This is a genomic window from Streptomyces sp. sk2.1, from assembly GCF_008120935.1.
Lineage (GTDB): Bacteria > Actinomycetota > Actinomycetes > Streptomycetales > Streptomycetaceae > Streptomyces.
In genome coordinates, this window is record NZ_RDBO01000020.1 from 1,159,473 (window position 1) to 1,274,815 (window position 115,343).

Here is a 115,343-nt window from a genome sequence, read left to right on the forward strand (position 1 = left end):
CGAAGGCGCCCTTCGCCGACCCGAAGCAGTACGCCGAGGCCGGCGCCATGCGGATCCCCGACAGCCACCCGCTGGTCACCGCGCTCGTCGACGGCCTCGACCTGAAACGCCGCCGCTTCCACCTGGCGGACGTCGACGCCGAGGGACGGCCCGTCAACCACGCCTGGATCCACGTCAACGGCATCCGGATGCGCAAGGCCGACTACGCGAGGAAGCCGCAGGCGATCAACCGCTCGTTCGGCGTCCCCGCCGAGTTCGAGGACAAGCCCGCCGCGACGATCGTGCGCGAGGCGTTCGCCCCGGTCCGCGAGGAGTTCGCGGGCAAGGAGGGCCGGGAGCTGGTCGAGGGCTGGGCACGGGTGATCCAGCGGTACGGGCACTGGTCGATGTTCCGGTTCCTCACCGAGGTCGCCGAGCTCGACGAGCGCACCGTCGACCTCGTCGGCACGGTGGAGAACCTCACCTCCCGGCTCCACCTCGCCTTCGTGCACAGCTTCATCGGGGCCTCCCTGATCAGTCCGGACACCGCGTTCTTCGAGCTGCCGGGCGGCACGGGCGTCCTCGCCGACGCGATGTACGAGCAGGTCGAGGACCTGGTGCGGCTGGACCGCCGGGCCACCCGGATCAGCCACGGCGAGGACGGCGTCCGGATCGAGACGGTCTCCGAGGGCCGCGACGGCAAACCGCTGGTGCGCCAGACGTTCACCGGTGACCGGGCGATCATCACCGTGCCGTTCTCCGGGCTGCGCCACATCCCGGTCGCGCCCCTGCTCTCGTACGGAAAGCGGCGCGCGCTCACCGAGATCCACTACGACGCGGCGACCAAGGTGCTGCTCGAATTCAGCCGCCGCTGGTGGGAGTTCGAGGAGAAGGACTGGAAGACCGAGCTGGAGCGGATCGAGCCCGGCCTGTACGACGCCTACCGGCTGGGCAAGGCACCGGCCGACGGTTCGCTGCTGGGCGCCCACCCCTCGGTGCCGCCCGGCCACATCCCGCCCGACCAGCGCGTGCACTACGCGGCGCACCGGGCCACCGTCCGCAGCCAGCCCGAGGCGGCGCACGTCACCGGCGGCGGCTCGGTCACCGACAACCCCAACCGCTTCATGTACCAGCCCTCCCACCCGGTCGAGGGCAGCGCGGGCGGGGTCCTCCTCGCCTCGTACAGCTGGTCCGACGACGCGCTGAAGTGGGACTCGCTGGACGACGACGAGCGCTATCCGCTCTCCCTGTCCGGGGTGCAGGACGTGTACGGGCAGCGCGTCGAGGTGTTCTACACCGGCGTCGGCGCCACCCAGTCGTGGATGCGCGACCCGTACGCGTACGGCGAGGCATCGGTGCTGCTGCCCGGCCAGCACACCGAACTGTTCGCCGATGTGCGGTCGGTCGAGGGGCCGTTGCACTTCGCGGGCTGCCACACCTCGATCAAACCGGCCTGGATCGAGGGGGCCCTGGAGTCGGCAGTCAGGTCGGCGCTGGAGGTGCACACCGCCTAGAAGGCGCCGGGGCGGAGGCGGGGCGGTTCAGTCCCGGTCGGGGGCGTACGGGTTCGGCGCCCCGTTCCCGCCCCGCGTCCGGTCCCCGGCCCCGTCGGCCGTGTCGTCCCCGGCCTCGCCGTCGGGGGCCCCGTCGCCGGCCGGCACCAGGTCCCGTGCCAGCAGGGTGGCCCCGGCGACGGCGCCCGGCATCAGGAACACGGCGACGAACGGGATCAGGAAGACCAGCGCCAGCGGCACGCCGAAGCCGAGGACCAGTGCCCGCCGGCTGCGGAGCAGCACGAGCCGTTTCCTCAGCTCCATGCCGCGGCGCTGGAGCGCGACGGCGGTCAGCTCCTCGGCGAGGAAGTAGCCGGTGACGCAGAAGCCGATCGCGGGGATGACGGTCTGGCCGACGACCGGGATGAATCCGAGGGCGAAGAGCAGCGCCGAGTAGAGCCCCACCCGCACCAGGACCCGGACGCTGTCCCGGGCGGAGATCCACAGCTCCCGCCAGAGCGGCAGCCCGGACTCGGGGACCTCGCCGCCCTCGGTGCGGTCCACCTGCTCGGACAGCGACTCGTAGAAGGGCTGGCCGACCAGCAGGGTCACGGCGGTGAACGTGATCACGGCGAGGAACAGGCCGAGGCCGAAGACCAGCATGGTCAGGGTGGTGCGGAGCAGCCCCTGCCAGGGCGAGGACCAGTCGTCGGCGAACGGGGTCGCCCAGCCCACCAGGTCGTCGGCGCCGTACCCGAGGCCGATGAACGCCGCCGCGTACAGCACGAGCGTGACGAGTCCGGGCAGCAGCCCGAAGCCGAACCAGCGCCCGTGCCGTCCGACCCAGCGCTGTCCCTTTATCAAGTAGCCGAAGCCCACCCCAAGATCACGCATGGCGTCAGCGTACTGGGGCCGGCGGGGGCCTTCGAACAGGAAGCCGGGGCCGGGCGGTCCGGGCTCCCGGAACACGGCCGGGGGCCGCACCCCCTGCGGGATGCGGCCCCCGGCGCGAACGGGTGGGCGAGCAGGTCAGGCGACCGACAGCTCGACCTTGATGTTGCCGCGCGTGGCGTTCGAGTACGGGCACACCTGGTGGGCCTTCTCGACGAGTGCCCGCGCGGTGTCGGCGTCGACGTTCGGGATGGTCGCGGTGATCGCGACCTCCAGGCCGAAGCCGCCCTCGGCGGTCTTGCCGATGCCGACCGCGGCGGTCACCGTGGAGCCGGAGATGTCCGCCTTCTCCTGGCGGGCCACGACGCCCAGCGCTCCCTGGAAGCAGGCGCTGTAGCCCGCCGCGAAGAGCTGCTCCGGGTTGGTGCCCGCGCCGCTGCCGCCCATGGCCTCGGGCGGGTTGACGACGACGTCGAGGTTGCCGTCGTCGGACGAGACGCGGCCGTCACGGCCGTTCTCGGCGGTGGCGACGGCGGTGTAGAGGACGTTGATGTCCTGAATGGTCATGCTGAGGATTCCTCCTGCTGTGCGCCGCGACTCGCGCCCACGATCGCGACGGCCTGCCGATGAGAGTAACGGGTGTGCCGGAGCGGCTGTCAGGCGAGGGAGACGATCATCTTTCCGGTGTTCTCGCCGCGGAGCAGACCGAGGAAGGCGTCGAAGCCGTTCTCGATGCCCTCGACGGTGGTCTCGCGGTACTTCAGTTCGCCCGAGGCCAGCCAGCCGGCGACCTCCTGGACGAACTGCGGCTGGAGGTCGGAGTGGTCGCCGACGAGCATGCCCTGGATGCGCAGCCGCTTGCCGATGACGAGGGCGAGGTTGCGCGGGCCGGGCGTCGGCTCGGTGGCGTTGTACTGGGCGATCATGCCGCAGACGGTGACGCGGCCGTGCGGGTTGAGGGCGGAGATCGCCGCTTCGAGGTGCTCGCCGCCGACGTTGTCGAAGTAGACGTCGATGCCGTCGGGGGCGGCCTCGCGCAGCTGATCGGCCACGGGGCCGTTCTTGTAGTTGAAGGCGGCGTCGAAGCCGTACTCCTCCACGAGGAGCTCGACCTTCTCGTCGGAGCCGGCCGAGCCGATGACCCGGGAGGCGCCCCTGAGCTTCGCCATCTGGCCGACCTGGCTGCCGACCGCGCCGGCCGCGCCGGAGACGAACACGGCGTCGCCCTCCTTGAAGGAGGCGACGTCGAAGAGGCCCGCGTAGGCGGTGAGCCCGGTCATGCCGAGCACGCCGAGGTAGGCGGAGAGCGGGGCGATGGACGGGTCGACCTTCACGGCGTGCTCGGCCGGGACGTCGGCGTACTCGCGCCAGCCGAGGCCGTGCAGGACGTGGTCGCCGACCTCGATGCCCTCCGCGTTCGAGGCGATGACCTCGCCGACCGCGCCGCCGTCCATGGGCCGGTCGAGCTTGAAGGGCGGGATGTACGACTTCACGTCGTTCATCCGGCCGCGCATGTACGGGTCGACCGAGAAGTACCGGTTGCGGACCAGGACGCGGCCCTCGCCGGGGGCGGCGACCGGGGCCTCACGCAGCGCGAAGTCCTCGGCCTTCGGCCAGCCGTGGGGGCGGGCGACGAGGTGCCATTCGCGGCCGGATGCGGGAAGTGCTGCGGACATGGCTCGGTTCTCCTCAATGACTCACGGGGCGGGAGAAGCTCCGCCCGTGGGGCCGGGCCCGCGGGACCGGGTCCGCGCGGGCCCGGCCCGCCTCGGCCTGTCACCGGCCCGGCGGACGAAATACTTCATGATGTGAAACAACCATGCTCCTGAATATTTCACTTTGTCAAGCAACCGGCTATCCTGGGTGTCATGCCCACCCCCCGCACAGACCCGCTGACCCTTGAGGTCGTCGAGCTCATCGGTACCGTCGTGGCGCGCTACTACGAGGAGTACGACGAGGCCGCCGCGGCCCACTCGCTCACCGGCGCGCAGGCACGCGTGCTCGGGCTGCTCGTGCTGGAGCCGATGCCCATGCGCCGGATCGCCCAGAAGCTGAAGTGCGAGCCGTCGAACGTCACGGGCATCGTCGACCGGCTGGAGACCCGCGGCCTGGTGGAGCGCAGGCCCGACCCCACCGACCGGCGGGTGAAGCTGGCCGCCCCGACGGAGCGGGGTGCGCGGATCGCGCGGGAGCTGCGCGAGTCGCTCACCTTCGCGCGGGAGCCGCTGGCCCGGCTGTCGGACGGGGACCGCGCGCTGCTGCGGGACCTGCTGCGGCGGATGCTGGGCGGCCCGGACCTCCTGCCGGAGCGGCCGGGCCCCACCTCCGGTTGACGGCCTCCCCGCCGGAGGGCCGGTCCCCCCCAGGGCCGGTCCCCCCGGCGGCCGACGGACGGACGCGGGGCGGACGGACGCGAGGTCGGCGGACGCGGGGTCGGCGGACGCGGGGTCGGCGGACGCGGGGTCGGCCGGTGGTGCGGGCCGTCGTGTGGAAGCGTGGCCCCATGACCGCGTCCGCGCCCTTCGGCCCCCGTGAGTTCCAGCTCGTCCTGCTGCGCCGGATGGCCGACCACCGGCCCGACCTGGTCGAGGACGCCCGGCGCGAACTGGGCGCCTCGTCCGCCGAGATGCGCGAGGCCAACCGCCGCTGGCAGGCCATGACGCGGGCACCGCGCGGCCGGGGCGCCGCGCACCGCCACCGTTCGGTGCTCGGCGAACCCGAGTCGTCCGGGCGCCGCACGGTCGGTGGCCTGGAGTGCGAGGTACTGCGGTGGCCGGTGCCGCTCTGGCCGGACCTGCGGTTCGAGGTGACGGCCGCGCCGGGCGGCGCCGTGTGGAACGAGTGGCTGGTGCGGGCGCCGGGAGCGCCGGGACCGGAGCTGCGCGCGATCGCGGATCTGCGGCCCTGGTCGGCCACGGTGGACGAGGTCGCGCGGGCCTTCCCGCCGGTCCGGCCGATGGAGGGCGGCGCGCCGACCCGGTGGGCGCTGGCGATCACCGAACCGGGGACGGGGCTGCCGTACGTCGCCGAGTTCACCTGGGGGCTGTTCCAGCGACTGCTGCCGGGGTGAGCCGGGGCGGTCCGTCGCCCTTCCTGTCGGGGCGTCAGCTCCGTACCCTCCTCCGGCGCCTCCCAGCGCGCGCCGCGGCGGCACAGGGCGCACCATGCGAGAGAGAACCGGCCGCAGCCCGGCCGGTGCCCACCCGTCCGCGCTCCCGGGAGAACCTGCCGTGACCGTCAGTCTTGAGCAGTTGCGCCGTTGCCATGTCGCCGTCGACCTCGGGGCCGCCCGGACCCGCGTGTACGTCAAGGGGCTCGGGCTCGTCGTGGACGAGCCGAGCGTCGCCGCGGTGAACACGCGTACCGGGTCGCTCATCGCGGTCGGCGCGCTCGCCGAACAGATGACGGGCCGCACCCCCGACTACATCCGGGTGGCCCGCCCGGTCTCCGGCGGAACCGTCGTCGACATCGAGATGGCCCAGCGCATGCTCCGCCATCTGCTCGGCGAGAAGCTCCGCCGCCAGTTGCGCCGCAAGCCCCGGCTGCGGGCCGCCGCCTGCACCCCGCACGACAGCGATCCGCTCGCCCAGCGGGCCGCCGTGGAGACCCTGGTCGGGCTCGGCGCCCGGCGGGTCGAGCTGGTCGACACCCTGATCGCGGCGGCCGTCGGCTGCGGGCTGCCGGTGGAGCAGCCGACCGCGACCATGATCATGGTGTGCGGGGCGGCGACCACCCAGATCGCGGTGCTCTCGCTCGGTTCGATCGTGAGCGCCGTACGCATCCCGGTCGGCGGCGACGCCATCGACCACGCCGTCATCCAGCACCTGCGCCAGCACCACGCGCTGATGCTGCCGAGCCAGTCCGTGCGCCCGCTGCAACTGGCACTCAGCGGCAGCGGCCTGACCTCGCGGGGACCCGCCACGACCGAGATCCACGGCCGGGACGTGGCGACGGGCCTGGCCCGCTCGGTACGGGTCGAGACGGCGGCCGTGCGCCAGGCCATCCACGCCCCGCTCACCGGTGTCCTGGACGGGCTCGGCAAGATCCTGCGCGACTGCCCGCCCGACCTGGTGGCCGACCTCGTGGACTGCGGGATCATGATGGTCGGCGGCAGTGCCCTGCTGCCCGGTCTCGACCAGATGCTGCGGGACGCGACGGGCATGTCGGTGCACATCGCGGAACGGCCGGACGTCTGCGCGGTGCTGGGGCTCGGCGCCATGCTGGACGGCCGGATCGAGCCGATGGTCCTCGACCCGCTCGCCTGCTGAGCCCGAAGGGGGCGTGACGCGTGCCCGACGAGACGGAAGCCCCGCCCGCGGCGTCCGGGCTGCCGATGTTCCTGGAGGCGGTGCTCAGCATCGGTACCGACCTCGGGCTGCGGGCCACCCTCCAGCAGATCGTCGACACCACGACCGCCCTGACCGGAGCCCGGCAGGGTGCGCTCGGCGTGCTCGACCAGGAGCGCGGCACCATCGGCGAGTTGTTCACCTCGGGCCTCGACGAGGACGAGCGCCGGCGCATCGGCGACTTCCCGGACGGGCACTCGGGGATGCTCGGCATCCTCGTCGGCGCGTCGGAGCCGGTGCGCTCCGACGACCTGGGCACCGACCCGCGCTCCTGCGGGGTGCCGCCCGGCCATCCGCCGGCGCGGTCCTTCCTCGGGACGCCGATCCGGGTGCACGGCCAGGTCTTCGGCAACCTCTACCTCACCAACAAGCGCGTCGGCGTCTTCACCGAAGCGGACGCGGCGGTGCTGAAGGCGCTGGCCTCGCAGGCCGGGATCGCGATCGCCAACGCCCGGCTGTACGAGGCGGCCCGGCAGCGGGAGCGCTGGATCGAGGGGGCCGCCGCCGTCACCAACGCGCTGCTGAGCGGCGGGAACCCGGCCGACGCGCTGACGACCGTCGCCGAGGGCGCCCGGGTGCTGGCCGACGCGTCCGCCGGGGTCATCCTCCAGCCGAACGCGGAGGGCGGCATGGAGATCGTCACCGCGTCCACGCGCGACGACCCGGCCGGCCTCGTCGGTACGACCATCGCCCCCGGCTCCGACGTGCTGGTCCAGCTCCTGGGCGGGGAGCCGGTGTTCATCGAGGACTCGGCGACCGATCCCCGGATGACGACGCATGTGCGGACGCGGTTCGGTCCCAGCATGATGCTGCCGCTGCGCAGCGGCGGCCGGCTGATCGGTACCCTCGCCCTGCCCCGGCGGCGCGGCGCCCGCCCGTACACGGCCGTGGACCGGCTGCTGGCCTCGCAGTTCGCCTCGCAGGCCGCGCTCGCGCTGGTGCTGGCGGCCGCCCAGCACGACCGGGAGCAGCTGGCGGTGTACGAGGACCGCGACCGGATCGCCCGCGACCTGCACGACCTCGTGGTGCAGCGGCTGTTCGCGACCGAGATGATGCTGGAGTCGACCCGCCGCAGGACCGTCGCCCCGGAGACGGACGAGCTGCTCGGCAGGGCGGTCGACGAGCTGGATTCCACCATCCAGGAGGTGCGGACGACGATCTTCGCCCTCCAGCAGCCGCCCGCCGAGGCGCCCGCGACCTTTCGCGGCCGGGTGCTGCGGGAGACCGGGGGCGCCTCCGCCGTGCTCGGCTTCCAGCCGTCGGTGCACTTCACCGGGGCGGTCGACGCCCTGGTCCGGGACCCCGTGGCCGGCCGGCTGCTCACCGCGCTGCGGGGCGCCCTCGCCACCGCGCACCGGCGGGCCGGGGTGTCGGCGATCGAGGTGGAAGTGGACGCGACGGCCGTCCTCCCGGACGGGCGGACCTCGGTCCGGCTGACGGTCGCCGACGACGGCCGCGAGGAGGACGGTTCGCGCCCGGCGACCTTCACCTGGCAGGAACCGCTCTGAGACCCGGTGGACGCCGCCCCGGCCCCGCATGGCGCGTCCCCTCACCTCGCGGGCGCCGCCCTGAGCGCGACCCGGGTGTTGGAGTGCGCGACGCCGGCCTCCCGCTTGAGCCTGCGCAGCAGCCCGTCCAGGGCCGCGGTGTCGGCGACGGTGGCCCGTACGAGGTAGTCGTGGCCGCCGGTCACATGGACCACCTCGGTGATGCCGGGCAGGGCGAGCACCGCCCGTTCGAACACCTCGTTCGTCGTGTCGATCCGCAGCGTCACGTCGATGAAGACGACGAGGCCGGTACGGGTGTCGGCGGCCGGGTCGATGATCACGGTGAACCCCCGGATGACGCCGTCCCGGCGCAACCGCCGCACCCGGTCGGCCGCGGCGTTGGCGCTGAGGCCGACCCGCACGCCCAGGTCGCGGTACGAGATCCGGGCGTCCTCCTGGAGGATGCCGAGGATTTCTCTGTCCAGCCGGTCCATACCGCGATTGTCTCAGCTTTGTCCGGTTCGCGACGGTGCGAGTCGCGGCGGGGCCGCCCGCGGACCGGTGTCCCCGCCCCGGCGGCGTTGCCCCGCATGGCCCATTCCGGCGGGCCCACGACCGCCGCACGCCCTTGACTGAGGGGGTGGATACCGCCGTCAAGCAGGCTTCCGCCCCGGTCGACGCACCGTCCGCGGCCGCCTACCGCAACCTCGTGATGGCCACGATCGGATTCGGGCTGACCTTCTGGGCCTGGAATCTGATCGCGCCCCTGGCCGGGGACTTCAAGGAGCGGCTCGGCCTGTCCTCGTTCGAGCAGTCGCTGCTGGTCGCGGTGCCGGTGCTGGTCGGTTCGGTGGGCCGGGTGCCGGTCGGCGCGCTCACCGACAAGTACGGCGCCCGGCTGATGTTCCCGCTGGTCTCGGCGCTCACCGTCGTGCCCGTGCTGCTGCTGATCCCGGCGGGGGACTCGTACGGCGCGATGCTCGCCGTGGGTTTCCTGCTGGGCCTGGGCGGCACCACGTTCGCGATCGGCATCCCGCTGGTCAACTCCTGGTTCCCCCCGGCCAAGCGGGGCCTCGCGCTCGGGGTGTTCGGGATGGGCATGGGCGGCGTGGCCCTGTCCGGGTACTTCACCCCGCGGATCGCCGAGCACGGCGACAACCTGCCGTTCCTGGTGGTCGCGGCGGCGCTCGTGGTCTACGCGGCGCTGGCCGCGGTGCTGGTCGCCGACCGGCCCGACCGGGTGGTGCCGAAGGAGTCCCTCGGCCGCCGGCTGGCCGGCGCGGGGCGGCTGCGGGTCACCTGGGAACTGTCCGCGCTGTACGCGATCGGCTTCGGCGGGATCGTCGCGTTCGGCGTCTACCTCCCCACGTACCTGAAGACCTGGTACGACCTGTCGCCCACCGACGCCGGCACGAAGGCCGCCGGGTTCGCCCTGGTCACGGTCGTTTTCCGGCCGATCGGCGGCTGGCTGTCGGACCGCGTCCACCCGGCCCTGGTCACGGCGGCGGCGCTCGGCCTGGCCGCCCTGATGGCGATCGTCCAGGCGTTCGACCCGCCGCTGGCCCCGGGCGGCACGGTCGCGCTGCTCTGCATGGCGGCGGGCCTGGGCACGTCGAGCGGCAGCGTCTTCGCCCTGGTCTCCCAGGTGACGCCGCAGGCGCAGGTGGGCAGCGTGACCGGAATCGTCGGGGCGATGGGCGGCCTGGGCGGTTTCGTGCCGCCGCTGGTGATGGGGGCGATCTACAGCGCGAAGGACTCGTACTCGATCGGCTTCATGCTGCTGTCGGACCTGGCGCTCGCGGGCTGCGTGTACGCGTACGGCCGGATGCGGAACGTCCGCCGGGAGTGAGGCCGCCCGAGGCGGCGGGGCACGCGCCGGCGCCGCTCCTTCGGGAACGTCGAGCGGGTCCGGCCGCCCCGTGCGCCCGCGCACGCGCTCCGGCCGGGACGTGTGCGCGGCGTCACGGAACGTACGGCGGGTCGTGGGGGCCGCCGCCTCGCTAGGGTGCGGTGGGTGACTCCTCTTCTGTCTGTGCCGTCCGACGGTTCGACCCGGGAAGCCGTCCGATTCGGCGAACACGCCATGACCTACGACCAGTTGGCCGCCGCTTCCACCGCGCTCGCCGGGCGTCTCGCGGGTGTTGGACGGGTCGCCGTATGGGCCACGCCCACCCCCGCGACGGTGGTCGCCGTCGTGGCCGCGCTGCGGGCCGGGGTGCCGGCGGTGCCGCTGAACCCGAGGACGGGCACCCGCGAACTCGCCCACATCGTGGCCGACAGCGCCCCGGCCGTGGTGCTGGCCGGGGCGGGCGACGCGCTCCCGCCGGTGCTCGACGCGCTGGACCGCATCGACGTCGACACGGCCGGTGGGGGCCCGCACGCCGATTTCCCCGAGCCCTCCCCCGAGTCCCCCGCGCTGATCGTCTACACCTCCGGCACCACGGGCCCGCCCAAGGGCGCGGTGCTGCCGCGCCGCGCGATCGCCGCGTCGCTCGACGCGCTGGAGGACGCCTGGCGGTGGACCGGGGACGACGTGCTGGTCCACGCCCTGCCGCTGTTCCATGTGCACGGCCTGATCCTGGGTGTGCTCGGGCCGCTGCGCCGGGGCGGCTCGGTGCGGCACCTGGGCCGGTTCAGCACCGAGGGGGTGGCCCGGGAGCTGTCGTCCGGCGGCACCATGCTCTTCGGCGTGCCGACGATGTACCACCGGCTCGCCGAGGCCCTCGACGGCGCGGCGCCGGGCGCGGACGGGCTGGCGAAGGCGCTGGCCGGGGCCCGGCTGCTGGTGTCCGGCTCGGCCGCGCTGCCGGTCCACGACCACGAGCGGATCGCGGCGGCGACGGGCCGCCGGGTCATCGAGCGGTACGGCATGACGGAGACCCTGATGAACACCGGCGTACGGGCCGACGGCGAGCCGCGCCCCGGCACGGTCGGCGCGCCCCTGCGCGGCGTCGAACTCCGGCTGGTCGAGGAGGACGGCACCGTCCTCGCCGACCCCGGCGCCATCGGCGAGATCCAGGTGCGCGGCCCGAACCTCTTCATCGGCTATCTGAACCGCCCCGACGCCACGGCCGCCGCGCTCACCGCGGACGGCTGGTTCCGCACCGGCGACATGGCCACCCGCGACCCCGACGGCTATGTGCGGATCGTCGGCCGCAGGGCCACCGACCTGATCAAGAGCGGCGGTTACAAGATCGGCGCCGGTGAGATCGAGAACGCGCTGCTGGACCACCCCCAGGTCCGCGAGGCCGCGGTCACCGGCGAGCCGGACCCTGACCTGGGCGAGCGGATCGTCGCCTGGGTGGTGCCGGTCGACCCGGCCGCTCCTCCGTCCGGCGACGAGCTGGCCGACCACGTGGCCGCCCAGCTGTCCCCGCACAAGCGCCCCCGCACCGTCCGCTACCTGGACGCGCTGCCCCGCAACGACCTCGGCAAGATCATGAAGAGGTCGCTCCATGCCTGAGCGGCTGACGGCGAGGGCGGCGATCGCGGCGCTCACCACGGAGTTCGAGGAGCTCACCGGCGCCGGCACCGTCGACGGCGCCGGGGACGGGCCGCTGTCCTGGGGCGGGTACGCGGAGTCCCGGGCCCGCGCCGCCGCCCGTACCGGCGAGGCGGAGTCCGTCGTGCACGGCCTCGCCGACGTCGGCGGGCAGCGCTGCGTCCTGGTCTCGTTCGAGTTCGGCTTCCTGGGCGGCTCGCTGGGACAGCGCACCGGGGACCGGCTGGTGGCCGCGTACGAGGCCGCCCGGACCCGGTCGCTGCCGCTGGTCTCGCTCATCGCGACGGGCGGCAGCCGGATGCAGGAGGGCATGGTCGCCCTGACCCAGCTCCAGCGGGTGGCCGGGGCCTCGGCGCGGCTGCGGGCGGCGGGCCCCGCGCAGCTCGCGGTGTTGCGCGACCCGACGACCGGCGGCGGCTGGGCCACGCTGGGCGCGGGCGCCGATGTGATCCTGGCGCTGCCGGGCGCCCAGGTCGGGTTCGCCGGTTCCCGGGTGCGGCCCGCCGACGCGGACCCCCGCGCGTACACCGCGGAGGGGCAGCTGGCCTCGGGCCAGATCGACGCGGTCGTCCCGCCCGGGGAGCTGCCGGGGACGGTGGCCGGCTGGCTGCGGGCGCTCGCCCCGCAGCCGGCGCCCCGGCCCGCCCCGGTGCCGGACGCCCTGTCCGCCACCGGTCTCCCGGCGACCGGCTGGGACGCGGTCCGGCAGGCTCGTGCCGCGTCCCGGCCGCGCGCCGAGGCGTATCTGGACGCGTACTTCGAGCACCGGCTCCCGCTGCGCGGCGACCGCTGCGGGGGCACGGACCCGGGGCTGCTGTGCGGTTTCGGGCGGCGCGACGGCCGCTCGATCGCGTACGTCGCCCAGTGCGGCACCGCGACCCGCCCGGCCGGTTACCGCACGGCGGCCCGGGTGGTCCGGCTGGCGGACCGGCTCGGCGTGCCCGTGCTCACCCTGATCGACACCCCGGGCGCGGCGAACGACGCGGCGGCGGAGCGGGCCGGGGCGGGCGCCGCCATCGCCGACGCGTTCGCGGCCGTGGCCGCGGCCCGGGTACCCCTCACCACCCTGGTGATCGGCGAGGGCGGTTCGGGCGGCGCGCTGGCTCTGGCGGCCCCGGGGAACACCCATGTCACCCGGGACAGCTACTTCTCGGTCATCGCCCCGGAACTGGCGGCGGCGATCCTGAAGCGCCCACCGGAGGAGGTGCGGGCCACGGCGGACCAGCTGCGGCTGCGCCCCCAGGACCTGGTGGAACTGGGCTTCGCCCGCTCGGTGGTGGGACCGGCGCCGGGCGGAGACGGGGAAGGGGACAGGAACGGGGACGGGAGCGGGGACGCGTCGCGGGAGCGGTGAGACGCGGGCGGGGCACCCCGGCGTCCGGGCGCGTCCGGCGGCGTCACGGCTGCGGGTTCTGCGCGTCGTACCGTGCGAACCCGCGCCACCGCAGCCCCAGCAGGGTCACGGCGACGACACAGGCGATCCCGCCCCCGGTCACCGCCAGGCCGGGCGAGGCCAGGTCGGCGACCGATCCGGCCAGGAAGTCGCCGAGCCTGGGCCCGCCCGCCACGACGACGATGAACACGCCCTGGAGCCGTCCCCGCATCTCGTCCGGCACCGCCGCCTGGAGCATGGTGTTGCGGAAGACCATCGACGTGTTGTCAGCGCACCCGGCGAGCGCCAGGAAGATCAGCCCGAGCCAGAGCTGACGGGTCAGTCCGAAGACCGCGACGGCCGCGCCCCAGCCGGCCACGGCCAGCAGCACCGCGAGGCCGTGGCGCCGGACGCGGCCCAGCCATCCGGAGAACACCCCACCGAGCAGCGCGCCCAGCGCGGGGGCGGCGACCAGCAGTCCGGTGGTCTTCGCGTCGCCCCCGTACCAGAGGACGGCGACGACGGGGAACAGCGCCCGGGGATGGGCCAGCACCATGGCGCACAGGTCGGTGAAGAAGGTCATCCGCAGATTGGGCCTGGTCCCCAGGAAGCGCAGCCCGTCCGCGACGGACGCCCGCTTGTCCCCCGAGCCCTCCTCGCGCTGCGGCAGCATCGCGGGCAGCCGCCACATCGCGTACAGCGAGGCGGTGAAGGTGATCACGTCGACGGTGTACGCGGCCCGGTAGCCCCACCAGCCGACGACGAGTCCGCCGAGCATCGGCCCGGCCAGCATGCCGGTGGTGCTGGTCATGGAGTTGAGGGCGTTCGCCGCGGGCAGCTGCTCGGCCGGCAGCAGCCGGGCGATCATCGAGCTGCGGGCCGGCGCGTTGACCGCGAAGCAGGCCGCCTGGAGGGCCACGATCACGTACAGCAGCCCCACCTGCTCCACCCCGGCGACGGCGGCGGCGAGCAGGACGAGGGAGAGCGCGAACGAGCCCGACGCGCTGACCAGCCCCAGCTTGCGCCGGTCGAGGGTGTCCGCGACGGCGCCGCCGTACAGTCCGAAGACGACGAGCGGCAGGAACGAGCAGAAGCCGATGAGCCCGACCGAGAAGGCCGATCCGGTGATGTCGTAGACCTGGAGCGAGACGGCGAGCGACGTCATCCCCTGCCCGATCCAGGAGACCGTGTTCCCGAACCAGAGCCGCCGGTAGTCGGGAGAGGTCCTCAGCGGTGTCAGGTCGGCGAATATGCGGGTGCGGCGGGCGGGTCCTTCGGTCGTTTCGGTCACAGCGGATGGTAACGAGCGGGGTCCCGGCCGCCGCCGGGCACGGCCCGTTTCCGGCCGCGCGCACCCGCCGCCGGCTTCCGGCCGTCGCACGTGCCGCGGGGAGCGCGGGGCCCACCCGGTCCGTCACCGTCCCGCGACGGGCGGCCCGTTCGGGGGTGCGGTCCTCAGCTCCAGTGGACTCCTGACGGTTCGGCGGACCGGTGCCCGGTCCCGTCGTGCTGCTGGGTGCGGCGTTCGAAGAGCGTGGCGTACAGGCCGCTGTTGCCGAGGAGCTGGGTGTGCGTGCCGGACTCCACCAGCCGCCCCTCGTCCAGGACCAGGACGCGGTCGGCGTCCGCGGCGAGGGCCAGGTCGTGGGTGATCACGATGGTGGTGCGGCCCCGGGCCAGTCGCCGCAGCGGGGTGAGGATGCGCTGTGCGGCCAGCCGGTCCAGCCCGGTGGTGGGTTCGTCGAGCAGGAGCACGGGGGCGTCGCGCAGCATGGCGCGGGCGATGGCGATGCGCTGCAACTGGCCGCCGGACAGTCGGGGGGTACCGGTGGATATGACGGTGTCATATCCGTCCGGCAGGGCGCGGATGAACGCGTCGGCGTCGGCCGCCCGCGCGGCCTCCACGACGTCGTGGTGGCTCGCGTCCGGGCGCCCGCAGCCGATGTTCTCCTCGATGGTGTCGTGCAGCACGAGCGTGTCCTGGGGCAGCAGCGTGATGTTCCGGCGGAGGTGGGTCAGCGGCAGCCGGTCCACGGAGACGCCGTCCAGCCGGATGCTGCCGGAGTCGGGGTCGTAGAACCTCAGCAGCAGCGCCGCCAGGGTCGACTTGCCCGCACCGCTGGGTCCGGTGATGACCAGGAGTTCCCCGGGGCTCGCGGTGAACGAGAGGTCCCGGAGCACCGGTTCGGCGCCGTTGGGGTAGCGGAAGAAGACATGGCACGCCTCCACCTCGCCGAGCGCCCGACTCCGGGGCGGCTCGGGAACGGAGGAGGCCGGGTCGGTGACGGAGGGCCGGGAGTCGAGGATCTCCAGCAGTCGTTCGGCTCCCGCGGTCGCCGCGGTGGCGGTCAGACCGAGCTGTCCCAGCGAGCGGATCGGCGGGTAGAGGTAGCCGATGAAGGCGGCGAAGGCGAGGAGTTCCCCGAGGCTCATCCGCCCCGCGGAGATCTCCCACGCCCCCAGACCGATGATGGTCAGGACGCAGATCGTTTCGAGGACCTCGACGAACTGCTCGTAGAACTCGGTGAGGCGGACGGCCTTCACGGCGGTCCGCAGCCGTGTCCGCGCCTTGTCCGCGAGCCGCTTCTCCTCGTCCTGCTGCCTGTTGTACGCCTGGGTCATGACGACGTTGACCAGCGTCTCCTCGACCACCGCCGTGATGGCACCGTCCGCCGCCCGGCCGCGCCGGGACACCGCGCGCAGGGGTCCGGCGAACCGGCCGGTGACGATCAGGAGCAGCGGGACCATGACGAAGGTGGCGAGCGCCAGGTCCCAGCGCAGCATCAGGGCTGCGCCGGCGTAGAAGATGGTGCCGAACAGTGCCGAGGCCGTGCCGACGATGCCGGAGACCACCAGCGCCTCGATGGCCTCCACGTCACCGGTCAGCCGTTCCACCAGGTCGCCGCGGCGGTTGCGCTGGAAGAAGTGCGGCGGCAGCGTCTGGATGTGGCCGAAGACGCGGGCCCGCAGCCGCAGGACGAAGCGTTCGGCGGTCCAGACCGCGAGCGAGCTGCCCAGATACCCCACCACGGCACCGGCGACCGCGACGGCGAGCCACTGGCCGGCGGGTTTCCAGAAGGCACTGACATCGCCCTGTTGCAGGGCGGTGTCGGTGAGTTCGGCGAAGAGCAGGACCGTGACGGTCTCGGCGAGGGCGGCCAGGATGGCGCACAGGAGGACCACGATCAGCCAGCGCCGGTCCCCTCTGGTCAAGGGCCAGAAGCGCCGGAACGACATCATGATGCTGACGGGGTCGGTACGGATCGGAATGTCCGTCACCGAGTCCTGGGGCGGCTCTTCGGTACGGGCTGAACGCTGGAGCGAGCTGCGAAGGCGCATGGGCGTCACGTCACAGAGGTCTGGGGTTCATGGACCGTCGCCGTGGACGTCGGGGCCGCGGCTCTCCCCCGCGGGCACGGGCCCCAAAACCACGAGGCGGACCCGCGCGATGCGCGCGAGCCTGCCTCGTACCGGGTTTGGCGTCAGGGATGGGGGGTCAGCAACCCCACCCGCGTCCACGGCGGCCGTAGCCGTAGCCGTAGTCGTCATAGCCGTAGTCACGGAATCCGCGTCCACGTCCACGTCCGTATCCACGTCCGTGCCCGTATCCACGTCCGCCTCGACCGCGGCCCCTGTCCCTGTAGTCGAAGATGCTGCGTACGTTCATCTTCGTCTCCTTCGGAAGTTGCTGTGCCACTCCTTGCTTCTGCAGCGGCACTTCCGACACTACGTCCACCCCCTACGACCAACAAGTCGTACAAGCCACAATCAGCATTAAAAGTCGTGAATCGTCACATTCCGTCGGAGAGTTACCCATCGATGACTCTCCGGGCACCGCCCCGGACGGCTCGCCCCACGCACTCCGCACGGCTCACCGGCTCCACCCGACTCCACCCGGCCGCGCCCGGAGCACGCGCCGTCGCGACGCCGACGGCGGCCCGGACGAATCCGGCCGCCGGGTGCTCGCGGCGCGGCCGGCGAAGTCCGGCGCGACCACCGGAAGTTGGCCCACCGTCGCAAGTGCCGCCGGGCGGTTCCCGCCGAAGTGCCCGCGCCCGCCCGGCCGCTCCCCCGCGACCCGCGGCACCCCGACCGCCGACCACCCCGGACCCGCGGGCCCGCCGGACACCGGGCGGCGCCCCGGCCCGAGCAGCGCAAAGGGCCCCCAGCGGACTGGGGGCCCTTATGTTTCACCAGGTCAGAACGATTCTGCCTGGGGAACTTCAGTGGGGCGGGTGGGACTCGAACCCACGGCCGACGGATTATGAGTCCGCTGCTCTAACCGGCTGAGCTACCGCCCCTTTTCGGCGTGGCGCGTACAAGTGTGCGCGCCGTCTGCCGCAGCATAGCCGGTCATACGATCTCTCGCTCCGGATGGTCGGCTTCGCCTGACCATGAAGACCGCACCGACGGCTGCCCGGTTCCGGAAGGGGCGAAACAGACCCCGAAAGAGTCACATGCACCCCCCACGCATCACGGCGCCGAACGGCGACGGGCATGCGGAAGAGGACCCCTCGGGGTCCTCTTCCGTTCCGCTCCCCCGACTGGACTCGAACCAGTAACCCTCCGGTTAACAGCCGAATGCTCTGCCAATTGAGCTACAGGGGATCGCGCTCCCCCGACTGGACTCGAACCAGTAACCTGCCGGTTAACAGCCGGCTGCTCTGCCAATTGAGCTACAGGGGATTGCTGCGTGTGCACCGAACCCTACCTGCCTGGCGGATGCCGGGCGGCGCGCGTTCGCTGCGACACATACATTAGCGCAAGCAGGGGGGTGCTTTGCCAATCGGTATCCCCGGGGTGATCTCCGGCGCCCTCCGGCAGTCGGACAGCACACGTCCAGCACACGTCGCACGAGCGTCGCACTGAGCTAAGGAAGGGTGGCAGCCATGCGGTACCGGCTCACGTTCATCGCCGGACTGGCCCTCGGATACGTGATCGGGACACGGGCCGGGCGCGAGCGCTACGAACAGATGAAGGAGTCCGCGCGCCGGTTCGCCCGGAACCCGGCCGTGCGCAACACCGCCGAGTCCGCGGCGCAGAACGGCCGGCAGATGGCCGGAAAGGCGTACCACGCGATGAGCGACAAGGTCGGCGCCAAGGTGCCCGCCCCGGTCGCCGAGCGGATGCGCTCGCTGCGGGACCGCACGCGCAACGGCGCGGAGGACGACTGGGGCACCTCCAACACCTGAGGCCCCGGGGCCGCCCGCGACGATGCCGCGTCATCCGGTACGGAAACGCTCCGGTGGTGCGGCAGAATCTTGTGCATGGGGATAGTCGCGGGCTTGGACAGCTCTTCCGCCTTCACGCACATCGTCGTCTGCGATGCGGACACCGGCGCCGTACTGCGCCGGGGGTACGCCGCGCACCCCGTCGATCCGAAGGCCACCGAGGTCGACCCGCAGGCCTGGCTGCTCTCGCTCGGCGAGGCCGCCGGCGGCGGGCTGCTGGAGGGCGTGCAGGCCATCGGCGTCTCCGCGCAGCAACACGGCCTGGTGCCGCTGGACCAGCAGGGCAACCCCGTACGGCCGGCGCTGGTCGGCAACGACAAGCGGGCGCAGGCCGCCGCCGCGGACCTGATCGACCTGTTCGGCGGGCGGCAGTCCTGGGTCGAGGCGGTCGGCTCGGTGCCGCAGGCGGCGCAGCCGGTGGCGAAGCTGCGATGGCTGGCGCGGACCGAGCCGGAGGCGGCGCAGCGGGTGGCCGCGGTGCTGCAGCCGCACGAATGGCTGGTGTGGCAGCTGCTGGGGCGCCCCGCCCGGCGGACCACCGACCGGGGCGCCGCCTCCGGCACCGGCTACTGGTCTGCGGGCAGCGGCTCCTACCGGCCCGATCTGGTGGAGCTCGCGCTCGGGCACCGGGCCGCGCTGCCCGAGGTGCTCGGCCCCTCCGGGACCGCCGGGACGACGCCCGAGGGGCTGCTGATCTCCGCGGGGACCGGCGAGACGATGGCCGCGGCGTTCGGGCTCGGGGTCGGGGTGGGCGACGCGGTGGTGTCGCTGGGCGCCTCGGGCTCGGTCATGGCGGTGCACCACGAGGCGCTGTCCGACCCGGCCGGGATGATCACGTCGTTCGCGGACGCCACCGGGATGCACCTGCCGGTGGTGCACACGTCGAACGCGGTGCGGGCGCTGCGCGGGACCGCCGAGATGCTCGGCCTGGAGAACATCGAGGAACTGTCCGCACTGGCGCTGAAGTCGACGCCGGGCGCCTCCGGGCTGGTGCTCCTGCCGTACCTGGAGGGCGAGCGCACCCCGCACCTGCCGCACACCGCGGGGACGCTGTGCGGGCTGCGGCGCGAGTCCATGAAGCCGGAGCACCTGGCGCGGGCCGCGTTCGAGGGAATGCTGTGCTCGCTGGCCGACGCGCTCGACGTGCTGCGCGGCCGGGGCGTCGAGGTGCGGCGGGTGTTCCTGCTGGGGGCGGCGGCCGAGCTGCCCGCCGTGCAGGGGCTGGCGCCCGCGTTCTTCGGTACGCAGGTGATCGTGCCGCAGCCCGCCGAGTACGCGGCGCTGGGCGCGGCCCGGCAGGCGGCCTGGGCGCTGGGCGCCTCGCAGGGCACGGTCGACCCGCTCGTCCCCCCGGCCTGGCAGGGTGCCGCGGCGCAGGTGCTGGAGCCGGGCGAGGAGCTGGCGGTCGGGCAGGCGGTGCGCCAGCAGTACGTGACGACCCGGGACCGGATCCATCCGGGGGCGTTCGACGCCGCGCGCTGAGCACGCGCCGAGCGCGCGCGGGCGCGGTGGAACCGGGGGTGCGGCACCCGGTCGGACCGGGCGTGCGGCGGGACTCCCACCGACTGTGTACTCGGTCTTTTTTTTGACCTGGTCTTGAGTAAAATTACTCGCAGTCGCGGCCGACGGTGCCGGAAAATGGGTCGACTCCCGCACTCTGCCGACATCCGAGAGACACGCGTGCTCATAAAACTCCTGCGGGCCCATCTCGGTCCGTACAAGAAACCCATCGCGCTGCTGGTCCTCCTCCAGCTGCTGCAGACCTGTGCCAGCCTCTACCTCCCCACCCTGAACGCCGACATCATCGACAACGGTGTCGTCGAGGGGGACACCGGCTACATCCTCGAATTCGGCGCCATCATGATCGCCGTCAGCATCGGCCAGGTGGTCTGCAACATGGGGGCCATCCACTACGGCGCCCGTACCGCGTCCGCGCTCGGCCGCGACGTGCGGGCCGCGGTCTTCGACCGGGTCCAGTCGTTCTCGGCACGCGAGCTCGGGCGGTTCGGGGCACCGTCGCTGATCACCCGTACGACCAATGACGTCCAGCAGGTCCAGATGCTGGTGCTGACGACGTTCACCCTCATGGTGTCGGCCCCCATCATGTGCGTCGGCGGCATCGTCATGGCGCTCGGCCAGGACGTCCCGCTGTCGGCGGTGCTGCTCGCGGTGGTGCCGGTGCTGGGCATCTCGGTGAGCCTGATCGTGAAGCGGATGCGCCCGCTGTTCCGCACGATGCAGGAGCGGCTCGACACGGTGAACCGGGTGCTGCGCGAGCAGATCACCGGCAACCGGGTCATCCGCGCCTTCGTCCGCGACGAGTACGAGGAGAAGCGCTTCCGCGGCTCCAACACCGAGCTGACGGACGTGGCGCTGGCCACGGGCCGGCTGATGGCGCTGATGTTCCCGACCGTGATGACGGTCGTGAACGTCTCGTCGATCGCGGTGCTCTGGTTCGGCGCCCACCGCATCGACAGCGGCGGCATGGAGATCGGTGCGCTGACCGCCTTCCTCGCCTATCTGATGCAGATCGTCATGTCGGTGATGATGGCCACCTTCATGTTCATGATGGTGCCGCGCGCCGAGGTGTGCGCCGAGCGCATCCAGGAGGTCCTGGAGACGGAGTCGAGCGTGGTCCCGCCGGTCGCGCCGGTCCGCGAGCTGCGCGCCCACGGCCATCTGGAGGTGCGCGGCGCGGACTTCCGCTACCCGGGCGCCGAGGAGCCGGTGCTGCGGTCGGTGGACCTGGTGGCCCGCCCCGGCGAGACCACCGCGATCATCGGGTCGACGGGCAGCGGCAAGTCGACGCTGCTGGGGCTCGTGCCGCGGCTGTTCGACGTGACGGACGGCCAGGTGCTGGTGGACGGCACGGACGTGCGGACGCTGGACCCGGCCCTGCTGGCCAGGACCGTGGGCCTCGTCCCGCAGAAGCCGTACCTGTTCTCCGGGACGGTCGCGACGAACCTGCGGTACGGGAACCCGGACGCGACCGACGAGGAGCTGTGGCACGCGCTGGAGGTCGCCCAGGCCAAGGAGTTCGTCGAGGGCCTGGAGCACGGCCTGGACGCGCCGATCGCGCAGGGCGGCACCAATGTCTCCGGCGGGCAGCGGCAGCGGCTCTCCATAGCCAGGACGCTGGTGCAGCGGCCGGAGATCTATCTCTTCGACGACTCGTTCTCGGCCCTGGACTACGCGACCGACGCCGCGCTGCGCGGCGCGCTGGCGCGGGAGACCGCCGACGCGACCGTGGTGATCGTGGCGCAGCGCGTGTCCACCATCCGCGAGGCCGACCGGATCCTGGTGCTGGACGAGGGCCGGGTCGTCGGCTCCGGCACCCATCACGAACTGATGGCCGGCAATGAGACGTACCGGGAGATCGTGCTCTCCCAGCTGACGGAAGCGGAGGCCGCGTGATGGCCGGTCCTGGCGGACGCATGATGGCGGGCGGGGCGCCGACCGACCGTTCCATGGACTTCAAGGGGTCCTCGAAGCGGCTGCTGAGGCGCTTCGAGACGGAGAAGCTCTCGCTCTACGCGATGCTGGCGGCCTGCGCGGTGAGCGTCACCCTGTCGGTGATCGGGCCGAAGATCCTCGGCCGGGCGACCGACCTGGTCTTCGCCGGGTTCATCGGCCGGCAGATGCCGGAGGGGGCGACCAAGGAAGAGACCATCGCGCGCATGCGCGAGGGCGACAGCGGCCTCGCCGACATGCTGTCCGGGGTGGACTTCGTGCCGGGGCACGGCATCGACTTCGGCGCGGTGGGCGACGTGCTGCTGGTGGCGCTGGCGATCTACGTCGGGGCCGGGCTGCTGATGCTGGTGGCCACCCGGCTGTCGATCCGGATCATCAACCGGGTCGTGTTCCAGCTGCGCGAGGACATCCAGACGAAGCTGTCGCGGCTGCCGCTGTCGTACTTCGACCGGGCCCAGCGCGGCGAGGTGCTCAGCCGGGCGACGAACGACATCGACAACATCTCGCAGACGTTGCAGCAGACGATGGGCCAGCTCATCAACTCCCTGCTCACCATCGTCGGTGTCCTGATCATGATGTTCTGGGTCTCGCCGCTGCTGGCCCTGGTGGCCCTGGCGACGGTGCCGCTCTCGGTGGTCGTGGCGACGAAGGTCGGCAAGCGCTCGCAGCCCCAGTTCGTGGAGCAGTGGCGGGTCACGGGCAAGCTCAACGCCCACATCGAGGAGATGTACACCGGGCACACCCTGGTGAAGGTCTTCGGGCGGCAGGAGGAGTCCGCGAAGGGCTTCGCCGAGCAGAACGAGGCGCTGTACGAGGCGAGTTCCAAGGCCCAGTTCAACAGCGGGATCATGCAGCCGCTGATGATGTTCATGTCGAACCTGAACTATGTGCTGGTCGCCGTCGTCGGCGGGCTGCGGGTCGCCTCGGGCGCGCTGTCCATCGGTGACGTGCAGGCGTTCATCCAGTACTCGCGCCAGTTCTCGATGCCGCTGACCCAGGTCGCCTCGATGGCGAACCTGGTGCAGTCGGGCGTCGCGTCGGCCGAGCGGATCTTCGAGCTGCTGGACGCCGAGGAGCAGGGCGCCGACCCCGCGCCCGGCGAGGGCGAGCGGCCCGGGAAGCTGCGGGGCGGGGTCTCGCTGGAGAAGGTGTCGTTCCGCTACGACCCGGACAAGCCGCTGATCGAGAACCTGTCGCTGGACGTCGAGCCCGGCCACACGGTCGCGATCGTCGGCCCGACCGGCGCCGGGAAGACCACCCTGGTCAATCTGCTGCTGCGGTTCTACGAGGTGACCGGCGGGCGCATCGCGCTCGACGGGGTGGACGTGTCGAGGATGTCGCGCGACGACCTGCGCCGGTCGATCGGCATGGTCCTCCAGGACACCTGGCTGTTCGGCGGCTCGATCGCGGACAACATCGCGTACGGCGCCTCGCGCGAGGTCACCCGCGAGGAGATCGAGGAGGCGGCGCGGGCGGCCCACGCCGACCGCTTCATCCGCACCCTCCCGGACGGCTACGACACGGTGATCGACGACGAGGGCACCGGGGTCAGCGCGGGTGAGAAGCAGCTGATCACGATCGCCCGCGCGTTCCTGTCCGATCCGGTGATCCTGGTGCTCGACGAGGCGACCAGCTCCGTCGACACCCGGACCGAGGTGCTGATCCAGAAGGCGATGGCGCGCCTCGCGCACGGCCGCACGAGCTTCGTGATCGCGCACCGGCTCTCCACGATCCGGGACGCCGACGTCATCCTGGTGATGGAGAACGGCTCGATCGTCGAACAGGGCACGCACGAGGAGCTGTTGGCCTCCCAGGGCGCCTACGCCCGGCTGTACTCGGCGCAGTTCGCCCAGGCGGTCGCCGAAGTCGACTAGGGACACCGCCCGTCCGGCCCCCGAGGGCCCGTGCCGCCGACCGGTGGCGCGGGCCCTCGCGCCGTCTCAGTCGAGGTAGCCGCGGAGCTGGTCGGCGAAGGCGTGGTCCCGCAGTTTGCCGAGCGTCTTGGACTCGATCTGGCGGATGCGTTCGCGGGTCACGCCGAAGATCCGGCCGATCTCCTCCAGGGTGCGGGGCCGTCCGTCGTCCAGCCCGTAGCGCAGCTGGACCACCTTCCGCTCGCGTTCGCCGAGGGTGGAGAGCACCGCTTCGAGGTGCTCGCGCAGCAGCAGGAAGGCGGCGGACTCGACGGGGGACGCGGCGTCGCCGTCCTCGATCAGGTCGCCGAGGGCGACGTCCTCCTCGCCGACCGGGGCGTGCAGCGAGACGGGTTCCTGGGCGAGCCGCAGGACCTCGCCGACCCGCTCCGGGGTGAGGTCGAGCTGGGCCGCGACCTCCTCGGCCGTGGGTTCGCAGCCGCGTTCCTGGAGCAGCCGGCGCTGGACGCGCACGACGCGGTTGATCAGTTCGACGACGTGCACCGGGACCCGTATGGTCCGCGCCTGGTCGGCGAGGGCGCGGGACATGGACTGCCGGATCCACCAGGTCGCGTACGTGGAGAACTTGTAGCCCCGGGTGTAGTCGAACTTCTCGACCGCCCTGATCAGCCCGAGGTTTCCCTCCTGGACCAGGTCGAGCATGGTCAGCCCGCGTCCGATGTAGCGCTTGGCGACGGAGACGACGAGGCGGAGGTTGGCCTCGATGAGGCGGCGTTTGGCCATCCGTCCCATGACCACCAGCCGGTCGAGGTCGACGGCCAGCCGGGTGTCGGGGTCCGGGGTGCGCGCGAGCCGTTCCTCGGCGAAGAGCCCGGCCTCGACGCAGCGGGCGAGCTCCACCTCCTCGGCGGCGCTGAGCAGGGGTATCCGGCCTATCTCCCGCAGGTACTGGCGGAAGAGGTCGGAGGAGGTGGTGCCGGTCTCCGGACGGTTCCGCGCCCCCTGCCCCGGCCCCGGCTCCGGGGTGTCGGACTCCTCCGTGAGCGCTTCCGGCGGCTCCTCGGCGAGCGCCTCGGGCGGGTCCGGCGGATCGACCGGTGCGGGCGGGGGTTCCACCGCGGCCTCCGGGTGCCGTAAGGCCCGTTTCTGCGCGGGGATGGCCGAGATGTGCTCGGTTTTGGTCCGGGTCTGCACGGGGGCGACCTCCAGGTGATCGCTGCCGGACCGCGGGTGCGGGCCACCGTTCGGTGGACCGGCCGCGTTCCGATGACTCAGGCACCGCCCTCAGTGTGGGGCACGACACATCCCCGTCACGAGGGGCGTGCGGGGACTTTCTGAGTCCGGTCCGTGACCGGGCGGTTACCGCGGGAGCACCCGAGGGGCGTCAGAGCGCGGCGGCCCCGTTGCCGCGCAGGTTCTGGGCGTACTGCTGGAGGACCCAGACCTCGTTCTGCGCGGCGGCCAGGTGGTCCGGGGCGACGTTGCTGCCGAGCCGGGCCAGGCTGCTCTGGACGTCGTCGATCCGGCGGTCGACGGCGCGCAGCCGGACGTGGACGAGCTGCATGCCCGCGTAGGTCTCGTCGATGCTCTTGCCGTGGAAGACCTCCACGGCCAGTTCGGTGACGAGGTTGCGCACCGTCTCGTCGGGGGCCGCGTCGAGCACCCGGACCAGGTACTCGCGGCTGTCGGCGAGGCCCTGTTCGGCGCCGCCCGCCTCCTCGATGCACTGGCGCACGGCGGCATAGGGCGGGGCGGTGAACTCGTCGGCCCCGTAGGCGTCGAACGCGGGCGAGACCAGCTCGGGCTTCTGGAGGGCGAGCTTGAGCAGTTCGCGCTCGGTGCGGTGGGCGGGGCTGCGGAGGTTGAGCGCGGGGCCCGACGGGGTCACGGGGGCCCGCATCTCCTGGTGCTGTGCGCCGCCCCGCGCGGCGGGCCGTGCGGGGCCGCGCCGGTCGCCGCCCCGGCCGCGGGCCCACTGGGCGAGCTGGTTGACCCGGTGCACCACGTACTCCTGGTCCAGGATGCCGACGAAGCCGGCCAGCTGGACGGCGACCTCGCGCTGCACGCTGCCCGTCTTGATCTTGGCGACGACGGGCGCCGCCTCGTCGAGCGCGGCGGCGCGGCCCGCCGGGGTCTCCAGGTCGTACCTGGAGACGATCTGGCGGAGCGCGAACTCGAAGAGCGGGGTGCGCGGCTCGACCAGGTCGCGCACGGCGTCGTCGCCCTTGACCAGTCGCAGGTCGCAGGGGTCCATGTTGTCCGGGGCGATGGCGATGTACGTCTCGGCGGCGAACTTCTGGTCGTCCTCGAAGGCCCGCAGGGCGGCCTTCTGCCCGGCCGCGTCGCCGTCGAACGTGAAGATCACCCGGGCACTGCCGTTGTCCATCAGGAGCCGGCGCAGGATCTTGATGTGGTCGCCGCCGAAGGCCGTGCCGCAGGTGGCGATGGCGGTGGTGACCCCGGCGAGGTGGCAGGCCATGACGTCGGTGTAGCCCTCGACGACCACGGCCCGGCTGGCCTTCGCGATGTCCTTCTTCGCCAGGTCGATGCCGTACAGCACCTGGGACTTCTTGTAGATCGCGGTCTCGGGGGTGTTGAGGTACTTCGGTCCGTTGTCGTCCTCGCGCAGCCTGCGGGCGCCGAAGCCGACGACGTCTCCGGAGGTGTCGCTGATCGGCCACATCAGCCGGCCGCGGAAGCGGTCGATGGGGCCGCGCCTGCCGTCCTGGGAGAGGCCGGAGGCGATCAGCTCCTTGTCGCTGAAGCCCTGGCCGCGCAGGTAGCGGGTGAGGTGGTCCCAGCCGGCCGGGCTGTAGCCGATGCCGAAGTGGGCGGCGGCGGCCTGGTCGAAGCCCCGTTCGGCGAGGAACTTCCGGCCGATCTCGGCCTCGGGGCTCTCCAGCTGCTCGACGTAGAACCGGGCGGCGGTCTTGTGCGCCTCGACCAGCCGGATGCGCTCGCCGCGCTGGTGGGAGGGGTTGTACCCGCCCTCCTCGTAGCGCAGGGTGATGCCCGCCTTGGCGGCGAGCCGCTCGACCGTCTCGGAGAACGAGAGGTGGTCGATCTTCATCACGAAGGCGATCGTGTCGCCGCCCTCCTGGCAGCCGAAGCAGTGGAAGAGACCCTTGCTCGGACTGACCTGGAAGGAGGGGGACTTCTCGTCGTGGAACGGGCAGAGCCCCTTGAGGTTGCCACCGCCCGCGTTGCGCAACTGGAGGTACTCGGACACGACGGCGTCGATCGGGACCGCGTCCCGTACCGCCTTCACATCGTCGTCATTGATCCTGCCTGCCACGGGTGAATTCTACGGGTGGGGGCGGACAGCCGGACCGCGCGGCACTGTGATCCGCGGAACCCGCCGGTCCGGTACGCCGGGCGCGGCCCGGGGGGACCGGGCGGGGTCCGGCGTACCGGGCGCGACTCAGGCCAGCGAGTCCAGCGGCACCGACGGGTCCGCCAGCGCGTCCGGGTCGACCTGCCGGCCCGACCTGATCAGCCCCTGCACGGTCTCGGTGACGTCCCACACGTTGACGTTCATGCCGGCCAGCACCCGGCGGTCCTTCAGCCAGAAGGCGATGAACTCGCGCTTCCCCGCGTCACCGCGGATGACCACCTGGTCGTAGCTGCCCGGCGGCGCCCAGCCGGAGTACTCGAGGCCGAGGTCGTACTGGTCGGAGAAGAAGTACGGCACCCGGTCGTAGCTCACCTCCTGGCCGAGCATGGCGCGGGCCGCGGCCGGGCCGCTGTTCAGCGCGTTCGCCCAGTGCTCCACGCGCAGCCGGGCCCCGAGCAGCGGATGGGCCACGTTGGCGACGTCACCGGCGGCGAAGATGTGCGGGTCGCTGGTGCGCAGGGAGGCGTCCACGGCGATGCCGCCGCCGTCCGCGCGGGGGGCCATGGCGAGCCCGGCGGTCTCGGCGAGGGCGGTGCGGGGGGCGGCGCCGATCGCGGCGAGGACGTCGTGGGCGGGGTGCTCCTCGCCGTCGTCGGTGCGGACGGCGAGCACCAGGCCGTCCTGGCCGATGATCTCGGTGAGGCGGACGCCGAAGTGGAAGCGGACCCCGTGGTCGCTGTGCAGGTCGGTGAAGATCTGGCCGAGTTCGGGGCCGACGACCTGGTGCAGCGGGGTCGGTTCCGGTTCGACGACGGTGACCTCGGCGCCGTATCCGCGGGCCGCCGCCGCGACCTCCAGCCCGATCCAGCCGGCCCCGGCGATCACCAGGTGGCCGTTGTCGCGGCCGAGCGCGGTCAGGACGTTGCGCAGCCGGTCGGCGTGGGCGAGGCGGCGCAGGTGGTGGACACCGGCCAGGTCCGTGCCCGGCACGGGGAGGCGGCGCGGTTCGGCCCCGGTGGCGAGCAGCAGCTTGTCGTAGTGGACGACGGTGCCGTCGCCGAGCCGTACGGAGCGGGCCACCCGGTCGAGCGAGGTGACGGGCTGGCCCAGGTGCAGTTCGATCTCGGCGCCCGCGTACCAGGCGGTGTCGTGGACGAATACGCTGTTGCGGTCCTCCTTGCCGGACAGATAGCCCTTGGAGAGCGGCGGCCGTTCGTACGGATGGTCTCGTTCGTCGCCGAGGAGGATCACCCGGCCGCTGAAACCCTCCGTCCGGAGGGTCTCCGCTGCCTTCGCCCCGGCCAGCCCTCCTCCGACGATGACGAACGTCCGATGTGCGTCGACCACTTGATGCCTCCTCGGTGCTTGCTTCGCGGCGCCGCCAACTGCGAGCGTCCCGCACGCAGCGTGATGGCGAAAGAGGGTGTACCCCGATCAGGTCACCCCCAGTGGTCGGTCCCAGTCTGCTCCCGCGGCCCGCGGCCCGCGGCGCGGCTCGCAGACGGGCCCGATCCCGTTTGCCCGGCCGGGGCGACTGACTACTGTGGAAATCCGGCGCCGGCGGGGGCGGCCCGACGGGGTCCCGGGGCGGCGCGGAGGACGGAACACGCGGGGGGCGCATGTTACGCATCCACTTCACCAGTGAGGACCTGAACCGGCTGCGGATCGCGCCGGGCCCGGATCCGATGTGGGAACTCGTACTCGCTCTGCACCTGTTGCAGAACCGGCAGGCGGCGGTGGCCTTCGACCCGTGGCGGCGCGAGGTCCGGGCGGCGATCGCGCGGGCGGGCCTGGGGGAAACGGTGACCGCCCTGACCCGGCTGTGCCCGCACGCCGCGTTCTTCCCGGACTTCCTGACCCCGGGGCGGGGCGACACCGATCTGGAGACCGCCGTCGACCGGGTGCTGTCGACCCCGATGGCCGAACTGGACCGGGAGATCTCCATGCTCCACCCGCCCGGCCGGATGCCGGGCGGGGCGCGGCTGCTCGCGAGCGGTGACCGGCGGGCGCTGGGGCGGCTGGGCGAGGCACTGCGCCGCACGTACGCGGTGGTGGTCCAGCCGTACGCGGACGACATCCGGGCCGCGGTGGCGGCCGACCGGCCGGTGCGCGCGCGGGCGGCGCTGGGCTCGGGCAGCGACGGCCTGCTGGCCAGCTACGGCCCCGACCTGGGCTGGCGGAACGAGAACCGGCTGCTGGAGGCCCCGTATCCGGTGTCCCGGGACAAGCCGCTGAACGGCCGGCCGCTCACGATCGTCCCGGCGTTCTTCTGCGTGCGCTACCCGGTCATGCTGGCCGACCCCGAACTGCCGCAGGTGCTGGTCCATCCGCTGTCCCCGGTGCCGGGCTGGCTGGAGCGGTCCAGGGCCGCGCGGCGCGACGCCGGTTCGAGGACACCGGGGGTGGCCCGGCTCATCGGCCGTTCCCGGGCCGCCGCGCTGGACGTGCTGGAGCGGCCGATGACGACGACGCAGCTGGCCGAGGTGCTGCGGCTGACCCTGTCGACGGCGAGCCGGCACGCGACGGTGCTGCGGGAGGCGGGGCTGATCGCCTCGGAGCGGCAGGGCTCCGCGGTGATCCACCGCCGGACGCCGCTGGGCGACGCGCTGATGAACGAGCGTTCCTGAGAGGCGTCCTTGGGAGCGGGGCCGCCGGGGGACGGGGAACGGCGGGCCCGGCGCGGTGCGGCCGGTCGGCGGTGCGGCCGGTCGGCGGTGCGGCCGGTCGGCGGTGCGGCTGGTCGGCGGCGGGGGCTGCGGCGGCCGGTCAGCGGCGCAGGGCGAGCGAGGCGTGCAGGGAGCGGGCCGACGCGTCGGTGAGGGCGGCGATCTGGTCGACCAGGACCCGCTTGCGGGCCCGGTCGTCGGGCGCGGCGTCGAACAGGGCCCGGAACTGCGGCTCCAGCCCCTCCGGGGCGCGCGCGGTCAGTGCGGCGGCCAGCTCGGCGATGACGATCCGCTGGTCGGCGCGGATCGCCTCCTGCTCGGCGCGCTGCATGACGTACAGGTCGGCGACCGCCTTGAGGACCGCGCATTCGTTGCGGGTCTCGCGGGGGACGACGAGTTCGGCGGCGTACCGGCCGAGGCGGCCCGTGCCGTACGCCTGCCGGGTGCCGCTCTCGGCGGCGAGGCAGAACCGGCCGATGAGCTGGCTCGTGGCGTCCTTCAGCCGGGCCTGCGCGACGGCGGAGCCGTCGTAGCCGTGCGGCCACCAGTCCTGGTCGACGAGCCGGTCGAGGGCCTCGGCCAGCTCCTCGGGGTCGGTGTCCGCCGGGACGTAGCGGCCGATGGCGACCGCCCAGATCTCGTCGCGCTCGGGCTCGGCGCAGAGGCGGCCGGGGTCGATGTGTCCGGCGTGCAGCCCGTCCTCGAAGTCGTGCACGGAGTACGCGACGTCGTCGGACCAGTCCATGACCTGGGCCTCGAAGCACTTGCGGTTCTCCGGCGCGCCCCTGCGGGCCCATTCGAAGACCGGCAGGTCGTCCTCGTACACCCCGAACTTCGGTGAGCCGGGGTCGGTGGGGTGCGCGCCGCGCGGCCAGGGGTACTTGGTGGCGGCGTCCAGGGCGGCCCGGGTCAGGTTGAGGCCGACGCTGACCAGTTCGCCGGTCCGGGTGTCGGGCACGAAGCGCTTGGGTTCGAGCCGGGTCAGCAGCCGCAGCGACTGGGCGTTGCCCTCGAAGCCGCCGCAGTCCGACGCGAAGTCGTTGAGCGCCTGCTCGCCGTTGTGCCCGAACGGCGGGTGGCCCAGGTCGTGGGCGAGGCAGGCCGTCTCGACGAGGTCGGGGTCGCAGCCGAGCGCGGCCCCGAGCTCGCGGCCGACCTGGGCGCATTCGAGGGAGTGGGTGAGCCGGGTCCGCGGGCTGGCGTCCCAGGCGTGGCCGCGGGTGCCGGGGGTGACCACCTGGGTCTTCCCGGCGAGCCGGCGCAGTGCGGCGGAGTGCAGCACCCGGGCGCGGTCGCGCTGGAAGGCGGTGCGGCCCGGCCGTTTGTCCGGCTCGGTGTCCCAGCGCTCGGCGTCCGCCGGGCCGTAGGGGGTCGTGCGATGGCCCTGCGTGCCGTCCGTGCCGTGGCCCTGCGTACCGTCCATGGTTCCGACAGTAGACGGCCGGTCCGGTGAGCGGGCCCAGGCGGCCGCGCGGGCCGCCCGTCCGAACCCGTCCGCCCGATTCGCAACCCTTTGGGTCCGCCGGTCGTCCGATCAGGTGGGGGCGGCGGCCCCCGGTACGGAGGAAGAAGGGGCTCCCATGCGGATGAGACGGCCGGGACTGCGGTTGCTCGGGCGGTTGCGGCCGAGATGGCCCCGGACGCGGCGCGGGCAGCGGCGGGCCGTGCAGGGGGTGATGCTCGCGTGCGTGGCCGGGCTGGCGCCCGCGACCTGGATGTACACCGTCGCCGACGCCCGCGTCAGGACGGTCGCGGACGCGCCCGCGCAGCAGGTGGCCGTGGTGTTCGGGGCGGGGTTGTGGCAGGGCAGGCCGTCGCCGTACCTGGCGAACCGGCTGCGGACCGCCGCCGAGCTGTACCGGGCGGGAAAGGTGAAGGTCGTGCTCGTGACCGGCGACAACAGCCGGAAGGAGTACGACGAGCCGGAGGCCATGCGCACCTTCCTCAGGGAGCGGGGCGTCCCGGACCGGCGGATCGTGAGCGACTTCGCGGGGTTCGACACCTGGGACTCGTGCGTACGGGCCAAGAAGATCTTCGGGGTCGACCGGGCGGTGCTGGTGAGCCAGGGGTTCCACATCCGCCGGGCGATCGCGCTGTGCCGGACCGCCGGTATCGACGCGTACGGCGTCGGCGTCGACGCCGTGCACGACGCGACCTGGTACTACGGCGGGACGCGGGAGGTGTTCGCGGCGGGGAAGGCGGCGCTGGACGCCGTGTTCGAGCCCGATCCGCACTTCCTGGGGCCGCGGGAGCCCGGGATCGGGAAGGCGCTGGCGGCGGACGGGGAGTAGCCCGGCCCGCCGCGCCGTCCGTGCCGCCGTCCGCCCGTCCGTGCCGCCGTCCGCCCGTGCCGCCGCGCCGCCGGCCCCGGCGTCACAGGGAGGTGAGCGGGGCGGTCCCGGCCGAGACCCAGGCGAGGTAGCGGGCGCTCCCCCGGAGGATCGGGATCGCGATGATCTCCGGGGTCTCGTAGTCGTGCGCGGCCTGGAGGTGGGCCTCCAGTTCGTCGTACCGCTCGGCCGTCGTCTTGAACAGCAGCTGCCACTCCTTCGCCGTCTCGATGGCGCTCCGCCAGTGGTAGACCGAGGTGACGGGCGCGGAGATCTGCGCGCACGCGGCGAGCCTCGCCTCCACCACGCCCCGGGCCAGGGCCTGGGCCTTCTCCTCGCTGTCCGTCGTGGTCAGTACGGTCAGCCATGCCGACGTCGTCGTCACTCTCGGCTCCTCGTGGGTCGGTCGCGGCCGGGCCGCCGCGGGACGCCCGCCCCTGACCCGATTGTCGTGCGCGAGACGGCCCGGCGCCGCACGACCGGGACGACGGCCCGGCCCGGCGCCGCCCGCGGTCAGTGACCGTACGGGCGCACGGCCTTGGCGTCGCGCAGCGCGTGCCCCCACCAGACCAGCTGGTCGAGCAGCACCTTGGCCGCCGCGTCGCAGCCCGCCGGGTCCAGGTGCCTGCCCTCGTCGTCGAACAGGGCGCCCGCGTTGTGGAAGGACACGGTCTCGCGGATGCCGACCGTGTGCAGCTCCGCGAAGACCTGCCGCAGGTGCTCGACGGCCCGCAGCCCGCCGGACACCCCGCCGTACGAGACGAACGCGACGGGCTTGGCCTGCCACTCCTCGCGGTGCCAGTCGATGAGGTTCTTCAGCGGGGCCGGGAAGGAGTGGTTGTACTCGGGGGTGACGACGACGAAGGCGTCGGCCGCCGCCAGCCTCGACGAGACGGCCGCGAGCCGGCCCTGCGCGTCGGCGTCGAGCCGGTGGGAGAGGGCGACCGGGAGGTCGAGCTCCGCGATGTCGACCACGTCGGTCTCGATGTCGGGGCGGTCCGCGGTGCGGGAGAGGAACCAGTCGGAGATGACGGGGGCGAACCGCCCCTCGCGGTTGCTGGCGACGATGACCGCGACCTTCAGGGGCGCGGTGGAGCCGGTCGTGGAAACGGTGGACGCGGGTGCTTCGGTGAGTTCCATGCGAAGAGGCTCTTATGTCAACCACGGTTGAGGTCAAGCCCGTTCGGATCGGGCCCCCGGCCGGGCGCCGGCCCTACGGTGGGAGCATGACGACTTCCCCGCCCCCGTCCTTTCCGTACGCCGAGTTCGACGGGCGTCCGGCCACCGAGGAGGACCTTCGGATTCCGGCCTTCCTCGGCTACGGCCATTTCACCGCCATGCAGGTCAGGGACGGGAAGGCGCGCGGTCTCGCGCTGCATCTGGCCCGACTGGACGCCGCGAACCGGGAGTTGTTCGAGCGTCCGCTGGAGGGGGAGCGGGTCCGCGGGCTGGTCCGGCACGCGCTGGAGGGTGCCGGGGTGCGGGACGCCTCGGTCCGGGTGCACGGCTTCCTGCCCCCGGGCGATACGGAGACCACCGTCATGGTGACGGTGCGCGGGCCGGCCCGGAAGTCCGCCGAACCGCACTCCTTGATGTCCGTCCCGTACGTCCGCACCGTGCCGCACATCAAGCGTCCCGGGGAGTTCGGCCAGACGTACTACGCGCGGCTGGCCGCGCGTGCCGGTTTCGACGAGGCCCTGCTGACCGCGCCGGACGGCACGGTGACGGAGGGGGCGATCACCAACATCGGTTTCTGGGACGGCACTTCGGTGGTCTGGCCCGACGCCCCGTGCCTGATCGGCATCACCATGGCGCTGCTGGAACGGGACCTGCCCGGTGCGGGGCTGGGGTCCGCACGGCGTCCGGTGACGCTGGACGGGCTGGGCGCGTTCCGGTCGGCGTTCCTCACCAACTCGCAGGGCATCGCGCCGGTCCGGCGGATCGACGGCGCGGAGTTCGCGGTGGACGAGGAGCTGATGGCACGGATCGGGCGGGTGTACGACGCGGTGCCCCGGGACACGATCTGACGTTCCGGGGGCGGCCCGGGGCGGCTCCGGGCGGTCCAGAACGGCTCCGGGCGGTCCGGAGAGGTCCGGAAAGGTCCGGCGCCGTCCGGTGCCGTCGGTCCCGGGGCGGTCGGGTGGGACCGCCCCGGGACCGGGTATGTGCGGGCTACTTCTCCCAGCCGATCGTCTCCGGCAGCGGGCTGTGGAAGATCGTGGCGCCGACGTTGGCGAGGCCCTTCTTCACGCTGTAGGTCGACGGACCGCTGAACAGCGGCAGGAAGGCGTACTGCTGGAGCGCCTTCCGCTCGACCTCGTTGGCCGCCGCGATCTGCTCGTCGAGGTCCGCGATGTCGGCGGTGGCGCGGATCTCCTCGTCCAGGGCCGGGGTGCCGGAGCCGGTGATGTTGGAGTCGCGGTCCGAGCAGTAGAAGTCGCACAGGTAGCGGGCGCCGAACGGGTCCATGGAGCGGTTCCCCGACAGGAAGAGGTCGAACCTGCGCTCGCTGAGGACCTCGGAGAAGTCCGCGGGGTCGGCCTTCTTGATGACGAGTTCGACGCCGACCGGCTTCAGCATCGCGGTGAAGGCACCGGCGACGGCCTTGTCCAGCGGATCGTCGCCGAGGATCGTGTACCCGACCTGGAGCCGCTTGCCGTCCTTGGCCCGGATGCCGTCGCCGCCGGGCTTCCAGCCGGCCGCGTCGAGGGTCTTCTTCGCCTCGTCCGGCGAGTGCTTCAGCACGGCCGCGACGTTGTCCCGGTAGCCCTTCTGGAAGCTGTACAGGATCGCCGAACCGGGCAGCGGCTCCTTGTGGTCCAGCCCCTGGAACTGGATCTTCGCGATCTGGGAGCGGTCGATGCTCTGCTGGATGGCCTTGCGGACGGCCTTGTCCGAGAGGTTCGCCGACTTGGTGTTGAAGTGGAGCGAGTACTCGAAGGGGCTGCCGCCGCTGCGGATCTCGGTCCCCTTGAGCCCCTTGACCTGCTTGAGGCTCTCCGCGTCGACGGCCGAGGTGTAGTCGAGCTGGCCGTTCTTGAAGGCGTTGACCGCGGCGGTCGACTCCAGGTTGACGTAGACGCGCTTGTCGAGCTTGCCCTTCTTGCCCCACCACTTCGGGTTGCGGACGAAGGTGATGCCGCCCGAGTGGGTGTCCCACTTGCCGACGGTGTACGGGCCCGCGCCCCATTCCGGGTGGGCCTTCTTGACGTACGCCTTGTTGAAGTTGGCGACGGTGGCCGCCTTCGGGTGCAGGAAGGTGGTGAACAGGGTCGTCCAGGCGGCGTTGACGCCCTTGAACTCGATGACGGCCTGCTTGGCGTCCGCGCCCTCGTGGACCGAGGTGATCTGGTCGTAGCCGTCGGTGGACGAGGCGTCGTACCCCTTGTCCGAGCCGTTGTTGGCCTTCCAGGTGGCCTCGATGGCGGTCCAGTCGATCGGGGTGCCGTCGTTGAAGGCGGCCTTCTCGTTGATGGTCAGCGTGACCGTCTGCCGGCCGCCCTCGACGGAGACCTTCACGTCGCTGTAGTAGTCCGGGTTGTACTGCACCTCTCCGGTGGGCGAGTACGTGATCGCGTCGGCGTTGTACCAGGCCCAGATCCGGGCGGCGGTCAGGGTGGCGTTGACGTTGAACGGGTTGCCCTGGTCGTCGAAGGTCCCGGCGGTGGTGTAGGTGCCGCCGTCCTTGATCCGTTCGTACGGCACCGGGTTGTAGTCGGCCGCGGCCGACGCGGTCTTCGGGGTGCCCTTCGCCGGGTCCGTCGCGTCCTTCCCGGAGGAGCCGCACGCGGTGGCGGCGACCGAGACGGCGGCGACGAGGGCGATGGGCAGGGCGAGTCTTGCGCGCATGGCGGAGGGGTTCTTTCTGGTTCGGTGATACGGGGGACGAGCCGTGTTCGCGGGCGGGGCCGGGGCGGCGCCCGGCGTGCCGCGGGCCGGGTCAGACGGCGTGACAGGCGTACCGGTGGCCGGGCCGGCCGGCCACCGCCGTCGGCGCGGGGCGTTCCGTGCGACAGCGTTCGCGCACGTCCTCGGCGGCGAGGCGGTACAGCGGACAGCGGTCGACGAAGACGCAGCCCGCGGGCGGGCGGGCGGCGCTCGGCTGTTCGCCCCGCAGCACGACGCGTTCGCGGGTGCGTTCCCGCCGCGGGTCGGGCACCGGGATCGCCGACAGCAGTGCCCGGGTGTAGGGGTGCTTCGGGTCGGAGAAGAGCGCTTCCGTCTCCCCGGTCTCGACGATCTGCCCCAGGTACATCACCGCGATGCGGTCGGAGACGTACCGGACCACGGCCAGGTCGTGGGCGACCACGAGGTAGGCGAGCCCGAGTTCGCGCTTGAGCCGGGCCAGCAGGTTGATCACCCCGGCCTGCACCGACACGTCCAGGGCCGAGAGCGGTTCGTCCAGGGCGAGCAGTTTCGGCTCGGTGGCCAGGGCCCTGGCGATGCCGATCCGCTGGCGCTGGCCGCCGGAGAGCGCGGCCGGGAAGCGGTCGGCCACCGAGGCGTCCAGGCCGACCAGGGCGAGCAGTTCGTGGACGCGGGAGCGGATCGACTCGCGGTCCCGCCCGATGGCCCGCAGGGGTTCGGCGAGCAGTTGGAAGACGGGCAGCCTCGGGTTCAGGGCCCCCATCGGGTCCTGCATGACGATCTGCGCGTCCCGCCGCAGCTCCCGGGCCCGCGCGGTGGCGCCGACCGTCGCGACGTCGGTGCCGTCGACCTCGATCCGGCCGCCCTCGGGCCGCTTCAGCCGGAGAACCTCCAGCAGGGTGGTGGTCTTGCCACTGCCCGACTCCCCCACCAGCCCCAGGGTCTCCCCGGCGCGCAGCTCGAAGCTCACCCGGTCGACGGCGTGCAGCGTGCCGACCCGGCGCTTGAGGACGGCGCCCTTGGTGACCGGGAAGGTCTTGACCAGGTCCTCGACCTTGAGCACCACGTCGCCGGTGGCCCGCTCCCCCGGTCCGTCCGGCGAGTCGGTGGGCGGGTCGGCCGGTCCGGTGTCCCCGGTGGGGTCCAGGGTTCCGTCGGCGATCTCGTCCGCGCGCAGGCAGGCCACGTGGCCGTGCCCGGTGATCTCGCGCAGTTCGGGCTCGTCGGCCCGGCAGTCGTCGCGGGCGACGGCGCAGCGGCTCGCGAAGGGGCAGCCGGCCGGGAGGTCCACCGGGGCGGGCGGTTCCCCGCCGATCGGGACGAGGGGCCGGTGGACGCCACTGTCGACGGTGGGCACGGCGGCGAGCAGCCGCGCGGTGTACGGCATCGTGGGCCGGCGGAACAGCTCGTCGACGCCCGCCCGTTCCACGATCCGGCCCGCGTACATGACGGCGACGTCGTCCGCGTGCCCGGCGACGACCCCGAGGTCGTGCGTGATGAGGACGAGTCCGGCCCCGGTCTCCTTCTGCGCCAGCCGCAGGACGTCCAGGATCTGGGCCTGCACGGTGACGTCGAGGGCGGTGGTGGGCTCGTCCGCGACGAGGACGGACGGCCGGTTGGCGATGGCCAGCGCGATGACGACGCGCTGGCGCATGCCGCCGGAGAACTCGTGCGGGAACGACTTGGCCCGGCTCCTCGGGTCGGGGATGCCGACCAGGTCGAGGAGTTCGACGGCCTGTTCCCGGGCGGCCCGTTTCGTCAGGTCGCGGTGGACCCGCAGGGCGTCGGAGAGCAGCCTGCCCACGGAGAAGATCGGGGTGAGCGCGGACAGCGGGTCCTGGAAGACCATGCCGATGGAGTCGCCCCGTATCCCGGAGAGTTCCCTGTCGTCGAGGCCGATCAGGTCGCGGCCGTCGAGCAGCACCCGGCCCTGCACCTCGGCGGAGGGCGGCAGCAGGCCCATGACGGCCATCGCGGTGGCCGATTTGCCCGAGCCGGACTCGCCGACGATGCCGAGGGTCCGGCCCGGCAGGAGGTCGAAGCCGATGCCGCGCACCGCCTCGACGGGTCCGGCCTCCGAGGGGAAGGAGACCCGCAGGTCCCGGACCGAGAGCACGGGGGCGGGGCCGGTGGGAGCCGGGGCGCCGGGGCGGGGTGTCGTCGTGGTGGTGGTCATCATCGGCCTCCTGCCGCTCCGGTCACGGACGTGGGGTCGAGGGCGTCGCGCAGGCCGTCGCCGACGAAGGTCATCGAGACGGTGAGCAGGACGACCAGTCCCGCGGGGAAGGCGAAGAGCCACGGGGCGCTGGTGACGGTGCCCGCCCCGTCCGCGAGCATCGTGCCGAGGGAGACGTCCGGGGTCTGGACGCCGAACCCCAGGAAGGACAGGGCGGTTTCGCCGAGCACGGTCGCGACGACGCCGAGCGTCAGGTTGACGATCAGCAGCGAGCCGAGGTTGGGGATGATGTGGCGCAGGATGATGCGCGGCGCGCCGATGCCCATGAACTCGGCGGCCTTCACGTAGTCCCGTTCCCGCAGCGAGGTCGCGAGGGACCAGACGACCCGCGCGGTGGACATCCAGCCGAACGCCGTGAGCACGACGACGAGGACCCGCCAGTCGCCGGCGAGGCGGTGGGAGACCAGGGCGAGGATGAGGAACGAGGGGACGACCAGCAGGAAGTGGATGACGGCGAGGACCGTCTTCTCCACCCGGCCGCCGAAGTACGCGGCGCTGGAGCCGATGACCGCGGCGACGACGACGGTCAGGACGGAGACGCTCACGGCGATCGCCAGGGAGCGCCGCAGTCCGTGCACGGCGGAGGCGTAGACGTCGTTGCCGCCCTGGTTGGTGCCGAACCAGTGGGTGCCGCTCGGTGGCCGGGTGAGCGCGGCGAAGTCGGCGTCGGAGTGGGTGTAGGGGGTGAGCAGGCCGCCGAACACGCTGAACAGCACCAGCAGCACGAAGATCACCACCCCCGCCGCGGCGAGGCGGTTGCGCAGGAAGCGTCGCAGGTAGAGCCGGCCGAGGCCGAGTCGGGGCGCGTCCTTCGCCGCGGCCGACGGCGCGTTCGCGGCCGGTGACGCTTCGGTTCCGATGTCCGTGGCCACGTCAGTTCACCCTCACTCGGGGGTCGAGGAAGACCGTGGCGACGTCCGCGAGGATCGCGCCGATCGCGGTCAGCGCGGCGGCGAAGGCCGCCGTCGCGACCGTGCCGTGCACGTCGTTCTTGCCGATGGTCTGGATGAAGTAGCGGCCCATGCCGTTCCAGCCGAAGATCGTCTCGGTGATGACGGCGCCGGTGAACATGGCCGGGATGCCGAACGCCACGGAGGTCGCCGTCGGGATGAGCGCGGCGCGCAGGGCGTGCCTGCGGACCGCCGCGGACCGGGTGAGTCCGGTGGCCCGGGCGGTGCGCACGAAGTCCGCGTCGATCGTGTCCAGCAGCAGTGAACGCTGCGTCAGGTGGTAGCCGACGTAGCCCATCAGCGTCAGGCTCAGGGTCGGCAGGATCAGGTGCAGCAGGCGGTCGCCGATCGTCGGGAGCAGCCCCTCGACGTCGGGCGAGTTCTCCCCCGCGACGTAGAGGAAGTCCATCCCGGCGTGCTGGTTCAGCCAGATGGCGACGAAGACCACGGCGAGCGCGGCGACGGACGTCGGGATGTTGAACACCGCGATGGACACGGCCTGCGAGATCCGGTCGGCCCAGCCGTACTGCCGCGACGCGGTGTACACGGCCAGCGCGACGCCGATGACCACGGACAGGACGGTCGCGACGATGACCAGCTCCCCGCTGATGAGCGCCCGGTAGCCGATCTCCCCGTTGACGGAGACGCCGGTGGGCGACTTCCCCCAGTCGAAGTGGAGGACCACCGAGGTGAGCCAGTCCCACCACCGGTGCACCAGCGGCTCCTGCGGGCTCAGGTTGTACGGTTCGAGGGCCCGGGCGATCTGGCCCTCGGTGCGGACCGGCCGCAGCTCCTTGAAGTTCGACCGCGGGTCCAGGAACCAACTGGCCAGGAAGTAGGTCGCGTTGGTCGCGACCACGATCATCAGGAGCCAGCCCGCCGCCTTGCGGGTCACGTGGCGCACCATGAGCGGCACCTCCTCACCGCACGGAGGAGACGCACCCCGGGGGTGCCTGGTCTGGTGGACGTGTACATGTGCGGCGGGGACTTTCTTCGTACGGAGCATGAGCACGAATGTGCGAACACCAGCCTGACCTGCGACTTTGAGCGGACACCAGGTTTTGGGCGCTCCCGCCACGAGGTCGCCATGCGGACGAAACGTCGCCGCAGCAAAAGCCCGCCGCAGTGACGGAGCGTGTGCGATGCGGTGCGATGCGGCCCGGACCGCCGCGGAACGGCTCCGGCCCGGGAACGGCTCCGCCCCCACCGGGTCCTGGGGGGACGGTCCCGATGGGGGCGGCGGCCTGGGGCGGCCTGTTGCACCGTCCCGTGGGGGGTGTCAGACGTGTGCCCGGCCTCCGCACCATCATGCGTGTGACGTACGCCACATTTTCTCGAGAGGGCCGTCACCCGATCGGCACCGGGCGGCGCAAACCTCCTCCCACCACCTTCGATTACTGCCGTGACCTGCACGATCACGTTCTGGCAAGGCTGCCGCGCCGGTCCGATCGGGTGAAAGCTGACTCGGTGTCAGCAGGCATGGATGGCGACACGCCCGTTAGCTCGGAGCCAGGACACACCGACTCGCCCCCATCGCCGGAGGAACCCCCCATGCGTCCTGTCCGCCTAGTGACCGGTACCGCCGCCTCGGCGGTCACCATAGCCACGCTCGGCCTCTTCACCGCCGGTCCGACCGCGTACGCAGGTGACACCGAGGCACTGCGGACCGGCTCGGCGAGCGCCCTGTCCCGGACCGTCGAGGAGCCGGTGGCGCAGCCCGCCGACGAGGAGGGTGCGGGCGAGACGGTCGCCGGGCCGGGCGCGGACGCCCAGTTCGGGCTCGACTCGCTCTCCGGCCTCGACGCCCCCTCGCTGCTCGACTCCGCGGGCGGCCTCGACGCCTTCTCCGGGCTCGGCCTGCCGGGCGTGCACGACAACGCCTCCGGGGACGAGGAGAAAGAGGGCGGCAGCGGCGAGAAGACGGACAAGGCAGACAAGGAGGGCGAGGAGTCCGGCGGGCGCGACAACCCGTCCGGGCCCGACAGCTCCTCGTCGTCCGGCCACGACAGTTCGTCGTCCGGTCGTGACGACTGGAGTTCTTCCGGCGGGGAGGACCCGGCGAAGCACGACGGTTCCTCGTCCGGGCGCGACGACTCGTCCTCGGAGCACGACGGCTCGTCGTCCGGCCACCGGCCCCCGACCGGCCCGACCGGGCACGTCGAAACAGGAGTCGGCGGCAGCGTCCGGTCCGACACCACCCAGATCGCGGCGGGCGCCGGCGTTCTCGCCGTGACCGCCGTCGGCGGAGCCTGGCTCCTGCGTCGCCGGGCGAGCGGCACGCAGGGAGCCGGCTGACGGAGGCGGATTCACGTCTCCGTACCGCCCGGTGTTCCGTCCCGGTGGCCGCGCGCCACCGGGACGGGACCGTTCCCGTTTCCGTCACCCGGAGGACGACCGTGTCCCAGAAGGCCAAGGGCTGGCTGCTGGTCATCGCCGCGCTGGTCGGCGTCTGGCTGATCCGGAACGGCTCCGACACCCAGTTGGTGCCGCCCGGGCCGACCGCCGCCCAGGGCTTCGCGGGCGGGCCGGAGCTCCAGCCGGGTTCGCCGCTCGCCCAGCCGCTGCAGCCCTCGGAGCCCGTGCGCCTGCGCATCCCGAGCATCCGGGTCGACGCCCCGGTGATGCGCCTCGGACTGGGTTCCGACGGCAGCCTCGACGTGCCGCCGGCCGGGAACCGCAACGTCGTCGGCTGGTACCGCGACGGCACTCCCCCGGGCTCCCTGGGCAGCGCGATCGTCGCCGGGCACGTCGACAACGCGCAGGGCAGGTCGGTCTTCTACGACCTGGGCGCCCTGCAGAAGGGCAGCACGGTCGAGGTGGTCCGCAAGGACGGGCGCACCGCCGTCTTCTCGCTCGACGCGATCGAGGTCTACGAGAACGACGACTTCCCCGACAAACGGGTGTACGGCGCCGCGCCCTACGCCTCGCTGCGGATGATCACCTGCGGCGGCGGCTTCTCGGAGAAGACGGGGTACGAGGGCAACGTGGTCGCGTACGCGCATCTGACCGCCGTGCGCTGAGCCCCGCGGCCCGCCCGGAGCCTGTCCGGCGGTATCCGGACAGGTGGTCGCCCGGTGGTATCCGGCCGGGTGGCCGCCCGGTGGGCCCTCAGCCCGCCCACTGGTCGAACGCCAGCTTCGCGACCAGCGAGAACACCACGACCAGCAGCACCCCGCGGACGAATCCGCTGCCCCTGCTGAGCGCCATCCGCGCCCCGACGAGCCCGCCCGCCAGGTTGAACACCGCCATCAGCGCGGCCAGCTGCCACAGCACGCTGCCCTGGTACGCGAACATCGCCAGCGCGCCCGCGTTGGTGCAGACGTTGACGATCTTGGCGGTGGCGGACGCGTTCACCAGGTCGAGGTGGAGCACCGCGGTCAGGGCCAGCACCAGGAAGGTGCCCGTGCCCGGCCCGAACAGCCCGTCGTAGAAGCCGATCCCGCCGCCGACCAGCACGATGGCGGCGACGGTACGGGCCCGGCCCGCCTCGCGCCGCGCGTCGTCGTCCGCGGTCCTGCCGAACGAGGGCCGCAGCATCACGAACGCCGCGACGGCCAGCAGCACCACCATGATCACAGGTCGGAGCACATCGCTGCTGATCCCGGCGGCGAAGAACGCCCCGGCCATCGACCCGGCCAGGGCCGCGAGCCCGATCCGCAGGGCCGTCGCGACCTTGACCGGCGCCTTGCGCACGTACGTCACGGCGGCGCCCGACGTGCCGACGATGGCGACCGCCTTGTTCGTGCCCAGCACCTGCGCGGCGGGTACCTGAGGCAGGCCCAGGAGCAGCGCGGGCAGCAGGAGCAGCCCGCCGCCGCCCACCACCGCGTCGATCCAGCCGGCCGCGGCGGCGGCGAGGCAGAGGACGATCAGAGCGGTGAGCGTTATGTCGGGCATGGTCGCGACCTTATGGACGCGATGCGTGCCCCGTCCAACCACTTCGGCCGGACGCCGGGAAAGTTGAGCCGGTTCTGAGGTTCCCGGACTTCCGCGCCGCCACCCGCCCGGCGCACCGCCCGCGCCGCGCGCCCGTCCGTCCTGTTCCGCGCGGCCCCCGCCGGTCACGAGCCCCGGACCGCACCGGTCCGGCCGGGGCCCCGTCACCGTACGCTTGGGCCATGAGCAAGGGCTGGAACGCGAGCGACATCCCGGACCAGAGCGGCCGCACGGCCGTGGTCACCGGAGCCAACAGCGGGCTCGGGCTGTGCACCGCGCGGGAGCTGGCCCGGTGCGGTGCGCGGGTCCTGCTCGCCTGCCGCGACGAGGCGCGCGGCAGGGCGGCCGAGTCCCGCATCCGGACGGCCGTGACCGGCGCGGACGTGGAGTTCGTACCGCTCGACCTGGCCGATCTGGCGTCCGTGCGCGAGTTCGCCGAGAAGCGCGTGCCCGAGCGGATCGACCTGCTGATCAACAACGCGGGCGTGATGGCCCTCCCGTACGGGAAGACGGCCGACGGCTTCGAGCGGCAGTTCGGCGTCAACCACCTCGGGCACTTCGCCCTGACCGGGCTGCTGCTGCCGAGGCTTCTCGACACGCCTGGGGCGCGGGTGGTGAGCGTCTCCAGCGGGCTGCACGCCCTGTCGAACATCGACATGGGGGATCTCAACAGCGAGCGGAACTACCGCCGTTGGATCGCCTACGCCCGCTCGAAGACGGCCAATCTGCTCTTCGTGCACGAGCTGGCCCGGCGGCTCGCGAGGGCCGGATCGGGTCTGGTGGCCGCCGCCGCGCACCCGGGATACGCGTCGACCAACCTGCAGACCGCCGCCGCCCGGATGGAGAACCGCAGGGCGGTGGAGCGGGTGTTCGGGTTCGGCAACCGGATCATCGCCCAGCCCGCGTCCATGGGGGCGCTGCCCACGCTGTACGCGGCCACCGCGCCCGGCGCGTCCCCCGATTCGTTCACCGGGCCGGGCCTGCTGGGCTGGCGCGGTGCGCCGGCCCCGTCCCGGCGGGCGGGCTGGACGCTGGACGACGTGGCGAGCGAGCGGCTCTGGGTGGCGTCCGAGCAGCTCACGGGGGTGACGTACCCGGGCCTCTCCTCCTGAGGTCCGGTCCCCCGCCGGCCGACGGCCGGCGTCCTCAGCCCTGGGCCTCGACGGCGGCCGGGTCCATCCACACGACCTCCCAGATGTGGTGGTTCGGGTCCTGGAAGGAACGGCCGTACATGTGGCCGTGGTCCATCGTCTCGTTGGCGGGCGAGCCGCCGGAGGCGAGGGCGGTGTCGACCAGCCGGTCCACCTCCTCCCGGCTGTCGGCGCTCAGGGCGAGGATCACCTCGGTGGACTTCGAGGAATCGGCGATCTCCTTCTTGGTGAACTCCTTGAAGCGGGGCTCGGAGAGGAGCATCGCGAAGATGGTGTCGCTGATGACGAGGCACGCGGTCTTCTCGTCGCTGAACTGCGGGTTGCACGAGAAACCCAGTTTGCCGAAGAAGGACTTGGTCGCTTCGAGGTCCTTGACCGGCAGGTTGACGAAGATCATCCGAGGCATGGCCGCTTCGCTCTCTGTTGGTGCCCGAACGCTGTTGTTCGAGCGTGTACGACAGGTAGACGGCCGCGCTCCCCGGAACTCATCGCCGTCGGCGAAGGAAATCCGCAGAAGTTTTTTCACCACCGGCCGACGCCCCGCAGCCGCGGGTCCGGCCGCGCGGTCGGCAGGTCCGGCTGCGGGATCGCGGACCAGGCCGTGCGACCGCGGATCCCGTTTCCCCTGCGGACCCGACCGCGGAGTCGGCGGGTCCGGCCGCGCGGCTCAGGACATGGCGAGCGGGGCGCCGCCCCGGAGCAGTGATCCGCCCAACGGGGTCAGCGTGTGCAGGACCGAACCGCCGTGCCGCATGGTGTGGATCAGGCCCGCCTCGCGCAGCACGCAGGCGTGCTGGCTCGCCGAGGCGAGGGAGACCCCGGCTCGCAGGGCCAGCTCGCTGGTCGTGCAGCCGTTGCCGATGGCGTTCAGGACGGTGGAGCGGGTGTTGCCGAGGAGCCTGCCGAGCCAGGGACCGGGTTCGGGTTCGGCGAAGACGGGGGCCCTGGAGTGGGTGACGGGGTAGACGAGGACCGGTGGGAGCCGCGGGTCGCGGTAGACGACCGGGGTGACGCGGCAGAAGTAGGACGGCTGGAGCAGCAGCCCCCGCCCGTCCAGCCGGATCTCCCGGTCCACCGGGTAGTCGGCCTCCAGCACGGGCGCCCGCCAGCGGATCATGGGCGGCAGGGAGGCGAGCAGTTCGTGCGCGCCGCCGTCCAGGAGCGCGCGGCCGCGTATGGCACGGTCGGCCTCGACGCTGGCCCGGATGTGCGGCCAGTACGGCTCGATCGCGGCGCGGTGGTAGCCGCGCAGGGCGCAGACGAGCCGGGCGATCTCCTCGTCGTCGCCGCCCGGACAGCGGGCCGCGTCGCGGCGTTCGGCGGCCAGCAGGGCGAGCTCGGCGCGGACGCGGGCGGGCGACGTGCCGCGCAGGGCCTCCATTCCGGCATCGATGCCGTAGGGCTCACTGCCTTCCTGAGAAGGCGTCAGAAAATCCGGGAAATAGCCGCGCGGTGGAATCACGGCGGCCAGCAGGCGTACTTCGGCACTCAGCCGGGGCCGGGTTTCCGTACGCCATTTCCCGAACACCGCGGAACCGCGACGGTCCCGCAACCGGTGAAAACTCAGAATGGTTTCCCACAGCGCGTCCGGCCGGGTGGCCATCCGCACCTTGGAAAGGTCCACTCCGGACATATGGATACGCAGCACCGGGCCCCCACCTGTTGCACCTGCAATTACCCCCACCCAAGGGTATGCGACCCGTAACAGCACGTCACCACGGGGTTTCGGCCACAGGTGAAACGCCTCGCCCCCGAGGCATGTCACCCGAAAAGCTGTACGACGTCGGGTGCGTATCCGGAGCCACCGGAAGAGCGAGTGAAGGCCGTGGGGGGTTTTGCTCGTTCGGCGGCGGTGCGCGACGGTGCGGCTCCGTACCCGATGGGGGTAACCCCGGGGCGGTCCATGGGTGGGGATCCATGGACCGCGTCCCGGCCCCTTCCCGCCCATGTCTTTGCGTATTGAACGAACCGGTGATTGAACGAACCGGTGATTGAACGGCCCCGTGAATGGGTGAAGAAAAGACCGACCGTCGAACAGGCATTGCCCCGGAACAAAGCGAGGCGGCGACACCCCCGCACAGGGTGTCGCCGCCTCCGGGGTTCCGGAACCGCCGCCGGGCCGGTGAGGGTGGTGTTCCGGCGGCGGCTCCGGGTCAGGGACCGCAGTGTCGGGTCAGCGGCTGTCGCTGCCCTGCGATTCCGCCGCCGCCCGGCCCGCTTCGAGACGGGCGACGGGGATGCGGAACGGGGAGCAGGACACGTAGTCCAGACCCACCTCGTGGAAGAAGTGCACCGACTCCGGGTCGCCGCCGTGCTCGCCGCAGACCCCGAGCTTCAGGTCCGGGCGGGTGGCCCGGCCGGCCGCGACGGCGCTGCGGACCAGCGATCCGACGCCGTCCTTGTCGATCGTCTCGAACGGCGACACCCCGAAGATGCCCTTCTCCAGGTACGCGGTGAAGAACGAGGCCTCCACGTCGTCGCGGGAGAAGCCCCACACCGTCTGGGTCAGGTCGTTCGTGCCGAAGGAGAAGAACTGCGCGGCCTCGGCGATCTGACCGGCGGTCAGCGCGGCGCGCGGCAGCTCGATCATCGTGCCGATGGTGAGCTTCAGCCGGGTGCCGGTGGCGGCCTCGACCTCGGCGATGACCTGGTCGGCCTCCTCGCGGACGATCTCCAGCTCCTGGACCGTGCCGACGAGCGGGATCATGATCTCGGCGCGCGGGTCGCCCTTGGCGTTCTTCCGCTCGGCCGCGGCCTCGGCGATCGCCCGCACCTGCATGGCGAACAGGCCCGGGATGACGAGGCCGAGGCGCACGCCGCGCAGGCCCAGCATCGGGTTCTGCTCGTGCAGCTTGTGCACGGCCTGGAGCAGGCGCAGGTCGTTCTCGTTGGCGTCCTTGCGGGACTCGGCGAGCGCGACGCGCACCGACAGCTCCGTGATGTCCGGCAGGAACTCGTGCAGCGGCGGGTCGAGCAGCCGCACGGTGACGGGCAGTCCGTCCATCGCCTCGAACAGCTCGATGAAGTCGGCCTTCTGGAGCGGGAGCAGCTCGTCCAGCGCCGTCTCGCGCTCGGCGTCGGTGTCCGCGAGGATCAGCTTCTCGACCAGCTCGCGGCGCTCGCCGAGGAACATGTGCTCGGTGCGGCACAGGCCGATGCCCTGGGCGCCGAAGCGACGGGCCCGCAGCGCGTCCTCGGCGTTGTCGGCGTTGGCCCGCACCCGCAGCCGGCGCACCCGGTCCGCGTACGCCATGATCCGGTGCACGGCGGCGACCAGTTCGTCGGCGTCGTCGGCGCCCGCGTGCATCCGGCCCTCGAAGTACTCGACGACCGGGGACGGCACGACGGGGACCTCACCGAGGTACACCTTGCCGGTGGAGCCGTCGATGGAGACGACGTCACCCTCCTCGATGACCCGGCCGCCCACCGTCATCCGGCGGCGCTTGGTGTCGACCTCCAGGTCCTCGGCGCCGCAGACACAGGTCTTGCCCATGCCGCGCGCCACGACGGCGGCGTGCGAGGTCTTGCCGCCGCGCGAGGTCAGGATGCCCTCGGCCGCGATCATGCCGTCGAGGTCGTCGGGGTTGGTCTCGCGGCGGATCAGGATGACCTTCTCGCCGGAGCGGGACCACTTGACCGCGGTGTAGGAGTCGAAGACGGCCTTGCCGACGGCGGCGCCCGGCGAGGCGGCGATGCCCCGGCCCAGCAGCTCGGTCTTCGCGTCCTCGTCGAAGCGCGGGAACATCAGCTGCGCCAGCTGCGCCCCGTTCACCCGCTGGAGCGCCTCGGCCTCGTCGATCAGACCCTGGTCGACGAGCTGGGTGGCGATCCGGAAGGCGGCACCGGCGGTGCGCTTGCCGACCCGGGTCTGGAGCATCCACAGCCGGCCGCGCTCGATGGTGAACTCGATGTCGCACAGGTCCTTGTAGTGCGTCTCGAGGGTTTCCATGATCTGCATCAGCTGGTCGTACGACTTCTTGTCGATCGACTCCAGCTCGGCGAGCGGCATGGTGTTGCGGATGCCGGCGACGACGTCCTCGCCCTGCGCGTTCTGCAGGTAGTCGCCGTAGACGCCCTGGTGGCCGCTGGCCGGGTCACGGGTGAAGGCGACGCCGGTGCCGGAGTCGGGGCCGAGGTTGCCGAAGACCATCGAGCAGACGTTGACGGCGGTGCCGAGGTCGCCGGGGATGCGCTCCTGACGGCGGTAGAGCTTGGCCCGGTCGGTGTTCCACGAGTCGAAGACCGCCTTTATGGCCAGGTCCATCTGCTCGCGCGGGTCCTGCGGGAAGTCGCGCCCGGCATCCCGCACGACGATCTTCTTGAACTGCCCGACCAGCTTCTTGAGGTCGGCCGCGTCCAGGTCGACGTCGACCGTGACGCCCTTGGCCTCCTTCGCCGCCTCCAGCGCCTCCTCGAAGAGTTCGCCGTCGACACCGAGGACGGTCTTGCCGAACATCTGGATGAGCCGACGGTAGGAGTCCCAGGCGAACCGCTCGTCACCGGCCTGCGTGGCGAGACCGGCCACGGACTCGTCCGAGAGGCCGATGTTGAGGACCGTGTCCATCATGCCGGGCATCGAGAACTTCGCACCGGAGCGGACCGAGACCAGCAGCGGGTCGTCGGCCTGGCCGAGCTTCTTGCCCATCCGCGTCTCGAGGGCGTCGAGGTGCGCGCTGACCTCGTCGCGCAGCTCCGCCGGCTCCGCGCCGCTCTCCAGGTAGACCTTGCAGGCCTCGGTGGTGATGGTGAAGCCCGGAGGGACGGGGAGACCGAGGTTGGTCATCTCGGCGAGGTTCGCGCCCTTGCCGCCGAGGAGATCCTTCAGATCCTTGTTGCCCTCGGTGAAGTCGTAGACGAACTTCTGGCCCTGGGTCTCCGGGGTGGTTACCTGGGGATCTTTGTTTTCCGACACGGGTCTCGACTCCTCGAGGACGCGGTGGCTGCCCTGACGGCGAGGAACATACCCAGATCGAAGGTGCCTGGGTACGTCCACTTGCGCGTCACGAGGTCTCAACCACCCGTCCGCCAGCAGATCGAAAGTAACGCGATCTTCCCCTTGATCGGCTCCATTTGTTCAATTCTTGAACGCATAAATACACTGAGCTATCATTTTTCCTCACTTCGGTGACGCTGAGCAATGGAAGCATCGATCGATCAAAGTGCGACCTCCTGGCACCCAGTGCCATCATTTGAGAAATGCAGTTCTCAAAATTGCGCTCATCTGAGCGATGAAGTCCTCAGGGTGGCGAGAATCACTCCATGGGCGACGCTCAGATGTCACCATCCGGACGCCCGATCGGCAGACGGAGATCACTTAGTGATCATCACGAGTGAGCCGAGCGTGAGAGAGCCCGGGGTGCGACGCCCGTTCCCGATGGGTTCGAGACACGTTTCGACCGAACCATTGCCGAATCCGGCCGGATGAAGCGCTCAGATGAGCGGGTCAAAAGAAGAGGCACGCGGTGCCCATGGCGCCGCGTGCCCGGAGGGACGGGAGAAGGCCCGGAGAAGGCCTGGAAGGGGGAGACTCCGAGAAGGGTCGGAACGGGGGCCCGGGAGCCTCCCTGGACGCCGCCCCCGGACCGTCCTCGACCGCTCCCGGACGACCGTCCTCAGCCACCCCGGCCACCCCCGGCCACCCCGGCCGTTCCGGCCATCCAAGCCGCCCTCGGCAAAGCCCGACCGRCCTCAGCCGCCCGAGGTGTCCAGCTCCGCGTCCGGGCTGACGCCCGCGCAGTCGTACGGGTCCTTCAGCCAGCCGTCCGGCAGCACCACGCGGTTGTTGCCCGAGGTGCGTCCGCGCGGCCCGTCCGCGCCGTCCGGCCACGGCTGGTCCAGGTCCAGCTCCGCGAGCTGCCCGGCCAGCTCCTCCAGCGAGGAGGTGACCGCGAGCTTCTTGCGCATCTCGGAGCCGACCGAGAAGCCCTTGAGGTACCAGGCGACGTGCTTGCGGAAGTCGATCACGCCCCGCGCCTCGTCGCCGATCCACTCGCCGAGCAGCGTCGCGTGCCGCACCATGACGTCGGCGACCTCGCGCAGCCCCGGCGCCGCGCCGGTACGGGGCGCGTCCGGGCCGGACACCGCCCCCGCGTCCTCGAAGGCGTTCACCAGGTCGCCGAAGAGCCAGGGCCGGCCCAGGCAGCCGCGCCCCACGACCACGCCGTCGCAGCCGGTCTCGCGCATCATCCGCAGCGCGTCGTCCGCGCACCAGATGTCGCCGTTGCCCAGGACGGGGATCTCCGGGACGTGCTCCTTGAGCCGGGCGATGGCGTCCCAGTCGGCGGTCCCGCCGTAGTGCTGGGCGGCCGTCCTGCCGTGCAGGGCGACGGCCGTGACGCCCTCCTCGACCGCGATCCGGCCCGCGTCCAGGTAGGTGGTGTGGTCGTCGTCGATGCCCTTGCGCATCTTGATGGTGACCGGCAGGTCGCCCGCGTTGGAGACTGCCTGGTTGAGGATCGCCCGCAGCAGCGGCCGCTTGTACGGGAGGGCCGAGCCGCCGCCCTTGCGGGTCACCTTGGGGACCGGGCAGCCGAAGTTCAGGTCGATGTGGTCGGCGAGGTCCTCGTCGACGATCATCCGGACGGCCTTGCCGACGGTGACCGGGTCCACTCCGTACAGCTGGATCGAGCGCGGGGTCTCGCTCGCGTCGAAGTGGATGAGCTGCATGGTCTTCTCGTTGCGCTCGACCAGCGCCCGCGTGGTGATCATCTCGCTGACGAACAGCCCCTTGCCGCCGGAGAACTCCCGGCACAGGGTGCGGAAGGGGGCGTTGGTGATACCGGCCATGGGGGCCAGCACCACGGGCGGCTGCACCGTGTGCGGGCCGATCCGGAGCTGCGGGGGCGAGGGGGCGAGCGTGGTCATTGCTCCATTGTCGCGTACCGGGCGACGCGGCCCACCGGCGGAGTTCGTTAGTTAAACGTACTATCCATGTATGCCTGAGCTGAGCCCCCGCCGACGGCAGTTGGTACTGGCGATCTGCTGCATGAGCCTGCTGATCGTCAGTCTCGACAACACCGTGCTCAATGTCGCCCTGCCCGCCATGCAGAAGGAACTGCACGCCACCGTCGCGGGCATGCAGTGGACGATCGACGCCTACACCCTCGTCCTGGCCTCGCTGCTGATGCTCGCGGGCTCCACCGCCGACCGGATCGGGCGCCGGAAGGTCTTCAAGGCCGGGCTCGTCCTGTTCACCCTCGGTTCGCTGCTCTGCTCGCTGGCGCCGAACCTGGAGTCGCTGGTGGCGTTCCGGATGGTGCAGGCGGTGGGCGGCTCGATGCTCAACCCCGTCGCGATGTCGATCATCACCAACACCTTCACCGACCCGCGCGAGCGGGCCCGCGCCATCGGGGTGTGGGGCGGTGTCGTCGGCATCTCCATGGCCGCGGGGCCGCTGGTCGGCGGTCTGCTGGTGGACTCGGTCGGCTGGCGGTCGATCTTCTGGGTCAACCTGCCGGTCGGGATCGTCGCGTTCCTGCTCACCTGGCGCTACGTCCCCGAGTCCCGCGCCCCGCGGCCGCGCCGCCCCGACCCGGTGGGGCAGCTGCTGGTGATCGGGCTCCTCGGCTCGCTGACGTACGCGATCATCGAGGCGCCCTCGGCGGGCTGGACCTCGGCCCGCATCCTGGTCTTCGCCGTGCTCGCCGCGGGCTCGCTCGTCGGACTGCTGCTGTACGAGTCCCGGCGCGCCGAACCCCTCATCGACCTGCGGTTCTTCCACAGCGCCCCGTTCAGCGGCGCCACCGCCATCGCGGTCTGCTCGTTCGCCGCGCTGAGCGGGTTCCTCTTCCTCAACACCCTGTACCTGCAGAACGTGCGCGGGCTGAGCGCCCTGCACGCCGGTCTGTACATGCTGCCGATGGCGGCCCTCACCTTCGTCTGCGCGCCGCTCTCGGGGCGGCTCGTCGGCAGCCGCGGGCCCCGGCTGCCGCTGCTCGTGGCCGGCGTGGCCATGACGGCGTGCGGGGTGCTGTTCGCCGCGCTCGACGCGGAGACGGACGACACCCTGCTGTTCACCGGCTTCGTGCTGTTCGGACTCGGCTTCGGCATGGTGAACGCGCCGATCACCAACACCGCCGTCTCCGGGATGCCGCGCGCACAGGCCGGGGTGGCGGCCGCGGTCGCCTCCACCAGCCGGCAGATCGGCGGGACGCTCGGGGTCGCCGTGATCGGCGCCGTGCTGGCGGCTGGGGTGGCGGGCACCGGGTCGCCGCGCGGCGCCGCGTACGCCACCGCCTTCACGGACGCGAGCAGGCCCGCCTGGTGGATCATCGGCGGGTGCGGGCTGTGCGTGCTGCTGGTGGGGGCGCTGACCAGCGGGCGCTGGGCGCGGGAGACGGCGCGCCGGACCGCGGAGCGGCTGGAGCCGAAGTCCTCCCCGGCCGGGGACCGGACCTCGGCGGACTCCAGGTCCTGAGGGCCCGCCGGACGGCCTGCGCCGGGTGACCGCCGGACGGCCTGCGCCGGGTGACCGCCGGACGGCCTGCGCCGGGTGACCGCCGGACGGCCTGCGCCGGGTGACCGCCCGGTCGTGGGCCGGTCGCGGCCGGAGGCCGACGGCCTCTCCGGTTCAGAGGCCGTCCGACAGGCTCCAGAGGCGCCGCAGCCGCTGCGCGGTCTCCTCGTCGGCGGGGGCGTACGTCACCATGCGCGGCCCGGACGAGGGGCCGAGCCACAGGTCGGTGTGTTCCAGACGGAGCAGTCCGACGTGGGCGTTGCGGAAGACCTTGGCCCGGGCGCCGGCGCCCACCACCTCGTGCCGCGCCCAGATCTCCCGGAACTCCGGCGAGAGCTCCAGCCGCTGGAGGAGCGCCTTCCACGCGGGCTCGGCCAGGTGCTCGGCCATCGCCCCGCGGAACTTGGCGGCCATCAGCCGGGTCGCCTCGTGGAGGTCCACGACGGAGGAGCGCCATTGCGGGTTGGTGTACGCGAGGATCATGCAGTTGCGGTCCTCGGGGGCGACCGCGTCCAGGTCGCAGAACAGCCGGCCGTAGGTCCTGTTGTACGCGAGGATGTCGTAGCGGCTGTTCTGGACGCAGGCCGGGATGGGGTCCAGCTGCTCCAGCATCCGGCGCAGCGCCGGGGTCACGCTCGGGCACTCCGTGTCCGGCGACGGGTCGACGGCGGCGGCCAGCGAGAAGAGGTGGCCGCGCTCGCCGGGGTCGAGCAGCAGGGCGCGGGCGAGGGCGTCGAGGACCTGGGGCGAGACCTGGATGTCGCGGGCCTGCTCCAGCCAGGTGTACCAGGTGACGCCCACGGCGGAGAGCTGGGGGACCTCCTCGCGGCGCAGTCCGGGGGTGCGCCTGCGCGGTCCCCGGGGCAGCCCGACCTGTTCGGGGGTGATCCGCTCGCGGCGGCTGCGCAGGAAGCCCGCGAGCTCGTGGCGGCGGACCTCGGGCGCGGACGGCTCCGCGGGGCGCGGGGGTTCGTGCCGGGCCGGGGCCGGTCGCGTCGCCGGTGCCCCGGGCGGGTTCTGCGCCATCGTCGTCATGCCTCCAGCCTGCCGAACGGGCCGACCCCGTGCCGGGTGCTCCTGGTACCAGGATAAGGACACTCTGGTACCAGGCTGGGCGAGCGGCGACGCTCGATGGCGTGAGTCAATCAACCGTACGGACGCAAGGCATCGCCCCCTCCCCCGCCGTGGTGCGGCACGACCACCCCACGCCGGTCCTCGGTGCGCTCGGGCTGTTCACCGTGCTGCTCGGCGCGGCGCTGCCGCTCATCGACTTCTTCATCGTGAACGTCGCCCTGCCGACGATCGACCGCGACCTGGCCGCCGGTCCCGCCGTGCTCGAACTGGTCGTCGCGGGGTACGCCCTCGCCTACGCCGTGCTGCTCGTGGTCGGCGGCCGGCTCGGCGACATGGCGGGGCGGCGCCGGCTCTTCCTGCTGGGCATGGCCGCCTTCGGTCTCACCTCGCTCGCCTGCGGGCTCGCCCCGGGCGCCTGGACGCTCGTCGGGGCGCGGGTCGCGCAGGGTGCCGCGGCCGCGCTGATGCTGCCGCAGGTGCTCGCCACCATCCAGGCGGCCACCTCGGGGCACCGCAGGGCACGGGCGATGAGCCTGTACGGGGCGACCGCCGGGCTCTCCATGGTCGCGGGCCAGATGCTCGGCGGGGTCCTCGTCGCCGCCGCGCCGCTGTCCTCGGTGTTCGGCCAGAGCGCGGGGTGGCGTTCGGTGTTCCTGGTGAACGTGCCGGTGGCGGCGGTGGGGCTGGTGCTGGCCGCCCGTGCCGTGCCGGAGACCCGCTCGGACCGGCCCGCGCCGGTCGACGTGCCGGGCACGCTGCTGCTGACCGCGTCGCTGGTGACGCTGCTCGCCCCGCTGACGGAGGGGCGCGCGGCCGGGTGGCCGGTGTGGACCTGGGTGTGCCTGGCCCTGTTCCCGTTCTCCGCGTACGCCTTCTACCGGGTCGAGCTGCGGGCCGACCGGCTCGGGCGGGAGCCGCTGGTGCCGCCGAGCCTGCTGCGGCTGGAGTCGCTGCGGCGCGGGCTGGCGCTGGTGGTGCCGTTCTCGATCGGCTTCGGCGGCTTCATGTTCGTCATCGCGGTCGCCCTCCAGCAGGGGCTGCGGCTGGGTCCGGCGGCGGCGGGGCTGGCGCTGGCCCCGATGGCGGCGGCCTTCTTCGCGGCGTCGCTCGCCGGTCCGCGGCTGGTGCGGCGGTACGGCAGCCGGGTCGTGACGGCGGGCGGGCTGATCCAGGCGACGGGCGTGCTGGTGCTCGCGCTCACGGTGTGGGGGCGGTGGCCGGGGCTCGGGCCGCTGGGACTGCTGCCGGGCGTGGCGGTCGCCGGGCTGGGGCAGGGGCTCCAGCTGCCCGTCCTCTTCCGCATCGTGCTCTCCGGCGTACCGGCCGCGCGGGCCGGGGTGGGCGGCGGGGTGATGACGACGACCCAGCAGGCGTCGCTGGCACTGGGCGTGGCCACGCTCGGCGCCCTGTTCCTCTCCCTGGTCCCGGGCTCGGGCATGCGGGACGCGCTGGTCGTGACGCTGCTGGTGCAGCTGGCCGCGGTCGTGCTGACGACGCTGCTCAGTCTGCGGCTGCCGCGCCGGGTGGTGTGAACGCGGGGCGTCGGGCAAAGGGCGTGGGCCCGGATCACCAGGTGATCCGGGCCCACGGTCGTGCGGGTGGTGCGGAGGCGTCAGCCCCGGTCCGACGCTTCCTGACCGGCGGTCTCCGGCTGCGCGGAGGTGTCCGCGGCATCCGGCTGCGCCTCGGGGGCCGTGCCCGGCTGCGCGCGCTCGCGCATCCTGCGCAGCAGCTCCTGCTTCTGGTCGGCCGCCGCCTTGCGGTCGGTGACGCGGGCGGAGCCCACGCCCTGCTGGTCGGCGCGGGACAGCTTCTTGCGCTGTCCGCCCACGCCGAGGAGGTTGTTGCGGCTCTTGGCCACGGTGTTCTCCCGTTCATGGTGCGAAGTGAGGTCTGGGGCGACCTGGGTTCAGTCCGGTGGGCGGCGGGTGGTCGGACCCGCCGCGCTCTCACTCGTAGATCTGGAAGAACGAAGACATGGCGGCACCGTACCCCGGCCCCCTCCGCCGTCGCACCCGCTTTTCGCCCGGTCGGGCGCGGAGGCGGAAGCGGGCGCGGACACGGAGGCGGGCCCGGAAGCGGGAGCGGACACAGGTGCGGGCGCGGGACCGGACGCGCCGAAGCCCCGGCTCCGTGCGGGAACCGGGGCTTCGTACGTGGTGCGGTGGATCAGCAGCCGATGAGGCGGGCGGCGAGGTACGCCTGGATCTGGTCCAGGGAGACGCGCTCCTGCTTCATCGTGTCGCGCTCGCGCACGGTCACCGCGTTGTCGTCGAGGGTGTCGAAGTCGACGGTGACGCAGAACGGGGTGCCGATCTCGTCCTGACGGCGGTAGCGGCGGCCGATGGCACCCGCGTCGTCGAACTCGATGTTCCAGTTCTTCCGCAGGTCGGCCGCGAGGCCCTTGGCCTTCGGCGACAGCTGCTGGTTGCGCGACAGCGGCAGGACGGCGACCTTGACCGGCGCCAGGCGCGGGTCGAGACGCATCACGGTGCGCTTCTCCATGACGCCCTTGGCGTTGGGCGCCTCGTCCTCGATGTAGGCGTCGAGGAGGAAGGCGAGCATCGCGCGCCCGACACCGGCCGCCGGCTCGATGACGTACGGGGTCCAGCGCTCGCCGGCCTCCTGGTCGAAGTAGAGCAGGTCGGTGCCCGAGGCCTCGGAGTGCGCCTTGAGGTCGTAGTCCGTGCGGTTGGCGACGCCCTCCAGCTCACCCCACTCGCTGCCGCCGAAGCGGAAGCGGTACTCGATGTCGGCGGTGCGCTTGGAGTAGTGGGAGAGCTTCTCCTTCGGGTGCTCGTACCAGCGCATGTTCTCCTCGCGCATGCCGAGGTCCGTGTACCAGTTCCAGCGCTGGTCCATCCAGTACTGCTGCCACTCCTCGTCCTCGCCCGGCTTGACGAAGAACTCCATCTCCATCTGCTCGAACTCGCGGGTGCGGAAGATGAAGTTGCCCGGCGTGATCTCGTTGCGGAAGGACTTGCCCATCTGGGCGATGCCGAACGGCGGCTTCTTGCGCGAGGTCTGCAGGACCTGGCCGAAGTTGGTGAAGATGCCCTGGGCGGTCTCGGGGCGCAGGTAGGCGACCGAGCCGGAGTCCTGGGTCGGGCCGAGGTGGGTGGAGAGCAGACCCGAGAACTGCTTGGGCTCGGTGAAGGTGCCCTTGTTGCCGCAGTTGGGGCAGTTGAGCTCGGTCAGGCCGTTCGCGGGCGCGTGGCCGTGCTTCTCCTCGTACGCCTCCTCCAGGTGGTCGGCGCGGAAGCGCTTGTGACAGGAGGTGCACTCGGTCAGCGGGTCGGTGAACGTGGCGACGTGGCCGGAGGCGGACCAGACCTCGGGGGCGAGGATGACCGACGAGTCGATGCCGACCACGTCCTCGCGCGCGGTGACCATGTAGCGCCACCACTGGCGCTTGAGGTTCTCCTTCATCTCGACACCCAGCGGCCCGTAGTCCCAGGCGGCCCGCTGGCCTCCGTAGATCTCGCTGCAGGGATAGACGAAGCCACGGCGCTTGCTCAGGCTGACGATGGAGTCGATCTTGTCGGCGGCCACGGTGCTCTCTTCATTACGACGACGAAAACGGACAGGGGTGACGCGAAGCGCCTCGGTGGGGGGTGGTGTTCGGGAGGCGGGTGGGCGAATACCTCAGATTACCGGCGGGCACGCCCCTCCGATCAAATCGGTATCGGCACGGCCGGTCACCGCGACCGGTCACATGGTCATCTCATCGGGCTTGTTGACAATCGTTTCCAGTTTTGTTGAAAATGACTGTCATGAACGTAAGCCGCCTCATACCCACCGCCGCCGTCGCCGGAGCGGTCGCCCTCGGCCTCACGGCCCTCACCGCCTGCTCCTCCTCGGACGCCGCGGACCACAAGAACGGCGACAAGCTGGACGTGGTGGCCTCGTTCTATCCGATGCAGTTCCTGGCCGAGCGCATAGGCGGCGACCACGTCTCCGTCACCACGCTGACCAAGCCGGGCGTCGAACCGCACGACCTGGAGCTCAGCCCGCGGCAGATCGGCGGGCTCACCGACGCCGACTACATCCTGTACCTCAAGGGCATCCAGCCCGCCGTGGACGACGCCATCGAGCAGTCCGGGGCGAAGGACGCCGTCGACGCCGCGAAGCTCACCACGCTGGAGAAGCACGGCACCGAGGCCGGCGGCGACGATCACGAGCACGGGGCCGAGGGCGACGAGCACGGTCACGAACACGGCGACGAGGCCGGCGGCGACCCCCACGTCTGGCTGGACCCGGTGAAGTACGCCGAGGTCGCCGAGGGCGTCGGCAAGTCCCTGGAGAAGGCCGACCCGGACCACGCCGCGGACTACCGCAAGAACACCCGGGCCCTGGTCACCGAGCTCGACGGCCTGGACAAGGCGTTCGAGGACGGGCTGCGGAACACCGCCACCAGGACCTTCATCACCACCCACTCCGCCTTCGGCTACCTCGCCGAGCGCTACGGCCTCGTCCAGGAGGGCATCGCCGGCGTCGACCCCGAGGCCGAGCCCAGCCCCGCCCGGATCGACGAGATCCACACCATCGCGAAGAAGGACAAGGCCACCACCGTGTTCTTCGAGACGCTCGCCAGCGACCGGACCGCGAAGACCCTCGCCCGGGACACCGGCCTGAGGACCGGCGTCCTGGACCCGCTCGAAGGAATCACGGACAAGTCCGAGGGCGCCGACTACACCGAGGTCATGCGGTCCAACCTCGCGGCCCTCCAGAAGGCGCTCGGCGCGAAGTGACCCACGCAACACCCGCCACAGCAGCATCGGAGGCGTCCATGTCCGAGTCCGGAAGCACCACGCCCGACCCCGTGATAGCCCTGCGGGGCGCCACGGCCACGCTCGGCGCGCGCCCGGTGCTGCGCGGCATCGATCTGACCGTCCACCGCGGCGAGGTCGTCGCCCTGCTCGGCGCCAACGGCTCGGGCAAGTCGACCGCCGTGCGCTCCGTCATCGGCCAGGTCCCGCTCACCGGCGGCTCCGTCGAGCTGTTCGGCACCCCGCTGCGCCGCTTCCGCTCCTGGGCGCGCGTGGGCTACGTGCCCCAGCGCACCACGGCGGCCGGCGGCGTCCCCGCCACGGTCCACGAGGTCGTCTCCTCCGGGCGGCTGTCCCGGGCGCGGCTGGGCCCGCTCCGCAGGGCCGACCGGGCCGCCGTCGACCGGGCCATCGAGCTGGTCGGCCTCGCCGACCGGGCCAAGGACTCGGTGGGCGCGCTCTCCGGCGGACAGCACCAGCGGGTGCTGATCGCCCGGGCGCTGGCCGCCGAACCGGAGCTGCTGATCATGGACGAGCCGATGGCCGGCGTCGACCTGGCCAGCCAGGAGATCCTAGCCTCGACCCTGCGCGAACAGGTCGCGGCCGGCACCACGGTCCTGCTCGTCCTGCACGAGCTGGGCCCGCTGGAGCCGCTGATCGACCGCGCGATCGTGCTGCGCGACGGCTGTGTGATGCACGACGGGCCGCCCCCGAAGGCGCTGGGCCAGCACGCCCTGCCCGGCCACGACCACGTACACCCCCACGCGGCCTCCGAGCCCGTCCGGACGGGACTGCTGAGCTGATCATGGAATTCCTCGAACCCCCCTTCATGCAGCGGGCCCTGCTCGCCGCCGTGCTGGTCGGCGTCATCGCCCCCTCCGTCGGCGTCTACCTCGTCCAGCGCCGCCAGGCCCTGATGGGCGACGGCATCGGGCACATCGCGATGACCGGTGTCGGCCTCGGCTTCCTGCTCTCCACCAGCCCGGTGTGGATGGCCACGGCCGTCGCCGTCGCGGGCGCCGTCGTGATGGAGCTGATCCGCTGGTACGGGCGCACCCGCGGCGACATCGCGCTGGCCATGCTGTTCTACGGCGGCATGGCGGGCGGCGTGCTGCTGATCAACCTCTCCGACACCGGCTCCAACGCCAACCTCACCTCGTACCTCTTCGGCTCCCTGGCCACGGTCTCCCCCGAGGACATCACCGCGATCTGCCTGCTGGCCGGCTTCGTGCTGCTGGTGACGCTGGGGCTGCGGCGGCAGCTGTTCGCGGTCAGCCAGGACGAGGAGTTCGCCCGGGTCACCGGGCTGCCGGTGCGCGCGCTGAACCTGCTGGTCGCCGTCACCGCGGCGGTGACCGTCACCGTGGCGATGCGGGTCGTCGGACTGCTGCTGGTCAGCGCGCTGATGGTGGTGCCGGTCGCGGCCGCCCAGCAGATCTCCCGGTCCTTCAAGGTGACGTTCGTGCTGTCGGTCGTCATCGGTACGGCGGTGACCCTGGCCGGCACCGTGACCTCGTACTACCAGGACGTCCCGCCCGGCGCGACGATCGTGCTGCTGGCCATCGCGGTCTTCGTCGCCCTGACGGCGCTCGCGACCCCGCTGGCCAGGAGGCGCGCCCGCCACGACGACGCGGCGGCCCGGGAGTGCACCCTGGAGGTGTCGGCGGCGGAGGTATCGGACGCCCGGCCCGCCGCGGACGATCTCCGGGTCTGAGGCCCCGGCGGGCTGGCACAATGGCCCGACACAGGTACGGGCGACACGAGGAGGCTGCTGTGGCGACGGCGCCGATCAGTGGAACGAACGCGGCCCCGGTACGTGGCCGGTCCACCCGGCAGCGGGCGGCGGTGGCTGCGGCGCTCGACGAGGTGGACGAGTTCCGCAGCGCCCAGGAGCTGCACGACGTGCTCAAGCACCGCGGCGACTCCGTCGGGCTGACCACCGTCTACCGCACGCTCCAGTCCCTCGCCGACGCGGGCGAGGTGGACGTGCTGCGCACCACGGACGGCGAGTCCGTGTACCGCCGCTGCTCGACCGGGGACCACCACCACCATCTGGTGTGCCGGATGTGCGGCAAGGCCGTGGAGGTCGAGGGTCCCGCCGTGGAGCAGTGGGCGGAGACGATCGCCTCCCAGCACGGGTACGTGAACGTCGCGCACACCGTGGAGATCTTCGGTACGTGCGCGGAGTGCGCGGCCACGAAGGAGTGACGGCACGGACACGGCCGAGGAGCCCGGGGCGGCGTGCCCCGGGCTCCTCCGCGTTCACCCCGCGGGCTGCTGCGGCGCCTCCACCGCGCCGCCGAAGCGGCGGTCGCGCTGGGCGTACTCCAGGCAGGCCCGCCACAGGTCGCGGCGGTCGAAGTCCGGCCAGAGCACGTCCTGGAAGACCATCTCGGCGTAGGCGCTCTGCCAGATCAGGTAGTTGGAGGTGCGCTGCTCGCCGCTGGGGCGGACGAAGAGGTCGACATCCGGCATGTCCGGGTAGTAGATGTACTTCGCGAAGGTCTTCTCGTTGACCTTGGACGGGTCCAGCTTCCCGGCCGCGACGTCCCGCGCGATGCGCTGCGCGGCGTCGGCGATCTCGGCCCGGCCGCCGTAGTTGACGCAGAAGTACAGCGTCATCCTGTCGTTGTCCTTGGTCTGCTCCTGGGCGACCTGGAGCTCCTGGACAACGGACTTCCACAGCTTGGGCATGCGGCCCACCCAGCGGATGCGGATGCCCAGCTCGTCCATCTCGTCGCGGCGGCGGCGGATGACGTCCCGGTTGAAGTTCATCAGGAACTTCACCTCTTCCGGGGACCGCTTCCAGTTCTCGGTGGAGAACGCGTACAGCGAGAGGTTCTTGACCCCCATCTCGATGCAGCCCTTGAGGACGTCCATGACGACGCCCTCGCCGACCTTGTGGCCCTCGGTGCGCGGGAGGCCGCGCTCCTTGGCCCAGCGGCCGTTGCCGTCCATCACGACGGCGACGTGCTTGGGCACCAGCTCGCCGGGGATCTTCGGGGGCGTGGCACCGGACGGGTGCGGCTCCGGGGTCTTGTAGTCGCGCCGGTTACGGCCGCCGAGCATCCCGCGTACTGCCATGAAACTGTCTCGCTCCCTGTGCCTGATCTGCCTGTGTCACTTCTCTACGTACCGCAGCGAGCGCAGCCCGCGCTCCAGATGCCAGTGCAGATAGGCGGACACCAGTCCGCTCCCCTCCCTGACATGACGCGGCTCGCACGCGTCCGCCGTGTCCCAGTCGCCGCTGAGCAGGGCGCTCAGCAGGGTGACGGCCTCAGCCGAGGGTACGACGCTGCCGGGCACCCGGCAGTCGGCGCATATGACGCCGCCCGCCGCGACGGAGAAGAACCGGTTGGGTCCGGGCATTCCGCACCGCGCGCAGTCCCCGAAGCTGGGGGCGTAGCCGTTGACGGCGAGGGAGCGCAGCAGGAACGCGTCGAGGACCAGGTGCGGCTCGTGCTCGCCGCGGGCCAGGGTGCGCAGTCCGCCGACGAGCAGCAGGTACTGCTGGACCGCGGGTTCGCCCTCGTGGTCGGTGAACCGCTCGGCGGTCTCCAGCATCGCGGTGCCCGCGGTGTAGCGGGCGTAGTCGGTGACGATGCCGCCGCCGTACGGGGCGATCGTCTCGCTCTGGGTGCACAGCGGCAGGCCGCGGCCGATCAGTTCGCTGCCGCGGGCGAAGAACTGCACGTCGACGTGGGAGAAGGGTTCCAGCCGCGCCCCGAACTTGGACTTCGTGCGCCGCACCCCGCGGGCCACGGCCCGCACCCGGCCGTGGCCGCGGGTCAGGATCGTGATGATCCGGTCGGCCTCGCCCAGCTTCTGCGTGCGCAGCACCACGCCGTCGTCCCGGAACAAGCTCATGGGTCCATTGTCCGGTACGGAAACGGTTCCCCGGCCCGTTCCCCGGCCCGTTCTCCGCCCGGCCGGGAGCGGCCGGGGCGTCAGGAGGGGGTGCGTGCCGCCTCGGCGAGGAGCCGGGCGGTGTCCTCGGCGCCGATCCGCAGCGCGCCGCCGATCGTGGTCAGCACCTCGCGCTCGGCCGGTCCGTAGGGGCCGTCGGCGAGCGCGACCCGGGCGGCCTGCAGCAGGATCGATTCTCGTCCGGTGGCGGCCAGATGCGGGGCGAGGGGGCCCAGCGCCTCGTGCAGTTCGATGACGAGGGCCGCTCCGCACGCCTCGGCCGTGGGGTCGAGGGCCGGGTCGTGGCCGATGTCGGCGGCGAGGACCTCGACGACGGTGCGCAGCTGCTCCTCGGTGCAGTCGTCGAATCCGGCGCCGCGCACGATGGCCGCCGCGGTCTCCAGGACCGTGCGGGAAGTGGCGCCACCGGCGGTGAGGACGCCGAGCACGGCGGTGTGGACGGCTTCCCTGAGCATGGTGGAGAGCCGGGTGGTGGTGGGGTGGTCGAGGGTGTCGGTGCCGAAGCGGTCCCGGCAGGCGGCGCATTCGACGACGGGGCCCACGGTGCCGCGCCGCAGCACCGGCACGCCGAGGACCGCGAAGCGGCGCCGGCCGACGACCCGGCGGTAGTTGCGGTCGCCGCCGCAGCCGGGGCAGAAGAACTCGCCGTCGCCCACGGGGTCCCAGGCCGTGCGGATGCCGCAGATGCGCAGCTTCATGGCACGTCGTCCCAGGGCTGACCGCACGTCGAACACCTCCGTAACTCCCCCGTGGCCCGAAGGGCACGGGAGGTGCCCCCTCCGGCAACATTGCCGCGTGAACGTGATGTTAACCACAGTCATGATGTGACGTCAGTACCCCGATCGCGACAACCGCCCGGAGATGGCCGAACCCCGCCCACCGGACAGGGGTGGACGGGGTTCGGACCGGGCGGCTCACCGCCCCCGGAGGGACCGGGTCAGCGGGCGGCGCGGTTGACCGCGGAGACGACCGCCTCCAGCGAGGAGCGCGTGGTGTTGGCGTCGATGCCGATGCCCCACAGGACCTTTCCGTCGATCGCGCACTCGATGTACGAGGCGGCCTGGGAGCTGGCGCCCTCGCTCATGGTGTGCTCGCTGTAGTCCAGCAGGCGGACGTCGATGCCGATGGCCTGCAGCGCTTCGAAGAAGGCGGAGATCGGGCCGTTGCCGGTGCCGGTCAGTACGGTGTCCGCGCCGTCCACCGTCGCCTCGACGGTGATCGTGTCCCGGCCGTCGGCGCCGGTCGCGACCTGTCCGGTGCGGATGCGCACCCGGCCCCAGGTGTTCTCCGGGTTCGGCAGGTACTCGTCCTGGAAGGTGGCCCAGATCTGCGTCGGGGTGACCTCGCCGCCCTCGGCGTCCGTCTTGGCCTGAATGATCCGGGAGAACTCGATCTGCATCCGGCGCGGCAGGTCCAGCTTGTGGTCGTTCTTCAGGACGTAGGCGATTCCGCCCTTGCCGGACTGCGAGTTGACCCGGATGACGGCCTCGTAGCTGCGGCCGACGTCCTTCGGGTCGATCGGCAGGTAGGGCACCGCCCACTCGATGTCGTCGACCGTTTCGCCCCGGGCGGCCGCGTCGGCCTCCATGGCGTCGAAGCCCTTCTTGATGGCGTCCTGGTGGGAGCCGGAGAAGGCGGTGTAGACCAGGTCGCCCGCGTAGGGGTGGCGCGGGTGGACCTCCATCTGGTTGCAGTACTCGCTGGTGCGGCGGATCTCGTCGATCTGCGAGAAGTCGATCTGCGGGTCGACGCCCTGCGAGAACAGGTTCATGCCCAGGGTGACCAGGTCGACGTTGCCGGTGCGCTCGCCCTGACCGAACAGGCAGCCCTCGACGCGGTCCGCGCCGGCCATCAGGGCCAGCTCGGCGGCGGCGACGGCGGTGCCCCGGTCGTTGTGCGGGTGGACGGACAGGCAGACGAACTCGCGGCGCGACAGGTTGCGCGACATCCACTCGAACCGGTCCGCGTGCGTGGAGGGCGTCGAACGCTCCACGGTGGCGGGCAGGTTGAGGATGATCTCGCGGCCCTCCTCCGGCTGCCAGACGTCGCAGACGGCCTCGCAGACCTCCAGGGCGAAGTCCAGCTCGGTGTCGGTGAAGATCTCGGGGCTGTACTGGTAGCCGAAGGTCGTCTCCGGGCCCAGCAGCTTCTCCGCGTACTCCATGACCAGCCGGGTGCCGTCCACGGCGATCTGCTTGATGTCGTCCTTCGAGCCGCGGAAGACGACCCGGCGGAAGGTGGGCGCCGTGGCGTTGTACAGGTGCACGGTGGCGCGGTGGGCGCCGACCAGGGACTCCACGGTCCGCTCGATCAGGTCCTCGCGGGCCTGGGTCAGGACGGAGATGGTCACGTCCTCGGGGATCGCGCCCTCTTCGATGATGGAGCGGACGAACGCGAAGTCGGTCTCGCCGGAGGACGGGAAGCCGACCTCGATCTCCTTGTAGCCCATGCGTACGAGCAGGTCGAACATCTCGCGCTTGCGGGCCGGCGACATGGGGTCGATCAGGGCCTGGTTGCCGTCGCGCAGGTCGGTGGACAGCCAGCGGGGGGCGACGGTGATCCGGTTGTCCGGCCAGGTGCGGTCGGGGATGTCGACGGCCTCGTACACGCCGTACTTGTGGATCGGCATCCCGGAGGGCTTCTGCAGCCGTGTCGCGTTGGTGATCGGCGTGGGGCGGCCGACGGAGGCTGCGGTGGTCTGAGCGGGATCTGCGGCGGTCATGACGTGGGGCTCCTCGGGGTCCAACCGATGGGACGGCCGACTGTGTCGCTGCAACACAAGACTCCGCGGGGAGGGGGTCGGCCTACGACTACAGGCCCTCGCCGCGGCAGCTAAGAAGAAGCAGCCCGAAACGCATGATGCGACGAGGTTAACCGAGAGGCTCCTGATGCGTCGGTCCCGTATCAGTATGCGGGACCGGCGACAGGAAACGCCCAACAGTGACGGATCACTCCATTTCGTCAATCCTGGGCCGTTTCAGTGACATGCCCGTCACCCGGTGTCACAGTCGACCGTATGCCGACTCAGTCTCAGCACGGGTTCCGCCCCGTCTTCTGCACCATCGTTCCGCCCCACCTCCTCGACAAGCTGTCCCAGTCCGACAACCCCGATCTCGCCGGTCCCGCCCGGCGCACCCTGGAGGCCGACGCGGCCCGCCGCACCCGGCGCCAGATGGCCACGGTCGTCACCGTGCCCGCCTCCCCCGAGGCCGATGGCGAGGTGTCCGACAAGCCCGACCGCACGCTCTACGACTGCCGCAACGGCACCCAGCTGCCCGGCACCAAGGTGCGCGGCGAGGGCGAGGACCCGACGCAGGACGCCAGCGTCAACCGCGCGTACGCGGGCCTCGGCTCCACCTTCGAACTGCTGCTCAAGGCGTACGGCCGCCGTTCGATCGACGGCAACGGGCTGCCGCTGATCGGTTCCGTGCACTACGACGAGAAGTACAACAACGCCTTCTTCGACGGCGAGCAGATGGTCTTCGGCGACGGGGACGGCGAGATCTTCGTGGACTTCACCGTCGCCATCGACGTGATCGCCCACGAACTGACCCACGGCCTGACCCAGTACACCGCCAACCTGAGCTACTACGGCCAGTCCGGCGCGCTCAACGAGTCGATGTCCGACGTCTTCGGTTCCCTGGTCAAGCAGTACACGCTGGGCCAGAGCGCCGACCAGGCCGACTGGCTGATCGGCGCCGGGCTGCTGGCACCGGACGTCCAGGGCGTCGCCCTGCGCTCGATGAAGGCGCCGGGCACCGCGTACGACGACGACGTGCTCGGCAAGGACCCGCAGCCGGCGTCGATGGAGGACTACATCCACACCGGCGACGACAACGGCGGGGTGCACCTCAACTCCGGGATCCCGAACCGCGCGTTCTACCTGCTGGCGACGGCGCTCGGCGGCAACGCGTGGGAACGCGCCGGGCAGCTCTGGTTCGATGTGCTCACAGGTGGTCAACTGGCCGTGGACGCCGACTTCGCGGACTTCGCCCGGCTGACGGTCGCCGCGGCCCGCAGCCGCTTCGGGGAGGGCGACGAGACCGAGGCCGTCCTGAAGGCATGGTCGGAGGTGGGCGTCCCGACCGCGTAGGGCGATCCGGCCCGCGCGGCCCCGCCCGGCGACAAAGGACACGGCACATGCGGATTCAGGTGAGCAGGACCGGTGGTTTCACCGGTGTCGCGCGGCGACGCGAGGTCGACACCACCGGACTGTCCGACGCTCCGGAGTGGGAGGAGCTGGCCGAGTCGGCCCTCGCCTCGGGCCACGACGCCCCGCCCGAGGGCGTGCCGGACGGCTTCCGGTACCGGATCACGGTCGGCGACCGTACGGTCCACTGCGCGGACCCGAAGCTGACCGACGCGCAGCGGGCGCTGGTCTCACGCGTGCTGAAGGAGGGCGCGTGAGACCGGTTCCTTCCGGCCGCGCGGGACCGGTTCCTCCCGGCCGCGCGTGAGGCCGGTTCCTTCCGGCTGACGTCGTCGGGCCGGGCGGGGAGCTCCCCGCCCGGCCCGACGACTCCGCGGATCCGTGGTCCTGCGGCTCAGAAGCCGAGCTTGCGCAGCTGCTTGGGGTCGCGCTGCCAGTCCTTGGCCACCTTCACGTGGAGGTCCAGGAAGACCGGCGTGCCGAGGAGCGCCTCGATGTGCTTGCGCGACTTGGTGCCGACGTCCTTCAGCCGCTTGCCCTTCGGGCCGATGATGATGCCCTTCTGGCTGGGGCGCTCGATGTAGACATTGGCGTGGATGTCGAGCAGCGGCTTGTCCGCCGGGCGGTTCTCGCGGGGCAGCATCTCCTCGACGACGACCGCGATGGAGTGCGGCAGCTCGTCCCGTACGCCTTCGAGCGCGGCCTCGCGGATGAGCTCCGCGACCATGACCATCTCGGGCTCGTCGGTGAGGTCGCCCTCCGGGTAGAGCGGCGGGCTCTCGGGGAGCAGCGGGGCGATCAGGTCGGCCAGCAGGGCGACCTGCCCGGCTCCCCTGCCCCCGTCCCTGGCGGTGCCGGCGCCGCCCTCCCGCTCCGCCTTCACCGCGGAGACCGGGATGATCTCGGCCCACTCGAAGCCGAGCTCCTCGCCGAGGCGGGAGACGGCGAGCAGCTGCTCGGCGAGCTGCTTGGAGTCGACCAGGTCGGTCTTGGTGATGATGGCGATCTTCGGCGTCTTCTTGATGGCCGCCAGTTCCTTGGCGATGTACTTGTCGCCGGGGCCGAGCTTCTGGTCGGCCGGCAGGCAGAAGCCGATGACGTCGACCTCGGCCCAGGTGGTGCGCACGACGTCGTTGAGCCGCTCGCCCAGCAGCGTGCGCGGCTTGTGGAGGCCGGGGGTGTCGACCAGGATCAGCTGGGCGTCCTCGCGGTGCACGATGCCGCGCACCGTGTGCCGGGTGGTCTGGGGGCGGTTGGAGGTGATCGCCACCTTCTTGCCGACCAGAGCGTTCGTGAGGGTGGACTTGCCCGCGTTGGGGCGGCCCACGAAGCAGGCGAAACCGGCCCGGTGGGGGGCGCGGTCCGCGCCCTTCTGCGCAGCGGCTTCTGTGTCAGGTCGAACGCTCATGGCGCCCATTGTCCCCGATCCCGGCGGCCCCGCCGCACCAAGGGAGGTCACGGGGCCTGTCGGGCCTCCTCCCGGGCCGTGCGGGCGCGGCGCCGACGGGCCCGCAGCCACAGCGCCGCTCCCGCGCCGACGACCACCAGCAGGGCACCGGCCACCGCCCAGGGCACGGCCAGGTACCCGGCGGCGGCCGATCCGCGGGTGTCACGGGCGCTCGCGGTCAGCCGGACCTCGCCCCACTCCAGCTGCGGCGCGCCGTCCCACCGCTCGGTCAGCCGGACCTCCTGGCGGGGCAGCAGCTCGGAGGGCACCCTCTTGAGGTCGCGGGCGAGCAGGGTGCGGCCGAAGAGGCCCTCGGCCCGGAGCGCGACCTTCGGGGCGAGGGTGACGTTGCCCCGGTTGCGGAGCGTGTACGAGATGACGGCCCGGCTCCGGCCGGTGCCCGGCACCAGCGGCTGGGTGTGCTCGATCCGGACGTCCTCCACGGAGAGCGCGGGCATGGTCGGCCCGTTCACCCGCAGGTGGATCCGGGCGCCGACGGCCTGCCGGATGCCCACGGCGACGGCTCCGCCGCCCGCGGGGTCGACGTGTTCGTCCAGGGCGACGAGCGCTCCGGGGTGGTCGCCCGGTTCGGCGTCCTCGGGGACGGTGATGGTGACCGGGACGGTGACCGAGTCGTGCGCCCGCACGGTGATCCGGTCGCGGCCGGTCCGTGCCCAGGCCCCGATCGAACGCTGTCTCTCGTCGCGGTCCCGGACGGCGAAGCCGCCGTCGCGCGCGGTGTTGTAGGCGTCGGCGGCGTACAGCCGGAAGGTCCGCGGCCGGTCCGTCCGGTTGGTGACGGTCACCTTGTCCGTGAGCGTGGCGCCGGGGTCGGCGGAGAGGAAGAAGTACGGGCGCTGGCCCGCCCGGGTGGTGGCGGGGTAGACCGACCAGTTGCCGTTGTCCGCGGCGTGGGCGGCGGGGGCGCCGGTCAGCAGGAGGGCGCCGGCCAGGAGGAGTACGGACAGCTTGCGCACGGTGCGAAACCCCCGGGTGGTCTCGGGACGGGGCGGTCCGGGCGGGTGCGCGCCCGGTCCGCCGGTTGATCGGGAGCGCTCGGTCACGTGAGGGTGAGGGTGAGCACGCCGGAGTACGCGCCGGGGGCGGCGTACGCCGGTACGTCCAGCGCGAGCCGGGCGTCGACGGTGAACACGCCGCCGGTGAGGGGCCCGTCGGGGGTGGACGCCAGCGTGGCGCCCCCGGAGCCGACCGTCCCCGCGGAACCGGCCGCGCAGGTGCTGGGGCTGCCGGTCCTCGTCGCGCAGACCGGGGTCCAGCCGAGTGCGGACGCGTCGATCGTGGCGCCGCCCGGGCCCGTGAAGTCGGTGACCCTTCCGGTCAGGGACCAGCCCGCGGGGCCGCCGCGGAAGTCCTCGACCGTCACCGTCCGCAGGCTGCCGCGCGAGGCGCCGCCCCGGCCGAAGTCGACCGCCGACATCTCGACGGCGTCCCCGTCCTGGACCATGGAGAGCGTGCCCGCCTCGACGGACGTGCCGAGCCGCTGGCTGCCCCGCTGGCCCTCGCCGCCGCCACCGGTGACGGTGTAGGGCTGCGGGCCCGCGCCCCGGTCGGGGTCCCAGGTGTCCCCCTCGTAGGCGACGATGCCGGTGGTGGCGGGGTCGGTGACGGTGAGCCGGCCGCTGAAGCCGCCGGAACCGTCCGCCTCGACGGTGGCGGTGTCGGCGGTGCGGGTGTCACCGGCCGTGCCCGCGAGGGTGACGGCCGCGCCCGGGGTGAACTTCGACCCGGTGACGGTGACCGCCTCGCCCGCGCCGCCGGACGCGGCGCCGAGCCGGATGGCGCGCTCGTTGACCTGTCCGCCGCCGTCCGTCGCGATGATCGTCTGGGAGACGGGGGCGGGCGGATCCGTCACCGTGCAGGGGGTGTCCAGCTCCATGATGTAGCTGGTGTGGATGTTGTAGTCGCCGGGCGAGAGCGTGATCCGTCCGGGCGCGGTGACCTCGAAGGTGCCGGTCATCGAGAACGACGGGAAGGCTCCCTTGCCGGGCACCGGGGCGTTCTTCTTCGGGCCCGCGACGGTGACGCTCGCGGTCTGGGCCCCGCCGACGGCGACCTTGCCGGTCGGCGTCATGATGTCGGCGGGCAGCGCCAGGTCGACCGGGTTGCTCGCGGCCGGTTCGACGACGGTGTACGTGACCGTGACCGTGTCGCCCACCTCGGGGGCGGAGTTGTCGACGGTGATCTCGGCCTTCGTCGTCCCGTCGATCGGCGGGATGCCCGCGATGTCCGGCGGGATGCAGTGGGTGGGGAAGTCCACCGGCACCGAGGCGGTCGGCATGGCCTGTGCCGGGGCCGCCAGTACCCCTCCCCCGGTGACGAGGAGCGCCCCGGCGCCCAGCACCGCGGCCCAGCGGCGGCCGGTCCGGAGGCGTCCCCGGGCCGCGGTTCCCCGGGGGCCGGCTCTGCGGGCGGCGGTTCTTCGGACGGCGTTTCTTCGGACGGCGTTTCTTCGGACGGTCGGACGCATGGAGCCCCCTCCTGCCGGATGCGGCGCAGCGGCTCGTGTGCGCCGGCGGTGGCTCATTGACGGTTCCGGCCCGAAAGAAGTCAAGGCAAGCGGGGAACGTCGACTGATGGGCCATCAGATGCTGTCAAGATCCGGCGTTCCGCCCCGTCGCCCCGGACGCGCGGACGCCCCGCGCCGGGTGGGCGCGGGGCGTCCGGGTCCGTCGTGCGGTACGGGTCCGACGTACCGTACGGGCCGGTGTCAGCCCGCCGTCACGGTGACCCGCAGCGTGCCGTCGGGTCCGGCGAGCAGGACGGGGGTGTCCGGGCCGCCCAGGTCCCGGACCGCGGCGCGGTCCTCGTCGGACGGGGTCTGCGCCTCGGAGACGACCGCGGCCGCCTCCAGGGAGGTGGCGCCACTGGCCACGGCCATCGCCACGGCGGTCTGGAGCGCGCTGAGCTTCAGCGACTCCAGCCGTACGGTGCCCGCGACGTACGTGCGGCCGGTCTCGTCCCGTACGGCCGCGCCCTCCGGCACACCGTTGCGGGCGCGGGCACTGCGTGCCAGCGTGACGATCTTGCGGTCCTCGGGGCCGAGGTCGGTGCTCTCAGTCATGTGCCGAGCATACGAACCGGGCGGCCCGTCCCCCGCCCCGCCCTTCCCGCGGCCGTGGCCCCGTGCCGGGCCGCCGTCAGCGGTCCAGCCGCAGCCGGTCGGCCCTCGGCAGTCCCGCCACCACCAGGTCGTAGGAGTCCTCGACCATTTCGCGGAGCGCCTTCTCCGGCACCCCGGACACCGTCACCGTGTTCCAGTGCCGTTTGTTCATGTGCCAGCCCGGCACCACCGCGTCGTACCGCTCCCGCAGCCGCACCGCCTCGTCCGGGTCGCACTTCAGGTTCACCGTCAGCGGGCGACCGTCCAGCGCGCTGAGCGCGAACATCTTGCCCAGGACCTTGAAGACGGACGTCTCGGGCCCGAACGGGAACTCCTCGACGCTCGCGTTGAACTCCAGGCAGAACGCCCTCAGCTGCTGCGGGGTCATTCCCCGTCCTCCTCCGGCGGCTCCACGGGCTCCACCAGCACCGTGACGATCTTGTTCCGGCGGCCGGCCGGGGACTCCGCGGTCAGCCGGAGGCGGCGGCCGTCCGGCAGGTCGACGATCGCCGAGGCACCGGCGATCGGGACCCGGCCCAGCGCCTTCGCCAGCAGCCCGCCGACGGTCTCCACGTCCTCGTCGTCGTACTCGTCGAAGCCGAACAGCTCGCCGAGGTCGCCGATGTCGAGACGGGCCGTCACCCGGAAGCAGTCGTTCTCCAGCTCCTGGACGGGCGGCAGTTCGCGGTCGTACTCGTCGGTGATCTCACCGACGATCTCCTCCAGGATGTCCTCGATGGTGACGATGCCGGCCGTGCCGCCGTACTCGTCGATCACGACGGCGACGTGGCTGCGCTCCTGCTGCATCTCGCGCAGCAGGTCCCCGGCGTTCTTGGTGTCGGGCACGAAGGCCGCGGGCCGCATCGCCGTGGAGACCGGGTCGGCCTCCGACTCGCGGTTGATGTGCGTCTTGCGGACCAGGTCCTTGAGGTACACGATGCCGACGATGTCGTCCTCGTTCTCCCCGGTGACCGGGATGCGCGAGAAGCCGGAGCGCAGGGCCAGGGTCAGCGCCTGCCGGATCGTCTTGTAGCGCTCGATGCAGACGAGGTCCGTCCGCGGCACCATGACCTCGCGCACCAGCGTGTCGCCGAGCTCGAAGACGGAGTGCACCATGCGGCGCTCCTCGTCCTCGATCAGCGACTCGGCCTCGGCGAGGTCGACCATCGCCCGCAGCTCGGCCTCGCTGGCGAACGGCCCCTTGCGGAAGCCCTTGCCGGGGGTGAGCGCGTTGCCGATGAGGATCAGCAGCTGCGGGATCGGGCCCATGACCCTGGCCAGCGGCAGCAGGACGTACGCCGCCGCCGTGGCCGTGTTCAGCGGGTGCTGGCGGCCGATGGTGCGCGGCGAGACGCCGATGGCGACGTAGGAGACGAGGACCATCACCCCCATGGCGACGGCCAGCGCCTCCCAGGTCTCCGGGAACTCCTTCAGGCAGGCGTACGTGACGAGCACGCCCGCCGACATCTCGCAGGCGACCCGCACCAGCAGGGCGACGTTGAGGTAGCGGGTCGGGTCCGCCGCGACCTGCTCCAGCTTCTTGCTGCCGCGCCGCCCCGAGCGGACCGCCTCGGCGGCCCGGAAGCTCGACGTACGGGCGATGCCCGCCTCCGCGCAGGCCGCCAGCCAGCCGACGACGACGAGCAGCACGGCCCCCGTCAGCAGAGGAGCGCTCACGAGACGGTGGGGGCGGGCGACGGACCGGTCAGACCGTGCTCGGCGCGCCAGCCGTCGACGATCGCGGCCTGGAGGCCGAACATCTCGGCCTTCTCGTCCGGCTCCTCGTGGTCGTACCCGAGGAGGTGGAGCACCCCGTGGACGGTGAGCAGCTGGAGCTCCTCGTCCATGGAGTGCTGCGTCGGTGCCTCCCGGCCCTGCCTCTCGGCGACCTCAGGGCAGAGCACGATGTCGCCGAGGAGCCCCTGCGGGGGCTCCTCGTCGTCCTTGGCCGGGGGACGCAGCTCGTCCATCGGGAAGGACATGACGTCCGTCGGGCCCGGGAGGTCCATCCACTGGATGTGGAGCTGCTCCATGGCGTCGGTGTCCACCACGATCACCGAGAGTTCGGAGAGCGGGTGGATCCGCATCCGCGCGAGCGCGTGGCGGGCGATGTCGAGGATCGCCTGCTCGTCGACCTCGGTTCCGGACTCGTTGTTGACGTCGATCGACATGGTGCGCTGCGACTACTTCCCGTTGTGGCTGTCCCGGCCGCGATGGCCGTCCCGGCTGTCGTACTTCTCGTACGCGTCGACGATACGGCCGACCAGCTTGTGCCGGACGACATCCTGGGAGGTGAGCTTGGAGAAATGGACGTCCTCGACGCCGTCCAGGATCTCCTGGACCTGGCGCAGGCCGCTCTTGGTGCCGTTCGGCAGGTCGACCTGGGTGACGTCACCGGTGATGACGATCTTCGAGTCGAAGCCGAGCCGGGTCAGGAACATCTTCATCTGCTCGGCGCTGGTGTTCTGCGCCTCGTCGAGGATGATGAACGCGTCGTTGAGCGTGCGGCCGCGCATGTAGGCCAGCGGCGCGACCTCGATCGTGCCCGCCGCCATCAGCCGCGGGATCGAGTCGGGGTCGAGCATGTCGTGCAGGGCGTCGTAGAGCGGACGCAGGTACGGGTCGATCTTCTCGTAGAGCGTGCCGGGCAGGAAGCCGAGCCGCTCGCCCGCCTCGACGGCGGGCCGGGTCAGGATGATCCGGTTGACCTGCTTGGACTGCAGGGCCTGGACCGCCTTCGCCATGGCGAGGTAGGTCTTGCCGGTACCGGCGGGGCCGATGCCGAACACGATCGTGTGCTTGTCGATCGCGTCGACGTAGCGCTTCTGGTTGAGGGTCTTGGGGCGGATCGTGCGCCCGCGGCTGGAAAGGATGTTCTGGGTGAGCACCTCGGCCGGGGTCTCCTGACCGTCCCCCTCGCCGCTCTCACTCGCCCTGAGCATGGCGATCGAGCGTTCCACTGCGTCCTCCGTCATCGGCTGACCGGTGCGGAGCACCAGCATCATCTCGTCGAACAGGCGCTGGATCAGGGCGACTTCCGTCGCGTCCCCGACCGCGCTGACCTCGTTCCCCCGGACATGGATGTCGGCCGCCGGGAAGGCCGTCTCGATCACGCGCAGCAGGGCGTCACCCGAGCCCAGTACGGTCACCATCGGATGCTTGGCGGGGACGGTGAAGTGGGCTCGCGCCTGCCCGGGCGCAGGGGTCTGGGCTGTGGGTGTCTGAGTCATGGGCCGGCTCTGTGGCCTGCACATACCTCCCGTTGCGAGGCTCTCGCCGATCGACAACCTCTGGATTACCCAGCCTACGACTCCCCACCGACAACACCGAGGGCTTTTTCTTGCCCATCGCGAACACCTGTGCCCCGGCCCGACCGCGCCGGGCCGGACGGCTCCGGGCGGAACGGCATCGGGCCGGACGGCATCGGGCGTGGTCGTGCCGGGCCGGACGGCGTCGGGCGGGACGGCGTCAGGCCGGGTGGCGGAAACCGATCGTCGGGACGGCCCGGCGCAGCGGCCACGGCCGGGTGGCGGCGGGGAGCAGTTCCTCCAGGAAGGCGTAGCGCCGCAGCGCCGCCGGGTCCTGGTCGGCGAAGGTGCGGATCCGCTGCCACCAGGCGGCGATCTCCGCCCAGCCCGGCGCCGAGAGCGAACCGCCGAACTCCTGGACCGAGAGCGCCGCGGTCAGTCCGGCGAAGGCCAGCCGGTCGGCCAGCGGCCAGTCGGCCAGGGTGCCGGTGACGAAGCCGGCGACGAAGACGTCCCCCGCCCCGGTCGGGTCGAGCGCCTCGACCTCGATCGCGGGCACCTCGGCGCTCTCCCCGGTCGCGGAGTCCACCGCGTACGCGCCCTCCGCGCCCAGGGTGACCACGGCGAGCGGCACCCGTTCGGCCAGGGCGTGGGCGGCGGCGCGCGGGCAATCGGTGCGGGTGTAGCGCATCGCCTCCTCCGCGTTGGGGAGGAACGCCTGGCAGTGCTCCAGGTCGGCGAGGGCGTCCAGGTCCCAGCGGCCGGTCTCGTCCCAGCCGACGTCGGCGAAGATCCGGGCGCCGTTGCGGGCCGCGGTGGCGACCCAGGGTTCGCTGCGGCCGGGGGCGAGCGAGGCGACGGCGGCGCGGGCCCGGGGCGGGCAGCACGGGAACGCCGGTCCGCCGTCGGGGACCACGGGGCCGGGGGCCTCGTGGCCGTGCGAGACCATCGTCCGCTCGCCCTCGTACGCCATCGAGACGGTCACCGGCGAGTGCCAGCCGGGGACGGTGTGCGACATGGACAGGTCGATGCCCTCGCCCTGCTCCAGGGCGTCCCAGCAGTACTCCCCGTAGTGGTCGTCGCCGAACGCCGCGGCCAGCGAGGTGTGCAGCCCCAGCCGGGCCAGCGCGGTGGCCATGTTGGCGACCCCGCCGGGGCTGGAGCCCATGCCGCGCGCCCAGGACTCGGTGCCGCGCACGGGGGCGCTGTCCAGGCCGGTGAAGATGATGTCGAGGAAGACCGTGCCGGTGAGGAAGACGTCGCAGTCCGGGTCCTGCGGGGCGCGCAGCCCGTCCAGTGGGTCGATGCCTGGAATGTCCGTGCTCACCTTGCACTCCCCGGTCGTGGCGGATCTGGCCAGTGTGCCCGATGCGCCCCCACCGCAGGAGGGCCCGCGCCGCAGGTTCCCGGGAGTCGCCCCGGCCCGCGCACACAGACACTGACCTGCGTAAACACCCGCTGCTACCCGGAGGTTCGGAGAGTAAACACAAATGTGATCCAGATCACATCACGGCGCCTTTCGGCGGGCTGGACGCAGTTGATACAAATTGGGCCGCGAGCCCCGTTGGCGACAGTTGCCGACGAGTGCCCCATCTCCCCGCATTCATTGCATTCCTCAGCTTTTCCCGCATTGCCCTCCCCTGCCTTCTCCGCCTCCTCTGGCATGTCTTCAGGAACGCCCATGTCCTCGCGCCCTCGCGCCGCGTGGCCCCTGGTCGCCGTGTTCACCGCCGGTTACCTCGCCGCCTACCTGCTCCCCACCATCGTCGGGCGGCTCTCCGTCCATCTCGGCCTCGGCACGGCCCGGGCCGGGCTGGTCGGCAGCGCCCTGCTGCTGGGTTCGGCGACCGCGGGGTTCGTCCTGGCGGGCCGGGTCGAGCGGCTCGGGCCGCGACGGCCGGCCCGGGTCGGACTGGTCCTGGCCGCGGTGGGGTACGGCTGCGCCGCCCTGGCCGGTTCCGTGCCGCTGGTGGTCGCGGGGGCGGTGCTCGGCGGCTTCGGCTCCGGCACCGCGACCGCGGTGGCCGCCTCGGGCATCGCCGCCCAGCGCGACCCGCACCGGACCTCGTCGCTCGGGCTGCTCAGCGTCTCCGCGACGGCCGGCGCCCTCTACCTGACGATCCCGCACCTCGGCGGCGGCCACCGGCTTCCGTTCGCCTCGATCGCGCTGGTCGCCCTGCTCGTCTGGCCCGCCACCGCACGGCTCGGCGGCGCCGCGCCCGCGGGCCCCGCCACCCCGGCCACCGGCCGGCTGCCGCACCGCCGGTCCGGTCTGGTGCTGGCGGGCGGCATGCTCGTCTGGTCCATGGCGCAGAACGCGCTGTGGGGCGTCAGCGGCCGGATCGGCGTGGGTCAGGCGGGGCTCTCCGAGGTCACCGTCGGCGCGGTGTTCGCCGCCGCCCTCGGCGCGGGGCTGCTCGGGGTGATGGGCGCCGGGATGCTGGGCGCCAGGCTCGGCCGGGCCGTGCCGATCGGCCTGGGCACCGTGATCATCGCGGGCTCCATCGTGCTCAGCTCGTCGGCCGGGAGCCTCGGCTCGTTCGCGACCGGCGAGATCCTCTGGAACACGGTCTACCCCGTGGTCCTGTCGTACCTGATCGGCCTGGCCGCCTCACTGGACGTACGGGGGCGCTGGGCGGTCCTCGCGGGTTCCGCGTCGTCCGTCGGCGTGGCCTGCGGGCCGGTCCTCGGCAGCGTGCTGTCCGAGCAGGCCGGGTACCCGGTCATGGGCCTGATCCTGGGCGTCGTCACACTCCTGGTCGCGGCCCCGGTCACGGCGGTGGCGCTGCACACCGGCGGCCGTCCGCTGGTGCCGGGATCGGTGCGGCGCCGGGGCGGCGCCCCGGCCGCACTGCTCGCCGTCACCACCGGGGCCGTGCCCGGCGCCGTGCCCAAGCTGGGCGCGCCCGAGCAGGCCGTCACGGAGATCAGCCTGCCGGTGCGCCGCAGGCGCCCGGTCCGGGCCGCTTTCCGGACGGCCGGGCCCGGGGCCGGTCAGTCGAACGCGTACGCCTCGACCTCGGACAGATAGCGCGCCCGGCGCTCCTCGTCGTGGTCGAGGAAGGCCGCCTCGAAGGAGTTGCGGGCCAGGGTGCGCAGCTGCTCGCGGTCCAGGCCGAGCGCCTCGTGGACGGCGTGGAAGGTGTCCCCGACGTACCCGCCGAAGTAGGCGGGGTCGTCGGAGTTCACCGTGCAGAGCAGCCCGGCGGCCATCATGTCCCGCAGCGGGTGCTCCTCCAGCGTGTCGATGGCGCGCAGCCGCACGTTGGACAGCGGGCAGAGGGTGAGCGGCACCCGGTCGGCGACCAGCCGCTCCACCAGCTCCGGGTCCTCCATGCAGCGCAGCCCGTGGTCGATCCGCTCGACGCCGAGGACGTCCAGCGCCTCGCGGATGTACGCGGGCGGGCCCTCCTCGCCGGCGTGCGCGACCCGGCGCAGCCCGAGCGCGGCGGCCGCCTCGTACACCTCGCGGAACTTGGCGGGCGGGTGTCCGACCTCCGCCGAGTCGAGGCCGACCGCACTGATCCGGTGCAGGTACGGCTTCGCCGCCTCCAGGGTCTCCAGCGCCGATTCGGCCGACTCGTCGCGCAGGAAGCACATGATCAGCTGGGTGGAGATCCCGTGCTTCTCCTCACTGCGGTCCAGCGCCCGGCCGAGCCCCTCGACGACGGTGCCGACCGGGACGCCGCGGGCGGTGTGCGCCTGCGGGTCGAAGAAGATCTCCGCGTGCCGGACGCCCTGCGCGGCGGCGCGGGCGAGGTAGGCGTCGGCGAGCTGCTCGAAGTCCTCCTCGGTGCGCAGCACCGCCATCAGCGCGTAGTACAGGTCGAGGAAGCTCTGCAGGTCCTCGAAGCGGTAGGCGGTGCGCAGTTCCTCGGTGCCGGCGTACGGCAGGCGCACGCCGTTGCGCTCGGCGAGGGCGAAGGCCAGCTCGGGTTCGAGGGTGCCCTCGATGTGCAGGTGGAGTTCGGCTTTGGGCAGGTGCACGGGTCTCACGCTCGCAGACGGTGGTGCCGGTGTGTTCCGGGGGACACCCGACAGGTTCTCAGACGTGCCGGGAGGGCACGGGCACCCGGTCGAGGTCCCGGGCGACGGTCAGCTCGCCCTCGAACCCCGCGGCGCGGGCCTGCTGCTCGAAGACGGCCGGGTCGCCGTACCGCTGCGAGAAGTGCGTCAGCACGAGGTGCCGCACGCCCGCGTCCCGGGCCACCCGGGCCGCCTGCCCGGCGGTCAGATGGCCGTGGTCGGCGGCGAGCCGCTCGTCCTCGTCGAGGAAGGTCGACTCGATGACCAGCAGGTCGCAGCCCTCGGCGAGGACGTGCACGCCGTCGCAGAGCCTCGTGTCCATGATGAACGCGAAACGCTGGCCGCGCCTGTGCTCGGAGACGTCGTCGAGCGTGACGTCCCCGATGGCGCCCTCGCGCTGGATCCGGCCGATGTCGGGCCCCTCGATGCCGTGCTCGGCGAGCCTCTCCGGCAGCATGCGCCGCCGGTCGGGCTCGACGAGCCGGTAGCCGTACGACTCGACGGGGTGCGAGAGCCGGTGGCCGCTGAGCGTGTACGCGCCCGTGGTGGCGAGCACCCCGTCGGCGGCGACCGGGGCCTCGGTCAGGTCGACGGACTCGCGGTAGGCGGTGGCGTACCGCAGCCGCTCGAAGAAGCGCTGTCCGCTCGCCGGGTAGTGCGCGGTGACCGGGTGCGGGACCTGGTCGAGGTTGATCCGCTGGATCACCCCGGCCAGGCCGAGCGAGTGGTCGCCGTGGAAGTGCGTGACGCAGATCCGGTCGATGTCGTGCGCGGCGACCCCGGCCCGCAGCATCTGGCGCTGGGTGCCCTCGCCGGGGTCGAAGAGGATGCCGTCGCCGTCCCAGCGCAGCAGGTAGCCGTTGTGGTTGCGGTGCCTGGTCGGTACCTGGCTCGCGGTGCCCAGGACCACGAGTTCGCGTGAGGACACGGTGGCGTCGGTCCGTTCCGGTCGATCGGTTCTTCTGGTCGCTTCGGTTCCGGTCGGCGGACTAGCCGGGGGGCCACTGCATCCCGCGGCCGCCCAGGACGTGGGCGTGCGCGTGGAACACGGTCTGGCCCGCGCCGGAGCCGGTGTTGAGGACGATCCGGTAGCCGCTGTCCACGATCTTCTCGTCGGCGGCGACCTGCCCGGCCTCGCGCAGCACGTCGGCGGCGACGCCCGGCTCGGCGGCGGCGAGGGAGGCGGCGTCCGGGTGGTGGACGCGCGGGATGACGAGCACGTGCGTGGGGGCCTGCGGATTGATGTCCCGGAAGGCGACGGTGGTCTCGGTCTCCCGGACGATCGTCGCCGGGATCTCACCCGAGACGATCTTGCAGAACAGGCAGTCGGGCTGCGGTTCTCCCGCCATGGGTCGGCTCCTCGGGTAGATGGTGATCGTTGTACGGCATGGTATCGGGGCGCCCGCGGCGAACCCGCCGCGGGCGCCCCGCGCCCGTGCCCCTACGGCCGCTGCGGAGCCCGCTTCGCCGGGGTCTCCTCCAGCGACTCCAGGGCGATCCGGATCGCCTCGTCCAACTGCGGGTCCCGGCCCGCCGCGTGGTCCTGGGGCGCCATCACGACCTCGACGTCGGGGTCGACGCCGTGGTTCTCCACGCCCCAGCCGTAACTCTCGAACCAGAAGGCGTACTTGGGCTGGGTGACCGCCGTTCCGTCCACCAGCTCGTACCGGCTGTCGATGCCGATCACCCCGCCCCAGGTCCGCGTGCCGACCACGGGGCCGATGCCCAGCGCCTTGATCGCGGCGTTCACGATGTCGCCGTCCGAGCCGGAGAACTCGTTGGCCACGGCCACCACCGGGCCGCGCGGCGCGTCCAGCGGGTAGCTCTCCGGCCCCATGCCGCGCGGCACGTTCCAGCCGACGATGCGGCGGGCGAGCTTCTCCACGATGAGCTGCGAGGTGTGGCCGCCGCTGTTCTCCCGGACGTCCACCACCAGTCCCTCGCGGGCCACTTCGACCCGCAGGTCCCGGTGGAGCTGCGCCCAGCCCGAGCCGACCATGTCGGGGATGTGGAGGTAGCCCAGCCGTCCGCCGGAGCGCTCGTGCACATGGGCCCGCCGGTCGGCGACCCACGCGTGGTAGCGCAGCGCCTGCTCGTCGTCGGTCGGTACGACGACGACATGGCGCGTCTCCCCGCCGTCGGCCGGCGAGACGGTCAGCTCGACCGGTTTGCCCGCCGAGCCGATGAGCAGCGGTCCGGGTCCGGTCACCGGGTCGACCGGCCGGCCGTCCACGGCGCGGACGGTGTCCCCGACGCGCACGGCGACCCCGGGCGCGGCGAGCGGCGAGCGGGCCGCCGGGTCGGAGGTCTCGGACGGCAGGATCCGGTCGATCCGCCAGACGCCCTCCTCGGTACGGGAGATGTCCGCGCCGAGCAGGCCCTGGCGGACCGACTCGTCGCGCCATCCGCCGGGCGGTCGCACATAGGCGTGCGAGGTGCCGAGCTCCCCCTGCACCTCCCACAGCAGGTCCATCAGGTCGTCGTGGGTGGCGACCCGCTCCAGCACCGGGCGGTAGCGGTCCAGGACCCCGTCCCAGTCGATGCCGTTCATGTCGGGATGCCAGAAGTTGTCCCGCATGATGCGCCCGGCCTCGTCGTACATCTGGCGCCATTCGGCGGCCGGTTCGAGGATCCGCCGGATGCGGGAGAGGTCGACGGTGACGCCGTCGCCGTCGTGGTCGTCGGCCGGGACCCGGCTGTCGGACGGCACGACGCGCAGCTTGCCCCGGGTCTGCAGGGTGATCCGCCTGCCGTCGCCGCTGACCGCGAAGTCGCCGACGTCCGAGGCGAGTTCCTCGCAGCGCAGCTTCTCCAGGTCGTACCGCTCCAGGGTCGTCTCGGGCCGCCGGGCGTCGGGGGTGGGGCCGCTCGTGCCGAGCACCCCGATCACCGGGTGGTTCAGCCACAGCAGCCCGTCCTTCGCGGCGCGCAGCGTGGAGTAGCTGGCGGCCTCGACGGGCAGCGGGACGATCCGGTCGGCGAGCCCTTCGAGGTCGATCCGGGTGACGGGCAGCGCGGTCGGGTTGTCCTGTTCGCCCTCGCCGCCCTTCTCCCGCTCGGTCGGCAGGCCGTGCCGCTGCGGGCCGAACGGGGAGGGTGTGGTGGCGGCGAGCGTCAGCAGGTGCGGGCGGCAGCTGCCCATGAACGCCAGGTCGAAGACATGGGCGTCGTAGATCGGGTCGAAGGACCGCTCGGAGAGGAACGCGAGGTGCTTGCCGTCGGCGGTGAACGCGGGCGAGAAGTCCCGGAAGCGCAGCGGGGTGGCCTCGGCGACCGACAGGTCCGAGAGGTGGGCGAGCCTGAGCTGCCGGAGCGGTTCGGGGCCGGGGTGCGACCAGGCGAGCCAGGCGGAGTCGGGCGAGAAGACCAGTCCGGAGGCGTCGCCGTGCTCGCTGCGGTCCACCTCGTGGACCTCGCCGCTCTCCCGCTCGACGATCAGTACCCGCCCGTCGTGCGCGGCGACGGCGAAGCGGCTGCCGTCCGGGGACGGGGCGAGGTCGAGGACCCGGCCCAGACGCCCCGCGGCGAGGCGGCGCGGCGCGGTTCCCGGCGCGGTGCCGGTGGCCGGTGCGCACTCCAGGGCGTCGTCGCCCTCGGCGTCCGTGACCCAGACGACGTGCTGGTCGCCGTCGGCCTGGAAGGTGCGGGGCAGCCTGGCCCGTACGCCCTGTTCGGCGGCGAGCGCGCGGGCCGGGCCCCCGCGGTGGGTGACCCAGTGGACGGCGCCGCGGGTGGCGACGGCGCTGCCCCGGCCCGTGCGGTCGGGGGAGGCGGAGTCGAGGTGCCCGGCGGCGTGCACGGTGTGCGGCTGGAGGTCGGCGCGCTGGCCGCCGAGCCGGATGTCGAGGCGGCGGGGCCCGTCGCCGTCGAGGTCGTCCAGGAGCCACAGCTCACCGGCCGACGCGTAGCAGACGCGGGTGCCGTCGGTGGTCGCGTGGCGGGCGTAGAAGCCCTCGACGCCGGTGTGGCGGCGCAGGTCGGAGCCGTCGGGGAGCGAGGAGTAGAGGGCGCCGACGCCCTCGTGGTCGGAGAGGAAGGCGACGCGCGCGCCGGTCCCCGTACCGATCCACATCGGGTCCTCGATGTTCCCGTCGAGGTCGGCGTGGAGCCGGACGAACTCCGCTGCGCCGTCGGCCGGTTCCTCCGCCTCGATCCACAACTTGCCCGCCGTGCCTCCCCGGTAGCGCTTCCAGGCGGCGGCCTCGCGGCCCATGGTGGCCGACAGGAGCAGGGCCCGCCCGCCCGGTCCGTAAGCGACCGAGCCGACCGGGCCGTACGGCAGGGTCCGCGCGGGTCCGCCGTCGGCCGGGACCGCCCGGGCCCAGCTGCGCCGGTGCGACGCCTGCCCGTGGGTGGTGATGACCAGTACGTCGCCCTCGGGCGTCCAGCCGCGCACGGAGGTCCGGACGTCCCCCCAGTGGGTGAGCCGGACGGAGGGGCCGCCGTCGACCGGCGCGATGTGCGCCTCGGGCACCCCGTCCCGGGTGGAGGTCCACGCGACCCGTGTCCCGTCGGGCGATATCCGAGGGTGGGTGACAGGCCGGTTGTCGGCGCTGACGCGCCAGGCCCGGCCGCCGTCCAGCGGCGCCAGCCAGACGTCGTCCTCGGCGGTGAAGGCGATCAAATCACCCTGGACATGGGGGTATCGGAGGTAGGCAGGCTGTGTCACACGATCACCCTAGGCCGCGGGCGTGCTCCGCGTAACCGGGTTGGCCGGAGTCCGACGGGCCGGCGGGCCGGGCGCGTCCGGGCACCCGGACGTGTCCACGCCCGGACCCGCCCGCCGCGGAACGCCTACTTGCCCCGGAACCCCTCGGTCACCGTGACGGTCACGGTGACCGTGGGCCGGACACCGCTGCCGCCGGCCGGTGGTGGCGGATCGACCACGCCGGTCGTCGGGGCGGCGTCGCAGTTGCCGAGCACGTCCGCCCGGAAGACGGACCGGCCGCCCTCCTTCGCGCTCAGGTCCCCCCGCACGCACCGCCCGCCGAGCTCCTGGGTCACCCTGCCGGTGAGCGAGATGTCCTTGCCGCCGCCGGTCTTGCCGGTGCAGTCGACCTCCGCGATCCGGCGCGCGGAGGCGGAGGGCGTCGGGGCGCCTGCGCGGCCCCGGTCGACCCCGGCCGTGCAGCTCAGCCACTGCACGTCGACACCGTTGCGCTCCAGCGCGCTGGTGCCGACCCGGTCGGTGGTCACGGCGATGGACGCGGAGTTCAGCCCGTCGACGGGTTGGCAGGCGACGAGTCCCGCGACCGTCGCGCCCGCGAGCACGGACACGGCCAGAAAACGTCGGGGCCTTCGCCGACCCCATGCCCTTGTTGTCCCCATACGGGCAGCTTCCCACCGTTCACCCCCGGAACGGTAGACGGCTTGTGGCCACAATCGGGGGCGCCTCCGGCGCATGCGCCGGGGCACGGACCGACCGTCACATGCGGTGTGGCGTCGCGGAATCGGGCCGTGCGCCCGCCGCGGCGCCGCCGGTCGCCCCGGCTCCCCCGTGTCCCGATCCCCGCCCCGGGCCTCCCGGGGCGGGCCGGGTTCACGACCAGCGGCCGGTACGCCCCAGCAGCAGCGCCGTCGCCGCCGTGCCCGCGGTCGAGGTGCGCAGGACGCTCGCCCCGAGCCGGCAGGTCCGGGCGCCCGCCCCGGTGAAGACCGCCAGTTCGTCCGGCGACACCCCGCCCTCGGGGCCGACGACCAGCACGATCTCGCCGTGCTCGGGAAGCGGGACGGTGGCCAGCGGCTCGCTGTCGTGGTCCCGGTCCTCGTGCAGGACGGCGGCGAAGTCCGCCGCGGCCAGCAGCGCGGCGACCTGCTTGGTCGTCATCGCGTCCGCCACGTCGGGGAAGCACACCCGGCGGGACTGCTTGCCCGCCTCCCGGGCGGTGTTGCGCCATTTCGCCAGGGACTTGAGGCCGCGTTCGCCCTTCCACTGGGTGATGCAGCGCGACGCCTGCCAGGGCACGATCCCGTCGACGCCGGTCTCCGTCATCGTCTCCACGGCGACCTCGCCCCGGTCGCCCTTGGGCAGCGCCTGGACGACGGTGATGCGGGGCGCGGGCCCGGCCTCCTCGCGGACCCCGGTGAGGCCGGTGACCACGAGCCGGTCCTTGCCCTCGGCGGCCCCGACGACGCCCTCGGCCCAGTGCCCGCGCCCGTCCGTCAGGACGACCTCCTCGCCGGCGCGCAGCCGCTTCACCGACACGGCGTGCCTGCCCTCGGGCCCTTCCAGGACGAACTCGGGCCCGTCGGGGACCTGTTCGACGACGAAGACCGGTGCGGTCACTGCGTACTCCCTGTGCTCACTGCCGCCCGTGCGGCGTCCAGTTCTTCGGCGAGCAGCCTGACCAGCCGGCCGGCCGGCAGCTCGCGTGCCATCCGGTGGCCCTGCCCCGCCCACAGCGCCATGCCCTGGGCGTCCCCCGCCTTGGCCGCCGCCTTGCGCAGCCCGGCGGTCAGGTAGTGGACCTGCGGGTAGGCGGCGGGGGCGTACGGTCCGTGCTCGCGCATGAACCGGTTGACCAGGCCGCGGGCCGGGCGGCCCGAGAACGCCCGGGTCAGGGCGGTCCGTACGAACAGCGGGTTGGTCAGCGCCCGTTTGTGCAGCGGACTCGCCCCGGATTCGGGGCAGATGAGGAACGCCGTGCCGAACTGCGCCGCCTCGGCGCCCGCCGCGAGCACGGCGGCGATCTGGGAGCCGCGCATCAGCCCGCCGGCGGCGACGATCGGTATCTGCACGGTCTCGCGGACCTGGGCCACCAGCGAGAGCAGCCCGATCCCGGTGCCGTCGGTCTGCGGGTCGTCGTGGTGGGTGGACTGGTGGCCGCCCGCCTCGACCCCCTGGACGCAGACCGCGTCCGCGCCCGCCCACTGGGCGGCCTGGGCCTCCTCGGGCGTGGTGACCGTCACGACGGTGTACGTGCCGACCCCGGCGAACGCGTCGAGGGTGTCGCGCGTGGGGCAGCCGAAGGTGAACGAGACGGCCGGGACCGGGTCGTCCAGGAGGATGGCGAGCTTGGCCTCGTAGCCGTCGTCGCCGTCGGAGTCCGGGTCGCCGAGCGGGGTCTCGTACCAGGCGGCCTCGCCCGCGAGCTGCTGCCGGTACACCTCGACGGCGCTCGGGTCGGCGAGTCCGGGCTGCGGCATGAAGAGGTTGACGCCGAATGCCTTGCCGGTCAGCCCGCGCAGCTGTTTGATCTCGTTGTACATGCCGTCCGCCGTCTTGTACCCGGCGGCGAGGAAGCCGAGCCCGCCCGCCTCGGCGACGGCCGCGACGAGCTGCGGACAGGACGTACCGCCCGCCATCGGGGCCTGCACGATCGGATACCGGCAGAGATCGGTCAACGCGGATGACATGACCGCATCGTGCCATGTCCGGCACGTCCCGTACTGCGCGACCCGCTGCGGCTACTGCGACTTCAACACCTACACCGCGACCGAGCTGCGCGGCTCCGGCGGTGCGCTGGCCTCCCGGGACAACTACGCCGAGCACCTGATCTCCCCCGTCCGTGTCCGCGTCCGTGGCCCCGGACACCCGCGGCCACGGACGCGGACACGGACGGGGGACGGGCCCGGACGCTCTCCGGACACACCCCGACCCGCCCCCGGGCGCTGCCCGGTCACGGACGCGGGACGGACCCGTCGAGCGGGCCCGTCCCGGTCCGGACGGAAGGCCGGGAGCCGTCAGCGCCCGTTGAAGGCGTCCTTCAGCCGGGAGAACAGCCCCTGCTGGCCCGGCTGGAACTGGCCGGTGGGCCGCTCCTCGCCCCGCATCTTCGCCAGGTCCCGCAGCAGTCGCTCCTGCTCCGGGTCCAGCTTCGTCGGTGTCATCACCTCGACGTGCACGATCAGGTCGCCGCGCCCGCCGCCGCGCAGGTGCGTGACACCCCGGCCGTGCAGCGGAACCGACTGGCCGGACTGGGTGCCGGGCCGGATGTCGACCTCCTCCAGCCCGTCGAGCGTCTCCAGTGGCACCTTCGTGCCGAGCGCGCCCGCCGTCATGGGGATGGTGACCGTGCAGTGCAGGTCGTCGCCGCGGCGCTGGAACACCGCGTGCGACAACTCGTGGATCTCCACGTACAGATCGCCGGCCGGGCCGCCGCCGGGGCCGACCTCGCCCTCGCCCGCGAGCTGGATGCGGGTGCCGTTGTCGACACCGGCGGGGATCTTCACGGTGAGCGTGCGCCTGGACCGGATGCGGCCGTCACCGGCGCACTCCGGGCACGGGGTCGGCACGACCGTGCCGAAGCCCTGGCACTGCGGGCAGGGCCGCGAGGTCATGACCTGGCCGAGGAAGGACCGGGTGACCTGGGAGACCTCACCGCGGCCGCGGCACATGTCACAGGTCTGCGCGGAGGTGCCGGGTGCGGCGCCCTCGCCGCTGCACGTGGTGCAGACGACGGCCGTGTCGACCTGGATGTCCTTGGTGGTGCCGAACGCCGCCTCGGCGAGATCGATCTCCAGCCGGATCATCGCGTCCTGGCCGCGCCGGGTGCGCGAACGGGGCCCGCGCTGCGACGACGTGCCGAAGAACGCGTCCATGATGTCGGAGAAGTTGCCGAAGCCCCCCTGCCCGAATCCGCCCGCGCCCGCGCCGCCGGAGGCGGACAGCGGGTCGCCGCCGAGGTCGTAGACCTGCTTCTTCTGCGGGTCCGACAGCACCTCGTAGGCGGCGTTGATCTCCTTGAACCGCTCCTGGGTCTTCGGATCGGGGTTGACATCCGGATGCAGCTCGCGGGCGAGCCTGCGGAATGCCTTCTTGATCTCGTCCTGAGATGCGTCGCGGCGCACGCCGAGTACGGCGTAGTAGTCCGTGGCCACTTACGACTCCGCCAGGATCTGTCCGACGTAACGTGCCACTGCGCGTACCGCTCCCATCGTTCCGGGGTAGTCCATGCGGGTCGGTCCGACCACGCCGAGTTTGGCGACTGCCTCGTCGCCCGAACCGTAGCCGACCGCGACGACGGACGTGGAGTTCAGCCCTTCATGGGCGTTCTCGTGCCCGATGCGTACGGTCATGCCCGAGTCCTTGGCCTCGCCGAGCAGCTTCAGCAGCACGACCTGTTCCTCCAGTGCCTCCAGCACCGGCCGGATCATCACGGGGAAGTCGTGCCCGAAGCGGGTGAGGTTGGAGGTGCCGCCGATCATCAGCCGCTCCTCCGTCTCCTCGACGAGGGTTTCGAGCAGGGTGGAGAGCACGGTGGACACGGTTCCCCGGTCCTCGCTCTCGAAGGATTCCGGCAGGTCCTGCACCAGCTGCGGGACGTCCGTGAAACGGCGTCCCACGACACGGCTGTTGAGCCGGGCCCGCAGATCGGCGAGGGAGGTCTCGCCGAACGGAGCGGGGCAGTCGATCATCCGCTGCTCCACCCGGCCGGTGTCCGTGATGAGCACGAGCATCAGCCGGGCGGACGCCAGCGAGAGCAGTTCCACGTGCCGCACCGTCGACCGGGTCAGCGAGGGGTACTGCACGATGGCGACCTGCCGGGTCAGCTGCGCGAGCAGCCGTACGGTGCGGCCCACGACGTCGTCGAGGTCGACCGCGCCGTCGAGGAAGTTCTGGATGGCACGGCGCTCCGGCGACGAGAGGGGCTTGACCCCCGCGAGCTTGTCGACGAAGAGCCGGTAGCCCTTGTCCGTCGGGATGCGCCCCGCGCTGGTGTGGGGCTGGGCGATGAAGCCCTCGTCCTCCAGCACCGCCATGTCGTTGCGGACGGTCGCCGGGGAGACGCCCAGCTTGTGCCGCTCGGTGAGCGCCTTGGAGCCGACGGGCTCCTCGGTGCCGACGTAGTCCTGGACGATGGCACGAAGCACTTCGAGTCTGCGTTCGCTGAGCATCGCGCACACCTCCAGCTGTGTTTCCTCGGTCGGTCCCCGGGCGTTCCCGGTTCTTTCCGGGAATCCCCCTGGCACTCTGTCATCGCGAGTGCCAGCAATCCCCCGGCCAGTGTACGGCGGCCGAGTGGGGGCCTAGCAAGGGCAACCGGCCACACCACCGCGAGACTTTCGCAGGTGGCTGCCGATAGCGTCGCGGTATGGATGCCTCTTGGGAAGAGTTCGGCTGGGAGCGACTCGGTCACGGAGTGGGAAGGCGGCGCCTTCCCGGCTGGGACGCGACGGTCGCGCTGGTGGCCGGAACGGACGGAGTGCTGCTGTACGACACCGGTTCGTCACTCCGCGAGGGCACGGAACTCCGGGCCCAGGCGCAGGCCCTGCTGGGCCGGAGGGTGACGCATATCGCACTCAGCCACCCCCACTTCGATCATGTGCTGGGCACCGCCGCGTTCTCCGGGGCCGAGGTGTACGGAGCGGCCGGCACGACGGAGACGATGCGGCGCGAGGCGGAGGACCTGCGCGTCTCCGCGGTGCGTCAGGGGGTCTCCGAGCACGAGGCTACGGAGGCCGTCGACGCGCTGGTGGTGCCGCGGCACCAGGTGCGCGGGGAGCGGACGCTCGACCTGGGCGGCGGGCGCGAGGTGCTGCTGGTCGACATCGGCCGCGCGCACAGCGGCCACGACCTGGTGGCGGTCGTACCCGGCTCCCCGGCGATCGTGCTCTGCGGGGACCTGGTCGAGGAGTCCGGCGAGCCGCAGGCGGGCCCGGACGCGTTCCCGGCCCGCTGGCCGGCCGCCCTGGACCGGCTGCTGGAGCTGGGCGGCGAGGACGCCGTGTACGTACCGGGGCACGGGGCGGTGGTGGACGCGGCGTTCGTACGGGAGCAGCGCGGACAACTGGCCGATCGCTTCGGCGTGTCGTGACCCGCAATCGTCCTATCGTCGTCCGATGCGCAGCTACCAGCCGGACCTGACCCCGCCGTGGAAGAGGTCCGCTCCCGTTCCCGAGGTCCCCGCCGAGCCCGATCTGGTCGTGGAGGAGGTCTCGACCGGATTCTGCGGTGCGGTGATCCGCTGCGAGAAGACGGCCCAGGGGCCGACGGTGACCCTGGAGGACCGGTTCGGCAAGCACCGGGTGTTCCCGATGGAGCCGCGCGGCTTCCTGCTGGAGGGCGAGGTGGTCACGCTCGTGCGCCCCTCGGCCGCCGCCCCGGCGCGCCCCGCGCGCACCGCCTCGGGCTCGATCGCGGTCCCGGGGGCCCGCGCCCGGGTCGCGCGGGCCGGCCGGATCTACGTGGAGGGCCGGCACGACGCGGAGCTGGTCGAGCGGGTCTGGGGCGACGACCTGCGGATCGAGGGCGTGGTCGTCGAGTACCTGGAGGGCGTCGACGACCTCCCGGCCATCGTGCGCGAGTTCTCCCCCGGCCCGGACGCCAGGCTGGGCGTCCTGGTCGACCACCTGGTGCCCGGCTCCAAGGAGTCCCGGATCGCCGAGCGGGTGTCGGACGCGGACGTCCTGGTGGTGGGGCACCCCTACATCGACGTGTGGGAGGCGGTGAAGCCGTCCTCCGTGGGCATCCCGGCCTGGCCGGTGGTACCGCGCGGCCAGGACTGGAAGACCGGTGTGTGCCGCGCGCTCGGCTGGCCGGAGAACACCGGCGCGGCCTGGCAGCGCATCCTGTCCGCGGTCCGCTCGTACCGGGACCTGGAGCCGTCCCTGCTGGGCTCGGTGGAGCACCTGATCGACTTCGTGACGGCGCCCGGCCCTTCCGGCGACTGAGGAGCGCCTTCCGGCCCCTCCGGCGATCGAGGAGCGGGGTCGGAACTCAGCCCCTCCGGCGATCGAGGAGCGGGGGTCCGGGGGCGGAGCCCCGGTCACGGGAAGGGGCGGGCAGGGGAACGGGCCCGCCGCAGGCGCACCCCACGCGGCCCCGCCCCGTCAGTCCACCAGATCCCGCACCACCGCGTCCGCCAGCAACCGCCCCCGCAACGTGAGCACCGCGCTCCCCCGCTCGTACGGGGCGGGCTCCAGGAGGCCGTCCGCCAGGGCGCGCCGGGAGGCTGCCAGTCCCGCCGGGGCCAGCAGGGACAGCGGGCAGCCGTCCGCGAGCCGCAGCTCCAGCAGGATCCGCTCGACCCGGCGGTCCTCCGCGGAGAGGATCTCCCGCCCGGCCCCGGGCGAGCGCCCCTCGGCCAGGGCCTGCGCGTACGCCCCGGGGTGCTTCACGTTCCACCAGCGCACCCCGCCGACGTGGCTGTGCGCCCCGGGCCCGGCGCCCCACCAGTCGGCCCCGCGCCAGTACAGCTCGTTGTGCAGGCACCGGCCCTCGGGTGTGCGGGCCCAGTTCGACACCTCGTACCAGGAGAAACCGGCCGCGGCCATCGCCTCGTCCGCGATCAGGTACCGGTCGGCGTGGACGTCGTCGTCGGTCATGGGGACCTCGCCGCGCCGGATGCGGCGGGCGAGCTGCGTGCCCTCCTCGACGATCAGCGCGTACGCCGACACGTGGTCCGGCCCCGCCCCGATCGCCGCGTCCAGCGAGGCCCGCCAGTCGTCGTCGGACTCCCCCGGCGTGCCGTAGATCAGGTCGAGGTTGACGTGCTCGAAGCCGGCCTCCCGGGCCTCGGCCACGCACGCCTCGGGCCGTCCCGGCGTGTGCGTGCGGTCCAGGATCTTCAGCACGTGCTGCCGCGCGCTCTGCATCCCGAACGAGATCCGGTTGAAGCCGCCCTCGCGGAGTTCGGCGAGATAGGCCGGACCTACGGACTCCGGATTGGCCTCGGTGGTGATCTCGGCGTCGTCCGCGAACCCGAACTCCTCCCGGATCGCCCCCAGCATCCGGACCAGGTCGGCGGCGGCCAGCAGGGTCGGCGTGCCGCCGCCCACGAAGACCGTGCGGACCGGGCGCGGGTCGTCGCCGAGGACCTTGCGGGCCCGGCGGACCTCGCCGATCAGGTGCTCGGCGTAGTTGTCCCGGGAGGCCAGCGCACCGCCGGAGCCGCGCAGCTCGGTCGCGGTGTAGGTGTTGAAGTCGCAGTAGCCGCAGCGGGTCGCGCAGTACGGGACGTGCAGGTAGAAGCCGAGCGGCCGGTCGGCGGCGCCTTCCAGGGCATGGCGGGGCAGCGCCCCGTCGTCGGGTACGGGTTCACCATCGGGGAGTACGGAAGGCATACCGCCCATTGTCGCTCGCCGCCCGGGGCCTCCGGGCCACGGCCGTGATCACGGGCCCGGTACCGTCCGCCGTCCGCGCCGGGGACGTACCGGAACCGGCCCGGCCCCGTACGGAGCCCGACCCGGCTCACCCCGCCTGGAGCACCAGCAGGGCCAGGTCGTCGTCGGGCGGCCGCTCGGCGAACTCGTGCACGGCCCGCTTGATCCGGTCCGCTATGCCGTCCGCCGACAGGCCGGAGCAGCCGGACAGGGCCTGGGCCAGCCCGTCCCCGTCGTCGAACATCAGCGGCCCGCAGCGCCGCTCCGTGACCCCGTCCGTGACGCACAGCAGGCTGTCGCCCGGTGCCAGCTCGAAGCTCTGGCTCTCGTACGCGACGTCGTCGAAGAGTCCGAGCAGCATCTGCGGCTCGGCGGCCGGGCGCACCTCGCCGTCGGGCCGCAGCAACAGCGGCAGCGGGTGGCCGGCGCTGGCGACGGTGCAGCGCACCCCGCCGTCGGGCAGCGGCACCAGCTCCCCGTACAGCAGGGACAGGAAGCGGGACTGCCCGGTGTCCGGCGTCTGCTGGCCGCCCGCCGCGGCCACCATGAGCGCGGCGGCCTCGGCCGCCTCCATCGCGTCGTCGAGGAGCAGCCGGTTGAGCCGGTCCAGGACCTCGCCCACGCCGAAGCCCTCGCGGGCCAGCAGTCGCAGCCAGGGCCGGGCGAGGCCGGTGACGACGGCGGCCTCGGGCCCGCTGCCCTGCACGTCGCCGAGGACGAAGCACCAGCGGTCGCCGGGGCACGGGAAGATGTCGTAGAAGTCGCCGCCGACGACGCCGTCGTCGCTGGGTTCGTACACCAGTGAGCTGGTGACGCCGGGTATGTCGGCGACCTTTCCGGGCAGCAGCGCGCGCTGGAGGATGCGGCTGATGGTGGCCTGCCGGGTGTACTCGCGGGCGGCGCCGACGGCGAGGCCGACCCGGCGCACGAAGTCCTCGATGAGCGCGGCCACCTCGTCGGGGACGCGGACGAGCCCCTCCCGCCCCAGGAGCACGGCGCCGAGCGTCCGGCCGCCGGAGGTGATCCGGTAGGCGAGGGCGGTCGCCTCGGGCTCCTCGGGCTTCTCGGCGTCCTCCTCCCCGCCGGGCCAGGGCATGGAGACGGGCCCGGTGCCGACTCGTTCGGGGAGTCGGATCGGGTCCTGTTCCAGCAGGGTGCGCAGGTGCGCGGTCTCGGCCTCGTCCCGGTGCCAGACGCTGGCGAGCCGGGGCACGGCCGAGGGGCCGCCGTTCTCGGGTTCCAGCCAGATCGCGCACCAGTCGGCGAGTCTGGGCACCAGTAACTGTCCGGAGAGCGCCGCGACGATGTCCTCGTCGAGCTGGCCGGCGAGCAGGTCCGACGCCTCGGCGAGGAAGGAGAGCGCGCCGCGGCCGGCCCAGTCCGCGTCGTCGCGCAGGGCGCGGCGGGCCGTGGGGGCGAGCAGTTCGGCGTCGCGCAGCCCCTGCTGGAATCCCGGGCCGGGGTCGGTGGGCGGCTCCGGGAACGGGCTCCAGTCGTCCACGGGGAGCCGGGCCCAGACGGTCTTGAGGCCGGTGCGGTAGGTGATGCCCCAGCGTTCCGCGAGGGTGCCGACGAGCTGGAGCCCGCGGCCGTGGTCGGCGGGTTCGTCGAAGCCGAGGACCGTGGCGCTCTGCGCCGCTTCCGCCACGCTGCCGGACTCCGGCCGGTCGCTGCGCACGGCGCGGGCCGGGTGATGGTCCGACACCTCCAGCACCAGGGCCGCGGATTCGCCCTCGACGGCCTCCTCCAGCCGGGCGAGCAGCTCCACGTTGGTCCCCGCGTGCACGACGGCGTTGGTGACCAGTTCGCTGACGACGACCTCGGCGTCGTCGGCCAGGCGCTCGCTGAAACCCACGGCCGCCGGCAGTCCGAGCCCGGCCCACTCGTCGAGCGCGGCCCGGACGAACCGGCGGGCGGCGGAGGGCGCGAGGAGGTTTCCGGGCAGGGACGTATGGGCGACCGGCTGCGCATCCGCATGGCCGACGGGAGTTCCGGGACGCTGGACGATGTCCCGCTGCAAGGGAATTGACCCCACGGTGCAGCTCCTGACCTGTTCTCGCTCTGTCTGTTCTCGTTCTGGCTGTCTGTTCTCGTCGGGTTGGTTGTCTGTTCTCGCCGGGCGGCGCTGACGCCACCGACAGAGTGACAGATGGACCATGCCCATAAGCAACGAGTTGCCGAAGTGAGCAGAGAAAGTGAGCGTGTCGGAACGGAAAGCGGCCGCACCGCGCGGCCGGCCCGCGAGTGCCGTCCTGCCCCTCGCGGCCCCCGTGCACGCGGGGCCCGTTTCCCACGGGCCCCGCGTGCGCGGTCCTACGCCTCGCGGGCCCCCGCGTACATGTCGTCGATGAGGTCCTTGTACGCGCGCTCGACGACCGGCCGCTTCAGCTTCAGACTGGGCGTCAGCTCGCCGTGCTCGATGTCGAGGTCGCGCGGCAGCAGCCGGAACTTCTTGATGGTCTGCCAGCGCTGCAGCCCCTCGTTGAGCCGCTTCACGTAGCCCTCGATGAGCGCGACGGCCTGCGGGGAGGCCACGACGTCGGCGTAGCTCTTCCCGCCCAGGCCGTTCTCGGCGGCCCAGCCGAGGATGGTGGGCTCGTCGAGCGCGATCAGGGCGGTGCAGAAGTTGCGGTCCGCGCCGTGCACCAGGATGTTGGAGACGAACGGGCAGACCGCCTTGAACTGCCCCTCGACCTCCGCCGGGGCGATGTACTTGCCGCCGGACGTCTTGATCAGGTCCTTCTTGCGGTCGGTGATCCGCAGGTAGCCGTCCACGGACAGCTCGCCGATGTCACCGGTGTGGAACCAGCCGTCCGACTCCAGCACCTCGGTGGTCTTCTCCGGCTGCCCGTGGTAGCCCTGCATGATCCCGGGGCCGCGCAGCAGGATCTCGCCGTCGTCGGCGATCCGGACCTCGGTGCCGGGGAGCGGCTTGCCGACGGTGCCGGTCCGGTAGGCCTCGCCCGGGTTGACGAAGGAGGCGGCGCTGGACTCGGTGAGGCCGTAGCCCTCCAGGATGTGGATGCCGGCGCCCGCGAAGAAGAAGCCGATGTCGGGGGCGAGCGCGGCGGAGCCGGAGACGCAGGCGCGCAGCCGGCCGCCGAACGCCTCACGGATCTTGGCGAAGACGAGGGTGTCGGCGACCTTGTGCTTGGCGCCGAGCGCGAACGGGACGGAGGACTTGCCGGTGCGCCGGAAGTTGTCCTGCGAGACCGTGGCGTACTCGCGGGCGACCCCGGCCGCCCACTGGAAGATCTTGTACTTGGCGCCGCCGCCGGCCCGTGCCTTGGCGGCGACCCCGTTGTAGACCTTCTCGAAGATGCGGGGGACGGCGGCCATGTACGTCGGCTGGACCACCGGAAGGTTCTCGATGATCTTGTCGACCCGGCCGTCGACCGCGGTGACGTGGCCGACCTCGATCTGGCCGGAGGTGAGGACCTTGCCGAAGACGTGCGCGAGCGGCAGCCAGAGGTACTGGACGTCGTCCTTGGTGATCAGGCCGGTCGACACGGTGGCCTTGGCCATGTACGACCAGTTGTCGTGCGGCAGGCGCACGCCCTTGGGGCGGCCGGTGGTGCCCGAGGTGTAGATCAGGGTGGCCAGCTGGTCGGAGGTGATGGCGGCGACGCGTTCCTTGATCGCCTCGGGGTTCTTCGCCAGGTGGTCCCGGCCGAGGGCCTCCAGGGCGGCCAGGGTGAGCACCCAGCCCTCGGGGTCGTCGTCGACGGGCTCGGCACCCTCGGGGTCGATGACGACGACATGGGCGAGGTTCGGCAGCTCGGCGCGGCGCTCACGGGCCTTGGCCAGCTGGTCGGCGTCCTCGGCGATCAGCACCCGGCTCTCGGAGTCGGAGAGGATGAACGCCGACTCCTCGGCGTTGGTCGACGGGTAGACCGTGGTGGTGGCGGCACCCGCGCACATCACGCCGAGGTCGACGAGGATCCACTCCACCCGCGTGCTGGAGGCGAGCGCGACCCGCTCCTCCGGCCGCACGCCCAGCCCGATGAGCCCGGCCGCGACGGCGTAGACCCGCTCGGCGGCCTGCGCCCAGCTCAGCGACTTCCACTCGTCGGGGCCCTGGCCGGTGGCCGAGGGGACGGGGTAGCGGTACGCCTCCCCGTCCGGGGTGGCCGCCACGCGGTCGATGAAGAGATTCGCCACGGAGGGCGGTCGGTTCTCGATCAAGGTCAGTGTGTCGCTCACGACGTCCTCCGGGCCTGCGGCAGTACTTCACGACCGGCTGCTGATTACCGCTGATTACTGCTGACTGCTGCTGATTACTGCTGCTTGTTCCTACGTGTGTTCCTGCGTGCGTCCGCGTTCCCGCGCACGCCCGCTCTCCCGCGTACGCCCGTGCCTTCTGCGTACGTCTGCTTCCCTGCTGGATCCCGTGCGTTCCCGCCGATCCCGCGGGGCCGGTCCCGACTGCGCCCGGCCCGCTTGTTTAACTGGCGAGTAACTATGAAGCCGTGATCAGGGTAGAGCGCCCGCGTCCGCCGCGTAAGGGGCAACGGGCCGCCGCTTCATAACGAACAGGCCCCTGTGCCGCAGCGTGCTGCGGCACAGGGGCCTTCGGCCGCCACCCGGCGGGAGCGGACGGGGCTACTTCTTGCCCTTGCCGTCCCCGGCCGACTCGTCCGTCGACAGCACGGCGATGAAGGCCTCCTGCGGCACCTCCACGTTGCCGACCATCTTCATCCGCTTCTTGCCCTCCTTCTGCTTCTCCAGCAGCTTCCGCTTGCGGGAGATGTCACCGCCGTAGCACTTGGCGAGGACGTCCTTGCGGATGGCGCGGACGGTCTCGCGGGCGATGACCCGGGAGCCGATGGCGGCCTGGATCGGCACCTCGAAGTTCTGCCGCGGGATCAGTTCGCGCAGCTTGGCGACGAGCCGCACGCCGTACGCGTACGCCTTGTCCTTGTGCGTGACCGCGGAGAAGGCGTCGACCTTGTCGCCGTGCAGCAGGATGTCGACCTTGACGAGCTGGGCGGTCTGCTCGCCGGTGGGCTCGTAGTCGAGGGAGGCGTAGCCCCGGGTCTTGGACTTCAGCTGGTCGAAGAAGTCGAAGACGATCTCGGCGAGCGGCAGGGTGTAGCGGATCTCGACCCGGTCCTCGGAGAGGTAGTCCATGCCGAGCAGGGTGCCGCGCCGGGTCTGGCAGAGCTCCATGATCGCGCCGATGAACTCGCTGGGGGCCAGGATCGTGGCGCGCACGACGGGCTCGTGCACCTTGTCGATCTTGCCCTCGGGGAACTCGCTCGGGTTCGTGACCGTGTGCTCGCTGCCGTCCTCCATGTCGACGCGGTAGACCACGTTGGGAGCGGTGGCGATCAGGTCGAGACCGAACTCGCGCTCCAGGCGCTCCCGGATCACGTCGAGGTGGAGCAGGCCGAGGAAGCCGACGCGGAAGCCGAAGCCGAGGGCCGCGGAGGTCTCCGGCTCGTACACCAGGGCGGCGTCGTTGAGCTGGAGCTTGTCGAGCGCCTCGCGCAGGTCCGGGTAGTCCGACCCGTCCAGCGGGTACAGCCCCGAGAACACCATCGGCTTGGGGTCCTTGTAGCCGCCCAGCGCCTCGGTCGCGCCCTTGTTCAGGGAGGTGATGGTGTCACCGACCTTGGACTGCCGGACGTCCTTCACACCGGTGATGAGGTAGCCGACCTCGCCCACGCCGAGGCCGTCGGCCGGGGTCATCTCCGGGGAGGACACCCCGATCTCCAGCAGCTCGTGGGTGGCGCCGGTGGACATCATCCGGATGCGCTCGCGCTTGTTGAGCTGCCCGTCGACGACACGGACGTACGTGACGACGCCGCGGTACGAGTCGTAGACCGAGTCGAAGATCATCGCGCGGGCCGGGGCGTCCGCCACCCCGACCGGGGCCGGAACGTCCTTGACCACCCGGTCGAGCAGCGCGTCCACACCGACGCCGGTCTTCGCGGAGACCTTGAGCACGTCCTCCGGCTGGCAGCCGATGAGGTTCGCCAGCTCCTCGGAGAACTTCTCGGGCTGCGCGGCCGGCAGGTCGATCTTGTTGAGCACCGGGACGATGGTGAGGTCGTTCTCCATCGCCAGGTAGAGGTTGGCCAGGGTCTGGGCCTCGATGCCCTGCGCGGCGTCGACCAGCAGGATCGTGCCCTCGCAGGCGGCGAGCGAACGGGAGACCTCGTAGGTGAAGTCCACGTGGCCCGGGGTGTCGATCATGTTGAGGACGTGGGTGCGGCCCTGGTCCTCGCCCGTGGTGGGGGCCCAGGGCAGACGCACCGCCTGGGACTTGATGGTGATGCCGCGCTCGCGCTCGATGTCCATCCGGTCGAGGTACTGAGCACGCATCTGCCGCTGGTCGACCACGCCGGTCAGCTGGAGCATCCGGTCGGCGAGGGTCGACTTGCCGTGGTCGATGTGCGCGATGATGCAGAAGTTGCGGATCAGCGCCGGGTCGGTACGGCTCGGCTCGGGCACGTTGGTAGGAGTCGCGGGCACGCAGGGTCCTGATTCTTGAGACGCCGAACGCCGTGTCTCGGGTCGATGTCGGTTCGGTCGGATCGATACGTAGCCTCCATCGTCCCATGGTTGCGGGGCGGAGACCGGTTTGGGCCGGTCGGAGCCGGGCTGGTACCGTTGACAGCTGTGTCTCGCGACCCTTCCGGGCCGTGGGGCGCACATCGAAGACCCAACGAACCTGAAAAGGCTCTTTTCGTGGCGAACATCAAGTCCCAGATCAAGCGGAACAAGACGAACGAGAAGGCGCGCCTGCGCAACAAGGCCGTCAAGTCCTCGCTCAAGACCGCTATCCGCAAGGCCCGTGAGGCTGCCGCCGCCGGTGACGTCGAGAAGGCCACCACGGCCGCTCGCGACGCCTCCCGCGCGCTCGACAAGGCCGTCTCGAAGGGTGTCATCCACAAGAACGCCGCCGCCAACAAGAAGTCGGCGCTGGCCTCCAAGGTTGCCTCCCTCCAGGGCTGAGCATTCTGACCTGATCGCCGGAACGGACCAAGCGGGCCCTCTCTCCCGTTCCCGACCGGCACCCCGCGCCGCACACCGAACCTGCGTTCGCCACGCGGGTGCGGCGCACCAAGTGTGAACCGAAGGCCCCGGCCCCGCCCTCCCCAGCGCGAGACCGGGGCCTTCGGCATGCCCGCGCGCCTGCGCTTCGAGATGTAGTACGGGTGAGGCGTACGGACAAGACGCACGGATCGGGCCCGCAGGGCTGTCGGGCTGTCGGGCTGTCGGGCTGTCGGGCTGTCGGGACCACGGTGTTCACCTGACCGGCTCCGCACGTGCACGGGCACGGGCACGGATCCGCCCGCCACGACAGCTCCGCCCGCCGGCCCGCCGACGCCGTGGCCACCACGGAATCCGCGGCTTCCGCTGCCGCTGCTTCCGTCGTCGTCGCGGCTTCCGCTACCTCTGTCGCCCCGACCGCGCCGCTCTCGCCACCGCGACCACGGCCTTCTCCAGTGCGTACTCCGGATCGTCGCCGCCGCCCTTGACCCCCGCGTCGGCGTCCGCGACGGCCCGCAGCGCCAGCGCCACTCCGTCGGGCGTCCATCCGCGCATCTGCTGGCGCACCCGGTCGATCTTCCACGGCGGCATGCCCAGCTCACGGGCGAGGTCCGCGGGGCGCCCCCCGCGGGCCGAGGACAGCTTGCCGATGGCCCGGACCCCCTGGGCCAGCGCGCTGGTGATCAGCACGGGCGCCACCCCCGTCGACAGCGACCAGCGCAACGCTTCGAGCGCCTCCGCGGCCCGTCCCTCCACGGCGCGGTCGGCGACCGTGAAGCTCGACGCCTCCGCACGGCCCGTGTAGTAACGGGCGACGACCGCCTCGTCGATCGTGCCCTCGACGTCCGCGACGAGCTGCGAGACCGCGCTCGCCAGCTCCCGCAGATCGCTGCCGATGGCATCGACCAGCGCCTGGCACGCCTCGGGGGTCGCCGAGCGCCCCAGCGCCCGGAACTCCGACCGGACGAACGAGAGCCGCTCGGCCGGCTTGGTCGTCTTCGGGCAGGCGACCTCCCGCGCCCCCGCCTTGCGCGCCGCGTCCAGCAGCCCCTTCCCCTTGGCACCGCCCGCGTGCAGCAGCACGAGGGTGATCTCCTCGACCGGATCGCCGAGGTACGCCTTGACGTCCTTGACCGAGTCGGCGGAGAGGTCCTGCGCGTTGCGCACGATCACCACCTTGCGCTCGGCGAAGAGCGAGGGGCTCGTCAGCTCGGCGAGGGTGCCGGGCTGGAGCTGGTCGGAGGTGAGGTCGCGGACGTCCGTGTCGGGGTCGGAGGCGCGGGCGGCCGCCACCACCTGCTGCACGGCACGGTCCAGGAGCAGGTCCTCCTGTCCCACGGCGAGCGTGAGGGGAGCGAGCGGGTCGTCGGTGGAATTCTTTCTGGTGGCCATCGTCCCCAGCATCCCATGCGCCACTGACAGCCCCGGGAACGCCCGGCGGTGTCCGGCCTCTCCGCCGGGAACGCCGCGTTCGCGGTACGGGAGAATGGGCCGGTGAGCGATGTGAGACATGTGCTGGTGCTGCCCGACCGCGATGCCGCGGAGGAGGTGGCCGAAGAGCTCGCCGACCGTTTCGGGGTCTCGGAGGAGCCCCAGCTCGTGCGCGACGCGCTGGCCGGCGAGGACGACGCCGAGGACGCCCAGTGGCTGGTGGTCGTGGAGGACCCGTCGGGGCGGCTGGACACCTCGGCGCTCGACGCCTTCGCCGCGGAGTACGAGGGCTGGCTCGAAGCGCCCTGACGGATCGCCCCGCGGCCCCGAAACCCGTGGGCGGGGAGGCGGGCTCAGCCCTTGGGGACGATCTGGATGTCCATGTCGATGGAGATGCTGGAACCGACGGCCGCGATACCGCGGGCCAGCATGGTCTGCCAGGTGAGCGTGAAGTCCTCGCGGTGCAGCTCCGTGGTGGCCCGGCAGGCGGCCCGGGTCTCGCCCTCCAGCCCGTTGCCCAGACCGAGGTACTGGGTGTCCAGCGTGACGGTACGGCTGACGCCGTGCAGCGTGAGCGCACCGGTCACGCCCCAGCGGGTGCCGCCCCGGTGGACGAAGCGGTCGCTGTAGAACTCCATCGTCGGATAGCGCCCGACGTCGAGGAAGTCGCCGGACCGCAGGTGGTCGTCGCGCATCTGGACGTTCGTGTCGATCGACGAGGCGTCGATGACCACGTGCATGGCCGAGTCCTCCATGCGGTCGGCGATCCGGACGGCGCCCGCGAAGGTGTTGAACCGGCCGTGAATGCGCGCCAGGCCGATGTGCCGGGCCGTGAAGCCGATCTGCGAGTGCATCGGCTCGACCTCCCAGTCCCCCGGCGCGGGCAGCTGCGGAGGCGCGGCCAGTTGCAGGGTCACGTCGCCCAGGCTCGCGTGGCCGCCCTCGGCGACCGTGGCCGACGCGTGGAACGGGGTGAAGCCCTCGGCCGTGACGGCCAGCCGGTACTCACCGGCCGGAACGGTGGCGAGGACGTTGCCGAACGGGTCCGTCTCGCCCCGGAACACCTTGCGGCCCGAACCGTCCGTGACCACGAACTCGGCCTGCGGCACGATCTCGTTGACGGGGTCGAGCACCCGGCAGCTGAGCAGCCCCGCGGTGTGCGGCATCTCCAGTCCGGCAAGGGCGCCGCCCTGCACCGCACCCGCCGCCCGCCTCTTCCCCAGCCAACGACCGAACATCTTCCACCTTCCCCGGAGGATTCACCTTGGGGCCCGGCGGCTGGACGTCTCTGTCGGAGCAGCGGCCCACCGACGACCATGCATTCGACCACCATTGCGGCGTTCGAGGCAAACAGAGCAGCTCGCAGGGGCTTGGGATGAGGTGTTACCGAAGGTCCGAATTACCCACCCCGTTCCTTGCTCCCAACCGTCGTGCCCGGCCCGCCCGGGATCGGCGGCTCCCCTCCGGTCCCGGTGTCCAACGCCACCGTGTGACGCTCACCGCCCAAGACGCCAACCGTCCACGGCCCCGGCCGCCAACGACTCCGACCGGGCATGGCGGCGACCGGACACCGACGGGACGACCGCCTGCTGCGGCGACCGGGCGCGGTCGCCCGGCGGGACGGTGCTCACCGCCGCCCCACCGCCCGCAGCCCGGACCCGGCCCCCGCCACGGCGATCGCCCCGTCGGTGTCCGTGCGCAGCACCACCGCGCCACCGGCCCTGAGCGCGTCGACGGTACGTGCGGCCGGGTGACCGTAGGGGTTGTCCCGGCCCACGCTCACCAGGGCAATCCTCGGACGCACACCGCGCAGCAGAGCGGGGTCCTGGTACGCGGAGCCGTGGTGGGCGACCTTGAGCACATCCGCTTCGGGCAGGGCGGGGTACATGTGCAACAGCCCTTGCTGGGACGGGGGTTCGAGGTCCCCGAGGAGCAACAGGGACACTCCGCCGGTCCGCACGTACAGAGTGACGCTGGCGTCGTTCGGCTCCCGCGGCACGGGGGCGATTCCCGGACCCGGCATCGGCCCACCGGGTCCGGCACCACCCGTCGGCCACAGGACCCGCCAGTCGAGCGGCCCGATTCTGCGGCGCTCACCGGGCACGGCCCGTACCAGGGGGACACCCGCCCCGGCCGCCGTTCTCCGTACGAACTCCACCTGGTCCAACGGTTCGTCCAGGCTCGTCGTCTGGATCGCCCCCACCGCTCTGCCCCGCAGCACGCCGGGCAGCCCCCGCACATGGTCCGCGTGGAAGTGCGTCAGGACCAGGAGCGGCACCTCGGTGACCCCGAGATCCCGCAGACACCGATCGACGGGGCGAGGGTCGGGACCGGCGTCGACGACCACCCCGGCGCCGTTCCCCGCCGCCAGCACCAGGGCGTCCCCCTGGCCCACGTCGCACATCGCGAACACCCACCCCGGCGGCGGCCACCCGGTCAGCACCCGGGTGAGCGGCACCGGGCGCAGCACGGCGAGGACCAGCAGCAGCGCGGCGGCCGAGCAGACCCAGGGGTGACGGGCGAACCGGCGGGCGAGGAGCACCACCGGGACCGTCAGCGCGGCGAGCAGCACCGCGCCCTTCACACCGTCGGGCCAGTCGATCTCCGCCCCGGGCAGGGACGCCCCGGTGCGGGCCACCGCGGCGATCCACCCGGCCGGCCATCCCGCAACCCGGGCGAGCAGCTCCGCCAGCGGCATGCACACCGGCGCCAGGGCGAGCACGGCGAACCCGAGGACGGTGGCGGGTGCCACCGCGAACTCGGCCAGCAGGTTGCACGGGATCGCCACCAGACTGACCCGGGAGGCGAGCAGCACGACGACCGGCGCGCACACCGCCTGCGCCGCGGCGGCCGCGGCCAGCGCCTCGGCCGGCCGGGGCGGGACCCCGTGTCGTCGCAATGCGTCGCTCCACCTCGGGGCGATGGTCAGCAGGGATCCGGTGGCCAGGACAGAGAGGACGAAGCCGTAGCTCCGTGCCAGCCACGGGTCGTGAAGCACCAGCAGCAGAACCGCAGCGGCCAGCGCGGGGATCAGCGACCTGCGGCGTCCCGTGCCGATGGCGAGCAGCGTGATCGATCCGCAGGCCGCCGCCCGCAGGACGCTCGGCTCGGGCCGGCAGACGATGACGAAGGCGAGGGTGAGCCCGCCGCCGAGCAACGCCGTCATCCGCAACGAGATCCCCAACCGAGGTGCCAGTCCCCGTCGTTCGGCCCGCAGCGCCGTGCCCGGTGGCCCGATGAGAAGGACGAGCAGGATCGCCAGGTTGGCGCCGGAGACCGCCGTCAGGTGGGTGAGGTCGGCCGCCTTGAACGCCTCCCGCAACTCGGGGGTGACCCGCGAGGTATCGCCGACCACCAGCCCCGGCAACAGCGCCCGCGCATCGGGTTCGAGCCGCTCGGTCGCCCGTCGCAGACCGTCGCGCAGAGCACCCGCCGTGCGCTGCGGAAGGGACGGAGGGCCGGTGATGCGCGGCGGGCCCTTGCCCTCCAGCCGCAGGGCGGCGGCACTGCGCTCCCCCTCGTGCAACGGTGGTACCAGCCGGCCGGCCACGCGCAGCCGGGTGGAGGGGAGCAACTGCTGCCACTGCCCCGTCGATCCGCCGGGCGGCACGATCAGCAGGACCGGTGTGCTCAGCCGGGTGACCGCCCCGTCGGGTCCGGTCAGCCGGGTGATCTCGGCGTCCACGAGGAGGGAGGCGGGTGTGCTGTGGTCGCCGCGCACCCTGGGCACGGTCTGCCGGGCGTCGGACGTGATCGTCACGTCCGCCTCGATCCTCATGAACCGCTGGGTCGGCGTCCGGACCGGCCCCTGTCGTACGTCCGCGCTGTGCAGCCCGGCCGATGCGGCACCGGCCGCCGCGCAGAGCAGCGCCGCGGCGGTGGCGGTCGCCGTGACGGACGACCGCCACCGGTCGCGTGCCCCGCCCCCGTCCCCGTCCTCCGGTCCTCCTCCCCCGGATCCCGCGGATCGCCCGCGCGGTGCGGTGTCCGCGTGCGCTCCGACGCTGTCCGGCCCTCGCCCTCCGCGCAGCGCACGGGTGGCCGACAGGCCCGACACCGCCAGGAGCACCATGGCCGTGCCGGCGCAGAGCAGCACGCCCGCCACCGTCCACTTCCCCGGCGCGCTCAGCGCGAGTGCCGCCCCGCCCCAGGCCGCCATCGCCGGAGGAACCAGTCGAAGGTCGACCGGGCCCTCCTGCCGGGGTTCCGAGGCGCCGAGCCGGCCGCCGGACGCCGCGTGCACGTCCAGATCGCTCATGGCCCCACCAGTGGCCGGAGGTCGGCGAACCGGCGGTCACCGATTCCGTTGACCTCGCGCAGTTCGTCGATGGAACGGAAACCGCCGTGCTGGGTGCGGTAGTCGACGATGTGCCGGGCGAGGACCGGGCCGACACCGGGCAGGGTGTCGAGCTGTTCGGCGCTGGCGTTGTTGAGGCTGACCGGCCCTCCGGCCGCGGAGCCCCCGCCGCCCGCCGTGGTTCCTTGTGTGCCATCGGTGGCGGAGGGTCCGGTGGAGCCGGGAGCGGCGGACCCCGGTGGAGCGCCCACCACGATCTGCTCCCCGTCCATGAGGAACCGCGCCCGGTTGAGCCCGGCGAGATCGGCCCCGGCCCGTACGCCGCCCGCCGCACGCAGCGCGTCGGCGACCCGTGCCCCGGACGGCAGTTCATGCACTCCGGGCCGTCGTACCTTTCCACCGACATCGACGACGATGCGCCCGCCCCGGCCTGTCGCGGGCGGCAGCCCCGGTGACGGCTCGGGCTCTTCGCCGTCTCCCGGCACGGGGGCCGGCGTCCGGGTGTGCGCCGCCGCTTCGTCGACCGTCCGGGGAGCCAGTACTGCCTGGGGACGCGCGGACCAGAAATGCACCGCGGCGAAGACCCCGGCGGCGACCAGGACGACGGCCAGCGCTGCGAGAGCCCTGGGCTCCAGACCGCATCTGAGCTGCAACCACACCGGAAGCCGTTCCCGCAGCGCGGGAACCACCCGCTCCCGCCACCGCCCCGACCTGCCAGAGACCAAAAGCGCGGTCGTGGGCGTGGTCGCGGCCGGAACCGGCTCCGGCTCCAATACCGACGCCGGGGAAGGCATCGGGGTGGGGTCCGGCCCCGAGAACATCTCCGGCGCCGTGGCCGGGGCCAGCGCCGCGGGCGGAGTCGGCACCGTGGGCGGGACCGGAGATGTTCTCGGGGCCGGCGCCATGGGCGGGACCGGATCCTCGGCCTCGACCGGAGCCCGGGCGGGAGCAACACCCAGCACGGGCCGCGCGACCCGTCCGCCGTACGCCCCTCCCATGAGCGCGTCCGCCCGACGCCGAGCGGCCACGGCCGCCACACCGTCCCGCCCGCGCGGGAACCGTCGTCGGCCGGGACCCCTGCCGGGACCTGTGCCCCGCCCGGCGCCGGGCGCCCGGCCCGGGCGGCTGCGGGCGCGGCCGTCCGATGCCGGGGCACGACCGGGGCCGCTGCCGCTTCCACTGCTTGCACGATGTGATCGAGGAGCCATGCCTCACGACGGTAGGCACATCGCCCCGAACCCGCTGAGCACCCTCGATTTCGGTGGACAACCGGCCAGTTGTGGATATCCCGGCCACCCCGAGGAGTGAAAACGAGGAGTGAGAACCCCGAGACCGGCGTGCCGGACGGTCCGGCCCGGTCAGCGCGGCGAGACCACTGCCCCGAGCAGGCCGGGCCCGGTGTGCGCGCCGATCACCGCGCCCACCTCGCTCACATGCAGATCGACCAGTCCCGGCACCCGTTCGCACAACCGCTCGGCGAGCCGCTCGGCACGCTCGGGCGCCCCCAGGTGGTGCACGGCGATGTCCACAGGACCGTTGCCAGCCCGTTCCGCGGCGATCTCCTCCAGCCGGGCGATCGCCTTCGAGGCGGTCCGCACCTTCTCCAGCAGCTCGATACGGCCGTCGTCCAGCTGGAGCAGTGGCTTCACGGCGAGCGCCGAACCCAGCAGCGCCTGCGCGGCTCCGATCCGGCCCCCTCGGCGCAGATAGTCGAGCGTGTCGACGTAGAAGTACGCACAGGTGCTCTCGGCCCGCTTCTCCGCCGCCGCCACGGCCTCGTCCAGGCTCCCGCCCGCCTCCGTCGTCTCCGCCGCCGCCAGGGCGCAGAATCCCAGGGCCATGGCGACCATTCCGGTGTCCACCACCCGCACCGGAACCGGTGCTTCCTTCGCCGCGAGCAGAGCGGCGTCGTACGTGCCCGAGATCTCGGCCGAGAGGTGCAGCGAGACGATGCCGGTGGCTCCGGCCTCGGCCGCGGCGCGGTACGTGGCGGCGAAGACCTCCGGGCTGGGCCGGGAAGTGGTCACGGGGCGGCGCTTCTGGAGCGCCGTCGCGAGGGCACGGGCCGAGACCTCGGTGCCGTCCTCCAGAGCCTGGTCCCCGAGAACGACGGTCAGCGGCACCGCGGCGATGCCGTGCCGCTCCATCGTCTCGGGCGGCAGGTAGGCCGTGGAATCGGTGACGATCGCGACATGGCGGGACATGAGCCGGAGGTTACCTGGCGAGCCCGTGTCCCGGCAGTCCGGCCCCGGTCGAATGATCGGTCCGGATCATTTCGCATCGCTCCGGACCGTTCGGGAACGTGTCCTGACACCGTCGGTCGTCGAACGACTCAGTTCGTCGTCTCGGGCCGCGCCGTCTTCTGCCACGGGTATTCGGTCCGCCGCGGGTCCGGGCCCGTGATCGCCTGGGCCGTGCCGTCGGCCGGGCCGCTCTTCCGCTGCCGGTCCTGCGGGCCCGTCCCGCCCTGGGGCCGTTCCTGCTGCCGGACCGGTTCCTCGTCCTCCGTCGTCCAGTGCCGAAGCGCTCCGGCCTCCATGTCGATCTGCGCGTTCAACGCGTCGAGATCGTCGTCGACGAACCGTCGCGCCCGGTCCCGCGCGGCCCACCGCAGCGAATCCGCGGAGTGCGTGATCCGCTCCGTGCGCTGCTTCAGGCCGGGCAGCAGCGAGGCGACGGTCGCCCGGTCGGGCTCGCGCTCCAGCCTCTTCAGCTCTTCGTCCAGCTCCCGCCCGTGCGCGCTCAGCCGCTGGAAGAGGCTCAGCGACTCCGCGAGCGAGGCGTCCTCGACCGCCCCCCGCTGCAGCGCCTCCTGCGTGGCCCGCATGGAGGTGCGCAGCGCCAGCCGCAGCTGCGCGAGCTCCGCGCCCACGCCCGACTGGCCGTAGCTCTTCGCCCGCAGCGTGGTTTCCTCGACCGTGCGGCGCGCCTGGGTGATCGTGCGGTCCACACCGCGCTTCGCCGCCCCTACGGCCTTGATGCCCGCGTACACGCCGAGGGCCACGAACGCGAAAAAGAGCAACCCCAGAATCAGGATCACGGCTTCCATGAGCGCCCCTCGGATGTCGTCTCGGCTGCCGGAGCGGCCCCGGCCCCTCCACCGTAAACGGAAAGGGCAGGCCGAGGGTTCCTTCGGAACCCCCAACCTGCCCGTAGGGGAATGCCCCCACTCTTTCCGTGCTCCGGTCAGTGCCCCTCAAGGGGCGGCCATACCGTCACTCCGCACGCATCGGACACATCACGCAACACACGTCACGCGTCACACACCGCACATCACGCAGGGACGATGTTGACCAGCTTCGGCGCCCGCACGATCACCTTGCGGATGCCCGCGCCGCCCAGCGCCGCGACCACGGCCGGGTCGGCCAGGGCCAGTGCCTCCAGATCCTCGTCCGTGATCGACGGGGAGATCTCCAGGCGGGCCTTGACCTTGCCCTTGACCTGGACGACGCAGGTCACGGTCTCGTCCACGACGTACGCGGGGTCGGCGACCGGGAAGTCCTGGTGCACGACCGACTCGGTGTGGCCCAGTCGGCGCCACAGCTCCTCGGCGATGTGCGGCGCCAGCGGGGCCACCAGCAGCACCAGCGACTCGGCGACGGACCGGGGCAGCGGGCCGCCCGCCTTGGTCAGGTGGTTGTTCAGCTCGGTGACCTTGGCGATGGCCGTGTTGAAGCGCATCCCGGCCATGTCCTGGCCGACCCCGTCGATCGCCTTGTGCAGCGCGCGCAGCATCTCCTCGCCGGGCTCCGCGTCCACGACGGTGACCTCGCCGGTCTCCTCGTCGACGACATTGCGCCACAGCCGCTGCAGCAGCCGGTACTGACCGACGACGGCGCGCGTGTCCCACGGCCGCGACACGTCCAGCGGGCCCATCGCCATCTCGTACAGGCGCAGGGTGTCCGCCCCGTATTCGGCGCAGATCTCGTCCGGGGTGACGGCGTTCTTCAGGGACTTGCCCATCTTGCCCAGGACCCGGCTGACCTTCTCGCCCTGGTGGTAGAACGCCCCGTCGCGCTCCTCGACCTCGGCCGCCGGGACCGCGATGCCGCGGCTGTCCCGGTAGACGAACGCCTGGATCATGCCCTGGTTGTACAGCTTGTGGAACGGCTCGGCGGACGAGATGTACCCCAGGTCATGCAGCACCTTGGACCAGAAGCGGGCGTACAGCAGGTGCAGCACGGCGTGCTCGGCACCGCCGACGTACAGGTCGACGCCACCGGTCGGCTGCCCCTCGCGCGGCCCCATCCAGTACTGCTCGATCGCCGGGTCGACCAGCTTCGAGTCGTTGTTCGGGTCCAGGTAGCGCAGCTCGTACCAGCAGGAACCGGCCCAGTTGGGCATGGTGTTGGTCTCGCGACGGTACTTCTTCGGGCCGTTGCCGTCGCCCAGGTCCAGGGTGACGTTGACCCAGTCGGCGTTCCGGGACAGCGGGGTCTCGGGCTGGGTGTCGGCGTCGTCCGGGTCGAAGGTGCGCGGCGAGTAGTCGTCGACCTCCGGCAGTTCCAGGGGCAGCATCGACTCGGGCAGCGGGTGGGCGACGCCGTCCTCGTCGTAGACGATCGGGAAGGGCTCGCCCCAGTAGCGCTGGCGGCTGAACAGCCAGTCGCGCAGCCGGAAGTTGACGGTGCCCTCGCCGACGCCGTGCCCCGTCAGCCATTCGGTGATCTTCGCCTTGGCCTCGACGACGCCCAGGCCGTTCAGCGAGATCTCGTCGTTGGCCGAGTTGACCAGCTTCGCCTCGTACGAGCCGAAGGCGTCCTCCCACGTCGAGGGGTCCGTGCCGCGGTCGTCCGACGGATCGACGACACAGCGCATCGGCAGCTCGAAGGCGCGGGCGAAGGCGAAGTCGCGCGCATCGTGCGCCGGCACGGCCATGATCGCGCCGGTGCCGTAGCCCATCAGGACGTAGTCGGCGATGAAAACGGGCACCTTCTCGCCGCTGACCGGGTTGGTCGCGTACGCGCCGGTGAAGACCCCGGTCTTGTCCTTGGCCTCGGCCTGCCGCTCCACGTCGGACTTGGCGGCGGCCAGCTTGCGGTACGCCGTGACGGCCTCGGCCGGGGTCGCGTGGCCGCCGGTCCACACCGGGTGGGTGCCCTCGGGCCAGGCGGCCGGGATGATCCGCTCGACCAGCTCGTGCTCGGGCGCCAGCACCATGTAGGTGGCGCCGAACAGGGTGTCCTGGCGGGTGGTGAAGACGGTGATGCTGCCGGCGCCGTCGACCGGGAAGTCGACGCGCGCGCCCTCGGAGCGTCCGATCCAGTTGCGCTGCTGCAGCTTGATGGCCTCGGGCCAGTCCAGGCCGTCCAGGTCGTTCAGCAGCCGGTCGGCGTAGGCGGTGATGCGCATGTTCCACTGGCGCAGCTTGGCCTTGAAGACGGGGAAGTTGCCGCGCTCGGAACGGCCGTCGGCCGTCACCTCTTCGTTGGCCAGTACGGTGCCCAGGCCCGGCGACCAGTTGACGGGCGCGTCGGAGGCGTACGCCAGGCGGTACTCGCCCAGGACGTCCGCGCGCTCGACGGCGCTCAGGGCGCTCCAGTCACGGCCGTCCGGGGCGGGGCGCGAACCGTTCTCGAACTGCTCGACCAGCTCGGCGATCGGGCGTGCCCGGTCGGCCTCGGTGTCGTACCAGGAGTTGAAGATCTGCAGGAAGATCCACTGGGTCCACTTGTAGTACTCCGACTCGATCGTGGCGAACGAGCGGCGCTTGTCGTGGCCCAGGCCCAGTCGGCGCAGCTGGGCGGTCATGTTCTCGATGTTGGCCTCGGTGGAGACCCGCGGATGCGTGCCGGTCTGGACGGCGTACTGCTCCGCGGGCAGGCCGAAGGCGTCGAAGCCCAGGGTGTGCAGCACGTTGTGCCCGGTCATCCGCTGGTGGCGGGCGAAGACATCGGTGGCGATGTAGCCCAGGGGGTGACCCACGTGCAGGCCCGCACCCGAGGGGTACGGGAACATGTCCATGATGAATTTCTTCGGCTTGGCGGCCTGTGCCGGATCGCCCGCCAGGTCACCGGTCGGATTCGGCGCCTCGTACGTGCCCTCGGCGTCCCAGAAGTCCTGCCAGCGTGCCTCGATGTCGGCGGCCATCGCCGCCGTGTAGCGGTGCGGCGCGGCCGTCTCGGCTGCGGAATTCGTCTCGCTCATGATCCTCAAAGCTCCATCGATCGTCATCTGCCGGCGCCCACGTTTACGGACACTCGTCTACGGAAACGAAAAATCCCCTCGCACAGGAGGGGACGCCGCGCTGATTCCGACCAGGCATTCTCACCGGTCGGGACTGATCAGCGCGGCTCGCTAAGCAGAAGGCGTACGGCACGCATGGCGTCAGGGTACCCCACAGGTCCCGAACCGGGCCGGGCACAACCGGACCGTGGGACCGGAACGGAGACGTCCGCACGACGGGGGAAACACCCGGAAGGCACGACGGAGAACCATCCGGAGGACGCGACGAAGCATCCGGAGGAGTCGCCCGCACTCCCGCACCCCCGAAGGGGGTGCGCACCGGAGGAACCGGAGACCGCCCCCGGGAACACCTGCTCAGGGGAACAAAGAAGCGGGCCACTCTTTCGAGTGACCCGCTTCTTCACTGTGGAGCTAAGGAGAATTGAACTCCTGACCTCCTGCATGCCATGCAGGCGCTCTACCAACTGAGCTATAGCCCCTTGCTGTGTTCCGCCTGGTTTCCCTGGCGACATCGAGAACATTACCGGTGACCCCGCCAGTCCACCAAATCGTTTCCCGGTCGCATGGATTTGACCGGTTTCGCGGCACCTCCGTCGGGGCGATCGGCGGCACCGGACGGGTCACGCCGTGGCGAAGGAGTAGAAGCGCTTGAGGGTGCAGTGCTCCTCCAGCAGCCGTCCGTAGATCGGCTCCCCCTCCAGCTCCCGGTAGGTCTCGATCGGGTCGCCTTTTATGATCAGCGCCCGCGCACACTCCTCGCACCAGTACTGGTACTCCGGATTGATCGGATCCATGTCCCTGACGATGGGCGTACCACTGCCGCACCAGTCACATTTCCGCCTGTGTGCACCCATGGGTCAGCTCCGGGTCCGGCCACGGGCGGTACACGCACGACGGGCGCCGGCGGTACCGCCACGCACCCGGACCGCCCGGGGCGGTCCGACGGCACGGCGATGGGCCCGGACGCGGACGCGACGTCCGGGGGCGACAGATGCTTCGGGAGCCAGGGGGGCCGCAGGGGCCTCGGGGACAAGGAGCAGGTCCGGGACCTCTTGGCGGCTCGCAGGCATCGCGCTCCCTCCCGTTCGGTCCGTCGCCCCCTCCGGCGTTCCGATTCTGCCATGACCCCGCAAGAGGGACAGCCCGTCGAGGATCCGGCGGGTCGACGACGGCGCGGGAACCCCGCGACCGCACCCGCCCCGACATCCGCAAAGAGCGCGACGACGCCCTGGAGACATGCGTCCGCCGGCAGCGCCCGGCAACTCCCGTGCGCGGAACCGGCCATGGGAGTACGGCACCGGTGACGGCCGGTCAGGCGGCGGGCCGGGAAGCGCGCCCGGACCATGGAACGCCGTCGGGGTGTCGAGTGGGGGAAACGAGAAGATCCCGCCCCTGACAGGGACGGGATCTTGACTGTGGAGCTAAGGAGAATTGAACTCCTGACCTCCTGCATGCCATGCAGGCGCTCTACCAACTGAGCTATAGCCCCGCTGTTCGCTGTGTTTCTCTGCGTTTCCGCGCTGCGAACAAGAAGAACTTTAGCCTGTGACCTGCCGGAAAGTGAAATCCGGCCGACGGGGGTCGGTGCGGGCCTCCGGCCGTCGCCCTGCCCCGGCTCCGGGAACGGGGCACCGGCGGCCCCGGAACCGGAACCAGGCCCGGACGAACCGGACCGGTCCGGACCGACCCGGCCGGTTCCCGGGCGCCGGGTCACGGGCACAGGGGTCACAAGTACCGAATCGCAGGCACCGGACCCGGGGCCCGTGCCTAGGTGTCGTCGCCGAGCACCGGCTCCGGCAGCGTGCCGGCGTTGTGTTCCAGCAGACGCCAGCCGCGCGCGCCCTCGCCCAGCACCGACCAGCAGCAGTTGGAGAGCCCGCCGAGTCCTTCCCAGTGGTGCGCCTCCAGCCCCAGCAGCCGGCCGATGGTGGTGCGGATGGTGCCGCCATGGCTGACCACGACGAGCGTGCCGTCCTCGGGCAGCTTGTCGGCATGTTCGAGCACGATCGGGGCGGCCCGGTCGGCGACCTCGGTCTCCAGCTCGCCGCCGCCCCGCCGCACGGGCTCGCCGCGCTTCCACGCGGCGTACTGCTCGCCGTACTGCCCGACGATCTCCTCGTGCGTGAGGCCCTGCCAGGCGCCCGCGTAGGTCTCGCGCAGTCCCGCGTCGTGCGCGACTTCGAGGCCGGTGAGCGCGGCGAGCTCGGCGGCCGTGGCCGCTGCCCGCTGGAGGTCGGAGGCGACGATCGCGTCCGGCTTCAGCGAGGCGAGCAGCCGGGCGGCCCGCCGGGCCTGCCCGACTCCGACCTCGGTGAGCGCGATGTCCGTGGAGCCCTGGAACCGGCGCTCCAGGTTCCACGCCGTCTGGCCGTGCCGCCAGAGGACGATCTTGCGCCCCCGGCCCTTCCTGCCCGTGCTCAGCTCTGCTCACCTTCCGTGCCGCCGCTGAGCTTGGCGTGCTCCTCGGCCTTGCCGCGGGTCTTGACCGCGTCCTCGGGGAGCGCGATCTCGGGGCAGTCCTTCCACAGGCGCTCCAGCGCGTAGAAGACGCGCTCCTCGCTGTGCTGGACATGGATGACGATGTCGACGTAGTCGAGGAGGATCCAGCGCGCGTCCCGGTCGCCCTCGCGGCGCACCGGCTTGGCGCCGAGCTCCTTCTGGAGCCGCTCCTCGATCTCGTCGACGATCGACTTGACCTGGCGGTCGTTGGGGGCCGAGGCCAGCAGGAAGGCGTCCGTGATCGACAGCACGTCGCTGACGTCGTACGCGATGATGTCGTGCGCGAGCCGGTCGGCGGCCGCCTGGGCGGCGGCGTTGATGAGCTCGATGGAGCGGTCCGTGGCGGTCACAAGCAGGCTTTCGTCGGCGGTCAGATCAACCTCTAGGGTCTCACGGACCGCCGACAGCCCACGCAATGAACGTTCGAGTGCCGGATCAGTACCGCCCGGACGGCGAGATCCGGGTCATTTGATCTTGTAGTCCTGGCCGAGCACGACGGACACGTCCACGTTGGCGGCGGGCTTGCCCTGCTTCACCGCCTCCGCCGGCAGGCCCAGGGTCTTGGCGACCTGGACCGCCTTCTCCTTGTCCTGGGCGGTCCTGTGGACGACCTCGGACGACGGCACGGTCCCGGTCGTACCACCGCCCACGAAGGCGTAGCCGCCGTTGATCAGCTTGATCCGGGCGGATGCCGCGCCCTCCTCGTCACCGGTGGCGTTCTTGACGTCGACCCGTACCACGGCGTCCGCGTCCGGGGCCTTCACCGTGCCGCCCAGAACGTCCTTGACGACGCTCTCGGTGGCCGCGTCGGTGAGCGTGCCGTCCGGCTGGACCGGCAGCACGGTCGTCTTGTAGTCGCCGACCTTGGCGCGCTGGGCGAGCTTCGCAAGGGAGGCCCCGAGGTCCTTCTCGGGGAGCGAGGGGTCGAGGATCTGCGCCAGCGTCTGCACGGTGACCGTGGCGGCCTTCGGATCGTCCGAGATCTTCCGCAGCACGCTCCGCACGACCTCACCGAACCGCATGAGCTGCTTCGCCTCGGCCTCGCCGGGCCCCTGGTAGGTGGCGTACGCGACGGCCATCCGGCCGCTCAGGGTCTGCGACTCGCCCTTCTTCACCAGAGGTGAAGCACCCTTCTTCGTGTCGGGCACATCGGTGTCGGTGTCGATCTCGATGTTGCCGACCAGGTCGACGAGGGTCTCCAGGTAAGGGGTGTCGAGTCGCCACGTACCGCTGATGTCGGTGCCGAGCAGTGTGTCGATGGAGTCGCGGGTACCGGTGGCGCCGTCGTCGTCGACGGACTTGCCGAGGGTGGTCGTGGCGCCCTCGTCGTTGGCGACCATGAGCGAGTTGGGCAGCAGGACCGTGGTTCCCTGCTTGGTCGTCACGTTGTCGACGAGCAGCGCCGTGGAGGTGCCGCCCTTCTTGGTGTTGTGCAGGTGGACCACGATGACGTCCCGCTGCTGCGGGCCCGCCGACGCCGTGTTGTCCTTCTCCGAGTCGGACAGGCCGGGGAGCTTTCCGGCGGACCAGAGGTAGCCGACGCCGCCGACCACCACCAGGGCCACCACGACTATCAGCGCGACCATGCGGTTGCGGCCGCGGCGCCGTGCCTCCTCGCGCCGCTCGCTGCGGCTCTCGGTGAACTTCAGCCAGTCGATGACGTCTTCGGAGTCCTCGTCGGGCTCCTCGATGAAGGAGAACTGCTCGGTGCGGTAGTCGCGGTCGGCACGGCGCTGTCCGGGGACGGCCGCTTCCGGCTCGGTCCCGAAACGGGGCTCGGACTCGGGCTCGGGTTCCCGCGGGGCCGGTGCGGGCGCGGGCGGCACCTGTGCCGGCGGGGCCGGCTGCGCGCTCGCCTGCTGCGGGACGTTCCACTGCTGGGTGGTGTCGACCGCGGCGGGCTGCCGGCCGGTGTCGTAACCGTAGCCGTCATAGCCGCCGTAACCCGGCTGCTGGGGCTGCTGGGGCTGCTGGGGCTGCTGGGGCTGCTGGGAGGCGTACGGGTCGTACGGCTGCTGCTGGAAGTGCTGCGGGGCCTGGGACTGGGTGTACGGGTCGTACCCGTACCCCGGGTCGGTCTGCTGACCGGGCTGCTGGTGGGACTGCTGCGCCTGCTGGGGTCCGTACGGGTCGTACGCCTGCTGACCCGCCTGCTGCTGATACACCGGCTGCCCGTACTCGTCGTAGCCGATGATCTGCGGCTGCTGGTAGTACGGGTCGTACGGGTTCTGTCGGTCGTTCACCGGTGCCCCTCTGCGTCGCTCATTCGCCGCGGTACAGCTGGCGCTTGTCGATGTAGCGGACCACGCCGTCCGGCACCAGATACCAGACCGGGTCCCCCTGCGCGACCCTCTCACGGCAGTCCGTGGACGAGATGGCGAGCGCGGGAACCTCCACGAGGGAGACGCCGCCCTCCGGCAGGCCCACGTCCGTGAGCACGTGCCCCGGGCGTGTCACACCGATGAAGTGGGAGAGCGAGAACAGTTCGTCGGCGTCCCGCCAGGTGAGGATCTGGGAGAGCGCGTCGGCGCCGGTGATGAAGAAGAGGTCGGCG

The 115,343-nt window shown here is 72.2% G+C and carries 93 protein-coding genes, 5 tRNA genes and 1 pseudogene (2 of these 99 cut by a window edge); 32 read left to right on the forward strand and 67 right to left on the reverse strand.

Annotation, left to right across the window (positions count from 1 at the left end; all coding sequences use genetic code 11):
• Positions 1-1,493, forward strand: partial view of an FAD-dependent oxidoreductase gene (locus EAO76_RS08705; RefSeq protein WP_148834949.1) — the 3' portion only. Its footprint begins 463 nt before the window's first position; the window shows 1,493 of its 1,956 coding nt (coding positions 464-1,956); its start codon lies off the left edge, out of view; it ends in the stop codon at positions 1,491-1,493.
• Between the two features lie 27 nt (positions 1,494-1,520).
• On the opposite strand, the gene EAO76_RS08710 is transcribed toward EAO76_RS08705, so the two are convergent.
• The 3 genes from EAO76_RS08710 to EAO76_RS08720 all read right to left on the reverse strand — a co-directional run bounded on the left by EAO76_RS08710 (position 1,521) and on the right by EAO76_RS08720 (position 4,039).
• Complete coding sequence (locus tag EAO76_RS08710) at positions 1,521-2,366, reverse strand: EI24 domain-containing protein (RefSeq protein ID WP_148834951.1); 846 nt, start codon at positions 2,364-2,366, stop codon at positions 1,521-1,523.
• A gap of 135 nt (positions 2,367-2,501) precedes the next feature.
• Positions 2,502-2,930, reverse strand: a complete 429-nt coding sequence (locus EAO76_RS08715) for an organic hydroperoxide resistance protein (protein WP_148834953.1) — start codon at positions 2,928-2,930, stop codon at positions 2,502-2,504.
• Between the two features lie 89 nt (positions 2,931-3,019).
• The gene (locus EAO76_RS08720; protein ID WP_148834955.1) at positions 3,020-4,039 is read right to left on the reverse strand and encodes an NADP-dependent oxidoreductase; all 1,020 of its coding nucleotides are present in this window, start codon (positions 4,037-4,039) and stop codon (positions 3,020-3,022) included.
• A gap of 192 nt (positions 4,040-4,231) precedes the next feature.
• Here EAO76_RS08720 and EAO76_RS08725 point away from each other — a divergent pair, with 192 nt between their 5' ends.
• The 4 genes from EAO76_RS08725 to EAO76_RS08740 all read left to right on the forward strand — a co-directional run bounded on the left by EAO76_RS08725 (position 4,232) and on the right by EAO76_RS08740 (position 8,217).
• Positions 4,232-4,696, forward strand: coding sequence for a MarR family winged helix-turn-helix transcriptional regulator (locus EAO76_RS08725; RefSeq protein ID WP_148834956.1), 465 nt, complete (start codon positions 4,232-4,234; stop codon positions 4,694-4,696).
• 170 nt (positions 4,697-4,866) lie between these two features.
• Positions 4,867-5,433, forward strand: coding sequence for a hypothetical protein (locus EAO76_RS08730; RefSeq protein ID WP_148834958.1), 567 nt, complete (start codon positions 4,867-4,869; stop codon positions 5,431-5,433).
• Between the two features lie 160 nt (positions 5,434-5,593).
• A complete protein-coding gene (locus EAO76_RS08735) occupies positions 5,594-6,631 on the forward strand; it encodes a rod shape-determining protein (protein ID WP_148834960.1) in 1,038 nt (345 codons plus the stop codon).
• 65 nt (positions 6,632-6,696) lie between these two features.
• Positions 6,697-8,217 (forward strand): GAF domain-containing protein, encoded by a 1,521-nt coding sequence (locus tag EAO76_RS08740; RefSeq protein ID WP_148835652.1) that lies wholly within the window; start codon positions 6,697-6,699, stop codon positions 8,215-8,217.
• A gap of 41 nt (positions 8,218-8,258) precedes the next feature.
• On the opposite strand, the gene EAO76_RS08745 is transcribed toward EAO76_RS08740, so the two are convergent.
• The gene (locus EAO76_RS08745) at positions 8,259-8,690 is read right to left on the reverse strand and encodes an Lrp/AsnC family transcriptional regulator (RefSeq protein WP_124717831.1); all 432 of its coding nucleotides are present in this window, start codon (positions 8,688-8,690) and stop codon (positions 8,259-8,261) included.
• Between the two features lie 146 nt (positions 8,691-8,836).
• On the opposite strand from EAO76_RS08745, the gene EAO76_RS08750 reads away from it, so the two are divergent.
• The 3 genes from EAO76_RS08750 (at position 8,837) to EAO76_RS08760 (ending at position 13,052) form a co-directional block, all read left to right on the forward strand.
• Positions 8,837-10,045 (forward strand): MFS transporter, encoded by a 1,209-nt coding sequence (locus EAO76_RS08750; protein ID WP_187438506.1) that lies wholly within the window; start codon positions 8,837-8,839, stop codon positions 10,043-10,045.
• A 234-nt stretch (positions 10,046-10,279) separates the two neighbouring features.
• Positions 10,280-11,659 carry an acyl-CoA synthetase gene (locus tag EAO76_RS08755; RefSeq protein ID WP_148835654.1) on the forward strand — a complete coding sequence of 460 codons (1,380 nt, stop codon included), beginning with the start codon at positions 10,280-10,282 and terminating at the stop codon, positions 11,657-11,659.
• The gene (locus EAO76_RS08760) at positions 11,652-13,052 is read left to right on the forward strand and encodes a carboxyl transferase domain-containing protein (protein WP_148834963.1); all 1,401 of its coding nucleotides are present in this window, start codon (positions 11,652-11,654) and stop codon (positions 13,050-13,052) included. Before EAO76_RS08755 ends, EAO76_RS08760 begins: the two co-directional genes overlap by 8 nt.
• 43 nt (positions 13,053-13,095) lie before the next feature.
• Here EAO76_RS08760 and EAO76_RS08765 read toward each other — a convergent pair whose 3' ends face one another.
• From EAO76_RS08765 to EAO76_RS08785, 5 genes are all read right to left on the reverse strand, one after another.
• A complete protein-coding gene (locus EAO76_RS08765; protein WP_148834965.1) occupies positions 13,096-14,361 on the reverse strand; it encodes an MFS transporter in 1,266 nt (421 codons plus the stop codon).
• Positions 14,362-14,525: 164 nt separating this feature from the next.
• Entirely contained in the window at positions 14,526-16,310 is a 1,785-nt protein-coding gene (locus tag EAO76_RS08770) for an ABC transporter ATP-binding protein (protein ID WP_148835655.1), read from the reverse strand.
• Positions 16,311-17,297: 987 nt separating this feature from the next.
• Positions 17,298-17,371 (reverse strand) — tRNA-Ile (locus EAO76_RS08775).
• Positions 17,372-17,605: 234 nt separating this feature from the next.
• A tRNA-Asn gene (locus tag EAO76_RS08780) sits at positions 17,606-17,678 on the reverse strand.
• A 5-nt stretch (positions 17,679-17,683) separates the two neighbouring features.
• Positions 17,684-17,756: transfer RNA gene (locus EAO76_RS08785), tRNA-Asn, on the reverse strand.
• Between the two features lie 203 nt (positions 17,757-17,959).
• Here EAO76_RS08785 and EAO76_RS08790 point away from each other — a divergent pair.
• The 4 genes from EAO76_RS08790 (at position 17,960) to EAO76_RS08805 (ending at position 23,646) form a co-directional block, all read left to right on the forward strand.
• A complete protein-coding gene (locus tag EAO76_RS08790) occupies positions 17,960-18,262 on the forward strand; it encodes a YtxH domain-containing protein (RefSeq protein ID WP_148834966.1) in 303 nt (100 codons plus the stop codon).
• A gap of 75 nt (positions 18,263-18,337) precedes the next feature.
• Positions 18,338-19,783 carry an FGGY family carbohydrate kinase gene (locus tag EAO76_RS08795; RefSeq protein WP_148834968.1) on the forward strand — a complete coding sequence of 482 codons (1,446 nt, stop codon included), beginning with the start codon at positions 18,338-18,340 and terminating at the stop codon, positions 19,781-19,783.
• Positions 19,784-19,981: 198 nt separating this feature from the next.
• A complete protein-coding gene (locus EAO76_RS08800; RefSeq protein ID WP_148834970.1) occupies positions 19,982-21,715 on the forward strand; it encodes an ABC transporter ATP-binding protein in 1,734 nt (577 codons plus the stop codon).
• Positions 21,715-23,646 (forward strand): ABC transporter ATP-binding protein, encoded by a 1,932-nt coding sequence (locus tag EAO76_RS08805; protein WP_148834972.1) that lies wholly within the window; start codon positions 21,715-21,717, stop codon positions 23,644-23,646. The genes EAO76_RS08800 and EAO76_RS08805 overlap by 1 nt, the downstream gene beginning before the upstream one ends.
• A 66-nt stretch (positions 23,647-23,712) precedes the next feature.
• Here EAO76_RS08805 and EAO76_RS08810 read toward each other — a convergent pair whose 3' ends face one another.
• The 3 genes from EAO76_RS08810 to EAO76_RS08820 form a co-directional block, all read right to left on the reverse strand.
• Positions 23,713-24,840, reverse strand: a complete 1,128-nt coding sequence (locus EAO76_RS08810) for an RNA polymerase sigma factor (RefSeq protein WP_148834974.1) — start codon at positions 24,838-24,840, stop codon at positions 23,713-23,715.
• 190 nt (positions 24,841-25,030) lie between these two features.
• Positions 25,031-26,941, reverse strand: a complete 1,911-nt coding sequence (gene dnaG / locus EAO76_RS08815) for a DNA primase (protein ID WP_148834976.1) — start codon at positions 26,939-26,941, stop codon at positions 25,031-25,033.
• A 126-nt stretch (positions 26,942-27,067) separates the two neighbouring features.
• Positions 27,068-28,327: an NAD(P)/FAD-dependent oxidoreductase gene (locus EAO76_RS08820; protein WP_148834978.1), complete on the reverse strand. Its 1,260-nt coding sequence runs from the start codon at positions 28,325-28,327 to the stop codon at positions 27,068-27,070.
• Between the two features lie 272 nt (positions 28,328-28,599).
• Here EAO76_RS08820 and EAO76_RS08825 point away from each other — a divergent pair, with 272 nt between their 5' ends.
• The gene (locus tag EAO76_RS08825; RefSeq protein WP_148834980.1) at positions 28,600-29,607 is read left to right on the forward strand and encodes a helix-turn-helix transcriptional regulator; all 1,008 of its coding nucleotides are present in this window, start codon (positions 28,600-28,602) and stop codon (positions 29,605-29,607) included.
• Between the two features lie 139 nt (positions 29,608-29,746).
• Here the strand turns inward: EAO76_RS08825 and EAO76_RS08830 are convergent, their stop codons facing one another.
• Positions 29,747-31,069 carry a deoxyguanosinetriphosphate triphosphohydrolase gene (locus EAO76_RS08830; protein WP_148834982.1) on the reverse strand — a complete coding sequence of 441 codons (1,323 nt, stop codon included), beginning with the start codon at positions 31,067-31,069 and terminating at the stop codon, positions 29,747-29,749.
• Between the two features lie 163 nt (positions 31,070-31,232).
• Here EAO76_RS08830 and EAO76_RS08835 point away from each other — a divergent pair, with 163 nt between their 5' ends.
• Positions 31,233-31,937: a vancomycin high temperature exclusion protein gene (locus EAO76_RS08835; RefSeq protein ID WP_148835656.1), complete on the forward strand. Its 705-nt coding sequence runs from the start codon at positions 31,233-31,235 to the stop codon at positions 31,935-31,937.
• 82 nt (positions 31,938-32,019) lie between these two features.
• Here the strand turns inward: EAO76_RS08835 and cutA are convergent, their stop codons facing one another.
• Together cutA and EAO76_RS08845 are read right to left on the reverse strand one after the other, a co-directional pair.
• Positions 32,020-32,361: a divalent-cation tolerance protein CutA gene (gene cutA, locus EAO76_RS08840; protein WP_148834984.1), complete on the reverse strand. Its 342-nt coding sequence runs from the start codon at positions 32,359-32,361 to the stop codon at positions 32,020-32,022.
• 128 nt (positions 32,362-32,489) lie between these two features.
• Positions 32,490-33,116: an NADPH-dependent FMN reductase gene (locus EAO76_RS08845; protein ID WP_148834985.1), complete on the reverse strand. Its 627-nt coding sequence runs from the start codon at positions 33,114-33,116 to the stop codon at positions 32,490-32,492.
• Positions 33,117-33,202: 86 nt separating this feature from the next.
• On the opposite strand from EAO76_RS08845, the gene EAO76_RS08850 reads away from it, so the two are divergent.
• Positions 33,203-34,003 carry an aminotransferase class IV family protein gene (locus tag EAO76_RS08850; protein WP_148834987.1) on the forward strand — a complete coding sequence of 267 codons (801 nt, stop codon included), beginning with the start codon at positions 33,203-33,205 and terminating at the stop codon, positions 34,001-34,003.
• 145 nt (positions 34,004-34,148) lie between these two features.
• On the opposite strand, the gene EAO76_RS08855 is transcribed toward EAO76_RS08850, so the two are convergent.
• The 4 genes from EAO76_RS08855 to EAO76_RS08870 form a co-directional block, all read right to left on the reverse strand.
• Positions 34,149-35,825 carry an ABC transporter family substrate-binding protein gene (locus tag EAO76_RS08855; RefSeq protein WP_187438507.1) on the reverse strand — a complete coding sequence of 559 codons (1,677 nt, stop codon included), beginning with the start codon at positions 35,823-35,825 and terminating at the stop codon, positions 34,149-34,151.
• Between the two features lie 91 nt (positions 35,826-35,916).
• Positions 35,917-38,019, reverse strand: a complete 2,103-nt coding sequence (locus EAO76_RS08860; RefSeq protein WP_148834989.1) for an ABC transporter ATP-binding protein — start codon at positions 38,017-38,019, stop codon at positions 35,917-35,919.
• Positions 38,019-38,951, reverse strand: coding sequence for an ABC transporter permease (locus EAO76_RS08865; RefSeq protein WP_399461715.1), 933 nt, complete (start codon positions 38,949-38,951; stop codon positions 38,019-38,021). Before EAO76_RS08865 ends, EAO76_RS08860 begins: the two co-directional genes overlap by 1 nt.
• A 1-nt stretch (position 38,952) precedes the next feature.
• Entirely contained in the window at positions 38,953-39,936 is a 984-nt protein-coding gene (locus EAO76_RS08870) for an ABC transporter permease (protein ID WP_148834991.1), read from the reverse strand.
• Between the two features lie 644 nt (positions 39,937-40,580).
• Between EAO76_RS08870 and EAO76_RS08875 the strand changes: the two genes are divergently transcribed.
• Positions 40,581-41,324, forward strand: coding sequence for a hypothetical protein (locus EAO76_RS08875; RefSeq protein ID WP_148834993.1), 744 nt, complete (start codon positions 40,581-40,583; stop codon positions 41,322-41,324).
• A gap of 101 nt (positions 41,325-41,425) precedes the next feature.
• On the forward strand, positions 41,426-42,049 hold the full coding sequence (locus tag EAO76_RS08880) for a class F sortase (protein WP_148834995.1): 624 nt from the start codon (positions 41,426-41,428) through the stop codon (positions 42,047-42,049).
• A gap of 88 nt (positions 42,050-42,137) precedes the next feature.
• Here the strand turns inward: EAO76_RS08880 and EAO76_RS08885 are convergent, their stop codons facing one another.
• Positions 42,138-42,926 carry a TSUP family transporter gene (locus tag EAO76_RS08885; RefSeq protein ID WP_148834997.1) on the reverse strand — a complete coding sequence of 263 codons (789 nt, stop codon included), beginning with the start codon at positions 42,924-42,926 and terminating at the stop codon, positions 42,138-42,140.
• Between the two features lie 221 nt (positions 42,927-43,147).
• Between EAO76_RS08885 and EAO76_RS08890 the strand changes: the two genes are divergently transcribed.
• Positions 43,148-44,077 (forward strand): oxidoreductase, encoded by a 930-nt coding sequence (locus tag EAO76_RS08890; protein ID WP_148835000.1) that lies wholly within the window; start codon positions 43,148-43,150, stop codon positions 44,075-44,077.
• 34 nt (positions 44,078-44,111) lie between these two features.
• On the opposite strand, the gene EAO76_RS08895 is transcribed toward EAO76_RS08890, so the two are convergent.
• The 4 genes from EAO76_RS08895 to dusB all read right to left on the reverse strand — a co-directional run bounded on the left by EAO76_RS08895 (position 44,112) and on the right by dusB (position 50,980).
• Positions 44,112-44,522: a VOC family protein gene (locus EAO76_RS08895; RefSeq protein WP_148835002.1), complete on the reverse strand. Its 411-nt coding sequence runs from the start codon at positions 44,520-44,522 to the stop codon at positions 44,112-44,114.
• A gap of 261 nt (positions 44,523-44,783) precedes the next feature.
• On the reverse strand, positions 44,784-45,764 hold the full coding sequence (locus EAO76_RS08900) for a helix-turn-helix transcriptional regulator (protein ID WP_148835003.1): 981 nt from the start codon (positions 45,762-45,764) through the stop codon (positions 44,784-44,786).
• A 525-nt stretch (positions 45,765-46,289) separates the two neighbouring features.
• Complete coding sequence (gene ppdK, locus EAO76_RS08905) at positions 46,290-49,028, reverse strand: pyruvate, phosphate dikinase (RefSeq protein ID WP_148835005.1); 2,739 nt, start codon at positions 49,026-49,028, stop codon at positions 46,290-46,292.
• 776 nt (positions 49,029-49,804) lie between these two features.
• On the reverse strand, positions 49,805-50,980 hold the full coding sequence (dusB, locus tag EAO76_RS08910; RefSeq protein WP_148835007.1) for a tRNA dihydrouridine synthase DusB: 1,176 nt from the start codon (positions 50,978-50,980) through the stop codon (positions 49,805-49,807).
• A gap of 70 nt (positions 50,981-51,050) precedes the next feature.
• On the opposite strand from dusB, the gene EAO76_RS08915 reads away from it, so the two are divergent.
• Positions 51,051-52,532, forward strand: coding sequence for an MFS transporter (locus EAO76_RS08915; protein ID WP_148835009.1), 1,482 nt, complete (start codon positions 51,051-51,053; stop codon positions 52,530-52,532).
• A gap of 153 nt (positions 52,533-52,685) precedes the next feature.
• On the opposite strand, the gene EAO76_RS08920 is transcribed toward EAO76_RS08915, so the two are convergent.
• Positions 52,686-53,606, reverse strand: coding sequence for a helix-turn-helix domain-containing protein (locus EAO76_RS08920; protein ID WP_148835011.1), 921 nt, complete (start codon positions 53,604-53,606; stop codon positions 52,686-52,688).
• Positions 53,607-53,755: 149 nt separating this feature from the next.
• Here EAO76_RS08920 and EAO76_RS08925 point away from each other — a divergent pair, with 149 nt between their 5' ends.
• Entirely contained in the window at positions 53,756-55,177 is a 1,422-nt protein-coding gene (locus tag EAO76_RS08925) for an MFS transporter (RefSeq protein WP_148835659.1), read from the forward strand.
• An 80-nt stretch (positions 55,178-55,257) separates the two neighbouring features.
• Here the strand turns inward: EAO76_RS08925 and EAO76_RS08930 are convergent, their stop codons facing one another.
• Both EAO76_RS08930 and EAO76_RS08935 read right to left on the reverse strand, forming a co-directional pair.
• Positions 55,258-55,506, reverse strand: a complete 249-nt coding sequence (locus EAO76_RS08930; protein ID WP_148835013.1) for a DUF6243 family protein — start codon at positions 55,504-55,506, stop codon at positions 55,258-55,260.
• A 308-nt stretch (positions 55,507-55,814) separates the two neighbouring features.
• Positions 55,815-57,197: a glycine--tRNA ligase gene (locus tag EAO76_RS08935; protein ID WP_148835015.1), complete on the reverse strand. Its 1,383-nt coding sequence runs from the start codon at positions 57,195-57,197 to the stop codon at positions 55,815-55,817.
• A 221-nt stretch (positions 57,198-57,418) separates the two neighbouring features.
• Between EAO76_RS08935 and EAO76_RS08940 the strand changes: the two genes are divergently transcribed.
• The 4 genes from EAO76_RS08940 to EAO76_RS08955 are packed head-to-tail and all read left to right on the forward strand — an operon-like array spanning position 57,419 to position 60,622.
• A complete protein-coding gene (locus EAO76_RS08940) occupies positions 57,419-58,396 on the forward strand; it encodes a metal ABC transporter substrate-binding protein (protein ID WP_148835017.1) in 978 nt (325 codons plus the stop codon).
• 38 nt (positions 58,397-58,434) lie between these two features.
• Positions 58,435-59,217, forward strand: coding sequence for a metal ABC transporter ATP-binding protein (locus EAO76_RS08945; protein WP_148835019.1), 783 nt, complete (start codon positions 58,435-58,437; stop codon positions 59,215-59,217).
• 2 nt (positions 59,218-59,219) lie between these two features.
• Complete coding sequence (locus tag EAO76_RS08950; RefSeq protein ID WP_148835021.1) at positions 59,220-60,128, forward strand: metal ABC transporter permease; 909 nt, start codon at positions 59,220-59,222, stop codon at positions 60,126-60,128.
• Positions 60,129-60,187: 59 nt separating this feature from the next.
• Positions 60,188-60,622: a Fur family transcriptional regulator gene (locus tag EAO76_RS08955; protein WP_148835023.1), complete on the forward strand. Its 435-nt coding sequence runs from the start codon at positions 60,188-60,190 to the stop codon at positions 60,620-60,622.
• A gap of 54 nt (positions 60,623-60,676) precedes the next feature.
• Here the strand turns inward: EAO76_RS08955 and EAO76_RS08960 are convergent, their stop codons facing one another.
• The 4 genes from EAO76_RS08960 to leuA all read right to left on the reverse strand — a co-directional run bounded on the left by EAO76_RS08960 (position 60,677) and on the right by leuA (position 65,063).
• Positions 60,677-61,498 carry an isoprenyl transferase gene (locus EAO76_RS08960; protein WP_148835025.1) on the reverse strand — a complete coding sequence of 274 codons (822 nt, stop codon included), beginning with the start codon at positions 61,496-61,498 and terminating at the stop codon, positions 60,677-60,679.
• A 36-nt stretch (positions 61,499-61,534) separates the two neighbouring features.
• Entirely contained in the window at positions 61,535-62,281 is a 747-nt protein-coding gene (recO, locus tag EAO76_RS08965) for a DNA repair protein RecO (RefSeq protein WP_148835028.1), read from the reverse strand.
• Positions 62,282-62,361: 80 nt separating this feature from the next.
• Positions 62,362-63,039, reverse strand: coding sequence for a TerB family tellurite resistance protein (locus EAO76_RS08970; protein WP_148835660.1), 678 nt, complete (start codon positions 63,037-63,039; stop codon positions 62,362-62,364).
• 239 nt (positions 63,040-63,278) lie between these two features.
• Positions 63,279-65,063, reverse strand: coding sequence for a 2-isopropylmalate synthase (leuA, locus tag EAO76_RS08975; protein WP_148835029.1), 1,785 nt, complete (start codon positions 65,061-65,063; stop codon positions 63,279-63,281).
• 294 nt (positions 65,064-65,357) lie between these two features.
• Between leuA and EAO76_RS08980 the strand changes: the two genes are divergently transcribed.
• Positions 65,358-66,434, forward strand: a complete 1,077-nt coding sequence (locus tag EAO76_RS08980) for a M4 family metallopeptidase (protein WP_148835031.1) — start codon at positions 65,358-65,360, stop codon at positions 66,432-66,434.
• A gap of 47 nt (positions 66,435-66,481) precedes the next feature.
• Positions 66,482-66,748, forward strand: a complete 267-nt coding sequence (locus EAO76_RS08985) for a protealysin inhibitor emfourin (RefSeq protein WP_148835033.1) — start codon at positions 66,482-66,484, stop codon at positions 66,746-66,748.
• A 137-nt stretch (positions 66,749-66,885) separates the two neighbouring features.
• On the opposite strand, the gene era is transcribed toward EAO76_RS08985, so the two are convergent.
• The 9 genes from era to EAO76_RS09030 form a co-directional block, all read right to left on the reverse strand.
• Positions 66,886-67,908, reverse strand: a complete 1,023-nt coding sequence (gene era, locus EAO76_RS08990) for a GTPase Era (protein WP_187438508.1) — start codon at positions 67,906-67,908, stop codon at positions 66,886-66,888.
• 38 nt (positions 67,909-67,946) lie between these two features.
• On the reverse strand, positions 67,947-68,915 hold the full coding sequence (locus EAO76_RS08995; RefSeq protein ID WP_148835037.1) for a WxL protein peptidoglycan domain-containing protein: 969 nt from the start codon (positions 68,913-68,915) through the stop codon (positions 67,947-67,949).
• A gap of 83 nt (positions 68,916-68,998) precedes the next feature.
• Positions 68,999-70,426: a beta-xylosidase gene (locus EAO76_RS09000; RefSeq protein WP_262375318.1), complete on the reverse strand. Its 1,428-nt coding sequence runs from the start codon at positions 70,424-70,426 to the stop codon at positions 68,999-69,001.
• A 240-nt stretch (positions 70,427-70,666) separates the two neighbouring features.
• Positions 70,667-71,020, reverse strand: a complete 354-nt coding sequence (locus tag EAO76_RS09005; RefSeq protein ID WP_148835041.1) for a cytidine deaminase — start codon at positions 71,018-71,020, stop codon at positions 70,667-70,669.
• 76 nt (positions 71,021-71,096) lie between these two features.
• Positions 71,097-71,447: an MmcQ/YjbR family DNA-binding protein gene (locus EAO76_RS09010; protein ID WP_148835043.1), complete on the reverse strand. Its 351-nt coding sequence runs from the start codon at positions 71,445-71,447 to the stop codon at positions 71,097-71,099.
• Positions 71,444-72,736, reverse strand: a complete 1,293-nt coding sequence (locus tag EAO76_RS09015; protein WP_148835044.1) for a hemolysin family protein — start codon at positions 72,734-72,736, stop codon at positions 71,444-71,446. Before EAO76_RS09015 ends, EAO76_RS09010 begins: the two co-directional genes overlap by 4 nt.
• Positions 72,733-73,230 (reverse strand): rRNA maturation RNase YbeY, encoded by a 498-nt coding sequence (ybeY, locus tag EAO76_RS09020; RefSeq protein ID WP_148835046.1) that lies wholly within the window; start codon positions 73,228-73,230, stop codon positions 72,733-72,735. The genes EAO76_RS09015 and ybeY overlap by 4 nt, the downstream gene beginning before the upstream one ends.
• A gap of 12 nt (positions 73,231-73,242) precedes the next feature.
• On the reverse strand, positions 73,243-74,289 hold the full coding sequence (locus EAO76_RS09025) for a PhoH family protein (protein WP_148835049.1): 1,047 nt from the start codon (positions 74,287-74,289) through the stop codon (positions 73,243-73,245).
• 238 nt (positions 74,290-74,527) lie between these two features.
• A complete protein-coding gene (locus EAO76_RS09030) occupies positions 74,528-75,634 on the reverse strand; it encodes a carbohydrate kinase family protein (protein ID WP_148835051.1) in 1,107 nt (368 codons plus the stop codon).
• 354 nt (positions 75,635-75,988) lie between these two features.
• On the opposite strand from EAO76_RS09030, the gene EAO76_RS09035 reads away from it, so the two are divergent.
• Complete coding sequence (locus tag EAO76_RS09035) at positions 75,989-77,338, forward strand: MFS transporter (RefSeq protein ID WP_148835053.1); 1,350 nt, start codon at positions 75,989-75,991, stop codon at positions 77,336-77,338.
• On the opposite strand, the gene EAO76_RS09040 is transcribed toward EAO76_RS09035, so the two are convergent.
• The 7 genes from EAO76_RS09040 to EAO76_RS09070 form a co-directional block, all read right to left on the reverse strand.
• Entirely contained in the window at positions 77,302-78,294 is a 993-nt protein-coding gene (locus EAO76_RS09040) for an adenosine deaminase (RefSeq protein ID WP_148835055.1), read from the reverse strand. The two genes, EAO76_RS09035 and EAO76_RS09040, sit on opposite strands and share 37 nt — an antisense overlap.
• Positions 78,295-78,352: 58 nt before the next feature.
• Positions 78,353-79,261 (reverse strand): ribonuclease Z, encoded by a 909-nt coding sequence (locus tag EAO76_RS09045; RefSeq protein WP_148835057.1) that lies wholly within the window; start codon positions 79,259-79,261, stop codon positions 78,353-78,355.
• Between the two features lie 61 nt (positions 79,262-79,322).
• Positions 79,323-79,682, reverse strand: a complete 360-nt coding sequence (locus EAO76_RS09050; RefSeq protein ID WP_148835059.1) for a histidine triad nucleotide-binding protein — start codon at positions 79,680-79,682, stop codon at positions 79,323-79,325.
• A 92-nt stretch (positions 79,683-79,774) separates the two neighbouring features.
• Positions 79,775-83,002, reverse strand: coding sequence for a S41 family peptidase (locus EAO76_RS09055; protein WP_187438509.1), 3,228 nt, complete (start codon positions 83,000-83,002; stop codon positions 79,775-79,777).
• Positions 83,003-83,127: 125 nt separating this feature from the next.
• On the reverse strand, positions 83,128-83,550 hold the full coding sequence (locus tag EAO76_RS09060; RefSeq protein ID WP_148835662.1) for a hypothetical protein: 423 nt from the start codon (positions 83,548-83,550) through the stop codon (positions 83,128-83,130).
• 322 nt (positions 83,551-83,872) lie between these two features.
• Positions 83,873-84,619, reverse strand: coding sequence for a 16S rRNA (uracil(1498)-N(3))-methyltransferase (locus EAO76_RS09065; RefSeq protein ID WP_148835061.1), 747 nt, complete (start codon positions 84,617-84,619; stop codon positions 83,873-83,875).
• On the reverse strand, positions 84,616-85,689 hold the full coding sequence (locus tag EAO76_RS09070) for a nitronate monooxygenase (protein ID WP_148835063.1): 1,074 nt from the start codon (positions 85,687-85,689) through the stop codon (positions 84,616-84,618). The genes EAO76_RS09065 and EAO76_RS09070 overlap by 4 nt, the downstream gene beginning before the upstream one ends.
• Before the next feature lie 22 nt (positions 85,690-85,711).
• Between EAO76_RS09070 and EAO76_RS09075 the strand changes: the two are divergent.
• A pseudogene (locus tag EAO76_RS09075) lies at positions 85,712-85,903 on the forward strand (coproporphyrinogen III oxidase); the annotation flags it as partial.
• Between the two features lie 113 nt (positions 85,904-86,016).
• On the opposite strand, the gene dnaJ reads toward EAO76_RS09075, so the two are convergent.
• Together dnaJ and hrcA are read right to left on the reverse strand one after the other, a co-directional pair.
• Entirely contained in the window at positions 86,017-87,153 is a 1,137-nt protein-coding gene (dnaJ, locus tag EAO76_RS09080; protein WP_148835065.1) for a molecular chaperone DnaJ, read from the reverse strand.
• On the reverse strand, positions 87,154-88,170 hold the full coding sequence (gene hrcA, locus EAO76_RS09085; RefSeq protein WP_148835067.1) for a heat-inducible transcriptional repressor HrcA: 1,017 nt from the start codon (positions 88,168-88,170) through the stop codon (positions 87,154-87,156).
• A 197-nt stretch (positions 88,171-88,367) separates the two neighbouring features.
• Between hrcA and EAO76_RS09090 the strand changes: the two genes are divergently transcribed.
• Positions 88,368-89,090: an MBL fold metallo-hydrolase gene (locus tag EAO76_RS09090; protein WP_148835069.1), complete on the forward strand. Its 723-nt coding sequence runs from the start codon at positions 88,368-88,370 to the stop codon at positions 89,088-89,090.
• A 25-nt stretch (positions 89,091-89,115) separates the two neighbouring features.
• The gene (locus tag EAO76_RS09095; RefSeq protein ID WP_148835071.1) at positions 89,116-89,946 is read left to right on the forward strand and encodes a DUF3097 domain-containing protein; all 831 of its coding nucleotides are present in this window, start codon (positions 89,116-89,118) and stop codon (positions 89,944-89,946) included.
• Between the two features lie 159 nt (positions 89,947-90,105).
• Here EAO76_RS09095 and hemW read toward each other — a convergent pair whose 3' ends face one another.
• From hemW to lepA, 4 genes are all read right to left on the reverse strand, one after another.
• Positions 90,106-91,347 carry a radical SAM family heme chaperone HemW gene (hemW, locus tag EAO76_RS09100; RefSeq protein WP_148835073.1) on the reverse strand — a complete coding sequence of 414 codons (1,242 nt, stop codon included), beginning with the start codon at positions 91,345-91,347 and terminating at the stop codon, positions 90,106-90,108.
• A 118-nt stretch (positions 91,348-91,465) separates the two neighbouring features.
• Positions 91,466-93,397, reverse strand: coding sequence for an ATP-binding SpoIIE family protein phosphatase (locus EAO76_RS09105; RefSeq protein WP_148835663.1), 1,932 nt, complete (start codon positions 93,395-93,397; stop codon positions 91,466-91,468).
• 293 nt (positions 93,398-93,690) lie between these two features.
• Positions 93,691-95,580, reverse strand: coding sequence for a long-chain fatty acid--CoA ligase (locus EAO76_RS09110; RefSeq protein ID WP_148835075.1), 1,890 nt, complete (start codon positions 95,578-95,580; stop codon positions 93,691-93,693).
• Positions 95,581-95,979: 399 nt separating this feature from the next.
• Positions 95,980-97,854, reverse strand: a complete 1,875-nt coding sequence (lepA, locus tag EAO76_RS09115) for a translation elongation factor 4 (protein ID WP_148835077.1) — start codon at positions 97,852-97,854, stop codon at positions 95,980-95,982.
• Between the two features lie 216 nt (positions 97,855-98,070).
• On the opposite strand from lepA, the gene rpsT reads away from it, so the two are divergent.
• Positions 98,071-98,337 (forward strand): 30S ribosomal protein S20, encoded by a 267-nt coding sequence (rpsT, locus tag EAO76_RS09120; RefSeq protein ID WP_124717766.1) that lies wholly within the window; start codon positions 98,071-98,073, stop codon positions 98,335-98,337.
• 438 nt (positions 98,338-98,775) lie between these two features.
• Here the strand turns inward: rpsT and holA are convergent, their stop codons facing one another.
• The gene (gene holA / locus EAO76_RS09125; protein WP_148835078.1) at positions 98,776-99,768 is read right to left on the reverse strand and encodes a DNA polymerase III subunit delta; all 993 of its coding nucleotides are present in this window, start codon (positions 99,766-99,768) and stop codon (positions 98,776-98,778) included.
• Between the two features lie 102 nt (positions 99,769-99,870).
• Between holA and EAO76_RS09130 the strand changes: the two genes are divergently transcribed.
• Positions 99,871-100,116, forward strand: a complete 246-nt coding sequence (locus EAO76_RS09130; RefSeq protein WP_187438510.1) for a hypothetical protein — start codon at positions 99,871-99,873, stop codon at positions 100,114-100,116.
• A 44-nt stretch (positions 100,117-100,160) separates the two neighbouring features.
• On the opposite strand, the gene EAO76_RS09135 is transcribed toward EAO76_RS09130, so the two are convergent.
• The 13 genes from EAO76_RS09135 to nadD all read right to left on the reverse strand — a co-directional run.
• A complete protein-coding gene (locus EAO76_RS09135) occupies positions 100,161-101,045 on the reverse strand; it encodes a YceI family protein (protein ID WP_148835080.1) in 885 nt (294 codons plus the stop codon).
• A gap of 389 nt (positions 101,046-101,434) precedes the next feature.
• Entirely contained in the window at positions 101,435-104,065 is a 2,631-nt protein-coding gene (locus EAO76_RS09140; RefSeq protein WP_148835082.1) for a ComEC/Rec2 family competence protein, read from the reverse strand.
• Complete coding sequence (locus EAO76_RS47275; protein WP_316248321.1) at positions 104,062-104,829, reverse strand: ComEA family DNA-binding protein; 768 nt, start codon at positions 104,827-104,829, stop codon at positions 104,062-104,064. Before EAO76_RS47275 ends, EAO76_RS09140 begins: the two co-directional genes overlap by 4 nt.
• Positions 104,830-105,462: 633 nt before the next feature.
• Positions 105,463-106,308 carry a DegV family protein gene (locus tag EAO76_RS09150; RefSeq protein WP_148835086.1) on the reverse strand — a complete coding sequence of 282 codons (846 nt, stop codon included), beginning with the start codon at positions 106,306-106,308 and terminating at the stop codon, positions 105,463-105,465.
• Positions 106,309-106,436: 128 nt separating this feature from the next.
• Positions 106,437-107,153 (reverse strand): hypothetical protein, encoded by a 717-nt coding sequence (locus EAO76_RS09155; protein ID WP_148835088.1) that lies wholly within the window; start codon positions 107,151-107,153, stop codon positions 106,437-106,439.
• Between the two features lie 224 nt (positions 107,154-107,377).
• Positions 107,378-110,251, reverse strand: a complete 2,874-nt coding sequence (leuS, locus tag EAO76_RS09160) for a leucine--tRNA ligase (RefSeq protein WP_148835090.1) — start codon at positions 110,249-110,251, stop codon at positions 107,378-107,380.
• Between the two features lie 445 nt (positions 110,252-110,696).
• Positions 110,697-110,769: transfer RNA gene (locus EAO76_RS09165), tRNA-Ala, on the reverse strand.
• A gap of 141 nt (positions 110,770-110,910) precedes the next feature.
• Complete coding sequence (locus tag EAO76_RS09170) at positions 110,911-111,144, reverse strand: hypothetical protein (protein WP_015608461.1); 234 nt, start codon at positions 111,142-111,144, stop codon at positions 110,911-110,913.
• A gap of 562 nt (positions 111,145-111,706) precedes the next feature.
• Positions 111,707-111,779: transfer RNA gene (locus EAO76_RS09180), tRNA-Ala, on the reverse strand.
• Between the two features lie 278 nt (positions 111,780-112,057).
• Positions 112,058-112,711 (reverse strand): histidine phosphatase family protein, encoded by a 654-nt coding sequence (locus tag EAO76_RS09185; RefSeq protein ID WP_148835094.1) that lies wholly within the window; start codon positions 112,709-112,711, stop codon positions 112,058-112,060.
• A complete protein-coding gene (gene rsfS, locus EAO76_RS09190; RefSeq protein ID WP_148835096.1) occupies positions 112,708-113,139 on the reverse strand; it encodes a ribosome silencing factor in 432 nt (143 codons plus the stop codon). Before rsfS ends, EAO76_RS09185 begins: the two co-directional genes overlap by 4 nt.
• Before the next feature lie 114 nt (positions 113,140-113,253).
• On the reverse strand, positions 113,254-115,032 hold the full coding sequence (locus EAO76_RS09195) for an LCP family protein (RefSeq protein ID WP_148835098.1): 1,779 nt from the start codon (positions 115,030-115,032) through the stop codon (positions 113,254-113,256).
• Positions 115,033-115,051: 19 nt separating this feature from the next.
• Positions 115,052-115,343 carry the final stretch of a nicotinate-nucleotide adenylyltransferase gene (nadD, locus tag EAO76_RS09200; RefSeq protein WP_148835100.1) on the reverse strand. It continues 326 nt past the right edge of the window, so only the last 292 of its 618 coding nucleotides appear in the window; its start codon lies off the right edge, out of view — the gene reads right to left on this strand; it ends in the stop codon at positions 115,052-115,054.

Excerpts from the sequence above, each read along its gene's own strand:
- EAO76_RS09150 (WP_148835086.1), bottom strand. The coding sequence starts at position 106,308 with ATGTCCCGCCATGTCGCGATCGTCACCGATTCCACGGCCTACCTGCCG.
- EAO76_RS08970 (WP_148835660.1), bottom strand. The coding sequence starts at position 63,039 with ATGAAGCTGCGCATCTGCGGCATCCGCACGGCCTGGGACCCCGTGGGC.
- EAO76_RS08805 (WP_148834972.1), top strand. The coding sequence starts at position 21,715 with ATGGCCGGTCCTGGCGGACGCATGATGGCGGGCGGGGCGCCGACCGAC.
- EAO76_RS08915 (WP_148835009.1), top strand. The coding sequence starts at position 51,051 with ATGCCTGAGCTGAGCCCCCGCCGACGGCAGTTGGTACTGGCGATCTGC.
- ybeY (WP_148835046.1), bottom strand. The coding sequence starts at position 73,230 with ATGTCGATCGACGTCAACAACGAGTCCGGAACCGAGGTCGACGAGCAG.
- EAO76_RS09090 (WP_148835069.1), top strand. The coding sequence starts at position 88,368 with ATGGATGCCTCTTGGGAAGAGTTCGGCTGGGAGCGACTCGGTCACGGA.
- EAO76_RS08790 (WP_148834966.1), top strand. The coding sequence starts at position 17,960 with ATGCGGTACCGGCTCACGTTCATCGCCGGACTGGCCCTCGGATACGTG.
- recO (WP_148835028.1), bottom strand. The coding sequence starts at position 62,281 with ATGAGCTTGTTCCGGGACGACGGCGTGGTGCTGCGCACGCAGAAGCTG.
- EAO76_RS09000 (WP_262375318.1), bottom strand. The coding sequence starts at position 70,426 with ATGCGTCCGACCGTCCGAAGAAACGCCGTCCGAAGAAACGCCGTCCGA.
- hemW (WP_148835073.1), bottom strand. The coding sequence starts at position 91,347 with ATGGGCGGTATGCCTTCCGTACTCCCCGATGGTGAACCCGTACCCGAC.
- leuA (WP_148835029.1), bottom strand. The coding sequence starts at position 65,063 with ATGACCGCCGCAGATCCCGCTCAGACCACCGCAGCCTCCGTCGGCCGC.
- EAO76_RS08760 (WP_148834963.1), top strand. The coding sequence starts at position 11,652 with ATGCCTGAGCGGCTGACGGCGAGGGCGGCGATCGCGGCGCTCACCACG.
- EAO76_RS08850 (WP_148834987.1), top strand. The coding sequence starts at position 33,203 with ATGACGACTTCCCCGCCCCCGTCCTTTCCGTACGCCGAGTTCGACGGG.
- EAO76_RS08980 (WP_148835031.1), top strand. The coding sequence starts at position 65,358 with ATGCCGACTCAGTCTCAGCACGGGTTCCGCCCCGTCTTCTGCACCATC.
- era (WP_187438508.1), bottom strand. The coding sequence starts at position 67,908 with ATGGGCGCCATGAGCGTTCGACCTGACACAGAAGCCGCTGCGCAGAAG.
- EAO76_RS08870 (WP_148834991.1), bottom strand. The coding sequence starts at position 39,936 with ATGGTGCGCCACGTGACCCGCAAGGCGGCGGGCTGGCTCCTGATGATC.
- EAO76_RS09070 (WP_148835063.1), bottom strand. The coding sequence starts at position 85,689 with ATGTCATCCGCGTTGACCGATCTCTGCCGGTATCCGATCGTGCAGGCC.
- EAO76_RS08825 (WP_148834980.1), top strand. The coding sequence starts at position 28,600 with ATGTTACGCATCCACTTCACCAGTGAGGACCTGAACCGGCTGCGGATC.
- hrcA (WP_148835067.1), bottom strand. The coding sequence starts at position 88,170 with ATGCTCAGCGAACGCAGACTCGAAGTGCTTCGTGCCATCGTCCAGGAC.
- EAO76_RS08740 (WP_148835652.1), top strand. The coding sequence starts at position 6,697 with ATGTTCCTGGAGGCGGTGCTCAGCATCGGTACCGACCTCGGGCTGCGG.
- EAO76_RS08940 (WP_148835017.1), top strand. The coding sequence starts at position 57,419 with ATGAACGTAAGCCGCCTCATACCCACCGCCGCCGTCGCCGGAGCGGTC.
- EAO76_RS08830 (WP_148834982.1), bottom strand. The coding sequence starts at position 31,069 with ATGGACGGTACGCAGGGCCACGGCACGGACGGCACGCAGGGCCATCGC.
- EAO76_RS09025 (WP_148835049.1), bottom strand. The coding sequence starts at position 74,289 with ATGACTCAGACACCCACAGCCCAGACCCCTGCGCCCGGGCAGGCGCGA.
- EAO76_RS09010 (WP_148835043.1), bottom strand. The coding sequence starts at position 71,447 with ATGACCCCGCAGCAGCTGAGGGCGTTCTGCCTGGAGTTCAACGCGAGC.
- EAO76_RS08845 (WP_148834985.1), bottom strand. The coding sequence starts at position 33,116 with ATGGAACTCACCGAAGCACCCGCGTCCACCGTTTCCACGACCGGCTCC.
- EAO76_RS08795 (WP_148834968.1), top strand. The coding sequence starts at position 18,338 with ATGGGGATAGTCGCGGGCTTGGACAGCTCTTCCGCCTTCACGCACATC.
- EAO76_RS08745 (WP_124717831.1), bottom strand. The coding sequence starts at position 8,690 with ATGGACCGGCTGGACAGAGAAATCCTCGGCATCCTCCAGGAGGACGCC.
- holA (WP_148835078.1), bottom strand. The coding sequence starts at position 99,768 with ATGGCCACCAGAAAGAATTCCACCGACGACCCGCTCGCTCCCCTCACG.
- EAO76_RS09140 (WP_148835082.1), bottom strand. The coding sequence starts at position 104,065 with ATGAGCGATCTGGACGTGCACGCGGCGTCCGGCGGCCGGCTCGGCGCC.
- EAO76_RS08875 (WP_148834993.1), top strand. The coding sequence starts at position 40,581 with ATGCGTCCTGTCCGCCTAGTGACCGGTACCGCCGCCTCGGCGGTCACC.
- EAO76_RS08715 (WP_148834953.1), bottom strand. The coding sequence starts at position 2,930 with ATGACCATTCAGGACATCAACGTCCTCTACACCGCCGTCGCCACCGCC.
- EAO76_RS08890 (WP_148835000.1), top strand. The coding sequence starts at position 43,148 with ATGAGCAAGGGCTGGAACGCGAGCGACATCCCGGACCAGAGCGGCCGC.
- EAO76_RS08725 (WP_148834956.1), top strand. The coding sequence starts at position 4,232 with ATGCCCACCCCCCGCACAGACCCGCTGACCCTTGAGGTCGTCGAGCTC.
- EAO76_RS08755 (WP_148835654.1), top strand. The coding sequence starts at position 10,280 with ATGACCTACGACCAGTTGGCCGCCGCTTCCACCGCGCTCGCCGGGCGT.
- EAO76_RS08835 (WP_148835656.1), top strand. The coding sequence starts at position 31,233 with ATGAGACGGCCGGGACTGCGGTTGCTCGGGCGGTTGCGGCCGAGATGG.
- EAO76_RS08945 (WP_148835019.1), top strand. The coding sequence starts at position 58,435 with ATGTCCGAGTCCGGAAGCACCACGCCCGACCCCGTGATAGCCCTGCGG.
- EAO76_RS09050 (WP_148835059.1), bottom strand. The coding sequence starts at position 79,682 with ATGGCGGGAGAACCGCAGCCCGACTGCCTGTTCTGCAAGATCGTCTCG.
- EAO76_RS08770 (WP_148835655.1), bottom strand. The coding sequence starts at position 16,310 with ATGATGTCGTTCCGGCGCTTCTGGCCCTTGACCAGAGGGGACCGGCGC.
- EAO76_RS08730 (WP_148834958.1), top strand. The coding sequence starts at position 4,867 with ATGACCGCGTCCGCGCCCTTCGGCCCCCGTGAGTTCCAGCTCGTCCTG.
- EAO76_RS09135 (WP_148835080.1), bottom strand. The coding sequence starts at position 101,045 with ATGTTCGGTCGTTGGCTGGGGAAGAGGCGGGCGGCGGGTGCGGTGCAG.
- EAO76_RS08855 (WP_187438507.1), bottom strand. The coding sequence starts at position 35,825 with ATGCGCGCAAGACTCGCCCTGCCCATCGCCCTCGTCGCCGCCGTCTCG.
- EAO76_RS08860 (WP_148834989.1), bottom strand. The coding sequence starts at position 38,019 with ATGACCACCACCACGACGACACCCCGCCCCGGCGCCCCGGCTCCCACC.
- EAO76_RS08950 (WP_148835021.1), top strand. The coding sequence starts at position 59,220 with ATGGAATTCCTCGAACCCCCCTTCATGCAGCGGGCCCTGCTCGCCGCC.
- EAO76_RS09035 (WP_148835053.1), top strand. The coding sequence starts at position 75,989 with ATGTCCTCGCGCCCTCGCGCCGCGTGGCCCCTGGTCGCCGTGTTCACC.
- EAO76_RS08895 (WP_148835002.1), bottom strand. The coding sequence starts at position 44,522 with ATGCCTCGGATGATCTTCGTCAACCTGCCGGTCAAGGACCTCGAAGCG.
- EAO76_RS09095 (WP_148835071.1), top strand. The coding sequence starts at position 89,116 with ATGCGCAGCTACCAGCCGGACCTGACCCCGCCGTGGAAGAGGTCCGCT.
- EAO76_RS08720 (WP_148834955.1), bottom strand. The coding sequence starts at position 4,039 with ATGTCCGCAGCACTTCCCGCATCCGGCCGCGAATGGCACCTCGTCGCC.
- EAO76_RS09155 (WP_148835088.1), bottom strand. The coding sequence starts at position 107,153 with ATGGAAGCCGTGATCCTGATTCTGGGGTTGCTCTTTTTCGCGTTCGTG.
- dusB (WP_148835007.1), bottom strand. The coding sequence starts at position 50,980 with ATGACCACGCTCGCCCCCTCGCCCCCGCAGCTCCGGATCGGCCCGCAC.
- EAO76_RS09170 (WP_015608461.1), bottom strand. The coding sequence starts at position 111,144 with ATGGGTGCACACAGGCGGAAATGTGACTGGTGCGGCAGTGGTACGCCC.
- EAO76_RS08710 (WP_148834951.1), bottom strand. The coding sequence starts at position 2,366 with ATGCGTGATCTTGGGGTGGGCTTCGGCTACTTGATAAAGGGACAGCGC.
- EAO76_RS08960 (WP_148835025.1), bottom strand. The coding sequence starts at position 61,498 with ATGGCAGTACGCGGGATGCTCGGCGGCCGTAACCGGCGCGACTACAAG.
- leuS (WP_148835090.1), bottom strand. The coding sequence starts at position 110,251 with ATGAGCGAGACGAATTCCGCAGCCGAGACGGCCGCGCCGCACCGCTAC.
- EAO76_RS08885 (WP_148834997.1), bottom strand. The coding sequence starts at position 42,926 with ATGCCCGACATAACGCTCACCGCTCTGATCGTCCTCTGCCTCGCCGCC.
- EAO76_RS09005 (WP_148835041.1), bottom strand. The coding sequence starts at position 71,020 with ATGACTGAGAGCACCGACCTCGGCCCCGAGGACCGCAAGATCGTCACG.
- EAO76_RS08920 (WP_148835011.1), bottom strand. The coding sequence starts at position 53,606 with ATGACGACGATGGCGCAGAACCCGCCCGGGGCACCGGCGACGCGACCG.
- EAO76_RS08985 (WP_148835033.1), top strand. The coding sequence starts at position 66,482 with ATGCGGATTCAGGTGAGCAGGACCGGTGGTTTCACCGGTGTCGCGCGG.